Origin of the sequence: Pseudomonas sp. Irchel 3A18 (assembly GCF_900187465.1) — a bacterium.
Taxonomy (GTDB): Bacteria; Pseudomonadota; Gammaproteobacteria; order Pseudomonadales; family Pseudomonadaceae; genus Aquipseudomonas; species Aquipseudomonas cichorii.
The window spans coordinates 461,374-560,355 of record NZ_FYDI01000004.1; the positions used below are offsets into that span (position 1 = coordinate 461,374).

General features: G+C 57.5%; 94 protein-coding genes (1 of these 94 only partly in view). 57 read left to right on the top strand and 37 right to left on the bottom strand.

Going from position 1 to position 98,982, the window contains the following annotated elements; all coding sequences use genetic code 11:
- Positions 1-1,045, bottom strand: partial view of an ATP-dependent DNA helicase DinG gene (gene dinG, locus CKW23_RS10500; protein WP_025261458.1) — the start only. 1,100 nt of this gene lie to the left of the window's left edge; the window shows 1,045 of its 2,145 coding nt (coding positions 1-1,045); the start codon lies at positions 1,043-1,045; its stop codon lies beyond the left edge, outside the window.
- 107 nt (positions 1,046-1,152) lie between these two features.
- Here dinG and CKW23_RS10505 point away from each other — a divergent pair, with 107 nt between their 5' ends.
- Positions 1,153-1,617: a CopD family protein gene (locus CKW23_RS10505; protein ID WP_095067532.1), complete on the top strand. Its 465-nt coding sequence runs from the start codon at positions 1,153-1,155 to the stop codon at positions 1,615-1,617.
- A gap of 68 nt (positions 1,618-1,685) precedes the next feature.
- On the opposite strand, the gene CKW23_RS10510 is transcribed toward CKW23_RS10505, so the two are convergent.
- The 8 genes from CKW23_RS10510 to CKW23_RS10545 all read right to left on the bottom strand — a co-directional run bounded on the left by CKW23_RS10510 (position 1,686) and on the right by CKW23_RS10545 (position 8,903).
- A complete protein-coding gene (locus CKW23_RS10510) occupies positions 1,686-2,444 on the bottom strand; it encodes a hypothetical protein (RefSeq protein ID WP_095067533.1) in 759 nt (252 codons plus the stop codon).
- Complete coding sequence (locus CKW23_RS10515; RefSeq protein WP_095067534.1) at positions 2,437-2,712, bottom strand: DUF1145 domain-containing protein; 276 nt, start codon at positions 2,710-2,712, stop codon at positions 2,437-2,439. Before CKW23_RS10515 ends, CKW23_RS10510 begins: the two co-directional genes overlap by 8 nt.
- 125 nt (positions 2,713-2,837) lie before the next feature.
- A complete protein-coding gene (locus CKW23_RS10520) occupies positions 2,838-3,785 on the bottom strand; it encodes a DMT family transporter (protein WP_095067535.1) in 948 nt (315 codons plus the stop codon).
- A gap of 27 nt (positions 3,786-3,812) precedes the next feature.
- Entirely contained in the window at positions 3,813-4,910 is a 1,098-nt protein-coding gene (locus CKW23_RS10525) for an arginine deiminase family protein (protein WP_095067536.1), read from the bottom strand.
- A complete protein-coding gene (locus CKW23_RS10530) occupies positions 4,910-6,091 on the bottom strand; it encodes an acetyl-CoA carboxylase biotin carboxylase subunit family protein (RefSeq protein WP_095067537.1) in 1,182 nt (393 codons plus the stop codon). Before CKW23_RS10530 ends, CKW23_RS10525 begins: the two co-directional genes overlap by 1 nt.
- Positions 6,088-7,299, bottom strand: coding sequence for an ATP-grasp domain-containing protein (locus tag CKW23_RS10535; protein ID WP_095067538.1), 1,212 nt, complete (start codon positions 7,297-7,299; stop codon positions 6,088-6,090). Before CKW23_RS10535 ends, CKW23_RS10530 begins: the two co-directional genes overlap by 4 nt.
- 14 nt (positions 7,300-7,313) lie before the next feature.
- A complete protein-coding gene (locus CKW23_RS10540) occupies positions 7,314-8,201 on the bottom strand; it encodes an FAD-binding oxidoreductase (RefSeq protein WP_095067539.1) in 888 nt (295 codons plus the stop codon).
- A 24-nt stretch (positions 8,202-8,225) separates the two neighbouring features.
- Positions 8,226-8,903: a hypothetical protein gene (locus CKW23_RS10545; protein WP_025261467.1), complete on the bottom strand. Its 678-nt coding sequence runs from the start codon at positions 8,901-8,903 to the stop codon at positions 8,226-8,228.
- 727 nt (positions 8,904-9,630) lie between these two features.
- Between CKW23_RS10545 and CKW23_RS10550 the strand changes: the two genes are divergently transcribed.
- On the top strand, positions 9,631-10,128 hold the full coding sequence (locus CKW23_RS10550; RefSeq protein WP_025261468.1) for a DUF6231 family protein: 498 nt from the start codon (positions 9,631-9,633) through the stop codon (positions 10,126-10,128).
- Between the two features lie 3 nt (positions 10,129-10,131).
- Positions 10,132-10,605 carry a YchJ family protein gene (locus tag CKW23_RS10555; RefSeq protein WP_025261469.1) on the top strand — a complete coding sequence of 158 codons (474 nt, stop codon included), beginning with the start codon at positions 10,132-10,134 and terminating at the stop codon, positions 10,603-10,605.
- Between the two features lie 74 nt (positions 10,606-10,679).
- On the opposite strand, the gene CKW23_RS10560 is transcribed toward CKW23_RS10555, so the two are convergent.
- The gene (locus tag CKW23_RS10560) at positions 10,680-11,198 is read right to left on the bottom strand and encodes a hypothetical protein (RefSeq protein ID WP_025261470.1); all 519 of its coding nucleotides are present in this window, start codon (positions 11,196-11,198) and stop codon (positions 10,680-10,682) included.
- A 101-nt stretch (positions 11,199-11,299) separates the two neighbouring features.
- On the opposite strand from CKW23_RS10560, the gene CKW23_RS10565 reads away from it, so the two are divergent.
- The 9 genes from CKW23_RS10565 (at position 11,300) to CKW23_RS10605 (ending at position 19,960) form a co-directional block, all read left to right on the top strand.
- Positions 11,300-11,797 (top strand): LEA type 2 family protein, encoded by a 498-nt coding sequence (locus CKW23_RS10565; protein WP_025261471.1) that lies wholly within the window; start codon positions 11,300-11,302, stop codon positions 11,795-11,797.
- Between the two features lie 62 nt (positions 11,798-11,859).
- Positions 11,860-12,060, top strand: a complete 201-nt coding sequence (locus tag CKW23_RS10570) for an SEC-C metal-binding domain-containing protein (protein WP_074568806.1) — start codon at positions 11,860-11,862, stop codon at positions 12,058-12,060.
- A gap of 108 nt (positions 12,061-12,168) precedes the next feature.
- Positions 12,169-12,813, top strand: a complete 645-nt coding sequence (locus tag CKW23_RS10575; protein WP_025261473.1) for a glutathione binding-like protein — start codon at positions 12,169-12,171, stop codon at positions 12,811-12,813.
- A gap of 158 nt (positions 12,814-12,971) precedes the next feature.
- The gene (locus CKW23_RS10580; RefSeq protein WP_025261474.1) at positions 12,972-15,449 is read left to right on the top strand and encodes a penicillin acylase family protein; all 2,478 of its coding nucleotides are present in this window, start codon (positions 12,972-12,974) and stop codon (positions 15,447-15,449) included.
- A gap of 298 nt (positions 15,450-15,747) precedes the next feature.
- Complete coding sequence (locus CKW23_RS10585) at positions 15,748-16,530, top strand: transporter substrate-binding domain-containing protein (RefSeq protein ID WP_025261475.1); 783 nt, start codon at positions 15,748-15,750, stop codon at positions 16,528-16,530.
- An 86-nt stretch (positions 16,531-16,616) separates the two neighbouring features.
- A complete protein-coding gene (locus CKW23_RS10590) occupies positions 16,617-17,345 on the top strand; it encodes an ABC transporter permease (RefSeq protein WP_025261476.1) in 729 nt (242 codons plus the stop codon).
- A complete protein-coding gene (locus tag CKW23_RS10595; protein ID WP_025261477.1) occupies positions 17,342-18,052 on the top strand; it encodes an ABC transporter permease in 711 nt (236 codons plus the stop codon). Before CKW23_RS10590 ends, CKW23_RS10595 begins: the two co-directional genes overlap by 4 nt.
- A 15-nt stretch (positions 18,053-18,067) precedes the next feature.
- Positions 18,068-19,186, top strand: a complete 1,119-nt coding sequence (locus tag CKW23_RS10600; protein WP_025261478.1) for a succinylglutamate desuccinylase/aspartoacylase family protein — start codon at positions 18,068-18,070, stop codon at positions 19,184-19,186.
- 9 nt (positions 19,187-19,195) lie between these two features.
- Positions 19,196-19,960: an ABC transporter ATP-binding protein gene (locus CKW23_RS10605; protein ID WP_025261479.1), complete on the top strand. Its 765-nt coding sequence runs from the start codon at positions 19,196-19,198 to the stop codon at positions 19,958-19,960.
- Positions 19,961-20,005: 45 nt separating this feature from the next.
- Here the strand turns inward: CKW23_RS10605 and CKW23_RS10610 are convergent, their stop codons facing one another.
- Together CKW23_RS10610 and dcd are read right to left on the bottom strand one after the other, a co-directional pair.
- Positions 20,006-20,221: a hypothetical protein gene (locus tag CKW23_RS10610; protein WP_038400001.1), complete on the bottom strand. Its 216-nt coding sequence runs from the start codon at positions 20,219-20,221 to the stop codon at positions 20,006-20,008.
- A 113-nt stretch (positions 20,222-20,334) separates the two neighbouring features.
- Positions 20,335-20,901, bottom strand: coding sequence for a dCTP deaminase (gene dcd, locus CKW23_RS10615; protein WP_025261480.1), 567 nt, complete (start codon positions 20,899-20,901; stop codon positions 20,335-20,337).
- A gap of 316 nt (positions 20,902-21,217) precedes the next feature.
- Here dcd and CKW23_RS10620 point away from each other — a divergent pair, with 316 nt between their 5' ends.
- Positions 21,218-21,427 carry a cold-shock protein gene (locus CKW23_RS10620; RefSeq protein WP_002554837.1) on the top strand — a complete coding sequence of 70 codons (210 nt, stop codon included), beginning with the start codon at positions 21,218-21,220 and terminating at the stop codon, positions 21,425-21,427.
- A 123-nt stretch (positions 21,428-21,550) separates the two neighbouring features.
- Here the strand turns inward: CKW23_RS10620 and apbC are convergent, their stop codons facing one another.
- Positions 21,551-22,645 carry an iron-sulfur cluster carrier protein ApbC gene (apbC, locus tag CKW23_RS10625; protein ID WP_025261481.1) on the bottom strand — a complete coding sequence of 365 codons (1,095 nt, stop codon included), beginning with the start codon at positions 22,643-22,645 and terminating at the stop codon, positions 21,551-21,553.
- Positions 22,646-22,805: 160 nt separating this feature from the next.
- Between apbC and metG the strand changes: the two genes are divergently transcribed.
- The 8 genes from metG to CKW23_RS10665 all read left to right on the top strand — a co-directional run bounded on the left by metG (position 22,806) and on the right by CKW23_RS10665 (position 29,562).
- Positions 22,806-24,848, top strand: a complete 2,043-nt coding sequence (metG, locus tag CKW23_RS10630; protein ID WP_095067540.1) for a methionine--tRNA ligase — start codon at positions 22,806-22,808, stop codon at positions 24,846-24,848.
- A gap of 123 nt (positions 24,849-24,971) precedes the next feature.
- Entirely contained in the window at positions 24,972-25,550 is a 579-nt protein-coding gene (locus CKW23_RS10635) for an Rnf-Nqr domain containing protein (RefSeq protein WP_025261483.1), read from the top strand.
- Positions 25,547-26,554, top strand: coding sequence for an electron transport complex subunit RsxB (gene rsxB / locus CKW23_RS10640; protein WP_025261484.1), 1,008 nt, complete (start codon positions 25,547-25,549; stop codon positions 26,552-26,554). Before CKW23_RS10635 ends, rsxB begins: the two co-directional genes overlap by 4 nt.
- Positions 26,541-27,521, top strand: a complete 981-nt coding sequence (locus tag CKW23_RS10645) for an RnfABCDGE type electron transport complex subunit D (protein ID WP_025261485.1) — start codon at positions 26,541-26,543, stop codon at positions 27,519-27,521. Before rsxB ends, CKW23_RS10645 begins: the two co-directional genes overlap by 14 nt.
- Positions 27,518-28,072: an RnfABCDGE type electron transport complex subunit G gene (locus CKW23_RS10650; protein WP_038400004.1), complete on the top strand. Its 555-nt coding sequence runs from the start codon at positions 27,518-27,520 to the stop codon at positions 28,070-28,072. Before CKW23_RS10645 ends, CKW23_RS10650 begins: the two co-directional genes overlap by 4 nt.
- Positions 28,069-28,638 (top strand): Rnf-Nqr domain containing protein, encoded by a 570-nt coding sequence (locus CKW23_RS10655; RefSeq protein WP_038400006.1) that lies wholly within the window; start codon positions 28,069-28,071, stop codon positions 28,636-28,638. Before CKW23_RS10650 ends, CKW23_RS10655 begins: the two co-directional genes overlap by 4 nt.
- Positions 28,635-29,273, top strand: a complete 639-nt coding sequence (gene nth, locus CKW23_RS10660; protein ID WP_025261488.1) for an endonuclease III — start codon at positions 28,635-28,637, stop codon at positions 29,271-29,273. The genes CKW23_RS10655 and nth overlap by 4 nt, the downstream gene beginning before the upstream one ends.
- Before the next feature lie 106 nt (positions 29,274-29,379).
- A complete protein-coding gene (locus tag CKW23_RS10665) occupies positions 29,380-29,562 on the top strand; it encodes a PA3496 family putative envelope integrity protein (protein WP_025261489.1) in 183 nt (60 codons plus the stop codon).
- A 110-nt stretch (positions 29,563-29,672) separates the two neighbouring features.
- On the opposite strand, the gene CKW23_RS10670 is transcribed toward CKW23_RS10665, so the two are convergent.
- Positions 29,673-30,299, bottom strand: coding sequence for a response regulator transcription factor (locus tag CKW23_RS10670; protein WP_025261490.1), 627 nt, complete (start codon positions 30,297-30,299; stop codon positions 29,673-29,675).
- 1,281 nt (positions 30,300-31,580) lie between these two features.
- Between CKW23_RS10670 and CKW23_RS10675 the strand changes: the two genes are divergently transcribed.
- The gene (locus tag CKW23_RS10675; RefSeq protein ID WP_074568821.1) at positions 31,581-32,108 is read left to right on the top strand and encodes a hypothetical protein; all 528 of its coding nucleotides are present in this window, start codon (positions 31,581-31,583) and stop codon (positions 32,106-32,108) included.
- A 288-nt stretch (positions 32,109-32,396) separates the two neighbouring features.
- Here CKW23_RS10675 and CKW23_RS10680 read toward each other — a convergent pair whose 3' ends face one another.
- Both CKW23_RS10680 and CKW23_RS10685 read right to left on the bottom strand, forming a co-directional pair.
- Positions 32,397-33,614, bottom strand: coding sequence for an argininosuccinate synthase (locus CKW23_RS10680; protein ID WP_025261492.1), 1,218 nt, complete (start codon positions 33,612-33,614; stop codon positions 32,397-32,399).
- 128 nt (positions 33,615-33,742) lie between these two features.
- Complete coding sequence (locus tag CKW23_RS10685; protein WP_025261493.1) at positions 33,743-34,651, bottom strand: OmpA family protein; 909 nt, start codon at positions 34,649-34,651, stop codon at positions 33,743-33,745.
- Between the two features lie 147 nt (positions 34,652-34,798).
- Here CKW23_RS10685 and pyrC point away from each other — a divergent pair, with 147 nt between their 5' ends.
- The 4 genes from pyrC (at position 34,799) to bfr (ending at position 37,574) form a co-directional block, all read left to right on the top strand.
- Complete coding sequence (pyrC, locus tag CKW23_RS10690) at positions 34,799-35,845, top strand: dihydroorotase (protein ID WP_095067541.1); 1,047 nt, start codon at positions 34,799-34,801, stop codon at positions 35,843-35,845.
- A complete protein-coding gene (rnt, locus tag CKW23_RS10695) occupies positions 35,842-36,516 on the top strand; it encodes a ribonuclease T (RefSeq protein ID WP_095067542.1) in 675 nt (224 codons plus the stop codon). Before pyrC ends, rnt begins: the two co-directional genes overlap by 4 nt.
- A 167-nt stretch (positions 36,517-36,683) precedes the next feature.
- The gene (locus CKW23_RS10700) at positions 36,684-36,902 is read left to right on the top strand and encodes a bacterioferritin-associated ferredoxin (protein WP_025261496.1); all 219 of its coding nucleotides are present in this window, start codon (positions 36,684-36,686) and stop codon (positions 36,900-36,902) included.
- A gap of 201 nt (positions 36,903-37,103) precedes the next feature.
- Positions 37,104-37,574: a bacterioferritin gene (gene bfr, locus CKW23_RS10705; RefSeq protein WP_025261497.1), complete on the top strand. Its 471-nt coding sequence runs from the start codon at positions 37,104-37,106 to the stop codon at positions 37,572-37,574.
- Positions 37,575-37,686: 112 nt separating this feature from the next.
- On the opposite strand, the gene grxD is transcribed toward bfr, so the two are convergent.
- The 3 genes from grxD to CKW23_RS10720 form a co-directional block, all read right to left on the bottom strand.
- Positions 37,687-38,013 carry a Grx4 family monothiol glutaredoxin gene (grxD, locus tag CKW23_RS10710; RefSeq protein WP_025261498.1) on the bottom strand — a complete coding sequence of 109 codons (327 nt, stop codon included), beginning with the start codon at positions 38,011-38,013 and terminating at the stop codon, positions 37,687-37,689.
- Between the two features lie 87 nt (positions 38,014-38,100).
- Positions 38,101-40,209: a molybdopterin oxidoreductase family protein gene (locus tag CKW23_RS10715; protein ID WP_025261499.1), complete on the bottom strand. Its 2,109-nt coding sequence runs from the start codon at positions 40,207-40,209 to the stop codon at positions 38,101-38,103.
- A 132-nt stretch (positions 40,210-40,341) separates the two neighbouring features.
- Positions 40,342-40,635: a hypothetical protein gene (locus CKW23_RS10720; RefSeq protein WP_025261500.1), complete on the bottom strand. Its 294-nt coding sequence runs from the start codon at positions 40,633-40,635 to the stop codon at positions 40,342-40,344.
- 414 nt (positions 40,636-41,049) lie between these two features.
- On the opposite strand from CKW23_RS10720, the gene argF reads away from it, so the two are divergent.
- On the top strand, positions 41,050-41,970 hold the full coding sequence (gene argF, locus CKW23_RS10725; protein ID WP_025261501.1) for an ornithine carbamoyltransferase: 921 nt from the start codon (positions 41,050-41,052) through the stop codon (positions 41,968-41,970).
- Positions 41,967-43,040: an ABC transporter ATP-binding protein gene (locus CKW23_RS10730; RefSeq protein ID WP_025261502.1), complete on the top strand. Its 1,074-nt coding sequence runs from the start codon at positions 41,967-41,969 to the stop codon at positions 43,038-43,040. Before argF ends, CKW23_RS10730 begins: the two co-directional genes overlap by 4 nt.
- 17 nt (positions 43,041-43,057) lie before the next feature.
- Here CKW23_RS10730 and ybaK read toward each other — a convergent pair whose 3' ends face one another.
- Positions 43,058-43,528, bottom strand: coding sequence for a Cys-tRNA(Pro) deacylase (gene ybaK / locus CKW23_RS10735; RefSeq protein WP_025261503.1), 471 nt, complete (start codon positions 43,526-43,528; stop codon positions 43,058-43,060).
- A 349-nt stretch (positions 43,529-43,877) separates the two neighbouring features.
- Here ybaK and CKW23_RS10740 point away from each other — a divergent pair, with 349 nt between their 5' ends.
- From CKW23_RS10740 to glpD, 4 genes are all read left to right on the top strand, one after another.
- Positions 43,878-44,729: an MIP/aquaporin family protein gene (locus CKW23_RS10740; RefSeq protein ID WP_095067543.1), complete on the top strand. Its 852-nt coding sequence runs from the start codon at positions 43,878-43,880 to the stop codon at positions 44,727-44,729.
- 28 nt (positions 44,730-44,757) lie between these two features.
- Positions 44,758-46,263: a glycerol kinase GlpK gene (glpK, locus tag CKW23_RS10745; RefSeq protein ID WP_025261505.1), complete on the top strand. Its 1,506-nt coding sequence runs from the start codon at positions 44,758-44,760 to the stop codon at positions 46,261-46,263.
- Between the two features lie 91 nt (positions 46,264-46,354).
- Complete coding sequence (locus CKW23_RS10750; RefSeq protein ID WP_025261506.1) at positions 46,355-47,110, top strand: DeoR/GlpR family transcriptional regulator; 756 nt, start codon at positions 46,355-46,357, stop codon at positions 47,108-47,110.
- Positions 47,111-47,405: 295 nt separating this feature from the next.
- Entirely contained in the window at positions 47,406-48,944 is a 1,539-nt protein-coding gene (gene glpD / locus CKW23_RS10755; protein WP_095067544.1) for a glycerol-3-phosphate dehydrogenase, read from the top strand.
- Positions 48,945-49,011: 67 nt separating this feature from the next.
- Here the strand turns inward: glpD and CKW23_RS10760 are convergent, their stop codons facing one another.
- A complete protein-coding gene (locus CKW23_RS10760; protein WP_095067545.1) occupies positions 49,012-49,836 on the bottom strand; it encodes an ABC transporter ATP-binding protein in 825 nt (274 codons plus the stop codon).
- On the bottom strand, positions 49,833-51,431 hold the full coding sequence (locus CKW23_RS10765) for an ABC transporter permease (RefSeq protein ID WP_095067546.1): 1,599 nt from the start codon (positions 51,429-51,431) through the stop codon (positions 49,833-49,835). Before CKW23_RS10765 ends, CKW23_RS10760 begins: the two co-directional genes overlap by 4 nt.
- Positions 51,432-51,726: 295 nt before the next feature.
- Between CKW23_RS10765 and CKW23_RS10770 the strand changes: the two genes are divergently transcribed.
- A complete protein-coding gene (locus CKW23_RS10770; RefSeq protein ID WP_095067547.1) occupies positions 51,727-52,704 on the top strand; it encodes an ABC transporter substrate-binding protein in 978 nt (325 codons plus the stop codon).
- A 200-nt stretch (positions 52,705-52,904) separates the two neighbouring features.
- Here the strand turns inward: CKW23_RS10770 and CKW23_RS10775 are convergent, their stop codons facing one another.
- The 3 genes from CKW23_RS10775 to CKW23_RS10785 form a co-directional block, all read right to left on the bottom strand.
- Complete coding sequence (locus CKW23_RS10775; protein WP_143498933.1) at positions 52,905-53,729, bottom strand: hypothetical protein; 825 nt, start codon at positions 53,727-53,729, stop codon at positions 52,905-52,907.
- A 136-nt stretch (positions 53,730-53,865) separates the two neighbouring features.
- Positions 53,866-54,837: a hypothetical protein gene (locus tag CKW23_RS10780; RefSeq protein WP_308507678.1), complete on the bottom strand. Its 972-nt coding sequence runs from the start codon at positions 54,835-54,837 to the stop codon at positions 53,866-53,868.
- 142 nt (positions 54,838-54,979) lie between these two features.
- Positions 54,980-55,888: a LysR family transcriptional regulator gene (locus CKW23_RS10785; RefSeq protein ID WP_095067550.1), complete on the bottom strand. Its 909-nt coding sequence runs from the start codon at positions 55,886-55,888 to the stop codon at positions 54,980-54,982.
- A 147-nt stretch (positions 55,889-56,035) separates the two neighbouring features.
- Here CKW23_RS10785 and CKW23_RS10790 point away from each other — a divergent pair, with 147 nt between their 5' ends.
- A complete protein-coding gene (locus CKW23_RS10790) occupies positions 56,036-56,941 on the top strand; it encodes a TauD/TfdA family dioxygenase (RefSeq protein WP_025261512.1) in 906 nt (301 codons plus the stop codon).
- A 38-nt stretch (positions 56,942-56,979) separates the two neighbouring features.
- On the opposite strand, the gene CKW23_RS10795 is transcribed toward CKW23_RS10790, so the two are convergent.
- The 3 genes from CKW23_RS10795 to CKW23_RS10805 all read right to left on the bottom strand — a co-directional run bounded on the left by CKW23_RS10795 (position 56,980) and on the right by CKW23_RS10805 (position 60,731).
- Positions 56,980-58,584: an alkaline phosphatase family protein gene (locus tag CKW23_RS10795; protein WP_025261513.1), complete on the bottom strand. Its 1,605-nt coding sequence runs from the start codon at positions 58,582-58,584 to the stop codon at positions 56,980-56,982.
- An 18-nt stretch (positions 58,585-58,602) separates the two neighbouring features.
- Positions 58,603-59,667, bottom strand: a complete 1,065-nt coding sequence (locus CKW23_RS10800) for an ABC transporter substrate-binding protein (protein WP_025261514.1) — start codon at positions 59,665-59,667, stop codon at positions 58,603-58,605.
- Positions 59,668-59,780: 113 nt separating this feature from the next.
- Positions 59,781-60,731 (bottom strand): LysR family transcriptional regulator, encoded by a 951-nt coding sequence (locus CKW23_RS10805; protein ID WP_025261515.1) that lies wholly within the window; start codon positions 60,729-60,731, stop codon positions 59,781-59,783.
- A 173-nt stretch (positions 60,732-60,904) separates the two neighbouring features.
- On the opposite strand from CKW23_RS10805, the gene CKW23_RS10810 reads away from it, so the two are divergent.
- From CKW23_RS10810 to CKW23_RS10845, 8 genes are all read left to right on the top strand, one after another.
- On the top strand, positions 60,905-63,271 hold the full coding sequence (locus tag CKW23_RS10810) for a TonB-dependent receptor (protein ID WP_025261516.1): 2,367 nt from the start codon (positions 60,905-60,907) through the stop codon (positions 63,269-63,271).
- Between the two features lie 340 nt (positions 63,272-63,611).
- Positions 63,612-64,526, top strand: coding sequence for a glutamate/aspartate ABC transporter substrate-binding protein (locus CKW23_RS10815; protein WP_025261517.1), 915 nt, complete (start codon positions 63,612-63,614; stop codon positions 64,524-64,526).
- A 192-nt stretch (positions 64,527-64,718) separates the two neighbouring features.
- Entirely contained in the window at positions 64,719-65,465 is a 747-nt protein-coding gene (locus CKW23_RS10820) for an amino acid ABC transporter permease (protein ID WP_025261518.1), read from the top strand.
- Positions 65,462-66,130 carry an amino acid ABC transporter permease gene (locus CKW23_RS10825; RefSeq protein ID WP_176767539.1) on the top strand — a complete coding sequence of 223 codons (669 nt, stop codon included), beginning with the start codon at positions 65,462-65,464 and terminating at the stop codon, positions 66,128-66,130. The genes CKW23_RS10820 and CKW23_RS10825 overlap by 4 nt, the downstream gene beginning before the upstream one ends.
- Positions 66,127-66,861 (top strand): amino acid ABC transporter ATP-binding protein, encoded by a 735-nt coding sequence (locus CKW23_RS10830; protein WP_025261520.1) that lies wholly within the window; start codon positions 66,127-66,129, stop codon positions 66,859-66,861. The genes CKW23_RS10825 and CKW23_RS10830 overlap by 4 nt, the downstream gene beginning before the upstream one ends.
- A gap of 68 nt (positions 66,862-66,929) precedes the next feature.
- On the top strand, positions 66,930-68,825 hold the full coding sequence (locus CKW23_RS10835) for an ATP-binding protein (protein WP_025261521.1): 1,896 nt from the start codon (positions 66,930-66,932) through the stop codon (positions 68,823-68,825).
- 118 nt (positions 68,826-68,943) lie between these two features.
- The gene (locus CKW23_RS10840; RefSeq protein ID WP_025261522.1) at positions 68,944-70,269 is read left to right on the top strand and encodes a sigma-54 dependent transcriptional regulator; all 1,326 of its coding nucleotides are present in this window, start codon (positions 68,944-68,946) and stop codon (positions 70,267-70,269) included.
- A 19-nt stretch (positions 70,270-70,288) separates the two neighbouring features.
- Positions 70,289-70,627, top strand: coding sequence for a GlpM family protein (locus CKW23_RS10845; RefSeq protein WP_025261523.1), 339 nt, complete (start codon positions 70,289-70,291; stop codon positions 70,625-70,627).
- Positions 70,628-70,737: 110 nt separating this feature from the next.
- On the opposite strand, the gene CKW23_RS10850 is transcribed toward CKW23_RS10845, so the two are convergent.
- Complete coding sequence (locus CKW23_RS10850; RefSeq protein WP_074568805.1) at positions 70,738-71,403, bottom strand: GntR family transcriptional regulator; 666 nt, start codon at positions 71,401-71,403, stop codon at positions 70,738-70,740.
- Positions 71,404-71,655: 252 nt separating this feature from the next.
- Here CKW23_RS10850 and CKW23_RS10855 point away from each other — a divergent pair, with 252 nt between their 5' ends.
- The 6 genes from CKW23_RS10855 to CKW23_RS10880 all read left to right on the top strand — a co-directional run bounded on the left by CKW23_RS10855 (position 71,656) and on the right by CKW23_RS10880 (position 80,476).
- Complete coding sequence (locus CKW23_RS10855) at positions 71,656-72,888, top strand: NRAMP family divalent metal transporter (protein ID WP_025261525.1); 1,233 nt, start codon at positions 71,656-71,658, stop codon at positions 72,886-72,888.
- A gap of 20 nt (positions 72,889-72,908) precedes the next feature.
- Positions 72,909-73,667: a LamB/YcsF family protein gene (locus CKW23_RS10860; RefSeq protein ID WP_025261526.1), complete on the top strand. Its 759-nt coding sequence runs from the start codon at positions 72,909-72,911 to the stop codon at positions 73,665-73,667.
- 8 nt (positions 73,668-73,675) lie between these two features.
- Positions 73,676-75,280 carry a 5-oxoprolinase/urea amidolyase family protein gene (locus CKW23_RS10865; RefSeq protein ID WP_095067551.1) on the top strand — a complete coding sequence of 535 codons (1,605 nt, stop codon included), beginning with the start codon at positions 73,676-73,678 and terminating at the stop codon, positions 75,278-75,280.
- Positions 75,277-77,016, top strand: coding sequence for a biotin carboxylase N-terminal domain-containing protein (locus tag CKW23_RS10870; protein ID WP_025261528.1), 1,740 nt, complete (start codon positions 75,277-75,279; stop codon positions 77,014-77,016). Before CKW23_RS10865 ends, CKW23_RS10870 begins: the two co-directional genes overlap by 4 nt.
- A gap of 151 nt (positions 77,017-77,167) precedes the next feature.
- The gene (locus CKW23_RS10875; protein ID WP_025261529.1) at positions 77,168-78,409 is read left to right on the top strand and encodes an OprD family porin; all 1,242 of its coding nucleotides are present in this window, start codon (positions 77,168-77,170) and stop codon (positions 78,407-78,409) included.
- Between the two features lie 183 nt (positions 78,410-78,592).
- Positions 78,593-80,476 carry a methyl-accepting chemotaxis protein gene (locus tag CKW23_RS10880; RefSeq protein WP_025261530.1) on the top strand — a complete coding sequence of 628 codons (1,884 nt, stop codon included), beginning with the start codon at positions 78,593-78,595 and terminating at the stop codon, positions 80,474-80,476.
- Between the two features lie 198 nt (positions 80,477-80,674).
- Here the strand turns inward: CKW23_RS10880 and CKW23_RS10885 are convergent, their stop codons facing one another.
- From CKW23_RS10885 to metE, 3 genes are all read right to left on the bottom strand, one after another.
- Positions 80,675-81,322, bottom strand: coding sequence for a DsbA family oxidoreductase (locus tag CKW23_RS10885; RefSeq protein ID WP_025261531.1), 648 nt, complete (start codon positions 81,320-81,322; stop codon positions 80,675-80,677).
- A 46-nt stretch (positions 81,323-81,368) separates the two neighbouring features.
- Positions 81,369-82,361 (bottom strand): alpha/beta fold hydrolase, encoded by a 993-nt coding sequence (locus tag CKW23_RS10890; RefSeq protein ID WP_038400564.1) that lies wholly within the window; start codon positions 82,359-82,361, stop codon positions 81,369-81,371.
- Positions 82,362-82,486: 125 nt separating this feature from the next.
- On the bottom strand, positions 82,487-84,796 hold the full coding sequence (gene metE / locus CKW23_RS10895; RefSeq protein WP_095067552.1) for a 5-methyltetrahydropteroyltriglutamate--homocysteine S-methyltransferase: 2,310 nt from the start codon (positions 84,794-84,796) through the stop codon (positions 82,487-82,489).
- 106 nt (positions 84,797-84,902) lie between these two features.
- Here metE and metR point away from each other — a divergent pair, with 106 nt between their 5' ends.
- Positions 84,903-85,820, top strand: a complete 918-nt coding sequence (gene metR / locus CKW23_RS10900) for a transcriptional regulator MetR (RefSeq protein ID WP_025261534.1) — start codon at positions 84,903-84,905, stop codon at positions 85,818-85,820.
- Positions 85,821-85,882: 62 nt separating this feature from the next.
- On the opposite strand, the gene CKW23_RS10905 is transcribed toward metR, so the two are convergent.
- From CKW23_RS10905 to CKW23_RS10915, 3 genes are all read right to left on the bottom strand, one after another.
- Positions 85,883-86,290: an NUDIX domain-containing protein gene (locus CKW23_RS10905; protein ID WP_025261535.1), complete on the bottom strand. Its 408-nt coding sequence runs from the start codon at positions 86,288-86,290 to the stop codon at positions 85,883-85,885.
- A complete protein-coding gene (gene ddlA / locus CKW23_RS10910; protein WP_025261536.1) occupies positions 86,287-87,378 on the bottom strand; it encodes a D-alanine--D-alanine ligase in 1,092 nt (363 codons plus the stop codon). The genes CKW23_RS10905 and ddlA overlap by 4 nt, the downstream gene beginning before the upstream one ends.
- Before the next feature lie 155 nt (positions 87,379-87,533).
- The gene (locus CKW23_RS10915) at positions 87,534-87,812 is read right to left on the bottom strand and encodes a type B 50S ribosomal protein L31 (protein WP_025261537.1); all 279 of its coding nucleotides are present in this window, start codon (positions 87,810-87,812) and stop codon (positions 87,534-87,536) included.
- 322 nt (positions 87,813-88,134) lie between these two features.
- On the opposite strand from CKW23_RS10915, the gene CKW23_RS10920 reads away from it, so the two are divergent.
- From CKW23_RS10920 to CKW23_RS10950, 7 genes are all read left to right on the top strand, one after another.
- Positions 88,135-88,500: a hypothetical protein gene (locus CKW23_RS10920; protein WP_025261538.1), complete on the top strand. Its 366-nt coding sequence runs from the start codon at positions 88,135-88,137 to the stop codon at positions 88,498-88,500.
- Between the two features lie 466 nt (positions 88,501-88,966).
- Positions 88,967-89,713: an antibiotic biosynthesis monooxygenase gene (locus CKW23_RS10925; RefSeq protein ID WP_025261539.1), complete on the top strand. Its 747-nt coding sequence runs from the start codon at positions 88,967-88,969 to the stop codon at positions 89,711-89,713.
- 71 nt (positions 89,714-89,784) lie between these two features.
- A complete protein-coding gene (locus tag CKW23_RS10930) occupies positions 89,785-91,707 on the top strand; it encodes a hypothetical protein (RefSeq protein ID WP_095067553.1) in 1,923 nt (640 codons plus the stop codon).
- Between the two features lie 4 nt (positions 91,708-91,711).
- Entirely contained in the window at positions 91,712-92,752 is a 1,041-nt protein-coding gene (locus tag CKW23_RS10935) for a ferritin-like protein (RefSeq protein WP_025261541.1), read from the top strand.
- A gap of 180 nt (positions 92,753-92,932) precedes the next feature.
- Positions 92,933-94,546: an FMN-binding glutamate synthase family protein gene (locus CKW23_RS10940; RefSeq protein ID WP_025261542.1), complete on the top strand. Its 1,614-nt coding sequence runs from the start codon at positions 92,933-92,935 to the stop codon at positions 94,544-94,546.
- Between the two features lie 162 nt (positions 94,547-94,708).
- Positions 94,709-95,845: an OpgC domain-containing protein gene (locus CKW23_RS10945; protein WP_025261543.1), complete on the top strand. Its 1,137-nt coding sequence runs from the start codon at positions 94,709-94,711 to the stop codon at positions 95,843-95,845.
- A gap of 259 nt (positions 95,846-96,104) precedes the next feature.
- Entirely contained in the window at positions 96,105-96,818 is a 714-nt protein-coding gene (locus CKW23_RS10950; protein WP_074568804.1) for a hypothetical protein, read from the top strand.
- Between the two features lie 50 nt (positions 96,819-96,868).
- Here the strand turns inward: CKW23_RS10950 and CKW23_RS10955 are convergent, their stop codons facing one another.
- Entirely contained in the window at positions 96,869-97,777 is a 909-nt protein-coding gene (locus CKW23_RS10955; RefSeq protein WP_236249404.1) for a hypothetical protein, read from the bottom strand.
- Between the two features lie 278 nt (positions 97,778-98,055).
- On the opposite strand from CKW23_RS10955, the gene CKW23_RS10960 reads away from it, so the two are divergent.
- Complete coding sequence (locus CKW23_RS10960) at positions 98,056-98,742, top strand: hypothetical protein (protein ID WP_025261546.1); 687 nt, start codon at positions 98,056-98,058, stop codon at positions 98,740-98,742.
- Between the two features lie 131 nt (positions 98,743-98,873).
- Here the strand turns inward: CKW23_RS10960 and CKW23_RS26200 are convergent.
- The coding region (locus CKW23_RS26200) for an IS3 family transposase (protein WP_130926105.1) at positions 98,874-98,982 on the bottom strand (109 nt) is incomplete at its 5' end.

Below are 98,982 nucleotides of genomic sequence, written 5' to 3' on the forward strand. Positions count from 1 at the left end.
GCTCACGGCCCTGCATGTCTTCACCGGCGCGGAAGTCGGCCAGTTGCTCGCAGGCACCGAACATGAACTGCTGATGCCCCTTGATCTCCCGTGCCAGTTCCGGCACCTGTTCGATCAGCTTGCCCAGATCGCCGGGCAGCGGGTGCTGGGCCAGGAGCTTGGCCAGGTTCTTGGCCGTCTGCTCCAGCCAGTCGGCCGTGGAGCGCAGCCGGGTATAGTGGGCAAAGTGGCCGATGGCCTTATCCGGCAGGTGGTGAGCCTCGTCGAACACATACATGGTATCGCGGGGATCGGGCAGCACCGCGCCGCCGCCCAGTGCCAGGTCTGCCAGCACCATGTCGTGGTTGGTGACAATCACATCCACCTTGCCCATGCCTTCGCGGGCCTTGTAGAACGCACACTGCTGGAAGTTCGGGCAATGACGGTTGGTACACTGGCTGTGATCGGTGGTCAGGCGCGCCCAGTCCTGATCGGCCAGTTCCTGAGGCCAGCTGTCGCGATCGCCATCCCACTTATTGCCGGCCAGCTTCTGGAGCATGCTGGTAAAGAGTTTCTGGCTGGCTTCGTCGACCTCGATCTTGAAGCCCTCTTCCTCGAACAGTTGCGCAGTGGCATTGGCGGTATCGCCTTCCTGCAACAGCATGTCGAGCTTGGACAGGCACATGTAGCGACCGCGCCCCTTGGCCAGGGCGAAACTGAAGCTCAGGCCGCTGTTGCGCATGAGATCGGGCAGATCCTTGTAGACGATCTGCTCCTGCAGGGCGACAGTGGCCGTGGCGATGACCAGCCGCTTGCCCGCCGCCTTGGCAGCCGGTATGGAGGCGATGGCGTAGGCCACGGTTTTCCCGGTACCGGTGCCCGCTTCCACCGCAACCACAGCCGGGTCACCCGAACGTCGTCCTTCTTCATCGGTATCGATATCGCCCAGCACCTTGGCGACCTCGGCGATCATCAAACGCTGGCCATAGCGAGGCTTGAGGCTCTTGGCTTCGAGAAAACGCGAGTAGGCGCCCTGTATCTGGGATTTCAATTCGGTACTGATCATTGTCTCGGGTTCGGCGGCACGACAAAAAAGGCTGGATAAATTTTCAGTGGTTCTGAGTGGGCGCTATCATACCGCGCTAAATCCATCCGCGCAGAACGGAGTACCTGATGACCGCTTTCGCCCCTGTCTACACACTGCATGTTCTGGCCGCTCTGGTCTGGGTTGGCGGGATGTTTTTCGCCTGGATGGTCCTGCGACCGGCCGTCGGTTCGGCACTGGAAGGTCCGTTGCGCCTGAAATTGTGGCTCCAGGTGTTTCCTCGGTTTTTCGCCTGGGTCTGGGCCGCCATCGTGGTATTGCCCATCACCGGCGTCGGCATGATCCAGCTGAACTTCACCAGTTTCGAGACAGCCCCACGCTACGTGCAGGTCATGATGGGATTGTATGTGGTGATGGTCGCCCTGTTTCTGCGTATCCAGTCGTTACAGCTACCGGAGTTGCAGCGCGCCGTAGAGGCAGGGCAATGGGCCGAGGGTGCTGCGGCACTGGGCAGGATCAGGCGTCTGGTGGGCATCAACCTGATTGTGGGCCTGACCGTGGTTGCGATTGCAGCGGCACGGCCGACTTTCTGAAGAGAAAAATCTGTCCGTAATATCAGCCAGGCCCGACACAAACTTGCACAGGGCCTGACGAGGTTACGTCACAGACGCTGCAGATTCAGTGTTCCGGCAGGTCCTGCGGCACCTGGCTGACCCGTTTGACCGGGTTTGCCCGGCTTGCCGCCATCGGCTCGATAAACGATGCAGCCCTTGGATTCTCCGCCCTTGCCCGGCTTGCCACCCTCGCCGCCCGGACCTGGGGCTCCGCCTTCGACATTGACCTTAATCCGCTCGGCAGCAAAGCTTTGTGGCAACTCAAGGCGAACCTGCGCACCGGCTGCGCCGTCACGGCCACTGCCGCCATTGTCACCGTCATAACCACGGCTTGCCTGTCCCCAGACACAACCCGGCGCCTGACCATTGCCACCATCGAGTCCGGCATAGCCTCGCGCACCAGCGCCGCCACGAGCATCGACGGTCAGTTGCTCGGCGTTCAGGCTTTGCAGGCGCAGGATCAGATTGCGCCCCGGCAAGGCCGTTTTTTCAAAGGTGCCCGGCGCACCACGGGCCATGATCTCGCTGCCGGTACCCAGTTCGCCATGGTTCACCACGAGGCTGAACGTCTGCGAGCCAGGCACGATGGCGATACGCGCTTCATGCCCCAGTACCAGCTCCCCCACCTTGACCTCGGTAATATTCGAGGGAATCAGCAAGGTGCCGTAATCCGCCACTTCCAGACGCTCGACCTGCAAGACATTGTTGTTACCCGGCAGGCGCATCAGGGAATGCGACTCGACACTGATGGTCTGCGCCAGGACCAGCGGGCTGAACAGGGCTGTCAGCAGAAGAAGGTTACGCATGAGAGGACTCCGCTGGACGACGACCGATGGCCTGGACATGAAAGATACCGAAAATGAGGATTTTCCCTCGATCACGCCAAGGATGCTTGCGACCGCGCAGGCGGCCGTTGAACATGACCAACTCCAGCAAATGGGCCAACAGCACCAGCGCACCTGCGATGCTGATCATGGTGCCGAACGGACTGGGGGCCTCGATGACCGAATTGACCATCACCACCAGCCAGAACCCCAGCGTCAACAACTTGCCCAGCCCCCAAAACAGCTTCATCGTCCGCTCCCATGCTCATGATGCTTTTTAGCTGCCGCACAGTAGACGTCCTGCACACCAAATATGCCAGCGGTGTGTTGAAAAAAGACCGGGCAACAACTGCATAGGAGCCAGGACTTTCAGTTTCAGGCCTGGCTGCTGGCCTTGCCCTCGATGACAGGCTGAACCACCGGTGCCGGGCGCTTGTACCACCAGACGCCCAGCAGCACAGCGGCGACGCCTAACCATTGCAGCGCTGCCAGCTTTTCATCGAAAAAGAAGAAGCCGATCAGAATCGCGACCACCGGACGAGCCAGCGCCGAGACGGACGCCAGCACGACATCCACATGGCGCAGTGCATAGGCCATCAACCCGTGCCCCAGCAGTTGGCTGATCAGGGCCAGCAGCGCAATCACCATCCAGCCATAAAGGGTGTCCGGCAGAATCTGCTGACTGGTGAGCAGGGCCACCGGCAACAGCAGCAAGGCACAGGTGAAGCTGTTCCAAATAATGATCTTGCGGGACGAGAAGCAGTCGCGCAGGGATTTGATCAGGATCAGATAGATCGCATAGAACAACGCCGAATTGAGGGCCAACAGGTCGCCGGTGACGCCCTGGCTGGAGAATGTCAGGCTGGCGCTGCCATCAAACACCAATAGGCAGGCTCCCGCGATACTCAGGGCCAGCGCCAATACCTGAGAGGTGCCGATTTTTTCCTTGAGAAACAGAAAGGACAAAATCGCCACGAAGACCGGCGACAGGTTCATCAGGATCGAGGTATTGGCCATACTGGTCAGTTTCACGGCCCAGTGGTTGGACAGCAGATCAATGCACGACACAACGCCCGACAGCAGCAACAATGCCAGCATGGTTCTGCGACTGCGACCCGGCGCGAGGTTTTCCACCTCCGGGCTTTTGCCGGGCGGCAAAGCGGTAAACGCATAGGCCATGCCGCCTGCGATGAACATACGCAGCATCAGTGTCGAAGTGGCATCCACCTCGCTGAGTTTGACGAATGCAATCGCCGACGCCACACCGATGGTGCTGACGATCAGTGCCAGAACGGGCAGAACAGACTTATTACCCACCGTCATGACGGGTCCTCGAAGTTATACAAGCAGTTATATGAGTTGGGTGGCGCAATGAATGCCGCCAAATTGCTTCTGGTGTTCGGCGAAAGAGACCCGATGGACCTCATAGCCACGTGCCGACAACCGATCCAGCAGAACCGAGGGCGCGTTGTGATCGATCCAGACATGCTTGCCCAGAGAGAACGCATTGGCGCACCAGGCCGACATCATCGACTCGTCCAGCAATACCGGCTCAAGATCCGCAACCTCCGCGGCCTGACGCAACGTCAGGTTCTCTTGCTCAAGCTGCCATCCCGAAGACGTGCGGCGATAGACGCTGACCCGTGAGCGATCGATGGCGTCCGCCCTTCTCGCGTCGATCAGCAAGTCACCGCGCAACAGGGCTACATAGTGGTCGAGGTGAAACTGTTCGGGGTTGTGCCAGCCATCCTCGACCGCCAGCACGACATCGCTCTTGAGCAGGTCAGACTCCAGCAAGAAGTGCAGCGTCTCGACCTGAGTCCGAAAGCCGGTGTTGATCACCGACACACGCTCGTTCTCCTGATAGTCACCGCCTTCGAGCACATGATCGAGTTCCATAAGGGAATAGCCATGGGCAGCAACGACCTTTTTCACCACCTCGACTTCACGGGCCCGGTCCTGGCGTTTCAGGCGCCCGAAAACCGGCTGGCCGCCGACATTCATGAAATGGTCACGCGGGAACAGCAACCCGTACAACGGATGAATCTCATACGTTTCGTAAGTGGCGTCAGGGCTGATCCGGCCAAGTTCATCATCGTAATGCAGCCGAAGCTTCGGCTGGTTGATGATGATTTGCGCCAGCTCCTGGCGGCTGCTGCGCGTCAATTGCTGGCGGGCAATACGCTGGCGTTCCAGTGGAACGTCGTCGGCAAAACGCAGCGCATTACCGGCCAGTTGCCGCATCTCTTCCAGCGGGACCTGCGCGCCCTCTTCGTTGAACAACGCGTCGGACAGAAAAGCCGTCGGGATACCTGCCGCATTGAACGATGCGTCCAGCACCAGCACATCGGCATCGGCCTGGCGCAGCGAGTAAGGCTGCTGCGCCTCCATGAATACCGACATGGCCACGGGTTGTGCAATGGAGGGAAGTTGCAGGAGAACCTTCATCAGCCAGCTTCCTGCAGCGAGCCGGCACGGATGGAAGTCTGCAGGACATCCATGCAGTACAGGATGGCCTCTTCCACCTCAGCCTGAGTTTCGCCCACAAAATGCAGTCGGGCCGGGATTTCTTCGTAGCTGAACTCGCTGGACTCGCCCTTGCGCTGAACACTGCTATAGGCCAGCAACGGGTGGGACAGCTGCATCTTCGAGTCGAAGGCAAAGCCCGTAGTGAAAGGATTGGGCATCATCAGAAAACCGGTGATCCGGGTTTTGACAGGCGGGACAGGGTCCTTGAGTGCGGCACGGGTCCACAGCTCATACAGGTCGATGCCCTCGCTGCGCATGGCGACAAACGGAATCTCGCCACCGCCGACCCGGCCACCAATCTCCAGAAACACCAGTTCGCCGCGCCGCTCGATAAGCTCCAGATGGATGGCCTGGTCCTTGAGGTTCAGCCGAACACAGACTTCCCTGGTAAAAGCCTTCACCGCCTCGATGAACCGGGAATCATCCACGGCCACCGAGCCCAGCGGCTGGCCGTTGCGGAAATCCAGGCAGGTGTTCAGGTATTTCGACACCTTGAAGTAAGGCGTACTGCCACCTGCCAGAATGGCGTCGACATGATAGATATCGCCTTCTATGTACTCTTCAACTTCATAGCCGGTGAAATCCAGCAGGTCAGGAATATCGGTCAGTCGATCGATCTTCACGACACCATCGGAGGCCGCGCCAACCTGGGGTTTGAGGATGACCGGGTAACCGTGCTCGTGGCAGAACACCTCGACGTCCTGACGCGACAACACATTCCGGTATTGCGGATACCGTACCGCCGAGCCCTTCAACGCCTCTTTCATGCTGGCCTTGTTCCGGCACAGCAGGTTGTCAGCGATTTTCGCACCACTGATATTCAGCTCGGTACGCACCAGTGCAGCGGCATCCAGATCGTATTCCGAGAAAGCGATGACAAAATCGATGGCGTGCAGACTATGAATGGCCTGCGCTTCCTGCAGAATCACGTCGGCATCCAGTGCGCCGAGTTCAACCACTTTGAAACTGACCTTCGGATCGATCAGCCCCGCACGCCCCGCCAGGGAAATATAGGAAACGTCGACCTGAGCGTGATCAATGTATTTGCGGTAATCGGAAAGCTCGTCATCGTAGCGGTTAATGATCAGAACATGCTTCATACGATTGCTACCTCGTTATGTACCCGCCCGACCAGGCTTCTGACCGCATCCTCATCCGCGCCACCGAACATCACGTAGCCAACCCGGGAGGTCCAGTCCTGATCCGAGCCCAGCGCATCGCCGGTACTGAAGTAGATCTGATGCGAGAGGTAATACGGACTGTCGATAAGCTCACCGAGGCCGTGCAGCCGGGTAAATTCGCTTTTCTCGCCGCGGGGAATGAAGGCGATGGCACTGACACCGCTCGTCTGTGGTACGACAGGTTTATCGATGCTCAGGTATTCACAGAGCGTTTCGAGGGCCAGATCGATTCCGCTGGCCCGCTTGATCAGCTCGACAATGCTGTCGCCCGGAAGACGAGCCGCCAGTTCGACCGCGACTGGCTGGCCTTCAGGCGTAACCCGCAGCTCAAGATGGAAAGGGCCGACGTTCAGGCTGATGGCATCCAGCACCGCCAGCGCATAGTCGGTCAGGGTGCTGCGAAACGCTTCATCGTAGCCCTGGCCGACAATGTGGCCGATCTCGACAAAATAAGGCTCCGAGCCAAGCAGTTTTTCGGTGATGGAAGCGATGGTGACCGTGCCGTCCTTACGCACTACACCTTCGATGCTGTACTCGTTGCCGGGAATGTACTCTTCGACAATCAGGCGTCCACTGGCGGTAAAGCCCGTGTCATTCGGCAGCGACTCACGAAAGGCATTGACGGCCTCGACCAGCTCTTGCTGGTTATAAAGCTTGCGTACCCCGATGCTCCCGGCCATGTCCACCGGCTTGACCACTGCCGGAAAACTGAAACCTGCGGGCACTGTCACCGGATCATCGGTACTGAGCAGAAAAAAGCCGATATCGCTGAGCCCCTTTTCGGTCAGGCAACTGCGAAAGTTGAACTTGTTGCGCACCTGCTGCACGGCGTTCTCGCTCAGATGCGTCTTGCCTTGCGCGGCACCCAGGCTGGCAGCCATCGCGACGGCATATTCCACCCCGGGAAGAATGGCGCTGACAGTGCCCAGTTCATTGATTGCCGCCATCTGCGCGTCGAAATCGCCCGTGTCGATCCGGATGACCTGGCGAATCTTGTCGTGCTGCTCGGGACCAAGCTCCTGCTCGCCCCCGTCGACGGAAAAGACATATACATCAACGCCCAGTTGCTGCGCTGCATTGAGATAGTTGATGCCGGATGAAACAGGATCGATGACAACTATGGACATTGTTCAGTCTCCGACTATCCAAAACTTTCGAGTTCACATAAGGGAAGGTTCTTGAGCTTGCCGATTACCAGATCCGACCCGACACCCACTGTCAGCGCATCCACTGCCAAGTGTTCGCCAATATCGAAATTCGCACAGGTCCAGTCAGGAAAAGGAATGTTGACGACATTGACCTTGCATTCGACGGAACTGCGAAACCTTTCAATACAGCCTGAGTGGTAGACGGAAAGACTGGTGCGATTGACGGCATAGACTTCAACTTCACCGATATTGTGTTTCAGCACCAACTCCTGCGCACGACTCAACGCTGCTCCCATGCCGCTGCCACCGCTGACAATATTCAAGCGGCTCATGACATCTCCATAATCAGGCAAAGAAGGACTGACGATGGAGTATTCCAGCCGGTCGCCAACGGATAACGTTGCAAACAGACTTGAGAACAGTCCGCCGGGGCGCAACTTCACATGAAACGTGATGCTGTCATACGCTTTCTTGCCGAGTATGACAACGGAATAATTACGCACCGCTGAAGTACCGGGATGCTTCAACGTCACGACGGATTTGGCGTTATAAAAAACCCGTTTGACCTCCAGGACGACTTCCATGACCTGTTCGGACAAATACGTTTTACTTTTGAGCCTGGCGGCATGAAAGCTGCTGATCGCGGGGACAATATCAATATCCGTTTCTGCCCTGCTTATACAGGGCAGAAATTCGCTTTGTACTGCAACTTCCACACCGTCTTCCAGAACGCGGCCTGACACCAATCGGCATCGACACACTCTGCACACACCTTTAAGGCAACCTTTTACGAGCGTTCCGGAAGGGATTGCATCAATAAGAGGCTGCCTGCTGTCGGCGGTGTAGGTCTGCTCTCCAACGCGGACACTATAAGTTGCCATTACACCGGCCTTCAGTGATGTGTATTAAAGCGTTGAAGCACGCAGAGCCTGGAAGTATTCGCCCACCATCGGGATGAACGCCTTGATATGGACAACGGCCTTGTCCAGATCCTTTTCATCCTTGATGACCGAGGCCAGCATGTTGTTCATCATGCCGCTGTGGTCTTCCGCCTCGTCGAACGCGACGTGAGAGGCTGCGCCACTCACCGCTGGCTGGCCCATGCTGGCGCTGGCTTTCTGGGTGATGAACGAGCTGTATTTATCGCCGTAGTACTCCAGGAACCAGTCCCAGGTGATCGCCGGCAGCGGGCCGAACTTGCTGACGCACAGGTTCAGGTAGCCCATCAGTTTCCAGGTTTCCGGAAAGGCAAACTCGGCCTGGACATCGGATTTGGAATAACCGTAGGTGATGAGATCCTGACCGAACATTTCATCATGCCCAAACTCATCGTACAGATAGTAGGAGAGTTGTTTGGCAGCCGAGATATTGTCGACGGCGGCAACCTGGACAGCACGGGCATCCAGTTCGTTGTTCATGTGAATGCGGATCACGCACTCCAGGATGTGACGCTTGTAGTAATGCTCATTGAACCAGTCCCCCTGGTGGAACTCGCCCATGATGTTGTCTTTCTTGAATTCTGCATCCAGGCAGGCATCAACGGTGGACTCAAGCTTTTTCAATATCACATCAGTGGAAATCATCGGTTATACCTCTCCATTATGGTCATCAGATATCAATGACTTTATTATTTCAGCGAGATGCTGATCCCTATCACATGCCACTACAGCGTAAAAAATAACCCCTTTCACAAATGGCTGGAAAAATAGCCTGTGACGCTCTCGACAAAAGAGCAGGCAAGACTACTATTACAAAGCCATCATTTAATAAACCCGTCCAGGGGAGCGGCAGTATTAGCGCAGTCGATTTCAAATTCAAGACCTGATACCGAATTAACTTTTTACTCCCTGCTATCGAAATCCTGCAGACATACCCGATAAATATCCAGGAAATCATCCTGAACTTTCTTACTCTTCGGACAGCAGAAAACATGACGACATCGCTGAAGCAGCGGTCATATAAATGAATTCACGAATTCAGCGTCCGACGCACTGAACCTGCGCGTGTTCAGCCCAACGTTATTTGCACACTGTCAGTACACAAGAAGCGCAGACTATTGCAGGTAATGCCGCACAGAAGTGCTCGGGGGCCATGTTTTCGATTTTCTGCTTCCATGCACAACATTCCATTGGATCCAATTCTCGCCAGCATCCTAATACCCCCAATAAACGTCTGCAAGCAACTTTCTGATCTATGCAACAAACAAAGGGTTTGGTTACCGACCGGCGTATTGCTCAAAAGCCGGGGTCGTGATCGCTTTCCAGAGTCCGCCCGGCAGGCTAGTCTTGCAAGTCAACCAGAGGACTTTCGATGACCGTCGGCTATTCCACCCGCACCCCGCAGCAAGCCCTGGCCGCCCTGCTCGACCGCTACGCTCCCGAGCGCCTGCTGCTGGTCGGAGCGCAGGAGTTTCCTGCGCTGCACGCCTTCCGAGAAGCACACCCTCAGACCGAGGTGGCGCAGGCGGCTCCCGGTAACCTGCCGGCGGAACTGGCTGCACAACGTTTCGACCTGGCCCTGGTGGTCGATTGCCTGGAGCACATTCCCAAGCGCACCGGCCTTGAGTTGCTGGGCGGCATCCGCAACCTGAATGCCAGCCGCATCGCGGTACTGGCCGACCTGCAAGCCTGTGGCTGGCAGGAAACCGACTTCTTTTCACTGGCCCTGCAATCGAGCGAACGCTTCGTGCGTGACGAGCAGGTCCTGACCCTGTTCACCTACGACTTGCGCGAATACAAGCAGGTCCCCGACTGGCTGAACTCGAAATTCTGGGCCAACCCGGAAAACTTCGGCAAATACTGGTGGTGATTCATGATTAGCGCTATTTGTCCCTGCGGCAGCGGGGATCTGTTGTTGGCCTGCTGCGGTCACTTTCATGCGGGACAACCTGCACCTTGCGCCGAGAAGCTGATGCGCTCGCGCTATAGCGCTTATGTGCTGGGCCTGATCGATTATCTGGTCGACACCACGCTCCCCGCACAAAGAAGCGGACTGGATCGTCAATCCATCGCTCAATGGAGTGCGCAAAGCACCTGGCTGGGACTTGAGGTGGAAAGTTCGGAAGTGTTTGGCGGCAAGCCCGAGCACGCCTTCGTCACTTTCACGGCTCGCTGGCATGACGGCAGCGGTGAGCACAGTCACCGCGAGCGCTCTTCATTTGTGCAGAACCAGGGCCGCTGGTATTTCATCGACCCCACCGCCCCGCTCAAGGCCGGCCGCAATGACGCCTGCCCTTGCGGGAGTGAACAGAAGTTCAAGAAGTGTTGTGCGAGTTACATTGGCTGAGTCTGGAGTCGTTGTCTTCGCGAATGAAGTCGCGCCTACGCAGGCTTGTGTAGAAGCGAATTCACCGCCTCCCTTTAGGGCGCGAGCTTCAGGTGTGAAATATCGGGATTGAGCGCTTTCACGGTCGGTTTTGCCTGCCCCATATCGCTGCCGGCCGGGGCCAGGCTCAAGGCGGAAAGGTCCAGCGCCGGTGCCGACTGCTCAGGCTTGGGGTCCTGCATGTCACTGCCGACTGCGGCCATCGACAAATCAGGAGCATCGACGTCCACGAAAGCCGCCATGTACAGGTCCCGAGGCTTGACCTGCAAACGCCCGTTGCCCGACTCGGCAGGCGGCGGTGCCAGCTCCACTTCTTCGGCCGGCAGGTTCATGTCCAGCACTTCGACCAACGCACCCGCACGCTCCAGTGTCGCGCGGTATTTCTCGGCGGCCTCGGCATCAAGGTTGCTTTTCAACACCAGCCGACGCCCGGAAAACAGCAACGCCAGGCGCTGCTCATCGGCCTGAAACAGTTTGCCCAGATTAGCCTGTACCCTTTCAGGCTGGGCACCGGGAACCAACTGGCCGCAAAAGACAATTTCATAGAAGTTCATGCACTGGCACTCATACTGCTTGTGACAGGAGTATGGCGCAGCCTCGGCAGCCCCAACAAGCTAGCCAGTTGCTAAACTCAGCGTACATACGGAGCACCACCATGTTCATCCGGGCAACCATTACAAGAACGATAAGCCTTGCGCTGCTGCTACTGGGGCTGAGCGGTTGCTCGACATGGAGCAGCCTCACCTCCTTTCAGGACCCTGATGTCCATCTGCTCAGAGTCCAGGTCGTCAAGGCCAGGCTGACGCAGCAGGATTTCAACCTGCACTTTGTCGTCGACAACCCCAACGACTCACGCATCTTGGTTCGCGGCTTTCGCTACAAGGTCATGCTCAACGATGTGCTGCTGGCAGACGACAGGTCCAATGACTGGTTTTTTGTCCCCGCCAACAGCCAGAAGACATTCGTGGTGCCGGTCAGGACCAACCTCTGGCGACACGTGAAGTACATCGCCGAACTGATGAAAAACCCCGACGAGAAGGTTCGTTACCGGCTTGAAGGCAGGCTCAAGACAGGAATCATCTTGCGCCACAGCACCACAATCGAACGCAGCGAAACGGTAAACCTCCGGGAACTGCTGCTCAAGAATCGCTAAAGGTATTGCTGCACGCGCATTTGCGAGATAATGCGCGCCGATTCGATTACGGAGTACCCCCGATGAACCAGCAAGCCCATGTCCATGGCCCTGATTGCAACCACGATCATGACCATCACGATCACCAGCACGGCCATGTTCACGGCCCGAACTGCGGCCACGCTCACCAGGAGCCGGCGCGCAATGCCCTGAAGGACGTTGGCCGCAACGATCCTTGCCCATGCGGCAGCGACAAGAAATTCAAGAAGTGCCACGGCGCGTGAAGCGCTGAGCATTTTGCCAACGGCCTGCCTTGCAGGCCGTTTTCATTTGTATGGAGAGTTCAAGGGAGAGTAAAACAGTCGGTCTTGATCAATCACATGGAGCCTTCAATGATCGACCTTCATTACTGGACCACTCCCAATGGTCACAAGATCACCCTGTTCCTTGAAGAAACGGGCCTGCCTTACAAGATCTTCCCGGTGAACATTGGCAAGGACGAGCAGTTCGAGCCTGGCTTCCTGAAAATCGCGCCCAACAATCGTATTCCGGCCATTGTCGATCACGAACCAACCGATGGCGGTGAGCCTCTGAGCCTGTTCGAGTCCGGCGCAATCCTGCTGTATCTGGCGGACAAGACCGGCAAATTCATCTCTCAGGATTTCCGTGGCCGTCAGGAAACCCTGCAATGGCTGTTCTGGCAGATGGGTGGCCTTGGGCCGATGGCAGGCCAGAATCACCACTTCAACCGCTTCGCCAAGGAAAAGATTCCTTATGCGATCAAACGCTATGTGGATGAAACCGCCCGTCTGTACGGCGTACTGAACAAGCGTCTGGCCGACCGTGACTTTGTGGCTGGCAGCGAGTACAGCATTGCAGACATGGCGATCTATCCATGGATCGTGCCGCATACCTTTCAGCAGCAGAACCTGGATGACTTCCCTCACCTCAAGCGCTGGTTCGAAACCATTGCCGGGCGTGAGGCTACCCAAAGGGCGTATGCGCTGGTCGAGCAGATCAATCCACAGAAGCCTTGATGATGCTCTTCGCGAATGAATTCGCTCCTGGCCGGCTGGGGGTGGATTCATTTGCTTTGTAAAATCCTGAAATAAACTCCCCTTCCCGTCTTGCGTGGCGCCTGTCCGCTCTCTAACGTAGCGACCTTTACATACGCCACCCCCGCGGGAGTTTCGCCATGGCCTCGCCAGCCCCTTCATTTTTCCTGAGCCGATTCAGTGCAGCCGCCATTGCGGCGAGTTTCCTGAGCCTTGCGGGCTGCCAGTTGGGCGGTGGTGACAACGAGACATTGCTGCCCGCCTCCGGAGTATTCCCGGTCAAGGGGCTGGCACAGAACGTATCGGTACGCCGCAACAATCTGGGCATGCCCCTGATAGAAAGCAGCACATACCACGACGCGCTGTTCACGCTGGGCTATGTACATGCCGCTGACCGCATCACGCAAATGGTCGGCATGCGCCTGCTGGCGCAAGGGCGTCTGGCGGAAATGGCCGGGGCCGATGCTCTGGAAGTCGACCGCCTGATGCGCTCGGCCAGGCTCAAGCAACGCGCCAGCGAGCTTTACAACGCATCATCGCCGCGCCTCAAACGCTTTTTCGAGGTCTATGCACGGGGCGTCAACGCCTACCTGTTCCGCTATCGCGACAAGTTGCCAGAGGACCTGGCCAGCTCCGGCTATCGCCCGGAATACTGGCAGCCCGAAGACTCGGCGCTGATCTTCAGTCTGCTGAGCTTCAATCTGTCGGTGAACCTGCAGGAAGAACTCTCGGCGCTGGTGCTGGCACAGAAAGTCGGCAGCGACAAACTGGCCTGGCTGCTGCCGACCTATCCCGACGAAGCGCTGCCCTTCTCGGAAGCCGACAAGCTCAAGGGCCTGAGCCTCAACAATCAGGTGCCTGAGTTGAACGACCTGACCAGGGTCGCACTGCAGCTTTCCGATCTAAACATGCTGGGCGCAGCCGCCGCCAGCAACTGGGCCATCGCGCCGCAGCGCAGCCGTAATGGCAAAAGCCTGCTGGCCAGCGAAATGCAACTGCCTGCCGGGATCACCTCGGCCTGGAGTTTCGTGCAGTTGCGCGCACCGAAGTATCAGGCGTCTGGCGCCTCGATTGCCGGCCTGCCGCTGGTATTGAGCGGCTTCAACGGCAAGCTGGCCTGGAGCCTGAGCAACGTCAAGGGCGACAATCAGGACCTGTTCCTGGAAAAGCTCAAGCGCGAAAACAATCGCCTGTTCTATATGGCTGACGGCAAATGGCAGCCCGCTATCGCCTACGAAGAAACCTTCCTGGCCAAAGGTGGCCGTCCGCTGCGTGAAACCGTGTATGCCACGCGCCACGGTGTACTGCTCAACGCCAGCGCCACCCCGCTGGGCAACGGCCTGGGCCTGGCCCTGCAAACCCCGGACTTCAAGGACGACAAGAGCCTCGATGCCTTTTTCGACCTGTCCCGTGCGCCCAACGTAGAGAAAGCTTTCGACACAACCCGCGAGATTCGTGCAATCACACTGAACATGGTGTTCGCAGATGCCTCGAATATCGGCTGGCAAGTCACCGGCCGCTACCCGAACCGTCGTGAAGGTCAGGGCCTGCTGCCTTCTCCGGGCTGGGACGGCACGTTCGACTGGGACGGTTTTGCCGACTCGATGCTGCACCCTTACGATCAGGACCCGCGTCAGGGCTGGATAGCGACCGCCAATCAGCGCACAGTGCCCAAAGGCTACGGCATGCAGTTGTCCAATTCATGGGGTTACCCGGAGCGGGCCGAGCGCATTGCCGAGCTGGCCAACAGCGGCAAGCAGGACACCCGCAGCACCATCGCCATGCAATACGACCAGGCCACGACTTTTGCCGCCAAGCTCAAGAACATGTTTGAAGCGCCAGGCATGACCAAACCGCTCAAGCAGGCCATCGACGCTCTGCCCGAAGCCGAGCGGGCCAAGGCTCGGGAAGCCTACAGCCGCCTGATGGCCTTCGACGGCAAGCTCACCCCGAACTCCGCCGATGCAGCACTGTATGAGCTGTTTCTGCAGGAAAGCGCCAAGCTGACCTTCCTCGATGAGCTGGGTCCGGAAAGCAGCCTGGTCTGGCAAGCCCTGAGCGCCAACGCCAGCTCGTCCTACTCGCCACAGGCCGATCATTTGCTGGGCCGTGAAGACAGTCCTTTCTGGGACGACCTCAAAACCCCGCAAAAAGAAGATAAGCCCGCCATTCTGGCTCGCAGTCTGGCAGCCGCCATCACCGCTGGCGACAGCCTGCTGGGCACAGACCACAAGGCCTGGCAATGGGGCAAGCTGCATCGCGAGAACTGGACGGCACAAACCAGCCCTCTGGCCAAAGCCTTGGGTGGCAACCACTTCAATCGCAGCGCCAGCGCAACAGGTGGGGATCACAGCACCATCAATGTTTCGGGCTATGAGTGGGGCAAGGGCTTGGATACTCACGCGACGCCTGCCTTGCGCATGATCGTCGACTTCAGTCAGGCAGAGCCCATGATGGGCCTGATCAGCACCGGCCAGTCGGACAACCCGGCCAGCCCGCACTACGCCAACAGCATCGAGCCGTGGATCAAGGCGCAGTACCAGACGATTCCGCTGCAACAGTCCAACTATGAAAAAGGCTATGGCAAACAGCGCCTGACCCTGACGCCCGGCAAGTAACCCTCACAAGGCACCAAAATGGAGCGGCGCGCGCGTGACGCCCCATTTTGGACAGCCCTCTTGAACAACAATCATCCCTGTCGTCCAGACCATACACAGCACGTCCAATCCAGCGGCTTCTGCGTGCGCAGGCCGAAACACCGATGATGGCAAGCTAATGCAGCATTGCGACAACTGTTTATATTTAAAACGCACGTTCGTCTCTTTGGTTCGGAAATTGCTACTTCTTGCCCGTCTGGCATCCGCCGGTAGCAAGCCTGGCGTGTTCTCTACGCTCAATCTGGTTAAGGACTGAATAATGAAAAAAGCATGGCTGACCCTTTCCGCACTGGCTCTGTGCCTGGCCGCTGGTAGTTCCATGGCCAAGGAATACAAGGAGCTGCGTTTTGGCGTCGATCCTTCCTACGCTCCTTTCGAGTCGAAAGCCGCTGACGGCAGCCTGCAAGGCTTCGATATCGACCTGGGCAATGCGATCTGTAAAGAACTGAACGTGACCTGCAAATGGGTCGAAAGCGATTTCGACGGCATGATTCCAGGCCTCAAGGCCAAGAAATTCGACGGTGTCATCTCTTCGATGACCGTTACCCCGGCCCGCGAGAAAGTCATCGACTTCTCCAACGAGCTGTTCTCCGGTCCGACCTCGCTGGTGTTCAAAAAGGGTGCAGGCTTCACCGCTGACCCGGCCAGCCTGAAAGGCAAAACCGTCGGCTACGAGCAAGGCACCATCCAGGAAGCTTACGCCAAGGCCGTTCTGGACAAGGCAGGCGTCAGCACCAAGGCCTACGCCAACCAGGATCAGGTTTACGCTGACCTGACTTCCGGTCGTCTGGATGCTTCCATCCAGGACATGCTGCAAGCCGAACTGGGCTTCCTGAAATCTCCGGCAGGCGCCGGTTATGAAGTCAGCGAGCCCGTAGACAGCCCTCTGCTGCCATCCAAGACCGCCATCGGTATCGCAAAAGGTAACAAAGAGCTCAAGGCTCTCCTGGATAAAGGTATCAAAGCGTTACACGATGACGGCACCTACGCCGAAATCCAGAAGAAACACTTTGGCGACCTGAATCTGTACAGCGGTAAATAACACCCCCAACGCCCATCGATTTCGGCGATGATCCGCCGCCGCACTCGATGGGCGTTTTTGTTTATTGCCCGCTCAAGGCTTGATCCATGCTCGATGCATTAATACAAAACCTGGGACTCTCGGCATTCAGCTTGAAAGGCTTCGGCCCGCTGCTGCTTCAGGGCACCTGGATGACCATCAAATTATCGGTACTGTCGCTGTTTCTGAGCATCGTGCTCGGGCTGATCGGCGCCAGTGCCAAACTGTCCAGCTCGGCACTGCTGCGTGTGCCAGCACAGATCTACACCACCCTGATCCGCGGCGTGCCGGACCTGGTGCTGATGCTGCTGATTTTCTACAGCCTGCAAACCTGGCTCACCAGTTTCACCGACGCCATGGAATGGGAATACATCGAAATCAATCCTTTCGGCGCAGGGGTCATCACCCTGGGCTTCATCTATGGCGCCTATTTCACGGAAACCTTCCGCGGCGCCATTCTGTCGGTGCCACGTGGTCAGGTCGAAGCCGCCATCGCCTACGGCCTCAAGCGCGGCCAGCGTTTTCGTTATGTCGTGTTCCCGCAGATGATGCGCTACGCGCTGCCGGGCATCGGCAATAACTGGCAGGTGCTGCTCAAGGCCACCGCGCTGGTGTCGATCATCGGTCTGGCCGATCTGGTGAAGGCTTCCCAGGACGCCGGTAAAAGCACCTATCAACTGTTCTACTTCCTGGTGCTGGCGGCCTTGATCTATCTGGTGATCACCAGCGCCTCGAACCTTGCCTTGCGTTGGGCCGAACGGCATTACGCCGCCGGCAGCCGGGAGGCAAAACGATGATCGAATTGCTTCAGGAATACTGGAAAGCCTTCCTTTATACAGACGGCGTCAACATTACCGGCCTGGCCATGACCATGTGGCTGCTCAGCGCCTCCATTGCCATCGGCTTCTGCCTGTCCATTCCATTGTCCATCGCCCGCGTTTCGGACAAGCGCTGGGTACGCTGGCCGGTGCAGTTCTACACCTACCTGTTTCGCGGTACGCCGCTCTATATACAGTTGCTGATCTGCTACACCGGCATCTACAGCATCGCGGCGGTTCGTGAGCAACCACTGCTGGATGACTTCTTTCGCGATGCGATGAATTGCACCATCCTGGCGTTCACCCTCAATACCTGCGCCTACACCACCGAGATTTTTGCAGGTGCCATACGCAACATGGCCCACGGTGAAGTCGAAGCCGCCAAGGCCTACGGCCTGAGCGGCTGGAAGCTCTATGCCTACGTGATCATGCCCTCGGCGTTGCGTCGCTCGCTGCCTTACTACAGCAACGAAGTGATCCTGATGCTGCACTCGACCACCGTCGCTTTCACGGCCACGGTGCCGGACATTCTCAAGGTCGCACGCGATGCCAACTCGGCAACCTTCATGACCTTCCAGTCCTTCGGGATCGCGGCAATCATGTACCTGACCGTCACTTTCATTCTGGTCGGACTGTTTCGTCTTGCCGAACGTCGCTGGCTGGCCTTCCTCGGCCCGGCTCACTAGACAGGACGACAACGCATGGATCATCGGACCCACGATTTGCTGTCGCCGGTGCCTGGCACTGCGCGGCAAGTCCACAGTTTTCATTACGGCCCGCAAGACGGCACCTGCAAGATCTACATCCAGGCCTCACTGCATGCCGACGAATTGCCCGGCATGCTGGTGGCCTGGTACCTGAAGCAGCGCCTCACCGAGCTGGAAAATGCCGGGCGCTTGCGTGGGGAAATCATTGTCGTCCCGGTTGCCAACCCCATCGGCCTAGAACAGATCCTGATGGATACCCCGCTGGGTCGTTACGAGCTGGAAAGCGGGCAGAATTTCAATCGCTGGTTCACCGAACTTGGCGAACAGATCGGCGATGCAATCGAAAACCAGCTCACCGGTGACGCGCATCACAACCTGACGCTGATCCGCGACAACCTGCGCCTGGCGCTGGATGCCCAGATCGCCACGACGCAGTTGCAGTCCCTGCGACTGACGCTGCAAAAACTGGCCTGCAAGGCCGACATGGTGCTGGACCTGCATTGCGATTTCGAGTCGGTAGAGCATCTCTACACCACGCCCGAGGCATGGTCGAAAGTCGAGCCGCTGTCGCGCTATCTGGGCGCACAGGCAAGCCTGTTGGCCACTGATTCGGGCGGGCAATCGTTCGATGAATGTTTCACGCTGGTCTGGTGGCAATTGCAGCAACGCTTTGGGGAGCGCTTCCCGATCCACATGGGCAGCTTCTCGGTGACCCTGGAGCTGCGCGGCCAGGGTGATGTCAATCACGCCCTGGGCAGCCGCGACTGCCAGGCGATCATCAATTACCTGATCGATTTCGGCGCCATCGAAGGCCAGGCACCCGAGCAACCTGAATTGCTCTACCCCGCCACGCCACTGGCAGCGGTCGAACCGGTTTTCACCCCGGTGGGTGGTCTTCTGGTGTTCTGCGCCATGCCCGGCGAATACATCGAAGCCGGGCAACTGATCGCCGAAGTCATCGACCCGATCAGCGATGCCGTCACCTCCATTCACGCACAGAATGCCGGTCTGCTGTATGCCCGCTCGTTACGACGCATGGCAACGGCAGGCATGGTCATCGCTCATGTCGCTGGCACTCAGGCCTATCGCAGCGGCTATCTACTTTCTCCTTGAGGACCTGACATGTACAAACTGACCATCGATGGCCTGCATAAAAGCTATGGCGACAACGAGGTACTCAAAGGTGTTTCGCTCAAGGCTCAAAGCGGCGACGTGATCTGCCTGATCGGCGCCAGCGGTTCGGGCAAGAGCACCTTCCTGCGCTGCATCAACTTTCTGGAGCAGCCCAACGATGGCGCCATGAGCCTGGATGGCCAACAGGTCCGCATGGTCAGCGACAAGGACGGCATGCGAGTCGCCGACGCCGACGAGTTGCAACGCATCCGCACACGGCTGGCCATGGTGTTCCAGCATTTCAACCTGTGGGCCCACATGACCGTGCTGGAGAACATCACCATGGCACCGCGCCGGGTGCTGGGCGTGCCAAAAGCCGAAGCCGAACAACGCGCCCGCAAGTACCTGGAAAAGGTCGGCCTGCCCGAGCGTGTCGCCGATCAGTACCCGGCTTTTCTGTCAGGTGGCCAGCAGCAGCGCGTGGCCATTGCCCGCGCCTTGGCGATGGAGCCGGAGATCATGCTGTTCGACGAGCCCACGTCTGCACTCGACCCGGAACTGGTCGGTGAAGTGCTCAAGGTGATTCAGGGTCTTGCCGAGGAAGGCCGGACCATGATTCTGGTCACCCATGAAATGGGCTTCGCCCGCAAGGTCGCCACGCAAGTGGTGTTCCTGCACAAGGGGCAGATAGAAGAATCAGGTCATCCGGACGAAGTCCTCAACAACCCCAAGAGCGAACGCCTGCAGCAGTTCCTGAGCGGGAACCTGAAGTAAGGGGAAAGCGCCAGAGCACACTGGCGCTGTTCGACCAGAAGGCATTCAGGCGACAGGAACGGGCGGAGGCTCGTCTGGTAGCGTCGGCTCACCTGGCTCAGGTGGCTGAGGAGGAAACGGTGTGTCCGGGCCCGGATCGCCCGGGATACCGCCACCCACCATATTGAATTGCGAATCAGCCATCAGCGACCAGGCAAGCAGCCCGATCTCGTTGAGCTGAGGAGGCCTTTCCCGGCCAGAGGGTTTGAAATCTGTCGTCATAGGGCACTCCCGATCATCTTCCCCCCCACACGCTATGTATGAGGGGGTCATGTCAGGAAATAGAGTGCATAAACAGGCAGAAATTCAATTGCCCGGATGTCGCCCCCCAAAAATCAGGTGCGTGGCAGGGTCACGCCACGCTGGCCCTGATACTTGCCGCCGCGGTCCTTGTAAGAAACCTCACATTCCTCATCGGACTCCAGGAACAGCATCTGCGCCACGCCTTCGTTGGCGTAGATCTTGGCCGGCAGCGTGGTGGTGTTGGAGAATTCCAGGGTCACGTGACCTTCCCATTCCGGCTCCAGCGGCGTGACGTTGACGATGATGCCACAGCGCGCATAGGTGCTCTTGCCCAGGCAGATGGTCAGGACATTACGCGGGATGCGGAAGTATTCGACGGTGCGGGCCAGCGCAAAGGAGTTGGGCGGGATGATGCACACATCGCTCTTGATATCGACGAAGCTTTTTTCATCGAAGTTTTTCGGATCGACGGTCGCCGAGTTGATATTGGTGAAAACCTTGAATTCATCTGCACAGCGTACGTCGTAACCGTAGCTGGAGACGCCAAAGGAAATCAGACGGTCGGCGCCTTCGCCACGCATCTGGCGCTCGACGAAGGGCTCGATCATGCCTTGCTCTTGCGCCATGCGGCGAATCCACTTGTCCGATTTGATGCTCATGGCGATGTCCTGAATAGCGAGGTGAAAAAAGATGTCCGCATCTTACCGGGCCAAGGCGTCCGGTTCAAAGCCAACAGATCCAGAGTTTACGGCTCCCGTACCTGTACCGGCCGTGAATAGAAATAATCCTCATAAGACCATTGGCACGTCCCGTAAAAAGGGTTAAGGTGTGGTCACTGTGTTGCTTGTGTCACTGAGAATCTCTACACGATGTTGAATTTCGATCCAACCATGTCCGAATTTTCCAGCTCTTTGCACTCAGTCTCGGCCAGGGCTTTTCCTGAGCCGCAGTTAACTTTGTACAAGGAGATATAATATGTCCAATCGCCAAACCGGTACCGTTAAGTGGTTCAACGATGAAAAAGGCTTCGGCTTCATCACTCCACAATCCGGTGACGACCTGTTCGTACACTTCAAAGCCATCCAATCCGACGGCTTCAAAAGCCTGAAAGAAGGCCAACAGGTTTCTTTCATCGCTACCCGCGGTCAGAAAGGCATGCAAGCTGAAGAAGTTCAAGTTATCTAACTTGTACTGATTCGCTTAAAAACCCCGCCCTCAAAAGCGGGGTTTTTTAATGGCCAAAAGAAAGCTACAAGCTACAAGCTTTTGACTTGAAGCTTGCCGCTCAAAGCTTGCAGCTCTCCTCCCTCAATCATCACTGACCGAAATGGTCGGCATCGCCGGGCTTGCAGCTTCCTGCAACACGATCCGGGCGCCCACATGCCGCGCCAGTTCCTGATACACCATCGCAATCTGGCTTTCCGGTTCGGCGATCGCCGTCGGCTTGCCGCCATCGGCCTGTTCGCGGATCAGCATCGACAATGGCAACGAGGCCAGCAGTTCGACGTCATATTGCGAGGCCAGCTTTTCACCGCCGCCCTCACCGAACAGATGTTCGGCATGTCCGCAGTTCGAGCAGATATGCACCGCCATGTTTTCCACGACGCCCAATACCGGAATATTGACCTTGCGGAACATCTCGACGCCTTTCTTCGCATCCAGCAAAGCCAGGTCCTGAGGTGTGGTGACAATCACGGAGCCGGCAACCGGCACTTTCTGCGCCAGGGTCAGCTGGATGTCGCCAGTGCCGGGCGGCATGTCGATGACCAGATAGTCCAGATCATTCCAGGCCGTCTGGGTGACCAGTTGCAGCAAGGCACCGGACACCATCGGACCGCGCCAGACCATCGGTGTGTTGTCATCGGTCAGGAAAGCCATGGACATGACTTCGACACCATGCGCCTCGATGGGCACGAACCACTTCTGGTCCTTGATGCGCGGCCGCGTGCCTTCGGGAATACCGAACATCACGCCCTGGCTCGGGCCATAGATATCCGCATCCAGAATGCCGACTCGCGCCCCTTCACGTGACAGGGCCAGCGCCAGGTTGGCAGCGGTGGTGGATTTTCCGACCCCGCCCTTGCCTGAAGCCACGGCAACGATGTTCTTCACATTGGCCAGCCCCGGAATCTGCGACTGAGCCTTGTGAGGATGGATGACCGTGCTGATATCGACCTTGGCCGAGGTGACGCCATCGATGCCTTCGATTGCCGTCTGCAGCACCTGAGCCCACCCCTTGCGGAACAGTTCGGCGGCATAACCCAGCTCAAGCTGCACGCTGACTTGTGCGCCCTGGATATCGATGGATCGAACACAACCGGCGCTGACCGGATCCTGGTTCATGTAAGGGTCGGTGTATTGGCGAAGAATCGTCTCCACCGCTGCGCGATTGACTGCGCTCATGGGCTTACTCCGAAAAGAGACTGACTAAAACAGGCGGCTATCCTACCCGTTATGTGGAAGGCCGGCATGGTTTCACTGCGAGGGCCCGTTGCAAGGTGAAAAAAATCGCTCAGCCCTTTATAGTGGCCGACCTCCGTTCCAGTACAAGTAGCCGAGCCCCATGTCCGAGCCACGCAAGATTCTCGTTACCAGCGCCCTGCCCTATGCCAATGGTTCCATTCACCTTGGCCACATGCTCGAGTACATCCAGACCGACATGTGGGTGCGTTTCCAGAAGCATCGCGGCAACCAGTGCACTTACGTCTGCGCTGACGACGCCCATGGCTCGGCCATCATGCTGCGCGCAGAAAAGGAAGGCATCACCCCGGAACAACTGATCGACAACGTAAAGGCTGAACACAGCGCCGACTTTGCCGAGTTCCTGGTGGACTTCGACAACTTCCACTCGACGCACGCAGAAGAAAACCGTGAGCTGTCGAGCATGATCTACACCCGCCTGCGGGATGCCGGGCACATTGCCACGCGCTCGATCACTCAGTATTTCGACCCGGAAAAGAAAATGTTCCTGGCCGACCGTTTTATCAAGGGCACCTGTCCGAAATGCGGTACCGAGGATCAGTATGGCGACAACTGCGAAAAATGCGGCGCAACCTACGCGCCGACTGACCTGAAAGACCCGAAATCGGCGATTTCCGGCGCAACGCCTGTCCTGAAGGATTCCAAGCACTTCTTCTTCGACCTGCCAGCCTTCGAGGACATGCTCAAGAGCTGGACCCGCAGTGGCACCCTGCAGGACGCCGTCGCCAACAAGATCGCCGAATGGCTCGACAGCGGCCTGCAGCAGTGGGACATCTCCCGTGACGCGCCGTATTTCGGTTTTGAGATCCCGGACGAGCCGGGCAAATACTTCTATGTCTGGCTGGATGCGCCTATCGGCTACATCGCCAGCTTCAAGAACCTGTGCGCACGTCGCCCGGACCTGGACTTCGATGCCTACTGGGCCAAGGACTCCACCACCGAGCTGTACCACTTCATCGGCAAGGACATCGTCAACTTCCACGCCCTGTTCTGGCCAGCCATGCTCGAAGGCGCCGGCCTGCGCAAGCCGACCGGCATCAATGTCCACGGCTACCTGACCGTGAACGGGCAGAAAATGTCCAAGTCGCGTGGCACCTTCATCAAGGCGCGCACCTACCTTGAACACCTGTCGCCCGAGTATCTGCGTTACTACTACGCGGCGAAGCTGGGCCGTGGCGTCGATGACCTGGACCTGAACCTCGAAGACTTCGTGCAGAAGGTCAACTCCGACCTGATCGGCAAAGTGGTGAATATTGCCAGCCGTTGCGCAGGTTTCATTCACAAGGGCAACGGCGGCGTTCTGGTCGAGACTAATGCCGCACCGGAACTGACCGACGCTTTCCTGGCGGCTGCGCCGGGCATCGCCGAAGCCTACGAGGCTCGCGACTTCGCCCGCGCCATGCGTGAAACCATGGCTCTGGCCGACCGTGCCAACGCCTACATCGCCGACAAGGCTCCGTGGTCGCTGGCCAAACAGGAAGGCAAGCAGGATGAAGTCCAGGCCGTATGCGCCCTGGGTATCAACCTGTTCCGCCAACTGGTGATTCTGCTCAAGCCGGTTCTGCCGCGGCTGGCAGCCGACGCAGAGAAATTCCTCAACGTCGCACCGCTGACCTGGGACGATCACAAGACGCTGCTGGCCAACCACCAGCTCAATCCGTTCTCGGCGCTGATGACCCGCATCGACCCGGCCAAGGTGGAAGCCATGACTGCTGCCTCCAAAGAAGACCTGGCCGCCAGCTCTACCGATGCTGCGCCAACAGGCAATGGCGAACTGACCAAGGATCCGCTGTCGGCGGAAATCGATTTCGATACCTTCGCCGCTGTCGACCTGCGGGTTGCACTGATCCTCAAGGCCGAGCACGTGGAAGGCGCCGACAAGCTGCTGCGTCTGACTCTGGATATCGGTGACGAACAGCGCAACGTGTTCTCAGGCATCAAGAGCGCCTACCCGGACCCGAGCAAACTGGAAGGTCGCCTGACCATGATGATCGCCAACCTCAAGCCACGGAAAATGCGTTTCGGCATTTCCGAAGGCATGGTGATGGCGGCAGGCCCTGGTGGCGAAGAAATCTACCTGCTGAGCCCCGACAGCGGCGCCAAGCCAGGCCAGCGCATCAAGTGATGTGAACCAAGGCCCGATAGCCACATGTGTGCGGCTATCGGGCCTTTGTATGTCCGCCACCTTCTTGCCGGATAATGTCTACTTTTAAAAGGCTCATCAGCCTGTTCGCCACCCGGCAAGATCATGACCGATTTCATTTACACACTCCTGAGCGCTGCCCTGATCAACAACTTCGTGTTGCAGCAACCGCTGGGTGCCGATTCCCTGAGGGAAGCGCACACGCTGCCACGGCATCGCCTGCATGCATTGGGTATCGCTACCTGCTGCTTGATGCTGGCGAGTAGCTTTGTCAGTTATCTGATCCTGCATTACGCATTGAAGCCCTTGAATCTGGGTTACCTGAGGCTGTTCGTGGTTCTGCCGGTGATTGTGTCCTTACTGAATCCCGGCCTGACGGTGCTCAATAGACTGTTACCCCGGCTGGACTTCGACGGCTTGCGGCCTCTGCTGCTGGCCAATACGGGCCTGGCTGGTGTGGTGCTGCTCGGTATCGAACCTGATCAGGGCTTTAGGCATCTGCTGACACTGGCTCTGGGTGCCGGCCTGGGTTTCTGGCTGGTATTGAGCCTGCTGGATGATCTTGGACAACGGCTACGCTCGGCCAATATTCCACAACCGTTTCGCGGGCTGCCGATCCAGTTGATCAGCGTCGGCCTCATGGGACTCGCCTTTATGGGCTTCAACGGGCTGGTCACGGCATGAACCTGATACAACGCATCGACGCCCTGCTGCCACAGACCCAATGCGGCAAATGTGGGCATCCCGGTTGCAAGCCTTACGCCGAAGGCATTGCCAGTGGCGAAGCCATCAACAAGTGCCCGCCCGGCGGCGAGGAAACCATTGCGCAACTCTCGCAGTTGCTGCGGATCCCCGCTTTGCCGCTGGATACCGAACGTGGCTCGGCGCCTGCCCAGGTCGCGTTCATTCGTGAGGCGGAATGCATCGGCTGCACCAAGTGCATCCAGGCCTGTCCGGTGGATGCCATTGTCGGCGCCGCGAAGCAGATGCACACGGTCATCATCGACGAATGCACGGGCTGCGACCTGTGCGTAGCCCCCTGCCCGGTGGACTGTATCGAGATGCATCCATTGCCCCTGGCAAGCGTTACGCCGATTGTCGGCGGCCTTGCGTCGAGCACCGAGCAACTTCAGGCCCGCGCACAGAAGCGCAACCATGCCCGCTATCGCTTCGAGGCGCGCAATGCAAGGTTGCGTCGCGAACAGGAGCAGCGCCTGGCAGAGCGTCAGGCTCGGGCGCAAAAGCCGTTACCGGTCAGCGCCTCGGTCATCGAGCGCAGTCGCGCCGACAAGCCCGCCGTGGAAGAAGAGGCGCTGAAAAAAGCCCGCATCACCCTGGCCATGAGCCGTGCGCAACTGAACAAATCCCTCAAGGCGTTTGGTCATCCGCCTATCGCTGAGCAGGCTGCACGACTGGTGGAGCTGCAACGGGAATTCGAGGACGCCGAACAGGCGCTGGAAAAACTGCTTGCTGCAGCAACAGGGCAACCCAGGCAGCCCGTGGCCAAGGCCGACAACAGCGGGGTAAAACGCGCCAAGATCCAGTTGGCCATGGCTCGCTCCGCCCTGAAGAAAGCCGAAGCGGCAGACGCGCCCCCAGAACAGCTCGCAGCCCTCGGCACAGAACTGCAAAACGCTGAAATGACATTGAACGCAGCCGAAGCGGCACTGGCCGATGCAAACGCCTGAGCACCTGCAAAAAGCCATGGGCACTGTCCTGCTGGCAGTAGTGCCCGGCGCGCTGACGCTGCTGTGGTTGTATGGGTGGGGAGTGCTGATCACCTGGCTGCTGGCCGCCGGCACGGCACTGCTCGTGGAGTTCGCCGGCCTTCGATTACGCGGGCAATCTGCGCGACCAGGCTTGATGGACGGCAGCGCACTGGTCAGTGCCACCCTGCTCGCCCTCGCCTTGCCACCTTACTCGCCTTGGTGGCTGACAGTCCTGGCCAGCGGCTTCGCGATGGTTTTTGGCAAGCACCTGTATGGCGGCGTCGGCAAGAACCCGTTCAATCCGGCCATGCTCGGTTATGCCTTTGTGCTGGTGTGCTTTACGTCGCAGATGAATCACTGGCCTGCCATCCATGGCCTGAACCTGATGGGCGGCCTGCAACAGATCTTCGGCTTCAGCACAGGTCCGAAACCGGATGTATGGTCCCAGGCCACGGCTCTGGATGTGCTGCGCATCAACACCCACCTGACCATCGACGAGCTGTTCGCCAGTCATCCCGCATTTGGAGGCATGGGCGGTCGCGGCATTGAATGGGTGAACCTGGCCTTTTTTGCAGGCGGTGCATTGTTGCTGCAAAAGCGGATCATTAGCTGGCATGCACCGGTGGGCATGCTCGCCAGCCTGTTCGTGATCAGCCTGCTGTGCTGGAACGGCTCAGGGTCGGACACCAATGGCTCTCCCGCCTTTCACCTGCTGACCGGTGCCACGATGCTGGGCGCCTTCTTTATCGCCACGGAGCCGGTATCAGGCCCCTCAAGCCCAAGAGCACGCCTGCTGTTCGGGGTCGGTATCGGGTTGATGACTTACGTGATACGCACCTGGGGCGGCTATCCGGATGGTGTGGCCTTCGCGGTGCTGCTGATGAATCTGGCTGTACCGGCACTGGAGCGGCTGGCCATGCGCTCATCAAGGGAAGCGGCATTATGAAACCCCTTGGTGTGGTCGTTATTGTCGCCATCGCCGGGCTGGGGCTCGGTGTCAGCATCACGCTGCAACAGGCTGCAGCACCGCATGTTCAGGCGGCAATGGAAGAAGCCCGTGACCGGGAGTGGTCGAGTGTCCTGCCGGTTGGCAGCTACGACAATCAGCCATTGCGTCATCCATTGAAGTTGCCCACTGGCGATTCCTCGGTGCGCGCTGCCTTTCTCGCCAGCCGCGAGGGCAAACCTTGCGCTGTGATCTTTCATAGCCAGGGCCAGGGTTATGCCGGCCCCGTGGAGTTGCTGGTGGGCGTATCGGTTGAAGGCAGGTTGCTGGGGACCAAAGTGCTTGAACAGCACGAGACACCGGGCATGGGGGCGCGCATCGTGACCGAACCTCAGTGGTTGCAGGGGCTCTCGGGCAAATCGCTGAACGACGGGACCTTCGACCAGATCGCCGGAGCTACCATCACGTCCAGAGCAGTTGTCGCTGCCATCCAGAACACCTTGCGCTATTTCGACGGGAACAAGGCCGTGCTTGTGGGGACGCAACCATGAAACGGCCCATGCCCTGCCTGATTCTGCTCGTACCGCTGATTGGCGCCACGGACTCGCTGATCAAGGCGCTGGCCTTCCTGCTGATCTTCACCGTGATCGCGACCTTGCACAGAGCCTTGTTGCAGGTGCTTGCGCCGTTGCTGGATGCCAGCCAGAAGTGGCTTGCCAGCACCCTGATTGCTGCCACGCTGGTCACCTGCGCAGAAACGGGCCTACAGCTTCAAACACCCGACCTGCATCAGGCCCTGGGAATCTATCTGCCCTTGATGGCCATTCATTGCATGCAGATCCAGACCGTACAGCTCGGCAGATATGCACTGAGCGGATACGCCTCACTGATGCTCGCCCTGGGGTTCGTGCGCGAACTGCTGGGCAACGGGACAATCCTGAGCAATGCCCACTGGCTGTTTGGCAATTCTGCAATCCAGTGGCACATTAGCCTGCCGGCTCCAGCCTTGCACATGGCAATTCTGGCACCCGGTAGCTTCATTCTTCTGGGCCTTCTGCTTGCCGCATACAACGCCTTGACCAGGCCGACACCTTCCAAGGAAATACCCTTTTCATGAATGCCGCAAAACGTCAGGAAATCTTCCGCAGGCTCCACGAAGACAATCCCGATCCTAAAACCGAGCTGGCTTACACCACACCGTTCGAGTTGTTGATATCGGTGATCCTGTCAGCGCAGGCGACCGATGTCAGCGTCAACAAGGCCACGGCAAAACTGTATCCGGTCGCCAATACGCCGCAAGCCATTTACGAACTGGGTGTCGAAGGGCTGTCCGAGTACATCAAGACCATCGGGCTCTATAACAGCAAGGCCAAAAACGTCATTGAAACCTGCCGGCTGCTGATGGAACGGCACAACAGCGAGGTACCAGAAACCCGTGAAGCTCTGGAAGCATTGCCGGGCGTGGGCCGCAAAACCGCCAATGTCGTGCTCAACACGGCTTTTCGTCAGGTAGCCATGGCAGTCGACACGCATATTTTCCGCGTCAGCAATCGCACAGGCATCGCGCCGGGCAAGAACGTGGTTGAAGTGGAAAAGCAGCTCATGAAGTTTGTCCCCAAAAACTACCTGCTAGATGCCCACCACTGGCTGATTCTGCATGGACGTTATGTATGCCAGGCGCGCAAGCCACGCTGCGGCAGTTGCCGGATCGAGGATCTGTGCGATTACAAGGAAAAGACCTCGGACGATTGAGCGATAGAAAGGCCAGTGCTCAATCGATTGAAAAAATCTTTTTTACCAGCATCAGGATTATCGATATAAGGTGCGCCAACGACAGCCAAAGCCTGGAGTCACTTTCATGAGTACCGGCAAAGAGCAATTGGACGTAGAAGACGATTTCATCGCTGTCGATTCGGACGAAAGCGAGCAACCACCGGTCGAGCCTGCCAAAACCAACCTGAGCAAGCGACGCACCATCGATAACATGCTGGAAGAGCGGCGCTTGCAGAAACAACTGGCCGATTACGACTTCGACCTCTAGGCGCCCCCTTGCAAGACCTGATCTCAAAGCCTCTCATCGGGAGAGGCTTTCACATCGGTTTGCCTGATCGATACTGCGCAGGCCTGCAGGATGCTTTCCCGGCATGACTGTCAGACCAACCCGTTACGCTGGGCGAGTTCGATCAGATCGACTAGTGAGTGCGCATTGAGCTTGAGCAGCAGCCGCGTCTTGTAGGTACTGACGGTTTTATTGCTCAGGAACATGCCGTCGGCAATTTCCTTGTTGGTTTTCCCTCTGGCCAGCTGTTGCAGCACCATCATCTCGCGCCCCGAGAGGCGGTCGACCATATCGGCCTCACTGGCATTCCCCATGCTCGAACGAACGGTATGCAGGGCCTGGTTGGGGAAGTAACTGTACCCCGACAACACCGCCTTGATGGCGCTCAGCAATTCGGTCAGGTCCTGTTGCTTGCAGACATAACCCGCCGCTCCCGCCTGCATGCATCGCATTGAAAAATGGCCAGGTGCCTGCGACGTCAGAATCAGCACCTTGAATGGCAAGGTCATGGCAGACAGACGGGCAATGACTTCCAGGCCATCGAGCTTGGGAATTCCTATATCCAGGATGACGATATCCGGCAGGTGTTCACGAGCCAGTTGCAACGCATCCACTCCATTGTCCGTCTCCGCAATGACCTCATAGCCATGGCGCTCCATCAGCATGCGTACAGCAAGGCGAATGACAGGATGATCATCCACGATCAGCACTTTATTCATGGGCAGTCCAATTTTCGCTATTCGAATTTTCAGAGTCAGCACAATAGCTTAGTCGTTTAGTGCTTTGCATGACGCTCACCCTCGAGGACTAACAGCCAAAGACCGTTCCCACACATACAACAGAAAATTCCTACAAATTTCGCTATTAACGAACTATTTTTTATATTTTTCATAGAGCCTCCCCTTCGGATTTCGCTGAAATTATTACCGTCTGGAGTGCTGAGATAGAGCATCGCAACTCAGGTAAAACAATTATTGCCATAACGTCAAGCATTAGTCCTTTGCCTCTGAAGTCCAAACGGACAATAGCCGATGAACATCGAATCGCCTCCATGGTTACGCCGCCTTGATAATTGTAATTATCCGGTCAGATGCCATGACCATAGCTCCTTGCCACTACTTCCATACCTGAAACGAAAATAACTAAGGATGCAAACACTGCTGGCAGATACTTTCTCGAATACGGGCTCAATGACATCAGGCTTCATGATCAGGGTATCGACTGACTGGCCCGTCCGGGTACACGTCAGAAGACAAGAGCCATAATGAGTGTTTTCAGGAGTTTTCTCTTGAAGTTATATACCAGCATAACGTTTAAAAAATACACACATAAATACATCTTTCTTATACGCAACCCGGCGAAAAGACCAAGACCACGAAAGACTCGGAATATTCCTACATAACAACACCCACAACTTCCACCCACCCGATATTCCGTGAGAACTATTCAAGATACTGACTTTACGCTATCACGACGATAAAAGTGATACATAAATACTCCCCACAGTCGAGTTTCATGCCTTTCCCTGGGGCGCCTTGCACACTTCATCTCTGCGAATGGCTCATTCGACAAGTAGCTAATACTATATTTCATTCCGCTTCCATCCCTGCCACCGTAAAGAGGAAACGTACTACACAACTAGCAGACGGTAGATAGCAGCATGTAAGACCACTTCAAACCCACTAAGTCATTTCATGTAGTGCACCGTTTTTTCACTTGCAAATTCTATTACCAGTCGTTACTTTTTTAACAACGAACTCATTACTTTCTGCCAACAATTATGCGCAGTTAGATTGGAGCGACTCAACAACCGACGTCATTTTAATGACGCCATGAATAACATTGCTTTATATGGACTCGGCTTATCAAGAGAGTCGAAAGGATTCGGGCAACATGAACATGGCCGATCAGGAACACCCTCCCTTTGACAAGCCCGAAGCGGGCCTGACAATTCTTTTGAATTGGCCATGCGTATAACCATGTTCAAAAAGGGATATACCATGAACAACAAAACTTCTCACTCATCCTCAAAAAATATAACGCCCCTTGATCTGACGGCGGCGGTCGAACAGTTTGTTGCGCAAGGAGGTGTGATTGCCGTGATACCCGATGGTGAAACAGCAGAATCCACCGTGCTCTCGGTGGCAGAAGATACAACACCACTGGATGCCGAACTTGAAAAGAGTTCAAAACTGGAGTTACTCAGAAGTCTGGTTGCCAAAGGCGCTGGAGTTTCCGCCTTGCAATACTCATTGAGAATGAACAAAAAAGAAATTCGCCAACTGGCACTGGAGAATGATGTAAAGATAAAATTCAGTCGCCCAATAAGAGAGGTCAATAAAGAACCCCACTATGATACGACGGATATTGATGATGTGGTGGCCGGTCATGCCATGCATTATTCCAGTCTCGGTTACACCGCACCGGAGATTGCACAGATACTTGATCTCAGTGTGCGACAAGTCTGGAATATCGGCAAAGCCTACCGTTTTGAATTCAAGCAGAAGAGGGACAGTGATACACCCTGAATACGCTTATTCCAACAGATAACCCGACGCGGTATCGACTGGACTTCGTGTCGATACCGCTCACCTGCCCCGCAATGCCCTTCACGACAGCGTCCCGGCAAGACCCGCAACGCTCCTCCCGATTCAGCGTCCTTTCAGATGCCCACGCGCAAACGCTCAGCACCGGCCTCAAAAGCTCGGGCGAGAAATATCGATACGCAAGGATCGGGGATCAGGAAAGCATGACAGTGCATTGCGCACTGCAAAAAAATGCAGCCCGAGGGCTGCATTTCAGACATCAGACCGGGTTCAGAAGAACTTGCGGCCCTTGTTCGCAGCGATGCGCATGCGCAAGGCATTGAGCTTGATGAAGCCGGCAGCGTCCGCCTGGTTGTACGCACCGCCATCTTCTTCAAAGGTGGCAATGTTGGCGTCGAACAGCGACTCGTCGGACTTGCGGCCAGTGACGATCACATTGCCCTTGTACAGCTTCAGGCGCACGACACCGTTCACATGAGCCTGGGATGCATCGATCATCTGTTGCAGCATCAGACGCTCAGGGCTCCACCAGTAGCCGGTGTAGATCAGGCTGGCGTACTTGGCCATCAGCTCATCCTTGAGGTGAGCGACTTCGCGATCCAGGGTGATCGACTCGATGGCGCGGTGAGCGCGCAGCATGATGGTGCCGCCAGGCGTCTCGTAGCAGCCACGGGACTTCATGCCCACATAACGGTTTTCGACGATGTCCAGACGACCGATGCCGTTCTCGCCGCCGATGCGGTTCAAGGTGGCCAGTACGGTGGCAGGCGACATTTCGACGCCATCCAGAGCAACGATATCGCCATTGCGATAGGTCAGCTCAAGGTAGGTCGGCACGTTTGGCGCGTCTTCAGGAGACTTGGTCCAGCGCCACATGTCTTCTTCGTGCTCGGTCCAGGTGTCTTCCAGCACGCCACCTTCATAGGAGATGTGCAGCAGGTTGGCATCCATGGAGTACGGGGATTTTTTCTTGCCATGGCGCTCGATCGGGATTGCATGCTTCTCGGCATAATCCATCAGCTTTTCACGCGACAGCAGATCCCACTCACGCCACGGGGCAATCACTTTGACGCCTGGCTTGAGGGCGTAGGCGCCCAGTTCGAAACGAACCTGGTCGTTACCTTTACCGGTGGCGCCGTGAGAAATGGCGTCAGCGCCGGTTTCGTTGGCGATTTCGATCAGGCGTTTGGCGATCAGCGGACGAGCGATGGAAGTACCCAGCAGGTACTCGCCTTCGTAGACGGTGTTGGCGCGGAACATCGGGAACACGAAATCACGTACGAATTCTTCACGCAGATCGTCGATGTAGATTTCTTTCACGCCCATGGCCTGAGCCTTGGCACGTGCCGGCTCGACCTCTTCACCCTGACCCAGGTCAGCGGTAAAGGTCACCACTTCGCAGTTATACGTATCTTGCAGCCACTTCAGAATGACCGAAGTATCCAGGCCACCGGAATACGCGAGAACTACCTTGTTTACGTCCGCCATGCCATCACTCCACCGGGTTGTACGGAAAACCGTTGATTCTACCGTCCAAACCAGCAAATTTACAGGGGCGCGACAGCTTGTGACGACGAGGCGACAGGTTATGTCCGCCTCGTGAGGGGAAAAGAGCGTTACGACGTACGGGCAGCGCTGGCGGAAGAAGCGACTGGAACCGGCTTTTCTTCGGGAGCGACACGCTCCAGATGCACATTCACCCGACGGTTGCGCGCCCGGTTGGCATCATTGGTGTTGGGCGCCAGCGGATAACGTTCGCCATGAAAACGCAGGGTAATCTGTTGCTCGGGAACACCCTGGGCTTTCAGATAGTCCATCACGGCCAGCGCACGACGGCGGGACAGGTCGCGGTTGGTCAGGCGGTTGCCGCTGTTGTCCGAATGGCCGTCCAGTTCGATATGGTTGACCGTCGGGTCGGCACGAAGATACGCAATCATGTTGTCCAGACGCGCCTTCGCCTTGGCGTCCAGTTCGATGCCACCGCCGGGGAAGCCCACTTCAGCCTGCTTGATCTGATCGAAATTCATGGGCAGCAGTTTGGTCGTGCACAACTGATAGTCGCTGAACGCCTTGCTGAACCTGACCGGCAACAGGCGTATCTCCATCGGACCGCCGCCGTCACGGGTACTGTGGCGGATGAGCGGAGTACGGCCTTCCATCAAGCCGCTGATCAGGCGTCCGGCCTGTGCTTCGGAGCTGTTGAAAGGAATCTCGCCATTGCTGACCCGAACCGAGCCCAGGTTGATATCGCCACGCCCCGGCTGCCAGGGTGCAGCCGCAGCCAACAGAGTGGCCGAGCCATTGCCCAGCATGTTGTAGGACGGCTTGAGCCGGAATGTCGCCTGCTCACCGGCACGGCGCACGAACTCACCGACACCGAAGTCAGTGATCGGCTGGCTCAGACGACACTCGAACTGATCCCCTTCGACCTTCCACTCGATACTCTCCAGACGGGTCTGGAAACTGACAGCCATCGCGGGGAGGCTGGCAAATACGCTGAGCAAGGCGAGATATAGCTGGCGCACGGGAGGCTCCACTTATAAAAATGACGCGAAACAAAAGTGCTTCTTACGTCGGGCTATCGGTAACTTCCTACAAAACTTGATAGCGAGTGCCTGAGAGAGTCTTTTCCGGTAGCATTCCCAGCGAGTTTGACCCGCCTGGAATCCCCAATGTCTGACCGCCTGACCCTTCTGCGTCCCGATGACTGGCACATCCACCTCCGTGACGGAGCTGTTTTGCCTCACACCGTTGCTGACGTTGCGCGCACTTTTGGCCGCGCAATCATCATGCCCAACCTTGTGCCACCAGTACGCAATGCGCAGCAAGCCGATGCCTATCGCCAGCGCATTCTGGCTGCTCGCCCGGCCGGCAGCCGCTTCGAGCCGCTGATGGTGCTTTATCTCACCGACCAGACCACGCCCGAGGACATTCGCACGGCCAAGGCCAGCGGCTACGTCCATGCGGCCAAGCTGTATCCGGCCGGTGCGACCACCAACTCCGATTCTGGCGTTACCAGCATCGACAAGATTTTCCATGTACTGGAAGCCATGGCCGAAGTCGGCATGCTGCTGCTGGTCCATGGCGAAGTGACCCGCGGCGAGATCGATGTCTTCGATCGCGAGAAAATCTTCATCGACGAGCACCTGCGTCGTGTGGTCGAGCGCTTCCCGACCCTGAAAGTGGTATTCGAGCACATCACCACCGGTGAAGCGGTGCAGTTCGTCAACGAGGCCTCGGCCAACGTTGCAGCGACCATCACTGCGCATCACCTGCTTTATAACCGCAACCACATGCTGGTGGGCGGAATCAGGCCGCATTTCTACTGCCTGCCGATCCTCAAGCGCAACACGCACCAGACTGCCCTGCTGGATGCCGCGACCAGCGGCAACGGCAAGTTCTTCCTGGGTACAGACTCGGCACCTCATGCCCAGCATGCCAAGGAAGCCGCCTGCGGTTGCGCCGGTTGCTACACCGCCTACGCCGCTATCGAGCTGTATGCCGAGGCTTTCGAGCAGCGTAATGCGCTGGACAAGCTGGAAGGCTTTGCCAGCCTCCACGGCCCGGCCTTCTATGGCCTGCCAGCCAACCAGGACACCATCACGCTGGTACGTGACGAGTGGACAGCCCCTGCCAGCCTGCCGTTTGGCGAGCTGAGCGTAATCCCGCTGCGCGCCGGAGAAAAACTGCGCTGGCGCCTGCTGGAGGAAAATGCGTGAGTGAAGATCATTACGACGACGAACACGACGGTCACGGCGGTGGCGGCTCTCGTCACCCGATGGCAGCCCGTTTTCGCGGTTACCTGCCTGTGGTCATCGACGTGGAAACCGGTGGTTTCAATGCGGCGACCGATGCTCTGCTGGAAATTGCTGCCGTCACCATCGGCATGGATGAAAAAGGCTTCGTGTTCCCGGAGCACACCTACTTCTTCCGTGTAGAACCGTTCGAGGGCGCCAATATCGAAGCGGCTGCACTCGAGTTCACCGGTATCAAGCTCGATCACCCGCTGCGCATGGCGGTCAGCGAAGAAACCGCGCTGACCGATATCTTCCGCGGCGTGCGCAAGGCGCTCAAGGCCAACGGCTGCAAACGCGCCGTGCTGGTCGGCCACAACGCCAGCTTCGACCTGGGCTTCCTGAACGCTGCCGTCGCTCGCCTGGACATGAAACGTAACCCGTTTCATCCTTTCTCCAGCTTCGACACCGCAACCCTCGCGGGCCTGGCCTATGGTCAGACAGTGCTTGCAAAGGCCTGTCAGGCTGCCGGCATGGACTTCGACGGACGCGAGGCCCACTCGGCTCGCTATGACACCGAAAAGACCGCTGAGCTGTTCTGTGGCATCGTCAACCGCTGGAAAGAAATGGGCGGCTGGGAAGAGTACGACGACTGAAGTACATGCTTCATGAATAAACCGGCCTTGTGCCGGTTTTTTTATACCGGTGTTTTAACGACCGCTCATCGGAGTCGGGAAAGCGTATCCAAAACAGTTTTGACAAGCATTCTCATTAAGATTAACCTCGTCCGCACAAAGCAATAACCAGCGACGGTTACCGACTTATGTATGTTTGTCTTTGCCAAGGTGTCACTGACGGCCAGATCCGGGATGCAATCCTCGAAGGCTGCTGCAGTTATCGTGAAGTGCGCGAAACGCTGGGTGTTGCCAGCAAATGCGGTAAATGCGCCTGCCTGGCAAAGGAAGTGGTGCGTGAAACCCTGACAGAACTGCAAAGCAGTCAGGCATCGCTGGCGTATCCAGCAGAATTTTCAGCCGCCTGATTCACCCTATTTCAAAGAACCGGACCTTGTGTCCGGTTTTTTTATGTCTGTAATTCAAGTGCTTAGCGTCAAGATGCGGAACTCAAACATTCTTATTCTTATTTAATTTCACTTAGTATTCAATAACTTAGGTTTGACAGGCTTCTAAGTGCAGCTCAAACTCGCGCTTTATATACACAAGCCATTGGCAGGACCTCGAACATGAAAGGCGACATTACAGTCATCCAGCATCTCAACAAGATCCTCGGAAACGAGCTGGTCGCGATCAATCAGTACTTCCTGCATGCACGCATGTACGAAGATTGGGGTCTGAAAAAGCTGGGCGCTCATGAGTATCGCGAGTCCATCGACGAGATGAAGCACGCTGACAAGCTCATCAAGCGCATCCTGTTCCTCGAAGGTCTGCCTAACCTGCAAGAGCTGGGCAAGATCCTGATCGGCGAGCACACCAAGGAAATGCTTGAGTGCGACCTGAAGATCGAAAAGAAAGGCCTGGCTGACCTCAAGGCTGCGATTGCGCACTTTGAAACCGTTGGCGACTTTGGCAGCCGCGAACTGCTGGAAGACATCCTCGAATCCGAGGAAGAGCACATCGACTGGCTGGAAACCCAACTGGGCCTGATCGAGAAAGTCGGTATCGAAAACTACCTGCAGTCGCAGATGGGCGATTAAGCCTTTTCAGCGACCGACAAAAAGCCCCGCCTCTGACGAGAGCGGGGCTTTTTGTTTATCACGGTCTTGGCAGGAGCGAATTCATTCGCGAATGAATTCGCTGCGCCTGCAATTACGACTTCGCGCTTTCAGCCGCTTGCTTGAGCAGTGGCTGCAATTCACCGTTCTGATGCATTTCGGCGATGATGTCGCTGCCGCCGACCAGCTCACCGGCAACCCACAGTTGCGGGAAGGTTGGCCAGTTGGCGTATTTAGGCAGGTTGGCGCGGATTTCCGGGTTCTGCAAAATGTCGACATAGGCGAATTTTTCGCCGCATGCCATCAAGGCCTGGGAAGCTTTGGCCGAAAAACCGCACTGCGGGGCATTCGGAGCGCCTTTCATGTAAAGCAGAATGGTGTTGTTGGCAATCTGCTCTTTGATCGTTTCGATGATATCCATGGAGCACCTCGGCTGAACTTTCCGACTCAGTTGTCGGCACGGTGGCGCATTGTAACGGAATCCCGAGCCAGACGCTCAGTCTTGAACTCAACAGGCGCTCACCTGCACAGGCACGCCATTGAGCACGGCATTGCCGGACAACGCATCGAGCTGTCGCTCGTCGGTCAGGTCATTGGCACTCACACCCGGCTGAGCCTGAGCGATTTCCATACGCACACCGGTACGGGAATGCCCCCAACCATGGGGCAGGCTGACTACGCCGGGCATCATTTCTGCGCTGCCCAGCACCTGAACCTCGATCATCCCGACCCGCGAATCGACCCTGACCTGCTGCCCGTCGCTCAGGCCTCGGCTGGCCAGGTCATCGGGATGCATCAGCAACTGATGACGAGGCTTGCCCTTCACCAGGCGATGATAGTTATGCATCCATGAGTTATTGCTGCGCACATGCCTGCGCCCGATCAGCAGCAATTCCCCGGCCTGTGGCGCTGGCGAGTCAATAAAGCGCTGCAGGTCGGCCAGGATCACGTCAGGTGCCGCCTGGATGCGCCCGCTGGCGGTTTTCAGGCGCGGTGTCAGGTTGGACTTCAATGGCCCCAGATCAAGCCCGTGAGGATGGTTGCCCAGCGCTTCGATCGACAAGGCATGTTCCGATGCCTCGCCATACAGCCCCTTGCGCAAGCCATGATCAATCATTGAGGCCGGCGCCATGGTCGGTTTCAGTTCCTTTTGAGCCTTGGCCGCAAAGGCCCTGGCCAGCCCGACGAAGATTTCCCAGTCATGCAAGGCGCCTTCGGGCTTGGCAAAGATCGCCCGATTGAACCGGGTAACGTTACGCACCGCCAGAAGGTTAAATGTCGTGTCGTAGTGATCGTTTTCCAGCGCTGAAGTCGAAGGCAGGATCAGATCGGCATAGCGGGTGGTTTCATTGATATACAGATCGATGCTGAGCATGAAGTCCAGCCCGTCCAGCGCTTTTTCCAGCTGGCGACCATTGGGCGTGGACAATACCGGGTTGCCTGCAACCGTGACCAGAGCGCGTATCTGCCCTTCCCCTTCGGTCAGCATCTCTTCTGCCAGCGCCGAAACCGGCAACTCGCCGCCATATTCGGGCAAGCCGGAAACCCGGCTCTGCCACAGGTTGAAATGCCCGCCCGAGGTCGAGCTGACCAGATCCACGGCTGGCTCGGTACACAAGGTACCGCCCACCCGATCCAGGTTGCCGGTGACCAGATTGATCAATTGCACCAGCCAGTGACACAGCGTTCCAAAGGCCTGAGTGGAGATGCCCATGCGGCCATAGCAAACAGCCTTGTCGGCAGCAGCGAAATCCCGGGCCAACTGGCGAATCTGTTCGGCGGGAATACCACAACGCGGGCTCATGGCCTCGGCGTTCAGGGTCATGATCGCTTCCCGAACCTGATCCAGGCCATCGATAGGCAGATGACTCTCCCGAGTCAGGCCTTCCTCGAACAGGGTATTGAGCAGACCGAAAAGCAATGCTGCATCGCCGCCAGGCCGGACAAACACATGTTGATCGGCAATGGCCGCTGTCTCGCTACGCCGTGGGTCGACCACCACCACTCTGCCACCACGTTTCTGAATCGCCTTAAGGCGCTTCTCGACATCCGGCACCGTCATGATGCTGCCATTGGAAGCCAGCGGGTTGCCGCCCAGGATCAGCATGAAGTCCGTGTGATCGATATCGGGAATGGGCAGCAGCAAGCCGTGGCCATACATCAGGAAACTGGTGAGGTGATGAGGCAGTTGATCCACTGAAGTGGCCGAATAGCGATTGCGGGTTTTGAGCAGGCCCAGAAAATAGTTGCTGTGGGTCGTCAGCCCATAGTTGTGCACGCTGGGGTTGCCTTGATAGACCGCGACCGCGTTCTGCCCGTATTGCTGCTGAATGGCAAACAGACGCTCGGCGACCAGCTCGAAAGCATCCTGCCATTCGATCGGCTGCCATTGATTGCCCACACGTTGCATGGGCTGGCGCAAACGGTCGGGATCGTTCTGGATATCCTGCAGGGCCACGGCCTTGGGGCAGATGTGACCGCGACTGAAACTGTCGAGAGGGTCGCCCTTGATCGAGGTAATGACCGGGGCCGTATCCGGGGATGCGGTGGTTTCGATAGTGAGGCCGCAGATGGCCTCGCACAGGTGGCAAGCGCGGTGGTGCTCGGTCCTGATCATCCCAGCCTCATATTCTTGTCATGGCAGTCAGAGTGATTGCATTGACAAGAATATGGAGCGTTAGCGGTGAGCACGCCAGAGACGTTCGTCTCGTGAATCGCGAGCCATCAGGCGGGCAGATGGCTTGGGCGATCAGTTGCCGATAGGGGTCACGACCTTGCGCTGCAACTGGATTTCCGTAACGGTTTCGATCTGTTCCTGAGCGACATGCACCCCGGTCAGTTCACCGATCAGGCGCCAGTGATCGTCGAGGCCCGAGCTGATGGTCGCCATGCGGTCGATCATGCGACGACCGGCTGCCCGCGTGACTTCGTCTTCACTGCGCAACAACTCAAAGGACATCGACGTCATCGAAGCGGTGAGGTGTGTCAGGGTACGAGCGGTCAACCCAAGCAGCTCCGTTAGTTGTCGTTCCTTTGAGTCCATTCCCAGCCCCTCGATTGAATTGAGCAGTTACTTGTAACTCTTTATAACTCACGCACGCTGTTAAGGAAACGGGCAACTTTTCAACGCCGTGAAGCGCGTCGCATAAGCACAGACGCACAAGACCGGACTTTTACAGTATCGGCATCAATTGCCAAGCACTGTTTGGTCAGTGTACAAATGCTGCCTTCTGCAATCAGCGGGTCGGCCACAGGGCTGTTTCAACCAGCGCCTTTGCGGTTACGGACTTCGTTATCTCTTAAGTAAGCATGCTATTGGTAAGACGCGACATTTTTTTATACTATCGCGCCTTCCTTATTCGTCGCCCCCGTGCGGCTTTCGCCTCAGGTCATGCCGTTTTCTCGATAAAACCCGGCTTTCGGAACCTGCGGTCTGTTGCAAAAAAGGTAGTTAATAATGAGCGCCAGGCACTTTCTCTCGATGATGGATTACACCCCAGATGAGCTTCTGGGCCTGATCCGTCGTGGCGTAGAGCTTAAAGACCTGCGAAATCGCGGCGTGCTTTTTGAACCACTGAAAAATCGAGTGCTGGGGATGATCTTCGAGAAATCCTCGACACGTACCCGTCTTTCCTTTGAAGCGGGCATGATCCAGCTGGGTGGCCAGGCCATCTTTCTGTCCCATCGCGACACCCAATTGGGCCGTGGCGAGCCGATTGCCGACAGCGCAAAGGTCATGTCGCGCATGCTCGATGCCGTGATGATCCGGACTTTTGCCCACAGCAATCTGACCGAATTCGCCGCCAATTCCCGCGTCCCTGTGATCAACGGGCTCTCCGACGACCTGCACCCATGCCAGTTGCTGGCAGACATGCAGACCTTCTTGGAGCACCGCGGCTCGATCAAGGGCAAGACCGTGGCCTGGATCGGTGACGGCAACAACATGTGCAACAGTTATATAGAAGCGGCCATACAGTTCGACTTCCAGTTGCGTGTCGCCTGCCCTTCCGGCTACGAACCCAACCCCGAGTTCCTGGCACTGGCCGGTGATCGCGTGACCGTCACCCGTGATCCGAAGGAAGCGGTTGCAGGCGCGCATCTGGTCAGCACCGATGTCTGGACCTCCATGGGCCAGGAAGAAGAAACCGCCAAGCGCATCGCGCTGTTCGCGCCCTTCCAGGTCACCCGTGCCTTGCTCGACCTGGCTGCCGAAGACGTGTTGTTCATGCATTGCCTGCCCGCGCATCGTGGTGAAGAAATCAGCGTCGACCTGCTGGACGATGAACGCTCGGTCGCCTGGGATCAGGCTGAAAACCGTCTGCATGCCCAGAAAGCCCTGCTGGAGTTTCTGGTCGCGCCGTCCTATCAGCCAAAATGAGCCATACCCTGCTGCTGAATCTGCGCAACCTTGCCTGCGGCTATCAGGATCAACGTGTGGTGCAGGACCTCAACCTGCACCTCAACGCCGGAGACATCGGCTGTCTGCTGGGCTCTTCGGGATGCGGCAAGACCACGACCCTGCGGGCCATTGCCGGGTTTGAGCCGATCCATGCCGGCGAGATCACCCTGGCCGGTGAAGTCATTTCCCGACCCGGCTGGACCCTGGCACCGGAGAAACGCCGGATCGGCATGGTGTTTCAGGATTACGCGCTGTTCCCGCATCTGAGCGTGGCGCAGAACATCGCTTTCGGTATCCGCAAACATCCTCGCCTGAATCAGGTAGTCGACGAACTGTTGGAGCTGGTCAACCTGGGCTCACTGGGCAAGCGGTATCCCCATGAGCTGTCCGGCGGACAGCAACAGCGGGTCGCCCTCGCCCGTGCGTTGGCGCCAGATCCGCAACTCTTGTTGCTGGATGAGCCGTTTTCCAACCTTGATGGCGAGTTGCGCCGACGCCTGAGCCATGAAGTGCGCGACATTCTCAAGGCTCGTGGCACCAGTGCAATCCTGGTGACACACGATCAGGAAGAGGCCTTTGCGGTCAGCGATCATGTGGGTGTATTCAAGGAAGGCCGGCTTGAGCAATGGGATACGCCCTACAACCTGTATCACGAACCGCAGACACCTTTCGTGGCCAGTTTCATCGGACAAGGCTATTTCATTCGCGGGCAGTTGATCGATCCGCAGTCGGTGCAGACCGAACTCGGCGTGCTGAGCGGCAATCGTGCCTATCCGGGTGTCAGCGGCAGTGCTGTCGATGTTCTTCTGCGTCCGGACGATATTGTCTATGCCGCAGACAGCGACCTTAAGGCACGAGTAGTTGGCAGGACATTCCAGGGCGCTTCAACCCTGTATCGCCTGCAATTGCCGACGGGCAGCCAGCTTGAAGCCATCTTCCCCGGCCATGCCGATCACATGACGGGGGAAGAGGTCGGGATTCGGGTTGCCACCGAACATCTGGTGTTGTTCCCGGCGGCGGGAAGTGTTGCAGCGAATTCGGTTTTGTAGAGGGCTGAAGAAGCAAACTACTCCCTTCCGATCGCTGCAAACTCTGCACGGGTATGTTCCGCCAGCACCGCCGCCGACAACTCCACCTCCAACCCACGCCGCCCCGCACTGACGTAGATCGTCTCGAAAGGCTGGGCGCTCTGGTCGATGAAGGTGCGCAGACGCTTCTTCTGTCCCAAGGGGCTGATCCCGCCCAACAGATAACCGGTTGCCCGCTGAGCCGCAGCCGGGTCGGCCATCTCGGTTTTCTTCGCAGCGGCCGCACTGGCCAGAGCCTTGAGGTCCAGGGTTCCGGCAACCGGTACAACGGCCACCAGCAACTCCCCCTTTTCCGTGCTCGCGAGCAGGGTCTTGAACACCCGTGCCGGTTCGAGGCCCAGTTTCTCGGCCGCCTCCAGCCCATAAGACGCAGCTTTCGGATCATGTTCGTAACTGTGAATCCGGTGTTCGGCGCGAACTGTCTTCAATAAATCCAGCGCGGGGGTCATCAGGACACTCCAGGTCACTCAGGGCGGCTTCTACTTTAGGCGAAATACGATGCAAAAGCCCTATCTCAAGGCACACTACTGAGTAATGGCCGTTTAAAATCAAAAAAATATTTCCTACACAGGATGGAGAAATTTCAAATTTAGCTGTCAGAAAATATCGTCAATGGTTCACTTTCAACCTTTGACAGGTTTGTTTCTTGTCTATATTTTTTCGTTTACGAAAATTTTTGAAATTTATTTTTCAACAAGATTCGTAAAACCGTCCGGGAATGGGGTTTTCCCGAGACGGCAGATGATGAGCATCGGTGCTTTGCATACGAAGCCGCAAAAAACAAAAAATGAGGTTCATATGACCATGTCCATGCAACAACCGACGCTACGCGGCCAGTGTCTGGCCGAATTCCTTGGCACCGCTCTGATGATTTTCTTCGGCACGGGATGCGTTGCAGCGCTCAAGGTCGCAGGTGCTACATTTGGCTTGTGGGAAATCTGCATCATCTGGGGCCTGGCCGTCAGCATGGCTATCTATGTCAGTGCCGGTGTTTCGGGTGCTCACCTCAACCCCGCTGTCAGCATCGCTCTCAGCCTCTTTGCAGGCTTTGAAAAGAGAAAACTCCCCTTCTATATAAGCGCTCAAGTGGCAGGAGCCTTTTGTGGCGCGGGTCTGGTCTATCTGCTTTACATCAGCCTGTTCTTCGAATTTGAACATGCTCACAACATGGTTCGTGGCAGCGTGCAGAGCCTCGAACTGGCGTCAGTGTTTTCCACCTACCCTAACCCGTCCATTTCCGTAGGCCAGGCGTTTCTGGTCGAGGTCGTGATCACCGCCGTCCTGATGGGTGTGATCATGGCCTTGGGCGATGACAGCAACGGTCTGCCACGTGGTGCGATGGCGCCTTTGCTGGTCGGCTTGCTGGTTGCCGTGATCGGAGCATCCATGGGGCCGCTGACCGGCTTCGCCATGAACCCGGCACGGGATTTCGGCCCTAAACTGATGACATTCCTTGCAGGCTGGGATGAGATAGCGTTCACCGGTGGGCGTGACATACCGTATTTCCTGGTTCCGATCTTTGCACCGATTCTGGGTGCCTGCCTGGGTGCTGCCGGCTATCGCGGGCTTATCGCTCGTCATCTGCCCAGCGCCGTCGCCGTTGAACAGGCTCCTGAAGCCCTTCGCGGCAAAGCACAGACTTCCGCTTGAATACCCCCAATAACGCAAGGCAATCGAAATGACAGACTCTCAGAACAAGAACTACATCATTGCCCTTGACCAGGGCACCACCAGTTCCCGTGCGATCATTTTCGACCGCAACGCCAACGTGGTGAGCACCGCCCAAAGCGAATTCGTCCAGCATTACCCTCAGGCTGGCTGGGTCGAGCATGACCCTATGGAAATCTTCGCCACCCAGACCGCCTGCATGACCAAGGCATTGGCCCAGGCTGATCTGCACCATAACCAGATCGCAGCCATCGGTATCACCAACCAGCGTGAAACCACCGTGGTCTGGGAAAAGGACACAGGTCGCCCGATCTACAACGCCATCGTCTGGCAATGCCGCCGCAGCACCGAAATCTGCCAGCAGCTCAAGCGTGACGGCCTTGAGGAATACATCAAGGACACCACCGGCCTGGTCACCGACCCCTACTTCTCCGGCACCAAGCTCAAGTGGATTCTGGATAACGTCGAAGGCAGCCGCGAGCGCGCACGCAAGGGCGAGCTGATGTTCGGCACCATCGACAGCTGGCTGATCTGGAAATTTACTGGCGGCAAGATTCACGTCACCGACTACACCAACGCGTCACGCACCATGCTGTTCAACATCCACACCCTGGAATGGGACCAGCGCATGCTTGATGTGCTGGATATCCCTCGCGAAATGCTGCCCGAGGTCAAGGCCTCTTCGGAAGTCTACGGCCACAGCAAAAGCGGGATTCCGATTGCAGGCATCGCGGGCGACCAGCAGGCTGCACTGTTCGGTCAAATGTGCGTAGAACCGGGCCAGGCGAAAAATACCTATGGCACCGGCTGCTTCCTGCTGATGAACACTGGCAAGAAAGCCGTCAAATCGGCACACGGCATGCTGACCACAATCGGTTGCGGCCCGCGGGGCGAAGTGGCTTATGCACTGGAAGGCGCGGTGTTCAACGGCGGCTCCACTGTGCAGTGGCTGCGTGACGAACTGAAAATCGTCAACGACGCGCTGGACACCGAGTACTTCGCCAACAAGGTCAAGAACAGCAACGGCGTCTATCTGGTCCCGGCCTTTACCGGTCTGGGCGCACCCTACTGGGACCCGTATGCCCGTGGCGCCCTGTTCGGCCTGACCCGTGGCGTGAAAGTCGATCACATCATCCGCGCAGCACTGGAATCCATCGCCTACCAGACCCGTGACGTCCTGGACGCCATGCAACAGGACTCCGGCGAACGCCTCAAGTCACTGCGTGTCGACGGCGGCGCGGTGGCCAACAACTTCCTCATGCAATTCCAGGCCGACATCCTCGGCACTCAGGTCGAGCGTCCGCAAATGCGCGAAACCACCGCTCTGGGCGCAGCGTTCCTGGCTGGTCTGGCGATTGGCTTCTGGAGCAGTCTGGACGAGTTGCGCAACAAGGCAGTGATCGAGCGCGAGTTCGCGCCACAGTGCGACGAGGCAGAAAAAGAGAAGCTTTACGCTGGCTGGAAGAAAGCCGTAGAGCGTACTCGTGACTGGGAACCGCACGAAAACGAAGAGTAAGCAGAACGGGGGCAGGATTATTGAAGCTGACAGCCAAGGCCCGGCTACGGCATCATGGGCGCCATTTGCAGAGGGCGCCCAAGGAAAAACAATGAACCTGCCTCCCCGCCAGCAACAGATCCTCGAACTGGTCCGCGAACGCGGTTATGTCAGCATCGAGGAAATGGCGACGCTGTTCGTCGTGACCCCACAAACCATCCGCCGTGATATCAATCAACTTGCGGAAATGAACCTGCTGCGTCGCTACCACGGTGGCGCAGCCTATGACTCGAGCATCGAGAACACCGCCTACGCCATGCGTGCGGACCAGATGCGTGACGAGAAACAACGGATCGCCGAAGCCATCGCCGCACAGATCCCGGACAACGCTTCTCTGTTCATCAATATCGGCACCACCACCGAATCCATCGCCCGCGCCCTGCTCAATCACAACAACCTGAAAATCATCACCAACAACCTGCATGTGGCTTCGATCCTGAGCGGCAAGGATGATTTCGAGGTGCTGCTGGCGGGCGGCAACGTGCGCCGCGACGGTGGCGTGGTCGGTCAGGCCAGTGTGGATTTCATCACCCAGTTCAAGGTCGATTTCGCTCTGGTCGGGATCAGCGGTATCGACGAGGACGGCAGCCTGCTGGATTTCGATTATCAGGAAGTCAGGGTTTCCCAGGCAATCATTGCCAATGCCAGACAAGTGCTGCTGGCTGCGGACTCCAGCAAGTTCGGGCGCAACGCCATGGTACGGCTCGGCCCTATCACCCTGATCGATTGCCTGGTAACCGATCAGGCACCTGTGCCGGCCCTGCAGCAATTGCTTGCCCAGCACAAGATTCGCCTCGAAGTGGTTTGATTCACCTCGTTTTTTGCGAATTGTAGGACCGGATTTATCCGGGAAGGCGGTGTGTAATCTGAAGACAGATGCAATGCCTTTTCGCGAATGAATTCGCTCCTACACACAGGCAAGCATTTGCGAAAATCGTCCTACGATGTTCGATTTTGTTCCTTTACCCTCATCCTCATCAGTATTTTCAATAAATACCGACTGGCAGCGCCGTGTTTCTTGAGCTATTATTTTCACAAACGAACATCAATGTTCAAATTCGCCTTTCGAGCGTTACTCAAGAATTGTCCAGGAGGCTCATCCAATGCCCCACTCCACTACGTCAGCACCATCGCTTTCCGAGGTCTACGACATTGCCGTTATCGGTGGTGGCATCAATGGTGTCGGTATTGCAGCGGATGCATCGGGCCGTGGTCTGTCGGTTTTCCTGTGTGAAAAGGATGACCTGGCCAGCCACACCTCGTCAGCCAGCAGCAAGCTGATCCATGGCGGGCTGCGCTACCTGGAACATTACGAATTCCGTCTGGTGCGTGAAGCACTGGCCGAACGTGAAGTGCTGCTGGCCAAGGCGCCGCACATCGTCAAGCCGATGCGCTTTGTCCTGCCCCATCGCCCGCATCTGCGCCCGGCCTGGATGATCCGTGCCGGCATGTTCCTGTATGACAACCTCGGCAAGCGTGAAAAACTCCCGGCATCGCGCAGCCTGCGTTTCGGCGCGGACAGCCCGCTCAACACGTCCATCACTCGCGGTTTTGAGTACTCCGACTGCTGGGTCGATGACGCACGCCTGGTGGTCCTCAATGCCATGGCTGCCCGTGAGAACGGCGCACATATCCACACCCGCACCCGCTGCCTGAGTGCCAGCCGCACCAAAGGCATGTGGCACCTGCAGATGGAGCGCGCCGACGGCACGGTCTTCTCGATCAACGCCAAGGCACTGGTCAACGCTGCTGGCCCATGGGTCGCCAAGTTCATTCGCGAAGATCTGAAGCTGGATTCGCCTTACGGCATCCGTCTGATCCAGGGCAGCCACCTGATCGTGCCAAGGCTGTACGAAGGCGAGCACGCTTTCATCCTGCAGAACGAAGACAAACGCATCGTGTTCACCATTCCGTACCTGGACAAGTTCACCATCGTCGGCACCACCGACCGTGAATATCAGGGCGACCCGGCCAAGGTGAAGATCACCGACGGCGAGATGGACTACATGCTGAAAGTGGCCAACGACCACTTCAAGAAGCAATTGAGCCGCAGTGACGTGCTGCACACGTACTCGGGCGTGCGTCCGCTGTGTAACGACGAATCCGATAACCCGTCGGCCATCACCCGCGACTACACCCTGTCGTTGTCGGGCGGCGAAAACGAAGCGCCGATTCTTTCGGTGTTCGGCGGCAAGCTGACGACTTATCGCAAACTGGCTGAATCGGCGATGGCGCAACTGGCTCCGTTCTTCACCCGGATGAAACCGAGCTGGACCGCCAAGGCCGCACTGCCGGGCGCAGAAGAGATGACCACACCGCAGGTGCTGGCAGCCGAATTGAGCAAACGCTTTCCGTGGCTGCCTGTTTCCATCGCACAACGCTGGTCCATCACCTACGGCAGCCGCAGCTGGCGCCTGATGGACGGCGTGAACGGCCTGGAAGACATGGGCGAGCATCTGGGCGCAGGCCTGTACACCCGCGAAGTCGATTACCTGTGCGCCAACGAGTGGGCAACCCGTGCCGAAGACATTCTGTGGCGTCGCACCAAGCTTGGGCTGTTCACCACGCCTGAAGAGCAGGCTGGAGTGCAGGGGTATCTGGAAACTGTGGTGCCTAATAAATCAGCTATAGCGGCAGCCTGAAGATTGATTTCGCGAATAAATTCGCTCCTACCGGTTTTTGAGGGAGCGAAAAATCCAACTCACAGAACTAGCAGGCAATAAACGCCGCAGGCAGATTGCGTATCTGCTCCGGTTCGCGAATGACGTAATGGTCATCGCTGGTCAGCTCATGCAGCAACTCTTCACGCAGCAGGTGAAAGTCGAAGCTGCTGCGCTGGCGCGGATGCGGCAGTTTTATATCCACGATGCGCTTGATGCGGCCCGGCCTTGGCTCCATGACCACCACCCGGTCGGCCAGGAAGATGGCCTCTTCCACATCATGGGTCACGAGTATCGTGGTGATCTTTGCCCGCTCACGAATGGCCAGCAGTTCTTCCTGCATCTGCTGGCGTGTCAGTGCATCCAGCGCGCCAAACGGCTCATCCAGCAGCAGAATACGTGGGCTCGCCACAAGGCCACGGGCAATGGCAACCCGCTGGGCCATGCCGCCGGAAAGCTGATGGGGATAAGCCCGGGTGAAATCCTTGAGGCCCACCAGTTGAATGAAATCGGCAATCCTCTGGCTGCGCTCTTTCTGCCCAAGCCCTTCGTTGACCAGCCCTAGCTCGATGTTTTCCTCGACCGTCAGCCACGGAAAGAGACGGTGCTCCTGAAAGACAATCCCCCGCTCACTGCCAATGCCGCTGACCGGCTTGCCGTCGACCTGAATTTCGCCACGAAACTCGGTATCCAGCCCGATCAACAAGCGCAGTAGCGTGGACTTGCCACAGCCGCTGGAACCCACGATGGCGATGAATTCACCTTCCGCGACGTGCAGGTTGAACTCGCGAATCGCTTCCACATCACCATGACCGGTCTGAAACACCTTGCCCACATGGTTGAAGTTCACGATGGATTGGGTCTGGGCTGTCATGCATGCCTCCAGCGCGTCGCCCGCGCTTCAATGCGTTGTCCGATTTCGTTGAGTGCCGCGCCAGTCAGCCCCACCAGCAGCATGCCGCTCATGATGACGTCCATGCGCAGCAGTTGTTGCGCGCCGATCATCAGGCTGCCGATGCCGCCATTGGATGGCATGAAGTATTCGGCACCGATGGTGCCCAGCCAGGCATAGATCAGGCTCAGGCGCAGGCCGGCAAAAATCCCCGGTGCCGCACCCGGCAGCACCATGCGGGTCAGGCGTTGCCACAGGCTCAGACGCAGGACCTGAGCCGCTTCCTTCAACTGCGGCGACAGGTTGGCGACGCTGCGCTGGGTCGCAATGAACAGCGGGAAAAATGCCGCAAGCCCGACGAACACCCACTTGGCCGGCTCACCTAACCCGAACCAGGCTGTGATCAGCGGAACCCAGGCGAAAATGGCGACTTGCCTGAACGCCGCCAGGGTCGGCCCCAGAAAACGTTCCAGCGATTGCGAAAGCCCAAGCAGCAAACCCAGAGAGAACCCCAGCGCGCCGCCCAGAAACAGACCTCCCAAAGCGCGGCTCAGGCTCAGGCCCATGGCTTGCGGCAGTGAACCGTCCAGCAGACCGACCCACAGGGTTTCCAGCACCAGCAGCGGCGAAACCAGAATATTGGCATTCACCCACCCCCACTGGCTGGCGGCTTGCCACAGCGCCAGCAAGGCAAAGGGCAGAATCCAGGGGACGATCCGATCAAGCCCTTGCGCCGGAGCGCGACCGCGAAACTCGGCAGTCGCGGCATGGGGCCAGAACACCCACTTGCGATCCGCCAAGCCGATACCGCGATCCATCAGCACGCCAATCACACCGATCACGGCAATGCAGACAAACACGATGTCGAGCATGAACAATTGCCGCGCCCATACCATCAGGTAGCCAATCCCTTCGCTTGAAGCCAGCAACTCGACCGCCAGCAACGAAGACCAGCCAGACGACAGCGCCAGCCGCACGCCAGCCATGAAAGACGGCAAGGCCGCAGGAAAAATGAGACGCCGGATCAGCAAGTGCAGAGGCAGACGCAAAACGGCAGCAGCTTCGCGCAGGCGAGGCTGGGCATCGCGAACGCCGATCAGGGTATGCAGGGTTACCGGAACAATGACGGCCTTGATCATCACCACCAGCTTGAGCATCTCACCAATGCCGAACACGACCATGAACAGCGGAATCCACGCCAGGGTCGGCACTTGCGCCAGCGAGGTGAAGGTCGGCAAGACCAGCCTCTCGGCGCGGCGACTGAAACCCAGCCAGGCACCCAGCACGGCACCCGCCGAGATCCCCGCCAGCAAGCCCCAGAACAGGCGTTGCAAACTGATCCACAGGTTGCCGGGAAGGTCAGAGCTTGCCAGCTCCAGAGCGCTCTGCCAGACCAGCGAAGGCGCAGGCAGAATCTGCTCGCTCATCCAGTGATTGCGGCTGGCCACCCACCAGAGCACAGCCAGCGCGAGGGGCAGATACCAAGCCAGCAGCACTCGCTTGAATACCGGAGCGATGGTCCAGCGCCGGGCAGGCACGACAGGCTCGGGAATGGAAAGAAGGGAGTCACGAGCCATATCAGAACTCCGCTGTCGGCTGCTGCATAAAGGCTATTTGCATATTCTTATCCGATCTATAAAAACAGACAGGAATTCCATAAGGAGATAAGTATCGTCATTTAAGTGCGGAAGCAAGCCAGACATCCAATGCATTTAAAGAATACTTTTATTGCAGGAAATGCATGGGCTGCAGCACTTGCCTTGCCCCACCGCTTATTCCATTGAGTGATTAAAGGTGGAATTAATATTATTTCTGGAATGATCAAAAGCTGTGTCTGATTGGGCGCTCTGCGAGCTCTATTCAGGACAGCCCATGAAAAACCTTTTCAAATCCCTGGCCTTCGGGTGCGCCCTTGCCCTGACCTCCATTGCCAGCCATGCCGCCGACCTCAAGGAAATCCGCATCGCCGTGCCGGACCTCAGCGCCGGGACCGGCAACAGCGGAGGCGGCATCGTCGATGTGCTGCGCAGCCAGCAGATTTACGAAAAGGCCTTTGCCGATGAAGGCATCAAGATTCAGTGGGTGTTCTTCAAGGGCGCAGGCCCGGTCATCAATGAAGCATTCGCCAACAAACAGGTGGACCTGGCCTATCTGGGTGATCTGGCAGCCATCATCGGCAAATCCAACGGGCTCGATACCCGCCTGCTCAGCGCCGCCGCTCGCGGCATCAAGCATTATCTGGCGGTGGTGCCAGGCTCGGGCATCAAGACCCTGCAGGATCTCAAGGGCAAACGGGTTTCCGTATTTCGCGGCACGGCCAGCCAGTTGTCCTTCGATACCGCACTGGCCAGCCAGGGCCTGAGCGAGAAAGACCTGAAAGTCATCAACCTGGACTTCAATGCCGCACTGGCAGCCCTGGCCGCCAAACAGATCGACGCCACCTGGGCACTCTCGGGCCTGACCGCTCTGGAAGCCAAGGGCCTGGCGGAACTGCCCCTCAGCTCCAAAGACCTGGGCGGCGCGGGCAATATCCAGGGCGTACTGGTCGCTGACGGAGCTTTCGTCGACGCACACCCCGAAGCTGTGGCTCGCCTGCTCAAAGCCCAGGAACAGGCCACTCGCTGGCTAACCGACGAGAACAACAAACAGGCCTATATCGATCTAGTGTCCAACTATGCGAGCTACCCGGCAGCCGTCCTGGAAAAAGACCTTCGCACGGAAAAAATGGCCGACATCTTCCCCTCACAACTCGACCCGCAATTCCTCGCAGCCTTGCAATCCTCCGTGGACATCGCCGCCAGAGAACGCCTGATTCGCAAGCCGTTCAAGGTAAGCGAGTGGATACAGTAGGAGCGAATTCATTCGCGAATGGCATCATGAACACAATGCATCTCCATTGGATGTATTGGCCTCTTCGCGAATGAATTCGCATCCTACAGATGGGTAATTCATTGTCTTCAATCACCACCCGCGCCGCCGGTTACAGTCTGGTAGATTGCCTGCAACTCGCTAACTTATGGAGTGCAAAAAGCATAAAAACCGGCCACCAATCAAGCCAGTACCATCTTCACGGCAAACCGCTTTCCATTAATCTCCTGCTCCGAAGCCAGCTTTTCAAAAGCTTCTGGATCACGTAAATCTGCCGAGTTGTACACAAGATAGATCAACGTTTTGAGCGGTGCCCATTGAGCATAAAGAACCAGATCTTGCGAATACTCTTCAAACAAACGCTTTTGATCTTCGGGTCCATGCACATACTTCAACTCAATTAAAACCCCTAGCTCCTCAATTGATATATCGGCCCGCCCTGACTTGGCTCCAGCCACCTTGGGCAGAGGGTCTTCCTGAACCGAGTATTTAACATAGCCGCGAATCAGAGCGTGCAGTAGATCTTGAACGTCATATTCATCCTTAACCTCATATGGCAACTTACCTTTGCGCGAGCGATTACCAAGAATTCTCGCTGCTTGAGGAAGACGACGGCATAAGCGTTCAATTAGAGCAACATCCGGTTCAGGCGCAGTTGACTCGGAGCCTGAGAATAAAAGCTCGAATGTAAAGTCAGTTCCTTTCGAGAGTAGCACATCTCGGTTGGCGACGAGATCAGCAGTTCTACTCAACCCTGCTCCTCCATCACTACTATCGGCATAATATCCCTCATGCCTTCGCGTATGTAAAATCCTTATAGACCTCACTTGCTTAGGTGATGCAATGACTGTTCCTGCCACAACAAAAGCTCGGCCCGCGCGCCATGGCTCTACAACATTCACAAATAACTCTTCATATCGAAGATCACTTAAAATCGAAAAATCCTTTTCTCCTTCTCGCTGAACAAAGCAATGCCAATACTTCTCAGGATATCCATCAATCAACATACGTCCCCCTACAATGACTCACATTACACTTCAGACCCTGATAGCGAGAAAGCTGGAGCAGCAATTTTGCACCCAGAACCAGCTCTACTAACACACCTCTGGCAGAGTCAATTAAGCTATCATCTTCCAAAACACATCATACATTGAATTGATTGACATCAAGCACTTGGACAGGGGTAAAACCAGATGTCTTTTTAAAGGACATATTATGTACAAAGTTCTTCATGGCATCAGAGGGATCAATCGATTGCATATTCAACGTTTCAAGTGTCTTTCTGGAAACCGCCACACTGACAATCGGAAATTTGTCCATATGCCCCGTAGCGGTATTCACTGCATCATCGACTGCCGTTACTACAACTAGATCATCTGGCAGAATTGACAAAAGCTCACGGCCTACCCTGAATACACAACTACAGATATAATCCTGTAAAAGCTCGTTATATTTACCCATAGGCATTTTCTTGGTAGATAGCTTTCCACTCTGTAGCAAAGACTTGATATCAGAAGGGATCACACGAGAGCCATGGACACTTAGGTTAGCCTCCACAACACCCTTATCCCCAATCGAAAAATTTACAGCCGTCCCCAAATGAGAAATATCTGAAAACGGATCCAGAAGCTTTATGGCCTCCAGCTTTGCCTGACCTTCACCCCGCAAAATACCTTGAGCGATTTTATACTCTTCTTGCCAGGCTGCATGATCAGTTTGCCACTGCTGAACAGCTTTATTATGCTGCCGTTTATCCTCAAGACGCCCTTTCTCAATATTATATTGCAGATTTTTACGTTGGCGATTTTCAAGTTTTAATAACCGAGCAAAAAATCCAGGCTGGTAATTTTTCTCTCGGTCTCTGGCTTGTACCTCCAGCACTCCATCACATACAGGCTCTACCGGTTCGACTCGATCAATAAAAGATTGCCAGTCAATCTCATCGCCACACTCTTTATGCACAGACAACAAGAGATCAATCTTATTTTCGTAGACCTCTACCTCATAAGCAGCCTGCTCAAGCGCTTCCATCTTCGCGTATTCTTTCTGGCGTAGTTGGAGTTCACGATTACGGCGTTGAGCCTTACGCTCTGCCTTGCGTGAAGCAGCCTGCATTGAACGCAAGGTTCCCTTCCATCCCATTTTCAATCCCTCGAAACAATTCTTTGACGATTAATGCGTCGACTCAAAATCGACATAAATGGCATTCTAACATCAAACATTATTGAAGCTGCCGATCAGCTTCGCTCCGTAGCGGTCAGGATTGCCCCTCATCCACCTCAACAATCACCTCAATCATCGCCCGCGCCGCGGGCGACAATCTGAAACCCGCCCGGCTGACGATGCCGTAGCGGGCGCTCAGGCTGTCGAGTTCGTTGGGCAGGTTGCGCCAGTGCAGGCGGGCCAGGGTGCCGTTGGCGATGTCGCGCTCCAGCGCCTCTTGCGGGCCGATGCCGATGACGTTGGAGCTTTGCACGATTTTCATCAGGACCGGGAAGTGGGCCGTTTCGATGTGCAGGGTGAAGTCGGAGCGGCCGCTGAGGTTGGCGAGCCCTTTGCGGATGCCCGGCGGGATCAGTGTCGCGCCCAGCGGGTAATCGAACATGTCGTTGGTGGACAGGCTTTCCTTGCTCAGCAGCGGGTGCCCGGCCCGGCAAAAGAACATGCCGCGCCGCGCTTTAAGGGGCCGGGTCTGGAAGTTCGGATCTGACTCGAACTGGCGGGTGTCGGCCACGAAGAATTCGATCTCTTCGCGAGCCAGGCTGCGGGCCAGTTTTTCCCAGTTGTTCACTTCCAGATAAGCCCGCACTTTGGGGTGGGCCTCGATGAAGCGAGACATGGCCTCGGGGATCAGGCGCATGGCTGGCGCAGGTCCTGAGCCAAAGCGTATTTCGCCAGCATCGAGCTTGGTCATCTGCGCCACTTCGCTGCTCAGCAACGCCGCGCCCTGCACCAGACGCAATGCATGCTGCAACACCACATGGCCTTCCGGCGTCGGGCGTAAATCCTTGTTGGCGCGCTCCACCAGCACACACCCGAACTCTTGCTCCAGGCCTTGAATACTGCGGCTGAACGCCGGCTGGGTAATCCCCATGGCGTCTGCTGCGCGCACGAAACTGCGGTGTTCGTTCAGTGCGATGAAGTAGCGTAATTGACGCAGATCCATATGCATTCCAGGCATTTGAAAATGAGGCCAAAGGTATTGGCCTGACGAATGGGTTGAGGTTTTAAATGCAAGCTCTTATGCCGTCAATGAACAAAATAAATACCGGATAGACCTTTTGGTTCTAACCATAGATAAAGAGGATTTGCCATGAGCCAGGCAGCACGTGCCACCCAACCCAGCGCTCTGACGCTGGATATTCAACCGATTGCAGGCCGTATCGGCGCACAGATCAATGGCGTCGCCTTGAGCGCTGATCTGGATGCCGCCACCGTGGACGCCATCCAGGCCGCACTGGTGCAATACAAAGTGCTGTTCTTTCGCGGCCAGACTCACCTGGACGATCAGAGTCAGGAAGCCTTTGCCAAGCTGCTGGGTGAACCCATTGCTCACCCGACGGTTCCGGTGCGTGACGGGACCCGCTACCTGATGCAATTGAGTGGTGCCGATGGCCAGCGCGCCAACTCCTGGCATACGGATGTCACTTTTGTGGACGCTTACCCCAAGGCCTCGATCCTGCGCTCGGTCATCGCGCCGGCTTCCGGCGGCGATACCGTGTGGGCCAATACTGCTGCGGCCTATAACGACCTTTCGCCTGAAATACGTGAGCTGGCCGACAAACTCTGGGCCTTGCACAGTAACGAATATGACTACGCGGGCATCCGGCCCGGCGTGACCTCGGAAAAGCTTGATAACTACCGCAAGGTCTTTGCTTCCACCGTGTATGAAACCGAGCACCCGGTAGTGCGGGTGCATCCTGTGAGCGGTGAAAGGAGCCTGCTGCTCGGCCATTTCGTCAAACGCATCAAGGGCTATTCGGCAAGCGACTCGGCTCACCTCTTCGGCCTGTTGCAGAGCCATGTCACTCGCCTGGAAAACACCGTGCGCTGGCGCTGGACAGCGGGAGACGTTGCCATCTGGGACAACCGCTCAACCCAGCACTATGCCGTGGACGACTACGGCCAGCAGGAACGCATCGTGCGTCGCGTGACCTTGCAGGGCGAAGTCCCGGTGGGTGTCGCCGGGCAAAAGAGCGTAACCCTCAAAGGTGCCTGATCTGAAACGTTCGCGGGCGCTCTCACGCCCGCGATGTTTCACCAGACGCCGATCTGCACCATGGCGTCATCTTCCAGCTCGCCATAACGGAACCGCTGCCCGCGCTGATCGATTTCCTCGTTACTGATCGTCGTGCGTCGTTTCAGGCCACGCAACCAGTCGAACAGGTAGCTCTGGTGTTGCTCGCGCACCTGAGCGAACTCGGGATCGGCCCCCAGATCGTTGAGTTCCTGAGGATCGTTTTCCAAGTCGAACAACTGGGCGCGGAAACCGTCATAGGCCAGGTACTTGAAGCGCTCGCTGCGCACCATGTACATCCGGCAACGATCAATCGGCTGCCCCAAACGCTCACGGGCGGGTGCCTGGAATGCATAGTCGTATTCGGCAATCGCGAACTGACGCCATTGTGGTTGCTGGCCATGCAGCAGCGGAATCAGCGACCGGCCTTCAAGGCGATGCCCGGCACTGGGTAAACCCAGAGCGTCGAGAAAGGTCGGCAAGGCATCGATGGTTTCAGCCAGGCGCTCATCAACACTGCCACGGGTCACGTCGGCCGCCGGGCGCGGATCACGCACAATCAGCGGCACGCCCACGGCGGGTTCGAGCAGAAACTCTTTCTCGCCCAGATAGTGGTCGCCGAGAAAGTCACCGTGGTCGCTGGTGAAGACGATCAGCGTGTCATCCCAACGACCATTGCTCTGCATCACATCGAACAGCCGCCCGAGCTGATCGTCCACCTGCTTCACCAGCCCCATGTAGGTCGGAATGACATTCAGGCGCACTTCTTCACGGGAAAAATTGCGGCTTTCCTGATGCTTGCGGAATGCAGCGTAAACCGGGTGGTCGCTCTCCTTGCCCGCTTCGGCGCGTATCGGCGCAATCACATGCTCTTTGCCGTACAGCGCGTGATAAGGCGCCGGAGCGATGTAGGGCCAATGCGGCTTGATGTACGAAAGATGCAGGCACCAGGGTTGCTCGCCCTGCTCCGCCATGAAGTCAATGGCGCGGTCGGTGGTGTAGACGGTTTCCGAATGCTGCTCTTCGATACGGGCCGGCAGATGCGAATGGCGCATTTTCCAGCCACTGAGGATTTCGCCATTTTCGCCTTCGGCGGCGTTGGCCCAGTCATGCCAGGGATTGACCCCGTCAAAACCCAGGTTGCGCAGGTGATGGGTGTAAGGCGCACTTTCACGCTTGTCGGCAAAAACCGGATCGTCAGGGTAGATGCCGTCGTGACGGAAAAAAGCTTCAAACCCTACTTCGTTGAGGTTCTCGGCCTGCTCGCTGTCAGGTTCCAGAGCCAGGCGTTGCTGGGCGTCCAGATTGGGCGTGGCGTGGGTCTTGCCCACTAGCGCCGTGCGGATCCCGGCCGGTCGCAGGTAGTCACCGATGGTGAGTTCATCCAGAGGCAACGGCACGGAGTTCCAGGCCACCTGATGGCTGCTGACGTAACGGCCCGTATAGGCCGACATTCGCGAAGGTCCACAAATGGTGCCTTGGGTGTAAGCCCGGGCGAAGCGCACGCCAGCCTGTGCCAGGCGGTCGATATTCGGGGTGTGCAGATGCGGGTGGCCATAGCACGACAGATAATCACGGCGCAGTTGGTCGCACATGATGTACAGCACGTTCTTGATTGCAGTCATGGGTGATTACCTGTCCGGTCAGAGTGGATTGCCATCAGCATCGAATGTCGGCCAGAAATCGGTCAGTTTCTGCTGTTGCAAGGCACTGTCGACAAAACGTGGCTCGACCCACTCATCCACCACAAAAGTACGACGGATCAGGCCCAGGGTCTTGGCCTGTTCGACGCTGTTCTGCAGGGCGGTTTTCAGGAACGGATCCAGACGCGGCGAGTTGCGGAATTTCAGGTCATCGCCTTTCAACTCACGCTCGAACAAGGCGGCTGGCGTGGAGCTTCTTTCGCCCATCAGCGCGCTATAGGCCGGCAGGTTCTGCGGATCGCTGAGCCAGACAGCATTCTTGACCAGCACATTGATCAGGCGCTGGGTCAATTCCGGATGCTGCTCGATGAATGCCTGGCTGCCGACAAGTCCTGCCTGAGTGGTGGCCTGACGGGAAAGCTGCTTGGTGCTCAGCGGAAACAGGATGCCCTTGCTCTCAAGCCCCAGCACGCCCATGCCCGACCAGGTTGCGTCGATCTGCCCGCTGGCCAATGCCGCTCGGGCGGCGGCCCAGTCGAGACTGATGATTTGCAGGTCGCGCTCTTTCAGGCCCTGGCTTTCCAGTGCCTTGGCAAATGAAAGCTGGTCCGCCGTGCCGCGATAGGCCGCTACGCGCTTGCCCTTGAGATCGGTCAGTTGGGTGATGCCCGATTGCGGCGTCACCGCCAGATACATGTTCGCGCCGCGTGCGCCCAGCAGCAGACGGGTCTGCAAGCCACTGGAGCGACCGATGATTGCCGCCAGGTCGCCCAGCCAGGCGAAGTCCAGTTGCTGGTTGGCGAAGGCTTCGTTGACCGCAGGCCCGGCACCCTTGAAGAAATGCCACTGCACCTTCACGCCGGATGCCGCGAACTCCTGCTCAAGCTGTTGCTGGATATGCGCCAGCCCCACCACGCCCTGCACGAATGGCAAGCTCCCGGCACCTTGATCCGGCGAGCCGATGCGGATAGTCACGCCGTCATCGCTGGCCTGGGCATGGCCCAGCAGCCCGGCAAGAAGCACGCCCAGCAAGGGCTTGAAAAGTTGTCGTAAGGATTTGCTCATGGTTCGGTCCGTTGATGTGCAGGCTAATAGCGGTTATTTCGCGATCCGGGCGGGTATTCAGCAAGTGCATTTGTTGAATAGTTGATATGCAAGGCATGCATACCCAGGCGGCATCACACTGCCAGATTGGTCAGCAACGATTCGTGAGCAGCGTCCTCTGCCTGATCGACCTTCTTGATCTCTTCGATCATTTCCTTGGCCAGCGGCGACAGTCGATAACCGGCCCGGCTGACAATGCCATAGCGCGTGTACAACTCTTCGCACTGATCATCCAGGCCTTCGATGCGCAAACGCACCAGTTCCTGCCGGGCGTAATACAGCGCATCGCTGTAGGAGCCGCTGATACCGATTGCATCGGAGTTCATCACCACGGCCAGCAGGCTGAACGTGTTTTCGCACTCGACGTTAGGCGCGAAGTCTGGCTGTCCGCTCAGGTCGGCCATGACCTTGCGCAGGTTCGGTGGCCGCAGGGTCGCGGCCAGCGGGAAGCTCAGCAACTCGCTGGCAGTCACCGTCTCGTGCCGGGCCAGCGGATGTTCGGCGCGGCAGCAGAAGTGCCATTTGCGCGGCCGAAGCTTGTGCGTGACATAGGAAGGGTCTGCCTCGAATTGCCGGGTATCGGCCACGAAGAATTCAAACTCTTCATTGAGCAAACGCTTGCCCAGGCTCTGCCAGTCGTCCACCTGAAAATGAACCCGTGCCTTGGGCAGGCGGCTGATGAAACTGCCTATCGCACGGGGCACCAGACCTGACGCTGGCGCCGGTCCACAACCGAAGCGCAGCTCGCCCGCTTCCAGCGCATTGAACTGGCTGATCTCGCTGGTCAGTTGCCTGGCACCACTGACCAGACGCCGCGCGTGCTCAAGCACCACCTGCCCTTGCTGGGTCGGCGTCAGGTCCTTGCTGACCCGATCAATCAACTGGCAACCGACGCTGTGCTCCAGTGCCTGGATGCTGCGACTGAAAGCGGACTGCGACAGGTTCACCGCCACAGCAGCGGCGACAAAACTTCGATGCTCGGCCAGAGCAATCAGGTGACGGAGTTGGCGAAGGTCGATATGCATTTTTCACATAAAAAGTATCGGGCAAATGCATTTGCTCTGCCTCGGTAGCACTCCTTATAAAGGCAATCTCTTATTCAGTAAAACCTTATAAATACATATTGAAATAACTAAAAAGAATATTAGTAGTGCAAAAGGAATGACCGACCTTGGCATTGCATCAAAGGAGCCGCGACATGAATGATCAACAATCCGCTACCCCTATCGCTGCCGGACGACTCAAGCGTTTGCCGCTCGCCCTGTTGCTGGCGGGCTGCGCAGGCTTTTCCCTGGCTCATGCCGCTGAAACGCCGACCACGACAAGCGCTGCCAGATCCGACACCGGTGCCACGGCGGATGACACACGACTCAAGACCGTCACCGTCACCACCCGCCGCCGCGAGGAAAGCTCGCAGAACGTGCCCACTCCGATCAGCGTGCTGGACGGGGCCTCGCTGGAAAGCCAGCGGATCTATCAGATTCAGGATCTGCAACAACTGGTGCCGAGCCTGAACGTGGCTTACATGCATGCCCGACAGTCGAGCGTATCGATCCGCGGGCTGGGCAATAACCCGGCCAGCGACGGGCTGGAGGGCAGCGTCGGGTTGTACATCGACAACGTCTATCTCGGACGTCCGGGCATGGCGGTGTTCGACCTCATGGACATCGAGCAACTGGAAGTGCTGCGCGGCCCGCAAGGGACATTGTTCGGCAAGAACACCACCGCCGGGGTTCTGAACATCAACACCCGTGCGCCCAGTTTTACCCCGGAACGCAGTATCGAAACCTCTGTCGGCGAGAACGGTTACTTCCAGACCAAGGGCACGATTTCCGGCCCGCTCAACGATCAACTGGCCGGTCGTTTCTCTGCCTATCGCAGCCGCAGCGACGGCGATCTGGATAACGTCTTCGACGGTAACAAACTCGGTGGCGGCTCACGCGAAGGCTTCCGTGGACAACTGCTGTTCAAGCCCAACGAAGACTTCAGCCTGCGCTGGATTGCCGACTACAACGAGGAAAGCTCCAGCGCCGGAACCCGTGCGCTGTTCAGCACCGGACCGACCATCAACGGCGTCAACCGCTACGAAAGCCGCGCTGGCGCAGCAGGTGCCACGCTGGTGGATGGCTCGCACCGCAAGGTCAACCTCAACAGCGACCAGCGTGTGACCGTGCATCAAGGCGGCACCTCGCTGGAAGCCAACTGGAAGCTGGCCAACGATTTCACTCTGACTTCCGTGAGTTCCTATCGCTGGTGGAATTTCACGCCGCGCAACGATGACGGCCTCAATGCATCGGCCTCCTACAACGGCGGCGTGTCGGTGGAAGATAAACAGTGGTCCCAGGAATTTCGCCTGGCGTCCCCTGGCGGCGGCTTTTTCGATTACGTCGTCGGTGCCTACTACTTCGGCTCCGATCTGGATAACACGTCGTTCACCCATTATGGCCCGCAGGCCGATATCTGGAACGGCACCGCCACCGGCGCACTGGCCAACGTCAACAGCCTGGGCAAAGGCCATATCGAAACCAACAGCTTTGCCCTCTTCGCCCAGGGCACCTGGCACCTCACGCCGAAACTGGATTTCACCGCCGGTGTTCGTGGCACTTACGAAGAGAAGAATGCCTGGGTGCAACGCGATGCTCCGCAAGGCGGCGCCACCGTTACCGGCGCGGCCCTCACCGCACGCAATGCCCGCACAGGTGCCTACGAGTCGGGCGATCTGAACCAGTACACCGCCAGCCCTTCGGGCATGCTCAACCTGAGTTACCACTTCACTGACGATCTGCTGGGCTACGCCACGCTCTCCCACGGTGAGAAATCCGGCGGGGTAAACCTGGCGGTCGGTACGGCCCCCACTGCCGGTGCAGACTCGCTGCTGATCGGCACCGAGCGCGCCAACAATGCGGAACTGGGTCTGAAAAGCACGCTCTGGGATCGTCGCCTGCAACTCAATGCCAACCTGTTCTGGACCCAGGTCAACGGTTACCAGACCAACGCCTATGATAACGCCAACCGCGTGCAATACCTGACCAACGCCGGCACCGTGCGCTCTCGCGGCCTGGAACTGGAAAGCACCATTCTGCCGATTCGCGGGCTGACGCTGAACGTCAATGGCTCTTACAACGACGTGCGTTACACCTCTTATAAAGATGCGCCTTGCCCACCCGAAGTCAGCCTGCAGGCCGGCGCGCCCGCTTCGTGCGACCTGAGCGGCCATCAGGTGGTCGGCGCCTCCAAATACATCGCCAACGTCAATGGCGAGTACAAGTGGGATCTGGATAACGGTCTGCAAGAGTACGTCACGGCCAGCTATGCCTTCCGCTCCAAAGCCGTGGGCACTGTTGAAGACTCCGATTACGCGCAGATCCCGAGCTACGCCGTGGTCAACCTGAGCACCGGCTTGCGCGGCGACCTTGGCCAAGGCCAGTGGGACGTCTCGCTGTGGCTGAAGAATGCTTTCGACAAGACCTATTACACGACCTTGTGGAGCGAACCCAACGGCGGCTACGGCGGCTTGCTGGGTACGCCGCGCACGCTGGGCATGACGGCTCGTTATGACTTCTGATTGAGAAATACCGCACTGCCGTTTTCGCGGATAAATCCGCCCCTACGAAATTCAGCGCAGGAGCGAATTTATTCGCGAAACTCCACCCCCACCCCCTATTCGGTTTTCCGAACAACCCATTATCTGGAGTTCGGGAACCCGGACGGCCGCAGCTCGCCAGAGCGAAAAAAACAAATAATAAAACCAATAAAATCAGTATCTTAACTACAACAAAGATCCTTGGCACGACTCATGCTCTACACTTTTTGTCGATCGCTTCGACTGTCGCGTGTGTCTAGCCCGGACGCGGTTGAAGCATTCACTGAGAAATCTTAATAAAAACGAATTCGAGGATTCATCGATGCGTATCGTTCCCCAACTGTTGGGCGCAGCAATCGCTGCCACTCTGATCAGCACTCCAGTTTTCGCAGAAGAATTGACCGGCACACTGAAGAAGATCAAAGAATCAGGCACCATCACCCTCGGTCACCGTGACGCTTCCATCCCGTTTTCCTACATTGCCGATGCTTCCGGCATTCCGGTTGGCTACTCCCACGATATCCAGCTGAAAATCGTTGAAGCCATCAAGAAAGAACTCGACATCCCTGACCTGAAGGTCAAGTACAACCTGGTCACGTCCCAGACCCGTATCCCGCTGGTTCAGAACGGCACCGTTGACGTGGAATGCGGCTCCACCACCAACAACGTCGAGCGCCAGCAGCAAGTGGACTTCTCGGTCGGCATCTTCGAGATCGGTACCCGCCTGCTGTCCAAAGTTGATTCGTCCTACAAGGACTTCGATGACCTGAAAGGCAAGAACGTCGTGACCACCGCCGGCACCACGTCCGAGCGCATCCTCAAGGCGATGAACGCCGACAAGCAGATGGGCATGAACGTGATTTCCGCCAAGGACCACGGTGAATCCTTCCAGATGCTGGAATCGGGTCGCGCAGTCGCTTTCATGATGGACGACGCACTGCTGGCAGGCGAAATGGCCAAGGCCAAGAAGCCGACCGACTGGGCTGTGACCGGCACTGCGCAATCCTATGAAATCTACGGCTGCATGGTTCGCAAAGGCGACGCGCCGTTCAAGAAAGCGGTCGATGACGCCATCGTCGCCACTTACAAATCCGGCGAAATCAACACCATCTACAACAAGTGGTTCCAGTCGCCAATCCCGCCAAAAGGCCTGAACCTGCAGTTCCCGATGAGCGACGAGCTGAAAAAGCTGATCGCAGAGCCGAACGACAAAGCTGCTGAAGCCAAGAAAGCCTGAGTAACCGACACACCGTGAACTCACGGTTTTCCGAACGGGCCGCGACCCGTTCGGAAAACCGCTCATCACTCACTGTACCCAGACAATAAACGCCAGGACGGAGTCTGAAGGCGGGTCTGGAGTGCATAAGGGCTCGAACGGATTCATGCGAGACGGGTGCGTGCATTTCGACAACAAGAGGGGGAGACCCTGATGAATTACAACTGGGACTGGGGCGTATTCTTCAAGTCCACCGGTGTCGGCAGCGAAACCTATCTGGACTGGTTCATTTCCGGTCTGGGCTGGACCATCGCCATTGCCGTCGCCGCCTGGATCATCGCCTTGATACTGGGTTCCATACTCGGTGTCATGCGTACTGTGCCAAGCCGTCTGGTGGCTGGCATCGCCACGATCTACGTGGAAATCTTCCGTAATGTGCCACTGCTGGTGCAGCTGTTCATCTGGTACTTCCTGGTGCCCGACCTGCTGCCTGAGAACCTGCAGGAGTGGTACAAGCAAGACCTCAACCCGACGACTTCAGCATTCCTGAGCGTCGTGGTCTGCCTGGGTCTGTTCACCGCTGCACGGGTTTGCGAACAAGTGCGTACCGGTATCGAGGCACTGCCAAAAGGCCAGGAGTCCGCAGCTCGCGCCATGGGTTTCAAACTGCCGCAGATCTACTGGAACGTGCTGCTGCCACAGGCTTACCGGATCATCATTCCACCACTTACCTCCGAATTCCTGAACGTGTTCAAGAACTCGTCGGTGGCGTCGCTGATCGGTCTGATGGAACTGCTGGCACAAACCAAGCAGACCGCAGAATTCTCCGCGAACCTGTTTGAAGCGTTCACTCTGGCGACACTGATCTACTTCACCCTGAACATGAGCCTGATGTTGCTGATGCGTCTGATCGAGAAGAAAGTCGCAGTGCCGGGCCTGATTTCCCTGGGGGGTAAATAATGGACTTCAGTGGAATCGTTCCAGCCATTCCCGGCCTGTGGAACGGCATGGTCATGACCCTGCAACTGATGGCCCTGGGCATCGTCGGCGGCCTCGTCATCGGTACCATCCTGGCCTTGATGCGCCTGTCATCGAACAAGCTGCTGGCCAATGTGGCCGGTGCGTACGTGAACTACTTCCGTTCGATCCCGCTGCTGCTGGTCATCACCTGGTTCTACCTGGCGGTGCCGTTCGTGCTGCGCTGGATCACCGGTGAAGACACGCCGATCGGTGCATTCACCTCTTGCGTCGTGGCGTTCATGATGTTCGAGGCCGCGTACTTCTGCGAAATCGTGCGTGCCGGTGTGCAGTCCATCTCCAAGGGTCAGATGGGTGCCGCCAAGGCCCTGGGCATGACCTACGGGCAAATGATGCGCCTGATCATCCTCCCTCAGGCGTTTCGCAAGATGACTCCGCTGTTGCTGCAACAGAGCATCATTCTGTTTCAGGACACGTCTCTGGTTTACACGGTCGGTCTGGTGGATTTCCTCAATGCCTCGCGCGCCAGTGGCGACATTATCGGCCGCGCCAATGAGTTCCTGATCATCGCCGGTGTGGTGTATTTCACGATCAGCTTTGCCGCCTCGTTGCTGGTGAAGCGTCTGCAAAAAAGGTTTGCCATATGATTTCCATCAAGAACGTCAACAAGTGGTATGGGGACTTCCAGGTACTGACCGATTGCAGCACCGAGGTCAGCAAGGGTGAAGTGGTCGTGGTCTGCGGTCCGTCCGGTTCCGGCAAATCGACACTGATCAAATGCGTGAACGCTCTGGAGCCTTTCCAGAAAGGCGACATCGTGGTCGACGGCACTTCGATCTCCGATCCGAAGACCGACCTGCCGAAACTCCGTTCGCGGGTCGGCATGGTGTTCCAGCATTTCGAGCTGTTCCCACACCTGAGCATCGTGGAAAACCTGACTATCGCGCAGATCAAGGTGCTGGGTCGCAGCAAGGCCGAAGCCACCGAGAAAGGCCTGAAGCTGCTGGACCGCGTAGGCCTTTCTGCCCACGCCCACAAGCATCCTGGCCAGCTTTCCGGTGGTCAGCAGCAGCGTGTGGCGATTGCCCGTGCTCTGGCGATGGACCCGGTGGTCATGCTGTTCGACGAACCGACCTCCGCCCTCGATCCGGAAATGGTCAACGAAGTGCTCGACGTGATGGTGCAACTGGCTCACGAAGGCATGACCATGATGTGCGTAACCCATGAAATGGGCTTTGCCCGCAAAGTGGCCAACCGTGTGATCTTCATGGACAAGGGCCAGATCGTCGAAGACTGCGCCAAGGAAGAGTTTTTCGGTGATGTCAGCGCACGCTCCGAGCGCGCCCAGCAGTTCCTCGCCAAGATCCTCCAGCACTAGGAAATACCGTTCGCTGCCCTGCCCCGCCTCCCGGGGTACGGGTAGCTGTTCGGCTCAGGACGACTGTGATGAAATGCGACCCTCATATCTATAGCGCTGCGCCGCCATCACTCGCCGTGAAACCCCGTCTGATACGCCAACTGTTTCTGCCCCCGCTGATCCTCATGCTGATGATCGGCCTGGGCTACATCGCTTATCTGTTCAGCGAGACCCACGGCATCAAGAACCTCAGCGAAAATGGCGAACGCCAGCTGGAGTTGCATGCCCGTACGGTCGAAAGTGAAATCAACAAGTACACCTACCTGCCCAGCGTCCTGGAGCTTGAGTCCAGCGTTTCACAACTTCTGAGAAACCCGACGCCCGACCTGCAAGGCAAGGTCAACAGTTACCTTGAAGGCCTCAACCGCCGCAGTCGTAGTCGTGCCATTTACGTCATGGACACCACCGGACGAGTGCTGGCCACCAGCAACTGGCGCGATGCTGACAGTTATCAGGGCGAAGACCTGTCGTTCCGCGCCTATTTCCAGGATGCCGTACGGGGCCTGCCCGGCCGCTTCTACGGGATCGGCACCACTGTGGGCGAATCCGGTTATTACCTGGCCCACGGGCTGGAAGAAAGAGGCCGGATCATTGGTGTCGCCGTCATCAAGGTGCGGCTCGAAGCGTTGGAAGAACGCTGGCAACGGGCGCGCATGGAAGCCTTTGTCAGCGATGAGAACGGCATCATCATCCTGTCCAGCGACCCGGCCCGCCGCCTGAAGTCGGTGCGCCCGCTGAACCCGACTATCAAGGAACGCCTGGCGCGCAGCCTGCAATATTACTGGTGGCCGCTGAACGAACTGGTGCCGCTGGAACGCGAAACCCTGGCCGAAGGTGTTGAAAAGCTCACCTTCCCTGCCAATGTCAGTGTTGATAAGGAGCATACGCAAGTCAGCTATCTGGCCCAGACCCGGCAACTGAGCGATACGCCCTGGCACCTGACTCTGCTGACCCCTCTTGAAGATCTGCGCCGTGAAGCCGCTAGCCAGGGCATGCTGGTCGCCGTGGCCTGTGCGCTGGTGGCGTTTTTGCTGATTGCCTGGAACGAGCGTCGCAAGGTGATTTCCACCCGGCTTGCGGCCCGTGAAGCCTTGCAGGCTGCCAACGACGAACTGGAACGCAAGATCGCGGAACGCACCGAGCATTTGCGCGCCAGCAACGAACGCCTCAAGGCGCAGATCCGCGAACGCCGACAGGCCGAGGACACGCTGCGCAAGGCCCAGGATGAATTGGTTCAGGCCGGCAAGCTGGCCGCCATCGGCCAGATGTCCACCAGCATCGCCCACGAACTCAATCAGCCGCTGGCAGCCTTGCGCACCTTGTCCGGCAACACCGTTCGCTTCCTCGAACGTGGCGCTCTGGACACCGCCAGCACCAACCTGCGCACCATCAACGATCTGGTGGACCGCATGGGGCGCATCACCGCCAGCCTGCGGGCCTTTGCAAGGCGCGGCAACGATCAGGGCCAGGCGCAGTTGCGCAAGGCGGTGGACGCGGCCTTGCAGTTGCTGAGCGTCCGGCTTGAGAACGTTGCCCTGAATCTGCATCAGGACTTCACCGATGCCGGGTTGGGAATCGACCAGACACGACTGGAGCAGATTCTGGTCAATCTGATCGGCAATGCTCTGGACGCCATGCACGCCCAACCGCTGCCCGAATTGTGGCTTGAAGGCGAGGTGGTCGAGGATCGCTATCGCTTGCTCGTACGCGACAACGGCCATGGCATCGACGACGAAGCCCGCAAGCATCTGTTTGAACCGTTTTTCACCACCAAACCCGGTGAACAGGGTCTGGGCCTTGGGCTGACCCTTTCCGCCAGCCTCGCGGCGGCAGCAGGTGGCAGTCTGAGTGCCGAGTATCCGGCAGGCGGCACAACCTTCGTGTTGTGGCTGCCGCTGGTCAAGGATGTGGAGGCGGATTCATGAGGGCTTCCCTATGCCTTTCGACCTTCACAGCGCCTTTCGCGAATGAATTCGCTCCTACAGATGTGGGTATTCGCGAACACCTCAAAGGACCTGAGCGTTCACCATGAGTAATCCTAAAATGAACACCGACCTGACTGTACTCATCGTCGAAGACGATCCGCATGTGTTGCTCGGCTGCCAGCAGGCGCTGGCGCTGGAAGACATTACCAGCGAAGGCGTATCCAGTGCCGAAGAGGCACTGGAGCGCATCGGCGACAACTTTGCCGGAATCGTCATCAGTGACATCCGCCTGCCGGGTATCGACGGGCTGGAATTGCTGACCCGTCTCAAGGCCCGCGACAGCAGCCTGCCCGTGGTGCTGATTACCGGTCATGGCGATATCTCCATGGCGGTCAATGCCATGCGCGACGGCGCCTATGACTTCATGGAAAAACCCTTCTCGCCGGAACGGTTGGTGGATGTCGCCCGCCGCGCACTTGAACAGCGCGGGCTGGCCCGAGAAGTCTGGGCGCTGCGCAAGCAACTGGCCGAACGCAACTCGCTGGAAGGCAAGATCATCGGGCGCTCACCGGCCATGCAGAACCTGCGGGCGCTGATCGCCAACATTGCCGACACCTCGGCCAACGTACTGATCGAAGGCGAAACCGGCACCGGCAAGGAACTGGTCGCTCGTTGCCTGCATGACTTCAGTCGCCGCACCAAGAATCAGTTCGTAGCCTTGAACTGCGGCGGGCTGGCAGAGAGCCTGTTCGAGTCGGAAATCTTCGGTCATGAGGCCAATGCCTTCACGGGGGCGGGCAAGCGCCGGATCGGCAAGATCGAACATGCACACAACGGCACGCTGTTCCTCGATGAAGTGGAAAGCATGCCGATCAACCTGCAGATCAAGCTGTTGCGGGTCTTGCAGGAGCGTACTCTGGAACGGCTGGGCTCCAACCAGAACGTCGAGGTGGATTGCCGGGTCATCGCGGCGACCAAGTCCGACCTCAATGAGCTGAGCAAAGCCAACCAGTTCCGTAGCGACCTGTATTACCGGCTCAATGTCGTGACCCTTGAGCTGCCGCCCCTGCGCGAACGGCGCGAAGACATCCTGCAACTGTTCGAGCATTTCTTGCAGTTGTCCTCACTGCGCTTCGACCGCGAACCGCCACAACTGGACCGGCAAACGGCGTCTGTCTTGATGAGCCACGACTGGCCGGGTAACGTTCGCGAACTGCGTAACGTGGCCGAACGTTACGCGCTGGGATTGCCAGTGTTCAAGAAATCCGACCACGCCGAAAGCCAGAGCCTGGGGTTTGCCGAAGCGGTGGAAGCCTTCGAGCGCAGCCTGCTGCGCGAAGCCCTGCAACGCAGCGGCGGCAACCTCAGCCAGGCCAGTCAGGAACTGAGCATGGCCAAGACCACGCTGTTCGACAAGGTCAAGAAATACGGGCTGCAAGCCTGAAACCGTACGGGAAGAAATCGTGGATCTGTTACTCAAGGCCCTTCTGGGCGCAGCCGTTGTCGTGATCCTGGCTGCACTGGCCAAGACCCGCAATTATTACATTGCAGGCCTGGTGCCGCTGTTCCCGACCTTTGCGCTGATTGCCCACTACATCGTCGGCAAGGGCCGCTCGCTGGATGACCTGAAAACCACCATCCTGTTCGGCATGTGGTCGATCATTCCCTACTTCGTTTACCTGGCGGCCCTGTACCTGATGGTGGACCGCTGGCGGCTGGAAGTATCGCTGGCAATGGCCGCACTGGCCTGGCTGGTCGCCGCCAGCGTGCTGGTGACGTTATGGGTACGGTTTCACGGGTGATGCCGCCCACAAATCCGTAGGACCGAATTCATTCGGGAAGAAGCCTGCACACTAACCGCATCTTCATCGTCAGCCATACCGCTTCCCGGATGAATACGGTCCCACACAACCTACCGCTTCATGCTGCGCTCGTAAGCTGCCAGAACGGTGCGCTCCGATTGCACCAGATAGGTTTCGAGCATTGCCGTCGCGTCTTCTACACGCCCCTCCTCGACGCAGCGCAGGATCGCAGCGTTCATGTCCAGATAAGGCAAGTGCAGGAATTCGGGATCGTCGAGCAGGCCGAAGGCCAGTCGCAGTTCAGCTGATATCTGCCCGTAGAACACTACCAGGCGAGGGCTGTCGGCCAGTTCGACAATGGCCCTGTGGAAGACCATGTTGGCAGTACCGACTGCCACCCAGTCTTTGGCTTCCCTGGCGCGCATCCCGGCCTCGACCGCTTCACGCATTTTCAATGCTCCGGGGTGCAGTGGAAAACCCTGGGCGATGGCCTTGCATTCGATAAAACGGCGCACGCGATAGATGTCGATGATCGACGCCATATCGGGCTCTGCAACGGTCACCCCACGATTGGGTTCGTGCTTGAGCAATCCTTCGCGGGTCAGGACCCTGAACGCTTCTCTCAAGGTATTACGGGAAATCTGCAAGCTCTCGGCCAGTGCTGCTTCGGACAGGCGTTGACCGGGCACCAGCTCACCTTCAACCAGCATTCGGCGGATTTCCTGGGTAATGGTTTCTCCCAACGTGCGAGGAAGGGAGGGAGAAGCGTCGTTCATGAGCAATCCAGAATGAGAAAAACCGGCAGATGTTCCCTGAGAGCTTAGTGCGTGGCAAGGCATAAGCGCGCCGCGTGCTTCATTAAGTAGCGTACCTGAGTGAAAGGGTAACAATATGGTGAAAATCGCTCACTCAAGAAGATATGATTGTTCAACAATACATCCTTGATATACCTACATAGCAACGCTATTGAATGAAGCTTGGCACGCTCATTGCTCAAGCAAGGTACCACTCACTGTAGGAATCATGCCGTGACACAGACCACCAAAGAGTTTACAAAAGCGCGGCGCGCATCTTTGATCGCCGCCATTTTCATGATGGCCACGTCAGCTATCGGGCCAGGCTTCCTGACCCAGACGGCTACGTTCACCGCAACTCTGGGCGCTGCGTTTGCCTTCGGCATCCTGGCCTCGATCCTGATCGACTTTGTCGTTCAACTGAACGTCTGGCGAATCGTGACACTGACCAAAATGCGCGCAGCCGATCTGGCCAACGCTGCCATTCCGGGGAGCGGGTACCTGCTGTCGGTACTGGTGATCTGCGGTGGTCTGGTTTTCATGCTGGGTAACATTGCCGGTGCGGGCCTGGGTCTGAATGCCTTGACCGGTCTTGATCCCAAATGGGGCGGATTGTTGAGCGCCATGCTCGCCATCGCGATCTTCTCGTCCCATCGGGCGGGCGTTGCCATGGACCGCATCATGATCGTGCTGGGGCTACTGAAAGTGGGCCTGATCCTTTTCGCAGCCTTCGCAACCCATCCACCGCTGGGCGAAGCACTGCGTCAAACGGTATTGCCTGATCTGATCGACTTCGCCTCCATCACCACCATCGTCGGTGGCACTGTCGGCGGCTACATCACCTATGCCGGTGCTCACCGTCTGCTCGATCGCGGCACCGTGGGTGTGGAAAATATTGAAGCGGTATCCAAGGCTGCGCTGACGGGCATTCTGGTCACCGGTGTTGCCCGTTACATCCTGTTTCTCGCTATCCTCGGGGTAGTCGCCAGCGGCGTCGTGATCGACGTGTCGGGCAAAGGCGCAAACCCTGCTGCCCAGGCGTTCCATGCGGCTGCAGGCGATATCGGCATGATGATGTTCGGTCTGGTGCTGTGGGCCGCCGGTATCAGCAGTGTGATTGGCGCGTCTTATACGACGATGTCCTTCACCACCGTGTTCTCGAAACGCATTACTGAGCGTGTCCGTAACCTGGCCACCGTCGGTTTCATTGTCATCACGCTGTCGGTGTATATGGTGCTGGGCAAACCACCGGCAGCGCTGCTGATATTCGCGGGTGGTTTCAACGGCCTGATTCTGCCGCTGGGCCTGAGCATATTCATGTACGTGGGCTGGCGCCGTTCGGACCTGATGGACGGCTATCACTACCCTCGCTGGCTGCTGGTACTGGGCGTGCTGACCTGTCTGCTGTCGTGGTTCATGGCCTACAAGTCCGCAGGTGCCATCTTTGCCTTCATCGGCGCGGCCTGATTTCAACGGAGATAATTTAGATGCGTGCAATTGACCTCAACAGCGACCTGGGCGAAAGCTTCGGCGCATGGAGCATGGGCGACGATGCGGCGGTTCTCGAAATCGTCAGCAGCGCCAACGTCGCCTGCGGCTTTCACGCCGGTGACCCGGCCGGAATCCTGCGAACCCTGGAAGCAGCAGCGGCCCGTGGCGTTGCCATCGGTGCCCATGTGGCCTACCCGGATCTGGTGGGTTTCGGGCGACGCAACATGGACGTACCTTCCGATCAGTTGACCGCCGATGTGATTTATCAGATCGGCGCATTGCAGGGCCTGGCCCGCAGCGTCGGCACCCGGGTGAGCTATGTCAAACCCCATGGCGCGCTGTACAACACCATTGCCGGCGATCAACGTCAGGCGGCGGCGGTTATCCAGGCGTTGCTGCGCATCGATCCACAGTTGAAGCTGGTGTGCCTGGCCAATTCGCCCCTGATCGGCTGGGCCACTGAGGCCGGCCTGTCCTGTGTCGCCGAGGCCTTTGCCGACCGTGCCTATACCGCCGAGGGCACGCTGGTGTCGCGCTCGAAGCCGGGAGCCGTGCTGCACGACCCTGAATTGATCGCCCAGCGCATGTTGCGTCTGGTACGCGATGGGGTCATCGAGGCCGAGAACGGCAGCCTGATCAATCTGCAAGCGGATTCGATCTGTGTACACGGCGACAACCAGGACGCGGTCGCTATCGCCCGCAACCTGAAAAACTGCCTGCTTGAAGCAGGCATCACCATCCGCGCATTTACCTGAGGTGGATCATGCGTTTCTATCCGGTCAGCCTGGACGCGCTCCTGGTTGAGTTGGCGAATCTGGACGAGACTCTCGCCCTGTTCGACTCGCTACAGCAGGAGCCCATTGTCGGCGTGGAAGAAATCATTCCCGCCGCACGCACTGTACTCGTGAGCTTTCGTCCCGCATCCATCAACCGTGAGGTACTGGCAGCAAGGATCGCTTCACGCAATGTCCACGGCAAGGTTCGCGAAGCCGGCAAGCTGGTCGAGATTCCCGTGCATTACAACGGCGAAGATCTGGCCGATGTGGCCCGTGAACTGGACATCAGCGTCGAGGAAGTGATCAAGCGCCACACCGGCAGCGATTACGATGTGGCCTTCTGCGGCTTTGCGCCGGGTTTTGCCTACCTGAGCGGCGGTGCCGGTTTCCAGGTGCCACGCCGCAGTACGCCTCGCACCCGCATTCCGGCAGGTGCCGTGGCGCTGGCGGGGGGCTTCAGCGGAGTCTACCCACAGGCCAGCCCTGGCGGCTGGCAGATCATTGGCGTTACCGAATCGAAAATGTGGGACCTGGAACGCGATGAACCGGCCTTGTTGCAGCCGGGCTATCGCGTACGTTTTTGCGATGCAGGCCCACTGCCTGTCACCCGTGTTTCGGTGGCTGCGCCAAGCCGTCCGGCAGCGTCACCCGTTACAGGAGACGCTCTGGAAATTCTCTCGCCCGGCCTGCAGACCCTGTTTCAGGACCTGGGTCGCCATGGCCGCGCCGGCCAGGGCGTATCGGCATCCGGCACCATGGACCGGGGATCGCTGCGCGCTGCCAACCGTGCAGTGGGTAACGATCCGGCAAGCGCCTGCCTGGAAATCCTCATGGGTGGCCTGAGCTTTATCAGTCATGGCCCGTCAGTGATTGCTATCACCGGCGCCACCGCTGCGATAGAAGTGCATACCGCTGAAGGTCAACTGTTGCGCCCGGCGCTCTACACGCCTTTTGCCTTGCAGGACGGTGATCGGGTCAGCATCGACGCGCCTACTGCGGGGCTGCGCAACTATCTGGCGATTCGTGGCGGCTTTACCCATGAACCGGTGCTGGGCAGCCTGTCCACCGACACCCTGGCTCAGGTCGGCCCTGCGCCTCTGGCGACAGGTGATCGTATCGGCTTCAAACAAAGAGTCGGCGGGCCTGCGGTATCGGTAACCGAGCAACCGGTATTCGACATGCCACGCACTGATCAGGTCATCACTCTGGATGTGGTCATGGGGCCACGTAGCGACTGGTTCACGCCAGAAGCTCAGGCGCTGCTGGCCGAACAGACATGGAAAGTGACACCACAGTCGAACCGTATCGGCATTCGACTGGCGGGCGATCAGTCACTGGTACGTGTCATCGAAGGTGAGTTGCCCAGCGAAGGCACCACCGTTGGCGCAATCCAGGTTCCGCCCAGTGGCCAGCCGGTGCTGTTCCTGGCCGATCACCCGCTGACCGGTGGCTACCCGGTTATCGGCGTGGTTGCACCTTATCACCTGGACCTGGCCGGTCAGATTCCGGTCAATTCCCGTATTCGCTTCAAGCCGCTGGGTGCCTTTGAGCCCGTGCGTCCTGCCCTTTCAGACGAGACAAAAAACCAATGAAAAAGGTTCTGATTGCCAACCGTGGCGAAATTGCCGTCCGTATCGCCCGAGCCTGCCGTGACTATGGCATTGCCTCGGTGGCGGTGTATGCCGATGCCGATATCGATGCGTTGCATGTGCGCCAGGCCGACGAAGCCTATGCGCTGAACGGCGAGCGGCCTGCCGATAGCTACCTGAACATCGAAAAGCTGCTGGCCGTCGCAGCTCGCGCCGGTGCCGACGCCGTTCACCCCGGTTATGGCTTTCTCTCGGAACGTGCCGAATTCGCCCGCGCAGTGATCGATGCAGGCCTGACCTGGATCGGCCCGGATCCGAGCACAATCGATGCCTTGGGCGACAAGGTCCAGGCCCGAAAAATTGCCCTTAAGGTCGGTGCACCACTGGTGGCCGGTACCGAAGACCCGGTGAACGACGCCAGCGAAGTGGTCGCCTTTGCCGAGCAGCATGGTTTGCCGATTGCTATCAAGGCAGCGTTCGGTGGCGGTGGTCGCGGCCTGAAAGTGGCCTGGAAGCTCGAAGAAGTCAGCGAGCTGTACGAGTCGGCAGTGCGTGAAGCTGTCACGGCATTCGGTCGTGGCGAGTGCTTTGTCGAGCGTTTCCTGGACCGCCCTCGGCATATCGAGGCGCAGATCATCGCCGACCGTCATGGCCGGGTCGTTGTGGTGGGCACTCGTGACTGCTCGCTGCAGCGCCGCAATCAGAAACTGATCGAAGAAGCACCGGCGCCTTATCTCGACGAGGCCTTGCGTCAGCGTATTCACGATTCGGCACGGGATATCTGTGCCGAAGCCGGTTATGTCGGCGCAGGCACAGTGGAATTCCTGCTCAGTGCCGATGGCACCTTGTCGTTTCTTGAGGTCAACACCCGCTTGCAGGTGGAACATCCGGTTACCGAAGAAACCAGCGGGATCGATCTGGTCATCGAGCAGTTGCGGGTTGCCGAAGGCCTGCCACTGTCGTTCGAGGGCACGCCGACGCCTCGCGGTCACAGCTTTGAGTTCCGTATCAACGCCGAAGACGCTGGCAATGGTTTCCTGCCAACGCCCGGCCTCATCGAGCGGTTCCAGGTGCCGTCCGGTCCGGGTGTGAGGCTGGACACCGGCGTGATCGAAGGCTCGCGAGTGTCACCGAACTTCGACTCGATGATCGCCAAGCTGATCGTCACAGGTGCCACTCGTGAGCAGGCCATTCGCCGTGCCCGCCGTGCCCTGGCCGAGTTCAACGTGGACGGTGTGGCGACGGTGCTGCCGTTCCATCGTGCCGTGATGGACCATGACGACTTCACCGCCGCCAATACGTTCGCCGTGCATACCCGCTGGATCGAGACTGACTTTGCCGAAAAAGTGACCATCGCTCCGCGCAGTGCCGCACCGGCCGATGCTGGCGTGCTACGCACCTTCGTCGAGATCGACGGCAAGCGTCACGAACTGGGCCTGCCAGCAGCACTTCTGCGTGGCGTCAGTCTGAACGCGGCAGCCCCCGGCACTGAAAGTGTGGCGGCTGCCGAAGCACAGGACCCGCAAGCGGTCGTTACTCCGGTCGCAGGCAATCTGCATGCCTGGGTCGTCGCTGATGGCGAGTCCGTACAGGCCGGGCAAGTTATTGCGGTGATGGAAGCAATGAAGATGGAAACGTCGATTCTGGCGCCGTGTGCCGGTCAATTGCAGATCACCCAACAACCCGGGAGTTACTTTGAAGCCAAGTCCAGAATTGGGCGTATAGAAACAACACGCTGATTCAATAGTTTTTCTGCTGGCATGTTACGCACAACCGGGTATTTCCCCGGTTGCTGCGTGCTGCCCACAGGAAATGTTCCAGGCAATGTTGCACTCCTTATAAAAACAAACCGTATCGATTAAATCTGCCATGACTCGGAGCCTAACGAAAATGTCGATCAATAAGACTTTTGCACTCGTCAGTACATGCGCGCTGTTTATTCCAATCAACGCTTCGGCAGACTTTATTGCCGACAGCAAAGCCAGTGTCGATCTGCGCAACTTCTACTTCAACCGTGACTTTCGCAACGGACCACCCACAACCCGGCGCGACTCGGCGCAGGAATGGGCTCAGGGCGCAATGCTCAGGTTCGAGTCGGGTTACACCGCCGGAACAGTGGGCTTGGGTATCGATGCCCTCGGCATGGCAGGCTTCAAACTGGACGGCGGCGATGGCTCCGGTGGCACGGGTTTGCTGCCAGCCGACCTGAGTTCAAGAAACGGCCGCGGCTCACAGAGCGAATACTCCAAACTGGAACTGACAGCCAAGGCGAAGGTGTCCGAGACCGTGCTCAAGGTCGGCTCTCTTGCCTTTCGCAGCCCGGTAGTGTCGAGCAATGACACCCGCCTGCTGCCATCGACCTTCGAGGGCGCGATGCTGACCTCAAAGGATATCGACAAGCTGGTCTTGCAAGGCGGCCAACTGGAGCAGATCAAGTTCAACAGCTCCTCCAACTATCAGGATTTCACCGGTAACCGCATCGGTGGCGTCAGTGATGAATTCAACTTCGCCGGTGGCACCTACAACTTCAGCAAGACCCTCAGCACCAGCCTGTACTACGGCAATCTGGAAAACGTCTACCGGCAGTTCTTTGGTGGCGTGGTTTACGAGATTCCGCTGGCGACTCAGCAGTCCCTGAAGTTTGACCTGCGCTATTCAAAAAGCACCGAAGACGGCAACTTCCGCAACCTCGAAAACCGTGCAGCCAACGGTATGGTGTCTTACACCCTGGGCTCCAGCATATTCAGCGCGGCCTACCAGCGCATGAGCGGTGATGATCCGTTCCCGTACATCGCCAACACCGACCCGTACCTGGTCAACTTCGTGCAAATCAACGATTTTGCGAACATAGAAGAACGTTCGTGGCAGTTGCGCTATGACTACAACTTCGCCGCACTGGGTATTCCCGGTCTGACCTTCATGAGCCGTTATGTCAGCGGTGACAATGTCCGTGTATCGGGCAATAACACGGGTAAAGAGTGGGAACGCAATACCGATATCGGTTATGTCATCCAGAGCGGCACACTGAAGAATGTCGGTATCAAACTCAGGAATGCCACCGTGCGCTCGAACTTCGGCAATGACCTGGATGAAACCCGGTTGATTCTGAGTTACACCGTCGCCCTGTGGTAAACCCGACACGCTTCAAACGCTTTCAAATATAGAACCACGTTACTTACCGGAAAACTTCACATGTAGGCCTCTACACGTGCGGCCCCGTTCGCCCGGAAGTTATCGATAGCAGGGATGCTTTAAACGTTAATTAAAAAACCGACGGACTGTTGTGCAACCGATCCAGTACGCAGAGACACAGCGATGAGACATCTCAGGTTCAACCAGAAGATATTACTGATCGCCGCATTGGTGATCATGACGGTGTTTTGCGCATTCTCCGCGCTGAATGACGTTCGCTTGCGTGACGACAACCTACAGAGAATCGAACAGAACACCCGTGCCCTCTCGGCCTCCATGGCCCATGACATTCAGAGCTGGCTGGACGGCCGGATGATTCTGATCAAGAACGTTGCCGAATCCATCGGCCAGGCGCCCTCGCCCGAAAACATACTCGGCAAATTGCAGGGCCAGGTGCTGATGGAGCAATTCATTGCCGGCTATGTCGGCACCCATGACGGCGGCTTCCACATCTATCCACCGCGCCAGATGCCTGCCGGATACGACAGCCGGGAACGCCAGTGGTACAAGGACGCCATCGATCAGGGCACCGCGATGACCGAACCCTATGTCGGTGCAGGCATCGATTACCGGATCATCACCCAGGCGGTTGCCATCCGTTCTGGCGGGCAAACCCTGGGAGTTCTGGGTGCCAGCCTGAACATCGAGACGATTTCGCGGACCATCAATAGCCAGGTGTTCGATGGCGGCGGTTACGCCTTGCTGGTGAGCAAGGCCGGCAAGATTCTGGTTCACCCGGACAAGGCGCTGATCGGCAAGACCCTGGCTGATCTGTTTCCCACAGAGACGCTGACCCTGAGCGACAGACTGGTCGAAGCCACATCGCTGGATGGCCCTAAACTCACCCTGTTCACTCCCGTCAAAGGCTTGCCTTCCCAGGACTGGTACATCGGCATCGTGCTGGATAAGCAGGCGGCCCTGGCCAGTATCTCTGCGTTCCGCAACTCAGCGATCATTGCCACGGTCGTTGCCGGTCTGATTACCTTGCTGATGCTCGGGCTGCTGATGCGTGTGCTGATGAAACCCCTGAACCTGATCAACCATGCGATGGAAGACATTGCTCAGGGCGATGGCGACCTGACCCGGCGTTTGTCGATTGTCTCCCACGATGAGTTCGGGCACCTGGCCGAGAGTTTCAATCGCTTCGGCGACCGGATTCATGCCTCCATCACCGAAGTTTCATCCACGACCAAAGCCTTGAACGAAGCCACTCGCCGGGTGCTGTCGGCATCCAATTCCTCAGTGGAGAAGTCGGAGCATCAGTCGGGTTACACCACCACGGTTGCCGCGGCCATCGAAGAGCTGGGAGCCGCCGCACAGGAAATAGCTTCAAGTGCATCGTCAGCCTCAAGAGGTGCATCCAGCGCCAGAACCCAGATCGACTGGACCAGCACGCTGGTGGAAAAAACCGTCGATACGATGAGTCAGTTACAGCAGAACATCGAAACAACCCGCACCCAGATCGAAGACCTCAACGCCAAGAGCGCCAATATCGGCAAGGTGCTGGAAGTCATTTCGACGATTTCAGGCAAGACCAATCTGCTAGCGTTGAATGCGGCTATCGAAGCGGCCAGGGCTGGAGAGGCAGGCCGTGGGTTCGCGGTGGTGGCGGACGAGGTCCGAAGCCTGGCCCATCACACTCAGAACGCGACCGAAGAAATCCGCGCAGTGATCCAGGCGTTGCAGGACGGTGCCACCCAGGCAGCCCAGACCATGCTGCTCAGCCATGAAATGGGCACCCAGAGCGTCCGGGTGGCCACCGAGGCCGGGGCAAGCCTGCTGAGCGTGGTATCACGCATCAGCGAAATCGACGACGTGTGCCTGACGGTCGCCGCCGCGACCGAAGAACAGACCACGGCCGTCGATCAACTGACCCGGGATGTGCACGCCATCAGCCAGTTGAACCATCAGGCCACCGACAACCTGAACGCAACCCTCAAGGCCTGCGGCGAACTGGACTTTGAAGCCGGACGGCTCAGGAGTGTTGTCGATACCTTCAAGTTGTAACTCGGCAACCGGCCTGTGCCGGGAAAGCTGCTCACAATCCGCAGGACCGGATTTATCCGGGAAGGCGGTATTTCTGCCGATGAAGATGCAGAGCATGTACAGGCCTCTTCCCGGCTGAAGCCGGTCCCACAGACGGATGCCAGCCCATTACGCTGGCGGCAGTTCCCAATCTGGTTCCACAAGCAGGAAAGTGCAGTTCTACACGCTTTTGCTGACGATCTGCCGGATCGCTCCAACGAACACATCCACCGGCTGGCCACCGGACACTGCGTATTCGTCATTGAAGACGATGGTGGGAACCGAGCTGACACCGCGAGAGATCCAGAGTTGTTCGGCCTCGCGAACTTCAGCGGCATATTCATCGCTGGCCAGAATGGCTTCGGCACGCAGGCGGTCCAGCCCCACTTTTTGCGCCACGTTGGCCAGGGTCTGGTGGCTGGAAGGGTCTGCGAGATCGGTGAAGTAGGCGGCAAACAGGGCTTGCTTCAACGCCGGTTGCTTGCCTTCCAGCTCAGCCCAGTGCAGCAGGCGATGGGCATCGAACGTGTTGTAGATGCGCCGCTCGCCCTGGGTAAAGACAAACCCCAGCTCCGCGCCGCGCGCCCGGATGTTCTCGTGAATGTCATTCATCTGCTCAGGCGTGGAGCCGTATTTCTCGGCGAGGTGTTCCTTGATGTCCTGGCCTTCGGCAACCATGTTCGGGTTCAGCTCGAAGGGCTGAAAGTGAATCTGTGCCTGCACTTCATCACCCAGCGCTTCAAGCGCCTGCTGCAGCGCACTCAAGCCAATGGCGCACCACGGGCAGGACACATCGGAAACGAAATCGATTTTCAGGGGAGTGGTCATGGTGACGCTCGCGGTTGGCAGAAAACAGTCACCATACACGTGCCTCTTACAACTGCGCCATATGCCGCCCGTCTTCGTGCTGAGCCTTGAGATAGGGCAACACGGCTGCCAGCAACGGCGCCTTGAACGCCTCCTGGAAGCGATGCGCCAGACCTGGAATCAGGCGCAACTGGCTGCCCTGTATGTGAGCAGCCACATGCACGCCATGCATGACCGGCAATAGCGGATCAGCCGTGCCATGCACCACCAGCACCGGAAGGCGCAGGCGATTGAGCAGTTCTACCCGACTGGGCTCGGCCAGAATCGCGGTGATCTGGCGCTTTACGCCTTCGGGGTTGAACGCCCGGTCATAAGAGACGGCGGCCTGTTGCACAAGCATGGCCCGGTCGTCCTTGATCTGCGGGCTGCCCAGAGCGGCCAGCAGATCCGCCTGTTGCTCGATGGCAATCTCGCGATTGGGCGCGCCACGGCGGGCCAGCAATTGCAGCAGCGCAGCATTGGGCATCGGCAAGCCCTGGGCGCCGGAACTGGTCATGATCAGGGTCAGGCTTTCGATGCGTTGCGGGGCCAGGTCGGCAAGGTGCTGAGCGATCATGCCGCCCATGCTTGCCCCCAGCACATGAAACTGTTCAACGTGCAGCGCATCCATCAAGCCCAGCGCATCATCGGCCATATCGGTCAGGGAATAGACCGCAGACACCGGCAGGCCCAACTTGTAGCGCAGCACTTCATATGTGAGGTTGGCGTCCGCCGGTGGCTGGACCCAGGACGACAGGCCGACATCGCGGTTGTCGTAGCGAATCACCCGATAGCCTTGCTGACACAGAGCAACCACCACTTCGTCAGGCCAGTGAATCAGTTGCCCGCCAAGCCCCATGACCAGCAGCAAGGCAGGGTCGGATTCATTGCCAATACTTTGATAGGCAATGCGAACTTCCTTGAGTTCGGCAATCTGTACAGGAGCACTGACATCGCATCGAGAGGCCGCAAAAGACGGCAAGCCGCACAAGAGCGCGGCCAGAAAGAGTAAAACCCGCATGAAAAACACCAAAAAACAGATCTCCAGTAGGCAATAAGTCTGATGATGTTTTTCAAAGCGCGCTGCCACAGTTGCGTGACAGTTTGATGAATCGGGATCAACGGCAGCGCTGGCGCTGCCTCCCCTTACAACAGTTCGGCTCTCAGCTGCCGTGCTGCCGCGACCATGTTGACCAGTGCGGCTTCGGTTTCCGGCCAGCCACGGGTCTTGAGGCCGCAGTCAGGGTTGATCCACAGGCGTTCTGCCGGGATGCGCTGTACGGCCTTGGTCATCAACTTGACCATTTCGCGGGTATCCGGGACCCGTGGCGAGTGGATGTCGTAGACGCCCGGTCCGATATCGTTCGGGTAATCGAATGCCTCGAAAGCCTCCAGCAATTCCATGTCCGAGCGCGAGGTTTCGATGGTGATCACGTCTGCATCCATGGCGGCGATGGAGTCGATCACGTCATTGAACTCGCTGTAGCACATATGGGTGTGGATCTGGGTTTCGTCACGCACGCCTGAAGCGCACAGGCGAAACGCTTCAACGGCCCAGTCCAGATATTCCTGCCATTGCGACTTGCGCAGCGGCAGGCCTTCACGGAAAGCGGCTTCGTCGATCTGCACGATCTTGATGCCGGCCTGCTCCAGATCCACCACTTCGTCACGAATCGCCAGAGCCAACTGCTGCGCCTGGATTTTGCGGGATACGTCTTCACGCGGGAACGACCACATCAGCATGGTCACCGGGCCGGTCAGCATGCCCTTCATGACCTTGTCGGTCAGGCTCTGGGCATAGCGAATCCACTCGACCGTCATGGCCTCGGGACGGCTCAGGTCGCCAAAGATAACCGCTGGTTTCACGCAACGCGAACCGTAGCTCTGCACCCAGCCAAAACGGCTGAACACATAACCGTCGAGTTGCTCGGCGAAGTACTCGACCATGTCGTTGCGTTCGGCTTCGCCATGCACCAGCACATCAAGGCCCAGGCGCTCCTGAATCTGTACGGCGTGGCGAATTTCATGACGCATGGCGTCGGTGTAGTCATTGGCCGACAGCTTGCCCTGCTTGTACGACTGGCGCGCCAGACGGATCGAAGATGTCTGTGGGAATGAGCCAATGGTTGTCGTCGGAAAGGCAGGCAATTGCAGACGGGCACGCTGCACGTCAATGCGCTGCGCAAAAGCTGACTGACGCTGGCTGTCGGCAGCGGTGATCGCAGCCAGACGAGCCTGCACATCCGGTTTATGGATACGCGGTGACTGCTTGCGACTGGCCTGGACTGCACGGCTTTGCGTCAGGGCAGCCAGCACGTCGGGACTCTGAGGTTCATTCAGGGCCTGAGTGAGCACGGCAATTTCCCCGCACTTCTGTACGGCAAACGCCAGCCAGCTTTTCAACTCGGCATCGAGTCGGTCTTCACGGTCCAGATTGACCGGGCTGTGCAGCAGCGAAGACGAACCGGCGACCCACAGGTTGTCGCCAAACCGCGCCAGGGCGTCTTGCAGGGCCTCCAGCGCCTTGTCCAGATCGCAACGCCAGACATTACGCCCGTTGACCACGCCCAGGGACAGCACTTTATAAGTCGGCAGGCGGTCGAGCACCGCTGCAAGCTGCTCGGGGGCACGCACCAGATCGATGTGCAGGCCATCCACCGGCAGGGAAACCGCCAGACCGAGGTTGTCTTCCAGACCGCTGAAGTAGGTGGCGACCAGTTTCTTCAGCGGTGAATATTGCAGGCTGTGATAGGTACGCTCGAAGGCATTCTTCCATTCCTGAGGCAGGTCGAGGGTCAGGATCGGCTCGTCGATCTGTACCCACTCAACGCCCTGCTTCGCCAGGCGGCCGAGGATTTCGCCATACAGCGGCAGCAAACGGTCCAGCAGGTCGAGCTTGTCGAAGCTCTCCCCCTTGGCCTTGCCCAGCCACAAGTAGGTCAGCGGGCCGATCAGCACCGGCTTGACCTTGTGGCCCAGCGCATGGGCTTCATCGACCTCTTCAAACAGTTGCTCCCAACTCAACTGGAAACGTTGGTCCCGGGAGAACTCAGGGACCAGATAGTGATAGTTGGTATCGAACCACTTGGTCAGCTCCTGAGCGTATTGAGCGTTGGCCTGCGCCCCGCCGCAGCAGGCACTGGCGCCGCGCGCCATGGCGAACAGGGTATCGAGGGTCGGCAGGCCTGCCGCGTCCTTCACTTGATTGAAGCGCTCGGGAATGACACCGAAGGTCAGCGAATGAGTCAGGACCTGGTCGTACCAGGCGAAATCGCCTGCAGGCAGCAATTCGATGCCCGCGTCCTTCTGCAGTTGCCAATGCGCCGCACGCAATTCACGGCCCACAGCACGCAAGCCATCCTGGTCCAGATCGCCCTTCCAGTAGGCCTCCAGCGCTTTTTTCAATTCACGATCAGCGCCGATGCGCGGGAATCCAAGGTTGTGTGCCAAAGCCATGCTGTGTCCTCCATAAAAGATGGCGCTATTGTCGACAGCCAGGCAAACATGAGACAAACTCATTGTTTTCTCTTTGATCACAAATTTCATTCATGGAGCGCTCAAGGTGCTTGAAATACGTCACCTCAAAACCCTGCACGCCTTGCGCGAGGCCGACAGCCTTGTGGAAGCTGCCGAGCGCCTGCACCTGACCCAGTCCGCCCTCTCCCACCAGTTCAAGGAACTGGAGGAGCGCATGGGCATGCCGTTGTTCGTGCGCAAGACCAAACCGGTGCGCTTTACCAGCGCCGGGCTGCGCCTGTTGCAACTGGCCGATTCATTGCTGCCCCAATTGCGCAGCGCCGAACGCGACATTGCGCGACTGGCGGGCGGTACGGCCGGGCGCCTGCACATGGCCATCGAATGCCACAGCTGCTTTCAATGGCTGATGCCGACCATCGACCAGTTCCGTGACTCCTGGCCGGAGGTCGAACTGGATCTGTCTTCGGGATTTTCGTTCGCTCCGCTGCCGGCACTGGCTCGCGGTGATCTGGATCTGGTGGTCACTTCAGACCCGCTGGACATTCCCGGCATCACCTATGTGCCGCTGTTCACGTACGAAGCGATGCTCGCCGTGGCCAACCAGCATGCGCTGGCGGGCAAGCCTTACATCGTGCCGGAAGACCTGGTGACCGAAACGCTGATTACTTATCCGGTGGAGCGGGATCGACTGGATATCTTCACGCGCTTCCTGGAGCCTGCCGACATTGAACCGGCGCAGGTCCGTACTTCCGAACTGACGGTCATGATGATGCAACTGGTGGCCAGCGGACGCGGCGTGTGCGGCATGCCGCACTGGGCACTGCACGAGTACAGCTCGCGTGGCTACGTAAAGGCCAAGCGGCTGGGGGAAAAGGGACTGTTCGCGACGCTTTATGCAGGTATTCGCGCCGACATGCTGGATGCGCCTTACATGCGCGACTTCCTGCTGACCGCGAAAGACACGTCGTTTTCGACGCTGGACGGGGTGAGTGCAGTGCGTTGAACCCAGTAGGTGCGAATTCATTCGCGAAGAAGCCCTTCGCGAATGAATTGCTCCTACCGTGATCAGGCTTCTTCGCGCATCTCGCGATACAGCGGCAGGATCAGGTCACGGGTCAAAGGAGCCAGCACCCGTTCCGGGTACACTTCAGCCCCGACCCAAATGACTTCCTCGATCTCGGCAGCCGGTACGATCTGGGCATCGGTGCGTACGCCGAACAACTGGCAGTGCACTTCAAAGCCCGGCTCGTTGGCCGCCGGTGCGCTGAACTCGCCGAGGAAAATGGCCTGCTGGGGATCAATCACCAGACCCAACTCTTCTTCCAGCTCCCGAACCAGCGCATTCACCGCTGGCTCACCCGCTTCAATCTTGCCGCCCGGCTGCATGAAGGCCTCGGTGCCGCGCTTGCGTACCAGCAAGGTCTGGCCATCCGGTGCAACCAGCAAGGCAGCGGCAATACTGATGGTCTTCATGCAAAGATGTCCGTCTTCAGCAAACGAGCTTCATCATCACGCTCCAGTGCCAGTACGATCAAGCGATCGATCAGCCCGGCGTAAGACAGACCGCTGGCCTGCCAGAGCTTGGGATACATGCTGATGGAGGTGAAACCGGGGATCGTGTTGATCTCGTTGATGATGATCTCCCGCGCCTCGGTGACAAAGAAGTCGACACGCGCCAGACCGGCACAGCCCAGAACACGGTAGGCCTGCAAGGCAACCTCACGCACCTGCTCGCTGAGTTCTGGCGCCAGTTCGGCGGGGATGGCGATACGCGCCTGATCACCGTTGAGGTACTTGGTGTCATAGGCGTAGAACTCGTCATTGGCGATGACTTCACCACATACACTGACCTGCGGCTCACGGTTGCCCAGCACCGCACATTCCACTTCCCGGCCGACAATGCCCTGCTCGATCAGAACCTTGTGGTCGAACTCGAAGGCCAGCGCCAGGGCCGCTTCAAACCCGGCTTCGTCGGTCACTTTGCTGACGCCCACCGAAGAGCCCTGGCTCGCCGGTTTGACGAACATCGGCAGCCCCAGTTGCCCGGCCACGTCGCTGAACTGCGCAGTCTGGCCACGCATCAGCACCACGAACGGTGCCACGCTGATGTCGGCATCGCGCAGCAGGCGCTTGGTCACGTCTTTATCCATGCAGGCCGCAGAGCCCAGCACATCCGGCCCTACAAACGGAATCGCCAGCAGACGCAACAGGCCTTGCAGGGAGCCATCTTCGCCGTAGGCACCGTGAATCAGCGGGAACACGACGTCGATACGCTTGAGTTGCTCGCCCGACTCGACCTCGACGAACTGCCCACCCGCGCTGCCTGGCAGCAGGGCCAGCAGCTTGCCCGATGTGCTCAGCCGGATCCTGGCAGGGTCGCTGGCATTGAGCAGGTAATCGCCTTCCTCGAACCGCAGCCAACGGCCCAGCTTGTCGATGCCGATCAAGGTCAGTTCGTAGCTTTCGCGATCAATCGCATTGATCACGTTGCGTGCCGACTGCAACGAAACCTCATGCTCGCTGGATTGCCCACCGAAAACGATGGCGACTGATTTTTTCAACGCGGGTACTCCTGTTTTTCAGGCCGCGAAGATAAAAGCAATGCCCGGCATTAGTCCAGAGGCTCAGTGGTCGCATGTCTGAAAAGCAGGCAAAAAAATCCCCGGTCCGGGCAATCCTGCACAGATCGCCCGAAATCGGGGAACGGGGCACCGCATCAAGCGGACGGAGTGCCCGCCTTGCTGCCGGAGCCAAAACCTGCGAAACGCTTGTTGAAGCCTGCGATACGGCCTTCGGTGGTGGTCTTGCGTTGCTGGCCGGTGTACATCGGGTGCGAAGCACTGGACACGTCGAGCGCCACGTAAGGGTAGGTATTGCCGTCGGTATGCTGTTGCGTGCGATCGGTATCGACCGTGGAACCGATCAGGAAATACACGTCGGCAGCCGTGTCGTGGAACAGCACGGTGCGGTAAGCAGGATGGATGTCAGGTTTCATGAGGGCCTCCGGGCAAGTCATTTAAGCAATGTTATACCATAACACAATGCTGTCCATTAATGATAATCAGTGCCATTTGCCGGTTCGCCCCTGAACTTGATCGGGCTGGCGCTTGGAGCTATGGTTCGCCCCGCCTCTGCCAAATCAGCGGCCCGGGATGGTTCTCCCGGCTTACTGGTAGCCAGGACAGCACGCCCGCCAGCACGGCATCCAGTCAAGGGCGAGCCGTGGGCACGCCAGCGCCTACTACTCACAGCCGCACGGATCCGTCCACCGATCGGTTCTGGACTGCGGATGAAATAACACGTCAGTAGGATTTCTCATGCCTGATATCACCCACTATGACCTTCCTCATTCGGCTTACGAGCGCCTGATCGAAGCCCGCGACTCGCTGCGACTGCTCGATGGCTACGTCAACAAGACCGATGTGCTCTGCAACCCTTCGATGCTGGTGGGTTATGTCTCGATGCTGCAAAGCGCCTTGCAGGAAGTGATTGCTGCCAGCACTCCTGCAGAGCCACGCGACAGCTTCATGCGCAAGGCCGACGAGCTGGGCTTCGTTGCGCTGAACCCCAAAGAGCAGGCATTGATCAAGCATCTTCGCTGGACCAGTCTGGAAGGACGTGAAGATATCTATTCAATGGCCGAACGACTGCGACATATAAAACCGTGGGTATTGGAGAGTTGAGGCTGAACTCACAACTTGATGTTTATCAAGCCGTTGAACGGCCAACAGAAAGCTCATCATGAAGCACGATATAAAAACCGGGGTGCGGCCATAAAACCCTGTTGAAAATAAGAAACATTCTCCATTGTTTAGTCATGATGTTTATATCGAAAAGATCTGTTCGATAAATATATTTTTCATCATCAGTGTGGCATTAACCACGAAGTCATCTACTTTCAAACTGCCTTTCCAAGCCGCATGCATTGGAAATTTTCCATAGGACGCACAAGTGCTTGGCATTTTGCCTTTAGTGCAGTGAGCACTCTTTGACCTTGCAATGATCCGTGGACTACACGTCCGGGTTTCTGCCTGCCTGTTATAGGGCAGGCTCCTCGTAAAACAGTATGCAGCCGTCACGATATCGGGAGAGTGAAGTGTGCTGTATCGCCGTGTCTGCACAGCACCTATTTATATCCAAGGAGGAAGTATGCCGGTCAGTCTGACTTCACAGTGGTTCATCCAGCCGGGCCAGGAAATAGAAGCCCGCCAGGGATTGATGCAACTTGCCCTCGACGTACAAGCCAGCGAGCCCGGCACCCTCACCTATCTGGTAAACACCCCCTTCGGTGCCGATGACCGGCTGCAATCGTTACCGCCACCTGATCCATTGCTCGTGTTGTTCTTCGAGACGTATGCAAGCCCCGATGCGTTTCTCGCCCATGTGAACGGGCCGCTCTTCACCGACTTCGTGGCGCAGTATGGCCATTGCTTCGTGTCGTCGAACGGCAAGCCCTATACCACCGTGCAATTTCTCGACAAGTTGGCCGGTTTTTCCGGGCGCAACGTTCAAGAGTCAGAGGAGGTCGGTAATCGGCATCCGGTAGTAATGTTTGAAATCATCGCCAAGGACTCGACAGCCGCCAGGGCTTTCTATCAGCACGTGTTCGGCTGGCAGTATCAGACCGGGACGGGCGGTTTTTCCTACATCCACTTTCCGGCCGGTATTCCGCCGCTGCTTGGCGGCATCGGTCAGGCTGACTCTGCCATTCCCGGTTTCGAGCCCGGACACAACTTCTATCTGCTGGTCGATGCCCTGGAGCCGGTGCTTGAAGCCGCTTTGGCAGCAGGCGGATCAGCGCTCATGCCGCCAGCCGCAATCGATGGCTACCGCTTCGCGATGTTCAAGGACCCGGAAGGCAATCCGGTCGGACTCATCGAACCCTTCAACACCTGAACACGCTTTCTGGCAGGACGCAGCACGGACACACCCTTTCGCAACATGGACGCAACAAGGAGGTATTCGACGTGAGTTATCTGAACTCCCTCAGGCTTCACTTTTCCGGGAAATTCCAGGCCAATGTGTCGACGGTCAATAATGATCCCGGCCACTATGATAATGCTGCGTTTCAGTCCATCTACCAGCAATTGGGTGGTCCGGGTATGCAGCCACCAAACGGATGGTTCAACCCTCAAGGAGATGCCGCTTTCCGCCTGCTCGGCTGTACCATCAACTCGGCCTGGACCTCATCGGGTGCAGTGACGCAGCCTGACCCCGTACTTGGCTACATCATTGCCGATTCCGACGGTCGCGTGCCCGCCAAGATGGTCGACCTGGATCCTGAGCAGCAACTGGTTTCGGAGATATGGGGGCTTGAGGTACGTATTGCCGACGCCAGCGGCAATACGCTCATGAGGGGGCAGTTCCTGCCCGCAGCCTTTATCGATATCTGGAATCGTGCAACAGGGCAAGGCTCAGACCCAAGCGATCAGGGAGCATGTGCCGCGTATCAGTCCGTGCTGCAAAACCTGCAATGGGGCGATGTCTCGAACTCTGCTTTTCTGAGTCAGTTACAGCAGACCTCTCAGGCTAGTGGACAGTTGTCCATCAAGTTCAATGTTGACGGCCTGAACATGGACAATACATCGCCAGACTTCATGTGCGGTCGAATCGTCGGCACGGTAGGGCCTTATCTGGCCGGTGAGCCTCAACATCTGGTGATTGGCCGCCACTTCATGGCAGCACCCGCACCCACGGACAGTTTTTTCATACCTTCCGGAGGGATCAACTTTTTCCCGGCAGCCATCGATGTCGAGGCGAGCTGTATCTACCTTGATCTGGGCAATGCATTGTCCACTACCACTCCTGGAGGTGGTCTCAATGATCTCGGAGACCTCCAGCTCGGTGCCTATTCTCCCATTCTGACACCGCCGGATCCGGCAGGTACCGTCATTGCGCTAGGTACCCTTCCCTCATCGGGAAGCACAGGCTATGTGGGAAATCCCGACTGGTACGAGCAGACAGCGGGCGTAGTGGTGTTACCGCTTTCTGCACCTCTGTTGAAACTTGCGCAAACCCAACAGTTGGTACTTTCGGGACAGCAAGGAATCGTCATCAGCGAATGGTCAAATGCAGCGTTCGTGCGTGCCGACAAGTTTGTCTATCGCTTGAGTCCTGGCGACAACATCGACATACCGGTCTATGCCATGCAATACGGACGACCATTGGCGCAAGCCTCGATATCCTTCGCGTTTGATCCTAGCCAGTTACAGCCAACGCCCAATGAATGGCCTTATATAATGGCCTCGCCCCCTGTCGGGACACCAGAAAGCGCCCTGAATATTCCTCAGACATCCAAGACCGACGCCAATGGCAAGGCCGTGCTGTCTCTGATCACCAGCGATCCAGGAAATCCACGCCTTTTCAATGATGGCAGTTCCTCGATCGATGGGCAGGTCTATGGCATTCGTCCCGCATTCACCGATGTCAACATGACCGCAGGCCCGGTCAACGCCTCCGACTTCATCAGTGTTCTACTCTGGAGCGGCTACACCATTCCTGCATCACCAACCTGGGATGATATCCAGCCGATCTTCCAGCAATACGCCAACCTCTACCCGGTGATGCTGCGCTTCCTGAACATGGCGGATTTCGATTCGGTGGTGAAAACCGCCGGATTACTGACCCTCGCGTTCAGCCTGGATATCCAAGACGCCAACTCGATGCCGGTGACCCGGGACCTGTCTCCCGCCAAGCGTCAGGCCATTCTTACCTGGCTCAAGAATCCCTTGCCCGGAACGAAAACAGCCACCAGGGCGGCACCTCAAATCGATGCGGCCACCCAGGCTGCGGCTCCAACAGGCAGTGCGCCAGCCAGTGCAGCGCGAGGAGGCAAAGCAGCGGCAATTGCCCGTCGCCTGATCAACCAGACCCAGCCAGCAAAGGGGTAATGCCATGATTCGTCTGCAACGCTCAATGATTGCGGGCCTGCAAGGCCCCAACGTCACGGTACAACAGGTACTGGATGCGCTTCAGTCCGCTGTCGAACTGGAGCACTCGACCATCCCGCTTTATCTGTATGCGCTCTACTCGATCGATGCCAGCAAAAATGCGGAAATCTCCGCCATCATTTCCTCGGTGGTCATCGAAGAAATGCTGCACATGACACTGGCGAGCAATGTGATGAATGCCCTCGGCGGCTCGCCTGTCATCGACTCACCGGGCTTTATCCCCAACTATCCAGGCCCGCTGCCCGGCGGCGTGCAATCGGACCTGACCGTGCATCTGGCCCCCTTCTCACAGACACAGTTGCAGACTTTCCTGCAGATCGAGGAACCGGAAAAAGCGCTCGATTTCAAACTGCTTGCGGCGCAAGCCGATGTCACCATTGGCCAGTTCTATACCGCAATTTCGGACGCCATCGCGCAACTGGGTGACGGCGCCTTTCTCAACCCGTCGCCCAATCAGGTTGGCCCCGATCTGATGTGGGGGTCGGTGGTTGTCAGCAATGTCGCCACAGCACAGCAAGCCATCACAACCATCATCGATCAGGGCGAAGGCACATCGACCTCCCCCCTTGAAGTCGAAGGCGGAGGATACGCGCACTACTATCGCTTCATGCAGATCCAGAAAGGCAAACTACTGATTGCTACACCCGACGGCGGCCCTGCACCCGAGGATAAATATGCCTATGCCGGTGCAGCGATAAACTTCGATCCCACGGGCGTCTACCCCGTCGCTACCGACCCCGGCCCCTATAAGCCAAACACAGTGCAATCCTTCGCCAACGACAATTTCAACTACACCTACACGAGCCTGCTCCAGTCGTTGCATGCCCTGTTCAACGGCGATTCGAGCCAGAACCGGATGAATACAGCGATGGGCCTGATGATGTCGCTCAAGGGCCAGGCCAAGGCAATGATGTCCGGCATACCGGACCCAAAAACCTTCACAGGCCCGACCTTTCAGTACCAGCCGACCAACCCTGCCAACTGACAACATCCTCGATCAAGGGCGAAGAACGGCAACAGTGCGGTCTTCGCCCTTATTCATTTATCACCCGCCTGCTACATTTCCCTTGCAACGGCTCATGAGCCAGCAATCGATGTTTATGCAGCCCTGCGGCCCGATGCGGCAAAAAGACAGGGCGTGTCGTCATTAGCCCAAGGATGTCATATGAGCCTCTCGCTACTCAGTCGTTATGCAGTCTTCGTTGGTTGCGTGCTGTTCACCCTGTTCAGCCTGCCGTTCTGGCATCACGAGTGGCTTTGGCCATTTACCCTGCTGACTGCGGTATTGAGCGTGATCGGTATCATCGACTTGCTGCAATCCCCGCATTCGGTACGTCGCAACTACCCGATCCTGGGCAATATCCGTTATGCCGTGGAGGCCATCCGCCCGGAGATTCGCCAGTATCTGCTGGAGTCCGACAGCGACGCCCTGCCCTTCTCCCGCGCCCAGCGCTCGCTGGTGTATTCACGGGCCAAGAACGAAACCGCCGACAGGCCGTTCGGTACGCTGATCGATGTCTATGAAACCGGCTTCGAGTTCATCGGCCACTCCATGCGCCCGGCGCCGTTGAGCGACCCGAATTCGTTCCGCGTGCAGATAGGCGGCCCGCAATGCACCCAGCCGTATTCCGCCTCGATCTTCAATATTTCGGCGATGAGCTTTGGTTCGCTCAGCGCCAATGCCATTCGAGCATTGAATCAGGGTGCCAAGCTGGGCAACTTCGCCCATGACACCGGCGAAGGCAGTATCAGCCCGTATCACCGGGAACATGGCGGCGACCTGACCTGGGAGCTGGGCAGCGGTTACTTCGGCTGCCGAGGCGCAGACGGCCGCTTCGATCCAGAACGCTTCGCTGCACAAGCCCGTGACCCGCAGGTGCGCATGATTGAAATCAAGATGAGCCAGGGGGCCAAACCGGGCCATGGCGGAATCCTGCCCAAACACAAGGTCACCCAGGAAATCGCCGATACCCGCGGCATTCCCATGGGCGAAGACTGCATCTCGCCGTCCCGGCACAGTGCATTCTCGACACCTTGTGAATTGATGCAGTTCATCGCTCAACTGCGCGAGTTGTCTGGCGGCAAGCCGATAGGCTTCAAATTCTGCCTGGGCCATCCGTGGGAATTCATGGGGATCGCCAAGGCCATGCTGGAAACCGGTATCTATCCCGACTTCATCGTTATCGACGGTGCTGAAGGGGGCACCGGTGCGGCGCCGGTCGAGTTCACCGACCACATAGGCTCACCGATGCGTGAAGGCCTGCTTTTCGTACACAACACACTGGTGGGCCTGAACCTGCGGGACAAAATCAAACTGGGTGCCAGCGGCAAGATTGTCAGCGCCTTCGACATCGCCAGCGTACTGGCCATCGGCGCCGACTGGGCCAACTCGGCACGCGGCTTCATGTTCGCCATTGGTTGTATCCAGTCACAAAGCTGTCACACCAACAAATGCCCGACCGGCGTAGCGACCCAGGACACCTTGCGGCAACGCGCGCTGGTGGTGCCGGACAAGGCTCAACGGGTCTTCAACTTTCACCGCAACACACTCAAGGCTCTGGCCGAAATGCTCGCGGCGGCCGGGCTTGATCAGCCGTCACAACTGGAAGCCAGGCATCTGGTGCGCCGTATGTCGGCAACGGAAATCAAACTGTTCTCGCAGACCCATGTGTTCTTGCAACCCGGCCAGTTGCTGAACGGGATACAGGACGACAGCTTCTATTCACGCATGTGGCAAATGGCACGCTCGGACAGCTTTGAGCCCGCCGAACTGACCTGAGCCGACCGTATGGAGACATTCTGTAATAGCCCGGCTTTTGCATTTCTCGTCGATTAACGCCACCCTGCCGCGCCGCCGACCGACTACTGACTGGCGGTGCGGAACCTCAACCCACTGCGGTTGATCCTTATTCAATCGACAAACTTTCAAGAGCCCACCGTTATGACTAACGGACGCGATTATCGAATCGACTTCTTTCGAGGTTTGGCGCTGATCTTCATTTTCTGGGATCACGTGCCCGACAACCCTTTGGCGCAACTGACCTTGCGCAATTTCGGCTTCAGCGATGCCGCAGAGGTATTCGTCTTCCTGGCTGGCTACGCCGCAATCCTGGCCTACGGACGCATCGCCCAGCGCGATGGCATGCTGGTAGCGTGTGTACGCATCCTGCGCCGCACCTGGGTCCTGTATGTGGTGCATATCTTCCTGCTGACGCTGTTGATGGGCATCGTGTTCGTGGCCAACAACCATGTCGAAACCCGCGATATGGTCCAGCAGATGGGCCTCGAATACTTCGTCGGCAATCCGCAACAGGCGCTGGCCGACGAATTGCTGCTGCGTTTCAAACCCAATCTGACCGACCCGCTGCCCCTCTACATCCTGCTGTTACTGGCGCTGCCGCTGATCCTGCCGTTGATGCTGCGCAAGGTTGAAGTGGCGGTGGGCCTGTCCATTGCGCTGTACATGATGGTGCCGCTGTTTGGCTGGAACCTGCGCGCTTACGAAGGTGGCGGGGTCTGGTATTTCAATCCGGTGGCCTGGCAACTGCTGTTCGTGCTAGGCGGTGCATGCGCATTGCAAACCACGAAACCGGCCATCGCCAGTGTCGAACAACGTCCATTGCACCAACAGCCACTGTTTCTGCTGAGCGCCATGTATGTGGTGATTGCAGGCGCGCTGACCTTCAGCGAAAAATGGCCCGAACTGCATGGCGTACTGGTTTCGACCCTCGGCCTGGAAGCCTTGTACCCCATCAGCAAGACCGACCTGGAACCTGCCCGCCTCGTACACTTCCTGGCTCTGGTCTATGTAGTCGCCAAATTGCTGCCGACCCGCCACACCTGGCTCGACAACTGGCCTGCGCAACAGACCTGCCGTATGGGGCGTTACTCCCTTGAAGTCTTCTGCCTGGGCGTATTGCTTGCACCACTGGCGGATATGGCCAACGCCCTGGCAGGCGATACCTGGCCGATGCAAGTCACCACCGCGATAGTCGGACTGGGTTTGATGGTATTGATGGCCAACGGGTTGGAATTGAACAAGCGGTTGGGGAGCCCGCAAAGAGTGGTCACGGCTTGAGGCAGGTTTAAATGTAAACGGGCTGGCAAATATGGACTTTTGCTAGCTCGTTTATTTGCAAGACTCTGCTGATCAAAGATGATTTGTCTCTTCAAAAAAAGCGTCCTGCAAAACTGACTTAACGGATATAAAAAAGAGAAACCTCTTACAAGCATCCTTAATGCACTTGTCTCTGGGACTATTCCTACACACTTATCAGGACAAGTTTCCTCAAAATCCGCCGCTAAACAGTCGACTGTATAAACCATGAGACTGTGCCATGAACATCAATTCGCCTTCCCCTGCCTTGCAAAACTGGCAACCCCCAGCAATTGAGCCTGCCTCAAGAGCTGTTTCTACTGACAAAATATCAAGCACACCGCCAGCAGCCATCAAGAGGGGGCATGATGCCAATGAAGCGTTTTATCGATCAGAAGAATCGCCTTGGCTACCCAAGACATCAAAAGGTGAGATTTTAGAGCCTTATAAAAATTTGTCCGACAAAACCACTGAAGACATGAGAAAAAACTATCTTGATAAAGAGTTAAAGACCTTCAACACGTCCATACATGCCATGTTCGACAATTTTCACGACTTCAAGCAGCAACTCTCCTTTCTGAATACGGCGCTGTCAAAGAAACACTTCGGCTTCACGCTCGGCCTGGACCAGCAGATAAAAGTGACCGACCCCGATGGCGTGCTGACACCGGCCGAACTCAGCTACCTGACGGAAAGTCTCAATGACCGCAGTGGGCTCAAAAAGAATCTGTTCACCCATGCCAAAAGCGTCATGACATTGACGGATCACTACACCGAGAAGTTCGGCAACGAGCACAAGCTCAATCTGGAGGCCTACAGCAAGGTCATTGATTACGGCCAGATATTCAGCCGCAACACCATCGGCAACTTCATGAACACCATCATCTACCAGATTGAACGCTTTGCGCCCAAGCGAGAGGACAACGAAAAGCCTCTGGTCGATATCCAGGCCTGAAACAGACTGTTCGCTGCCTGAGCCATCAGGCAGCGAAACTTTCCTGTCGTTTAACTACCAGACCTGTTAACCAGCGAACGCTTGCAGATATGTCCGAAAGCGTACTCCTGCCGTTTATCGTCCAGGCTTTCAAGGAGTACATTATGTGCACTGTATTTCCCGACTTTATAACGGGTGCTCCATATATTGTTACCCGTACTCGGGTGAGCAAAATCCCCCGCAAGATCCCCGCCCTCACAGCGACCGAACTCGATAAACCTTGAAATTTTCCCGCGGCTATCAGAGGTAAGCACTTTATTGATCTCTGCATATCCTTCATGAGGCTCCAGCCTGAAATCCATGACACCTCCCGCCAATGGATAAGCCTTGCTATCGGTAAAGGTAGCCTCAAGCAATACCTTGGTATAAGCCTGAGTGGCCAGGAAGGAAGGCCTGGTCAATCCATAAGGAATTTTCAGGAAACCGCCTTCATCATGAAGGTCATACTGCATATGGGGATACGAACCCAACACCATGCGGTAGTCAGCTTTTCCAAAACTGGCGCCCTCGGCAGCCATCACTCGGACATTGACCCGCGATCCAGGCTTCAAGTCTCGGATGGCTTGCGGCTCCCTATTCGTCTTGGGTTTCCAGTCGCCATGATCGACTTGATACTCGACCTTCCACATAGCACTTGATGCATCATAGTCAGGCGTCGCCAACAGTACATCCTGACCACGCAATGATATGAACCGATAGCGATGCACCGACGCGGCACTCTGCAATGTCTGATTGATCTGGTTAAGGCGGTCACCCAAAAAGGTTGAGGCCTGTCCTGAAACTTCCTGCACTTGCGGCGCTTGCCCGGCAGGTAAACCGGGAGACTTGGCTATCTCTTTAGTGTGCGCAAAGGACTGGCATGTCATCACTAAAGCGCCAGACATCAGGAAACGATAAAAAAACCTTTTATTCTTAGGCATGATAGCTCTCTCAATATTCCATTATTCATCCAGGGCTCTCTTGCCACTGACATGCCGGACATAATCATCAGAGGTCATGAAGATCAACCCTGGACAACATGAAAAAAGAAAACTCCTACAAAATATAAAACTCAAAACCAATCACCTCCTCTGCAATAGATTTGAGAACAACGTCTCACACAAACCTCCTCTCGGAACTTTCCCACAACGTTATCAGGCCAAGTTTTACTTCCAGCGGCCGCTACTGATAGGGAGCCAATTCTATAAAGGAGCAAGACATGAATATCAGCAGCGTTGTATCAAATGCGGTGAAACCTCAACTGCCCTCTGTTCAACCCGGCCTTTCAACACCAGCAAAAACGGCTGTTTCAGAAGCGGAGCCCACCCTGAGTGCCAAAGAGGCACGAGCCAAAGAGTTTTATACGCGGGAGGAAGAGCCATGGAAGGGGAAATTTTACCTATATGGCAACAATTCTAGAAGCGCAGAAAAACGCCCCATGACCAAAGAGTTCTATCTACGGCAACTAGAAACGGATGCCTCGATAAATTTGACTATTCAGCAAAGCTACTACGATCGCTTTAGAAAAGAGCTTATCGAGCTAAGGCCAGACCTGGCCAACAAAGGTTTCAGTTATACCTTGGGAGACGATGCCCAGATAAAAGTAATCGCGCCTGAAAACAGCCTGAGCGAGGATGAAATAAAATGGCTTACCGACACACTCAACAATATTGAGGACTTCAAAGAAAACGTTCAGTCTCATGCAAGAATCATGATGAAACTTGTCGACCATGACACAGAAAAATTTGGCGGAAAATACATCCTGAACCTCATGAATTTTCAAGACACCATTGATTACGGAAAAATCGTGGCCATCAGAAAAAACGACCTGAGCGAAGAGTGGATACGGCAGATTCATGAAAATGCAGAGAAACGAGAGCCCTCATTGATTGATATCAGGGCTTGATTGATAAAGGGGTGATCTGCCGCCTTCAGGCAGATCACCTTGCTTATACTCTCAATTTCTGGACCAATTAATCAGCGTTCGCTTGCAGATATGCCCAAAATCATACTCATGGGTGAATCGCCCCGGATTCTCTAGACACCTTGCAAGCTCATTGCGTAACGCTTTTCAAACTCTACCGGTGACAGCTGATTGTTGAAACCATGCCGGCGTTTTGCGTTGTAGAACATCTCGATGTAGTCG

Coding starts and splice junctions, on each gene's coding strand:
- CKW23_RS10505 (WP_095067532.1), top strand. CDS start 1,153: ATGACCGCTTTCGCCCCTGTCTACACACTGCATGTTCTGGCCGCTCTG.
- CKW23_RS10510 (WP_095067533.1), bottom strand. CDS start 2,444: ATGCGTAACCTTCTTCTGCTGACAGCCCTGTTCAGCCCGCTGGTCCTG.
- CKW23_RS10515 (WP_095067534.1), bottom strand. CDS start 2,712: ATGAAGCTGTTTTGGGGGCTGGGCAAGTTGTTGACGCTGGGGTTCTGG.
- CKW23_RS10520 (WP_095067535.1), bottom strand. CDS start 3,785: ATGACGGTGGGTAATAAGTCTGTTCTGCCCGTTCTGGCACTGATCGTC.
- CKW23_RS10525 (WP_095067536.1), bottom strand. CDS start 4,910: ATGAAGGTTCTCCTGCAACTTCCCTCCATTGCACAACCCGTGGCCATG.
- CKW23_RS10530 (WP_095067537.1), bottom strand. CDS start 6,091: ATGAAGCATGTTCTGATCATTAACCGCTACGATGACGAGCTTTCCGAT.
- CKW23_RS10535 (WP_095067538.1), bottom strand. CDS start 7,299: ATGTCCATAGTTGTCATCGATCCTGTTTCATCCGGCATCAACTATCTC.
- CKW23_RS10540 (WP_095067539.1), bottom strand. CDS start 8,201: ATGGCAACTTATAGTGTCCGCGTTGGAGAGCAGACCTACACCGCCGAC.
- CKW23_RS10545 (WP_025261467.1), bottom strand. CDS start 8,903: ATGATTTCCACTGATGTGATATTGAAAAAGCTTGAGTCCACCGTTGAT.
- CKW23_RS10550 (WP_025261468.1), top strand. CDS start 9,631: ATGACCGTCGGCTATTCCACCCGCACCCCGCAGCAAGCCCTGGCCGCC.
- CKW23_RS10555 (WP_025261469.1), top strand. CDS start 10,132: ATGATTAGCGCTATTTGTCCCTGCGGCAGCGGGGATCTGTTGTTGGCC.
- CKW23_RS10560 (WP_025261470.1), bottom strand. CDS start 11,198: ATGAACTTCTATGAAATTGTCTTTTGCGGCCAGTTGGTTCCCGGTGCC.
- CKW23_RS10565 (WP_025261471.1), top strand. CDS start 11,300: ATGTTCATCCGGGCAACCATTACAAGAACGATAAGCCTTGCGCTGCTG.
- CKW23_RS10570 (WP_074568806.1), top strand. CDS start 11,860: ATGAACCAGCAAGCCCATGTCCATGGCCCTGATTGCAACCACGATCAT.
- CKW23_RS10575 (WP_025261473.1), top strand. CDS start 12,169: ATGATCGACCTTCATTACTGGACCACTCCCAATGGTCACAAGATCACC.
- CKW23_RS10580 (WP_025261474.1), top strand. CDS start 12,972: ATGGCCTCGCCAGCCCCTTCATTTTTCCTGAGCCGATTCAGTGCAGCC.
- CKW23_RS10585 (WP_025261475.1), top strand. CDS start 15,748: ATGAAAAAAGCATGGCTGACCCTTTCCGCACTGGCTCTGTGCCTGGCC.
- CKW23_RS10590 (WP_025261476.1), top strand. CDS start 16,617: ATGCTCGATGCATTAATACAAAACCTGGGACTCTCGGCATTCAGCTTG.
- CKW23_RS10595 (WP_025261477.1), top strand. CDS start 17,342: ATGATCGAATTGCTTCAGGAATACTGGAAAGCCTTCCTTTATACAGAC.
- CKW23_RS10600 (WP_025261478.1), top strand. CDS start 18,068: ATGGATCATCGGACCCACGATTTGCTGTCGCCGGTGCCTGGCACTGCG.
- CKW23_RS10605 (WP_025261479.1), top strand. CDS start 19,196: ATGTACAAACTGACCATCGATGGCCTGCATAAAAGCTATGGCGACAAC.
- CKW23_RS10610 (WP_038400001.1), bottom strand. CDS start 20,221: ATGACGACAGATTTCAAACCCTCTGGCCGGGAAAGGCCTCCTCAGCTC.
- dcd (WP_025261480.1), bottom strand. CDS start 20,901: ATGAGCATCAAATCGGACAAGTGGATTCGCCGCATGGCGCAAGAGCAA.
- CKW23_RS10620 (WP_002554837.1), top strand. CDS start 21,218: ATGTCCAATCGCCAAACCGGTACCGTTAAGTGGTTCAACGATGAAAAA.
- apbC (WP_025261481.1), bottom strand. CDS start 22,645: ATGAGCGCAGTCAATCGCGCAGCGGTGGAGACGATTCTTCGCCAATAC.
- metG (WP_095067540.1), top strand. CDS start 22,806: ATGTCCGAGCCACGCAAGATTCTCGTTACCAGCGCCCTGCCCTATGCC.
- CKW23_RS10635 (WP_025261483.1), top strand. CDS start 24,972: ATGACCGATTTCATTTACACACTCCTGAGCGCTGCCCTGATCAACAAC.
- rsxB (WP_025261484.1), top strand. CDS start 25,547: ATGAACCTGATACAACGCATCGACGCCCTGCTGCCACAGACCCAATGC.
- CKW23_RS10645 (WP_025261485.1), top strand. CDS start 26,541: ATGCAAACGCCTGAGCACCTGCAAAAAGCCATGGGCACTGTCCTGCTG.
- CKW23_RS10650 (WP_038400004.1), top strand. CDS start 27,518: ATGAAACCCCTTGGTGTGGTCGTTATTGTCGCCATCGCCGGGCTGGGG.
- CKW23_RS10655 (WP_038400006.1), top strand. CDS start 28,069: ATGAAACGGCCCATGCCCTGCCTGATTCTGCTCGTACCGCTGATTGGC.
- nth (WP_025261488.1), top strand. CDS start 28,635: ATGAATGCCGCAAAACGTCAGGAAATCTTCCGCAGGCTCCACGAAGAC.
- CKW23_RS10665 (WP_025261489.1), top strand. CDS start 29,380: ATGAGTACCGGCAAAGAGCAATTGGACGTAGAAGACGATTTCATCGCT.
- CKW23_RS10670 (WP_025261490.1), bottom strand. CDS start 30,299: ATGAATAAAGTGCTGATCGTGGATGATCATCCTGTCATTCGCCTTGCT.
- CKW23_RS10675 (WP_074568821.1), top strand. CDS start 31,581: ATGAACAACAAAACTTCTCACTCATCCTCAAAAAATATAACGCCCCTT.
- CKW23_RS10680 (WP_025261492.1), bottom strand. CDS start 33,614: ATGGCGGACGTAAACAAGGTAGTTCTCGCGTATTCCGGTGGCCTGGAT.
- pyrC (WP_095067541.1), top strand. CDS start 34,799: ATGTCTGACCGCCTGACCCTTCTGCGTCCCGATGACTGGCACATCCAC.
- CKW23_RS10700 (WP_025261496.1), top strand. CDS start 36,684: ATGTATGTTTGTCTTTGCCAAGGTGTCACTGACGGCCAGATCCGGGAT.
- bfr (WP_025261497.1), top strand. CDS start 37,104: ATGAAAGGCGACATTACAGTCATCCAGCATCTCAACAAGATCCTCGGA.
- grxD (WP_025261498.1), bottom strand. CDS start 38,013: ATGGATATCATCGAAACGATCAAAGAGCAGATTGCCAACAACACCATT.
- CKW23_RS10715 (WP_025261499.1), bottom strand. CDS start 40,209: ATGATCAGGACCGAGCACCACCGCGCTTGCCACCTGTGCGAGGCCATC.
- CKW23_RS10720 (WP_025261500.1), bottom strand. CDS start 40,635: ATGGACTCAAAGGAACGACAACTAACGGAGCTGCTTGGGTTGACCGCT.
- argF (WP_025261501.1), top strand. CDS start 41,050: ATGAGCGCCAGGCACTTTCTCTCGATGATGGATTACACCCCAGATGAG.
- CKW23_RS10730 (WP_025261502.1), top strand. CDS start 41,967: ATGAGCCATACCCTGCTGCTGAATCTGCGCAACCTTGCCTGCGGCTAT.
- ybaK (WP_025261503.1), bottom strand. CDS start 43,528: ATGACCCCCGCGCTGGATTTATTGAAGACAGTTCGCGCCGAACACCGG.
- CKW23_RS10740 (WP_095067543.1), top strand. CDS start 43,878: ATGACCATGTCCATGCAACAACCGACGCTACGCGGCCAGTGTCTGGCC.
- glpK (WP_025261505.1), top strand. CDS start 44,758: ATGACAGACTCTCAGAACAAGAACTACATCATTGCCCTTGACCAGGGC.
- CKW23_RS10750 (WP_025261506.1), top strand. CDS start 46,355: ATGAACCTGCCTCCCCGCCAGCAACAGATCCTCGAACTGGTCCGCGAA.
- glpD (WP_095067544.1), top strand. CDS start 47,406: ATGCCCCACTCCACTACGTCAGCACCATCGCTTTCCGAGGTCTACGAC.
- CKW23_RS10760 (WP_095067545.1), bottom strand. CDS start 49,836: ATGACAGCCCAGACCCAATCCATCGTGAACTTCAACCATGTGGGCAAG.
- CKW23_RS10765 (WP_095067546.1), bottom strand. CDS start 51,431: ATGGCTCGTGACTCCCTTCTTTCCATTCCCGAGCCTGTCGTGCCTGCC.
- CKW23_RS10770 (WP_095067547.1), top strand. CDS start 51,727: ATGAAAAACCTTTTCAAATCCCTGGCCTTCGGGTGCGCCCTTGCCCTG.
- CKW23_RS10775 (WP_143498933.1), bottom strand. CDS start 53,729: ATGTTGATTGATGGATATCCTGAGAAGTATTGGCATTGCTTTGTTCAG.
- CKW23_RS10780 (WP_308507678.1), bottom strand. CDS start 54,837: ATGCAGGCTGCTTCACGCAAGGCAGAGCGTAAGGCTCAACGCCGTAAT.
- CKW23_RS10785 (WP_095067550.1), bottom strand. CDS start 55,888: ATGGATCTGCGTCAATTACGCTACTTCATCGCACTGAACGAACACCGC.
- CKW23_RS10790 (WP_025261512.1), top strand. CDS start 56,036: ATGAGCCAGGCAGCACGTGCCACCCAACCCAGCGCTCTGACGCTGGAT.
- CKW23_RS10795 (WP_025261513.1), bottom strand. CDS start 58,584: ATGACTGCAATCAAGAACGTGCTGTACATCATGTGCGACCAACTGCGC.
- CKW23_RS10800 (WP_025261514.1), bottom strand. CDS start 59,667: ATGAGCAAATCCTTACGACAACTTTTCAAGCCCTTGCTGGGCGTGCTT.
- CKW23_RS10805 (WP_025261515.1), bottom strand. CDS start 60,731: ATGCATATCGACCTTCGCCAACTCCGTCACCTGATTGCTCTGGCCGAG.
- CKW23_RS10810 (WP_025261516.1), top strand. CDS start 60,905: ATGAATGATCAACAATCCGCTACCCCTATCGCTGCCGGACGACTCAAG.
- CKW23_RS10815 (WP_025261517.1), top strand. CDS start 63,612: ATGCGTATCGTTCCCCAACTGTTGGGCGCAGCAATCGCTGCCACTCTG.
- CKW23_RS10820 (WP_025261518.1), top strand. CDS start 64,719: ATGAATTACAACTGGGACTGGGGCGTATTCTTCAAGTCCACCGGTGTC.
- CKW23_RS10830 (WP_025261520.1), top strand. CDS start 66,127: ATGATTTCCATCAAGAACGTCAACAAGTGGTATGGGGACTTCCAGGTA.
- CKW23_RS10835 (WP_025261521.1), top strand. CDS start 66,930: ATGAAATGCGACCCTCATATCTATAGCGCTGCGCCGCCATCACTCGCC.
- CKW23_RS10840 (WP_025261522.1), top strand. CDS start 68,944: ATGAACACCGACCTGACTGTACTCATCGTCGAAGACGATCCGCATGTG.
- CKW23_RS10850 (WP_074568805.1), bottom strand. CDS start 71,403: ATGAACGACGCTTCTCCCTCCCTTCCTCGCACGTTGGGAGAAACCATT.
- CKW23_RS10860 (WP_025261526.1), top strand. CDS start 72,909: ATGCGTGCAATTGACCTCAACAGCGACCTGGGCGAAAGCTTCGGCGCA.
- CKW23_RS10865 (WP_095067551.1), top strand. CDS start 73,676: ATGCGTTTCTATCCGGTCAGCCTGGACGCGCTCCTGGTTGAGTTGGCG.
- CKW23_RS10870 (WP_025261528.1), top strand. CDS start 75,277: ATGAAAAAGGTTCTGATTGCCAACCGTGGCGAAATTGCCGTCCGTATC.
- CKW23_RS10875 (WP_025261529.1), top strand. CDS start 77,168: ATGTCGATCAATAAGACTTTTGCACTCGTCAGTACATGCGCGCTGTTT.
- CKW23_RS10880 (WP_025261530.1), top strand. CDS start 78,593: ATGAGACATCTCAGGTTCAACCAGAAGATATTACTGATCGCCGCATTG.
- CKW23_RS10885 (WP_025261531.1), bottom strand. CDS start 81,322: ATGACCACTCCCCTGAAAATCGATTTCGTTTCCGATGTGTCCTGCCCG.
- CKW23_RS10890 (WP_038400564.1), bottom strand. CDS start 82,361: ATGCGGGTTTTACTCTTTCTGGCCGCGCTCTTGTGCGGCTTGCCGTCT.
- metE (WP_095067552.1), bottom strand. CDS start 84,796: ATGGCTTTGGCACACAACCTTGGATTCCCGCGCATCGGCGCTGATCGT.
- CKW23_RS10905 (WP_025261535.1), bottom strand. CDS start 86,290: ATGAAGACCATCAGTATTGCCGCTGCCTTGCTGGTTGCACCGGATGGC.
- CKW23_RS10915 (WP_025261537.1), bottom strand. CDS start 87,812: ATGAAACCTGACATCCATCCTGCTTACCGCACCGTGCTGTTCCACGAC.
- CKW23_RS10920 (WP_025261538.1), top strand. CDS start 88,135: ATGCCTGATATCACCCACTATGACCTTCCTCATTCGGCTTACGAGCGC.
- CKW23_RS10925 (WP_025261539.1), top strand. CDS start 88,967: ATGCCGGTCAGTCTGACTTCACAGTGGTTCATCCAGCCGGGCCAGGAA.
- CKW23_RS10935 (WP_025261541.1), top strand. CDS start 91,712: ATGATTCGTCTGCAACGCTCAATGATTGCGGGCCTGCAAGGCCCCAAC.
- CKW23_RS10940 (WP_025261542.1), top strand. CDS start 92,933: ATGAGCCTCTCGCTACTCAGTCGTTATGCAGTCTTCGTTGGTTGCGTG.
- CKW23_RS10945 (WP_025261543.1), top strand. CDS start 94,709: ATGACTAACGGACGCGATTATCGAATCGACTTCTTTCGAGGTTTGGCG.
- CKW23_RS10950 (WP_074568804.1), top strand. CDS start 96,105: ATGAACATCAATTCGCCTTCCCCTGCCTTGCAAAACTGGCAACCCCCA.
- CKW23_RS10955 (WP_236249404.1), bottom strand. CDS start 97,777: ATGCCTAAGAATAAAAGGTTTTTTTATCGTTTCCTGATGTCTGGCGCT.
- CKW23_RS10960 (WP_025261546.1), top strand. CDS start 98,056: ATGAATATCAGCAGCGTTGTATCAAATGCGGTGAAACCTCAACTGCCC.